The organism is Arsenophonus endosymbiont of Apis mellifera, from assembly GCF_903968575.1.
Lineage (GTDB): Bacteria > Pseudomonadota > Gammaproteobacteria > Enterobacterales > Enterobacteriaceae > Arsenophonus > Arsenophonus apicola.
Genome location: NZ_CAJCFU010000060.1, coordinates 57672 through 173014, shown reverse-complemented (window position 1 = coordinate 173014; position 115343 = coordinate 57672). Strand labels below are relative to the sequence as shown.

Annotated in this window: 100 protein-coding genes, 7 pseudogenes and 1 other annotated feature (2 of these 108 cut by a window edge); of the genes and pseudogenes, 50 read left to right on the top strand and 57 right to left on the bottom strand. The window is 36.1% G+C overall.

Annotated features, from left to right (window positions below; all coding sequences use genetic code 11):
* A protein-coding gene (gene pdxY, locus H1X92_RS09850) for a pyridoxal kinase PdxY (protein WP_180559973.1) crosses the window boundary here: on the top strand, nucleotides 1-587 show its 3' portion. 277 nt of this gene lie to the left of the window's left edge; the window shows 587 of its 864 coding nt (coding positions 278-864); its start codon lies off the left edge, out of view; its stop codon occupies nucleotides 585-587.
* Between the two features lie 69 nt (nucleotides 588-656).
* On the opposite strand, the gene gstA is transcribed toward pdxY, so the two are convergent.
* Both gstA and H1X92_RS09840 read right to left on the bottom strand, forming a co-directional pair.
* Entirely contained in the window at nucleotides 657-1271 is a 615-nt protein-coding gene (gene gstA, locus H1X92_RS09845; RefSeq protein ID WP_180559972.1) for a glutathione transferase GstA, read from the bottom strand.
* 167 nt (nucleotides 1272-1438) lie between these two features.
* Entirely contained in the window at nucleotides 1439-1633 is a 195-nt protein-coding gene (locus tag H1X92_RS09840; RefSeq protein WP_180559971.1) for a YegP family protein, read from the bottom strand.
* Nucleotides 1634-1993: 360 nt separating this feature from the next.
* On the opposite strand from H1X92_RS09840, the gene H1X92_RS09835 reads away from it, so the two are divergent.
* The 3 genes from H1X92_RS09835 (at nucleotide 1994) to H1X92_RS09825 (ending at nucleotide 4983) form a co-directional block, all read left to right on the top strand.
* Entirely contained in the window at nucleotides 1994-2719 is a 726-nt protein-coding gene (locus H1X92_RS09835; protein WP_180559970.1) for a hypothetical protein, read from the top strand.
* Nucleotides 2720-2737: 18 nt separating this feature from the next.
* Nucleotides 2738-3409 (top strand): hypothetical protein, encoded by a 672-nt coding sequence (locus H1X92_RS09830; RefSeq protein WP_180559969.1) that lies wholly within the window; start codon nucleotides 2738-2740, stop codon nucleotides 3407-3409.
* 452 nt (nucleotides 3410-3861) lie between these two features.
* Complete coding sequence (locus tag H1X92_RS09825) at nucleotides 3862-4983, top strand: hypothetical protein (RefSeq protein WP_180559968.1); 1122 nt, start codon at nucleotides 3862-3864, stop codon at nucleotides 4981-4983.
* A gap of 98 nt (nucleotides 4984-5081) precedes the next feature.
* Here the strand turns inward: H1X92_RS09825 and fabI are convergent, their stop codons facing one another.
* From fabI to pspF, 7 genes are all read right to left on the bottom strand, one after another.
* On the bottom strand, nucleotides 5082-5873 hold the full coding sequence (gene fabI, locus H1X92_RS09820) for an enoyl-ACP reductase FabI (RefSeq protein WP_180559967.1): 792 nt from the start codon (nucleotides 5871-5873) through the stop codon (nucleotides 5082-5084).
* Between the two features lie 172 nt (nucleotides 5874-6045).
* On the bottom strand, nucleotides 6046-6855 hold the full coding sequence (gene sapF, locus H1X92_RS09815; RefSeq protein ID WP_180559966.1) for a putrescine export ABC transporter ATP-binding protein SapF: 810 nt from the start codon (nucleotides 6853-6855) through the stop codon (nucleotides 6046-6048).
* Nucleotides 6852-7847, bottom strand: a complete 996-nt coding sequence (gene sapD, locus H1X92_RS09810; protein WP_180559965.1) for a putrescine export ABC transporter ATP-binding protein SapD — start codon at nucleotides 7845-7847, stop codon at nucleotides 6852-6854. Before sapD ends, sapF begins: the two co-directional genes overlap by 4 nt.
* The gene (gene sapC, locus H1X92_RS09805; RefSeq protein ID WP_180559964.1) at nucleotides 7847-8737 is read right to left on the bottom strand and encodes a putrescine export ABC transporter permease SapC; all 891 of its coding nucleotides are present in this window, start codon (nucleotides 8735-8737) and stop codon (nucleotides 7847-7849) included. The genes sapD and sapC overlap by 1 nt, the downstream gene beginning before the upstream one ends.
* Nucleotides 8724-9689 carry a putrescine export ABC transporter permease SapB gene (gene sapB, locus H1X92_RS09800; RefSeq protein WP_180559963.1) on the bottom strand — a complete coding sequence of 322 codons (966 nt, stop codon included), beginning with the start codon at nucleotides 9687-9689 and terminating at the stop codon, nucleotides 8724-8726. Before sapB ends, sapC begins: the two co-directional genes overlap by 14 nt.
* A complete protein-coding gene (sapA, locus tag H1X92_RS09795) occupies nucleotides 9686-11356 on the bottom strand; it encodes an ABC transporter substrate-binding protein SapA (RefSeq protein WP_180559962.1) in 1671 nt (556 codons plus the stop codon). Before sapA ends, sapB begins: the two co-directional genes overlap by 4 nt.
* 261 nt (nucleotides 11357-11617) lie before the next feature.
* Complete coding sequence (pspF, locus tag H1X92_RS09790) at nucleotides 11618-12637, bottom strand: phage shock protein operon transcriptional activator (RefSeq protein WP_225507415.1); 1020 nt, start codon at nucleotides 12635-12637, stop codon at nucleotides 11618-11620.
* A gap of 185 nt (nucleotides 12638-12822) precedes the next feature.
* On the opposite strand from pspF, the gene pspA reads away from it, so the two are divergent.
* The 7 genes from pspA (at nucleotide 12823) to tyrR (ending at nucleotide 18647) form a co-directional block, all read left to right on the top strand.
* Nucleotides 12823-13488, top strand: coding sequence for a phage shock protein PspA (pspA, locus tag H1X92_RS09785; RefSeq protein WP_180559961.1), 666 nt, complete (start codon nucleotides 12823-12825; stop codon nucleotides 13486-13488).
* Between the two features lie 39 nt (nucleotides 13489-13527).
* Entirely contained in the window at nucleotides 13528-13755 is a 228-nt protein-coding gene (gene pspB / locus H1X92_RS09780) for an envelope stress response membrane protein PspB (protein ID WP_180559960.1), read from the top strand.
* Nucleotides 13755-14114 (top strand): envelope stress response membrane protein PspC, encoded by a 360-nt coding sequence (gene pspC / locus H1X92_RS09775; protein WP_180559959.1) that lies wholly within the window; start codon nucleotides 13755-13757, stop codon nucleotides 14112-14114. Before pspB ends, pspC begins: the two co-directional genes overlap by 1 nt.
* A 113-nt stretch (nucleotides 14115-14227) precedes the next feature.
* Nucleotides 14228-14440, top strand: a complete 213-nt coding sequence (locus tag H1X92_RS09770) for a phage shock protein PspD (RefSeq protein ID WP_180559958.1) — start codon at nucleotides 14228-14230, stop codon at nucleotides 14438-14440.
* Nucleotides 14421-15818 (top strand): YcjX family protein, encoded by a 1398-nt coding sequence (locus H1X92_RS09765; RefSeq protein ID WP_180559957.1) that lies wholly within the window; start codon nucleotides 14421-14423, stop codon nucleotides 15816-15818. The genes H1X92_RS09770 and H1X92_RS09765 overlap by 20 nt, the downstream gene beginning before the upstream one ends.
* Nucleotides 15815-16876, top strand: coding sequence for a YcjF family protein (locus tag H1X92_RS09760; RefSeq protein WP_180559956.1), 1062 nt, complete (start codon nucleotides 15815-15817; stop codon nucleotides 16874-16876). The genes H1X92_RS09765 and H1X92_RS09760 overlap by 4 nt, the downstream gene beginning before the upstream one ends.
* Before the next feature lie 208 nt (nucleotides 16877-17084).
* Entirely contained in the window at nucleotides 17085-18647 is a 1563-nt protein-coding gene (gene tyrR / locus H1X92_RS09755) for a transcriptional regulator TyrR (RefSeq protein WP_180559955.1), read from the top strand.
* A gap of 101 nt (nucleotides 18648-18748) precedes the next feature.
* On the opposite strand, the gene tpx is transcribed toward tyrR, so the two are convergent.
* Nucleotides 18749-19252: a thiol peroxidase gene (gene tpx / locus H1X92_RS09750; RefSeq protein ID WP_180559954.1), complete on the bottom strand. Its 504-nt coding sequence runs from the start codon at nucleotides 19250-19252 to the stop codon at nucleotides 18749-18751.
* Nucleotides 19253-19412: 160 nt separating this feature from the next.
* On the opposite strand from tpx, the pseudogene H1X92_RS09745 reads away from it, so the two are divergent.
* A pseudogene (locus tag H1X92_RS09745) lies at nucleotides 19413-21036 on the top strand (peptide ABC transporter substrate-binding protein).
* A 91-nt stretch (nucleotides 21037-21127) separates the two neighbouring features.
* Here H1X92_RS09745 and H1X92_RS09740 read toward each other — a convergent pair.
* Nucleotides 21128-21688 (bottom strand): Ail/Lom family outer membrane beta-barrel protein, encoded by a 561-nt coding sequence (locus H1X92_RS09740; protein WP_180559953.1) that lies wholly within the window; start codon nucleotides 21686-21688, stop codon nucleotides 21128-21130.
* A gap of 317 nt (nucleotides 21689-22005) precedes the next feature.
* Between H1X92_RS09740 and zntB the strand changes: the two genes are divergently transcribed.
* Nucleotides 22006-22986, top strand: a complete 981-nt coding sequence (gene zntB / locus H1X92_RS09735; protein WP_370520684.1) for a zinc transporter ZntB — start codon at nucleotides 22006-22008, stop codon at nucleotides 22984-22986.
* A 306-nt stretch (nucleotides 22987-23292) separates the two neighbouring features.
* Here the strand turns inward: zntB and ttcA are convergent.
* Nucleotides 23293-24130 (bottom strand): annotated as a pseudogene (ttcA, locus tag H1X92_RS09730) (tRNA 2-thiocytidine(32) synthetase TtcA); the annotation flags it as partial.
* Nucleotides 24131-24331: 201 nt separating this feature from the next.
* Here ttcA and H1X92_RS09725 point away from each other — a divergent pair.
* A complete protein-coding gene (locus H1X92_RS09725) occupies nucleotides 24332-24664 on the top strand; it encodes a DMT family transporter (protein WP_180559952.1) in 333 nt (110 codons plus the stop codon).
* A gap of 149 nt (nucleotides 24665-24813) precedes the next feature.
* Here H1X92_RS09725 and dsbB read toward each other — a convergent pair whose 3' ends face one another.
* On the bottom strand, nucleotides 24814-25335 hold the full coding sequence (gene dsbB / locus H1X92_RS09720) for a disulfide bond formation protein DsbB (protein ID WP_180559951.1): 522 nt from the start codon (nucleotides 25333-25335) through the stop codon (nucleotides 24814-24816).
* 214 nt (nucleotides 25336-25549) lie between these two features.
* Entirely contained in the window at nucleotides 25550-27094 is a 1545-nt protein-coding gene (nhaB, locus tag H1X92_RS09715; RefSeq protein ID WP_180559950.1) for a sodium/proton antiporter NhaB, read from the bottom strand.
* Nucleotides 27095-27321: 227 nt separating this feature from the next.
* Between nhaB and fadR the strand changes: the two genes are divergently transcribed.
* On the top strand, nucleotides 27322-28044 hold the full coding sequence (fadR, locus tag H1X92_RS09710) for a fatty acid metabolism transcriptional regulator FadR (RefSeq protein ID WP_180559949.1): 723 nt from the start codon (nucleotides 27322-27324) through the stop codon (nucleotides 28042-28044).
* A 141-nt stretch (nucleotides 28045-28185) separates the two neighbouring features.
* Here fadR and H1X92_RS09705 read toward each other — a convergent pair.
* Together H1X92_RS09705 and gapA are read right to left on the bottom strand one after the other, a co-directional pair.
* Nucleotides 28186-29082 (bottom strand): annotated as a pseudogene (locus H1X92_RS09705) (D-hexose-6-phosphate mutarotase).
* Nucleotides 29083-29203: 121 nt separating this feature from the next.
* A complete protein-coding gene (gapA, locus tag H1X92_RS09700) occupies nucleotides 29204-30199 on the bottom strand; it encodes a glyceraldehyde-3-phosphate dehydrogenase (RefSeq protein WP_180559948.1) in 996 nt (331 codons plus the stop codon).
* Between the two features lie 349 nt (nucleotides 30200-30548).
* Here gapA and msrB point away from each other — a divergent pair, with 349 nt between their 5' ends.
* Together msrB and H1X92_RS09690 are read left to right on the top strand one after the other, a co-directional pair.
* A complete protein-coding gene (gene msrB / locus H1X92_RS09695) occupies nucleotides 30549-30962 on the top strand; it encodes a peptide-methionine (R)-S-oxide reductase MsrB (RefSeq protein WP_180559947.1) in 414 nt (137 codons plus the stop codon).
* A gap of 55 nt (nucleotides 30963-31017) precedes the next feature.
* On the top strand, nucleotides 31018-31272 hold the full coding sequence (locus tag H1X92_RS09690; RefSeq protein WP_180559946.1) for a YeaC family protein: 255 nt from the start codon (nucleotides 31018-31020) through the stop codon (nucleotides 31270-31272).
* Between the two features lie 36 nt (nucleotides 31273-31308).
* Here H1X92_RS09690 and pncA read toward each other — a convergent pair whose 3' ends face one another.
* The 3 genes and pseudogenes from pncA to sppA all read right to left on the bottom strand — a co-directional run bounded on the left by pncA (nucleotide 31309) and on the right by sppA (nucleotide 35039).
* Complete coding sequence (gene pncA, locus H1X92_RS09685; protein ID WP_180560078.1) at nucleotides 31309-31971, bottom strand: bifunctional nicotinamidase/pyrazinamidase; 663 nt, start codon at nucleotides 31969-31971, stop codon at nucleotides 31309-31311.
* Nucleotides 31972-31981: 10 nt separating this feature from the next.
* Nucleotides 31982-33004, bottom strand: a pseudogene (gene ansA / locus H1X92_RS09680) (asparaginase).
* Nucleotides 33005-33158: 154 nt separating this feature from the next.
* Nucleotides 33159-35039 carry a signal peptide peptidase SppA gene (gene sppA / locus H1X92_RS09675; RefSeq protein ID WP_180559945.1) on the bottom strand — a complete coding sequence of 627 codons (1881 nt, stop codon included), beginning with the start codon at nucleotides 35037-35039 and terminating at the stop codon, nucleotides 33159-33161.
* Nucleotides 35040-35288: 249 nt separating this feature from the next.
* Here sppA and H1X92_RS09670 point away from each other — a divergent pair, with 249 nt between their 5' ends.
* The 3 genes from H1X92_RS09670 to H1X92_RS09660 are packed head-to-tail and all read left to right on the top strand — an operon-like array spanning nucleotide 35289 to nucleotide 38838.
* Nucleotides 35289-35840, top strand: coding sequence for an NAD(P)H nitroreductase (locus tag H1X92_RS09670; protein WP_180559944.1), 552 nt, complete (start codon nucleotides 35289-35291; stop codon nucleotides 35838-35840).
* 10 nt (nucleotides 35841-35850) lie between these two features.
* Nucleotides 35851-36894, top strand: coding sequence for a selenide, water dikinase SelD (gene selD, locus H1X92_RS09665; RefSeq protein ID WP_180559943.1), 1044 nt, complete (start codon nucleotides 35851-35853; stop codon nucleotides 36892-36894).
* 3 nt (nucleotides 36895-36897) lie between these two features.
* Nucleotides 36898-38838, top strand: coding sequence for a DNA topoisomerase III (locus tag H1X92_RS09660; protein WP_180559942.1), 1941 nt, complete (start codon nucleotides 36898-36900; stop codon nucleotides 38836-38838).
* A gap of 23 nt (nucleotides 38839-38861) precedes the next feature.
* On the opposite strand, the gene xthA is transcribed toward H1X92_RS09660, so the two are convergent.
* Nucleotides 38862-39671 carry an exodeoxyribonuclease III gene (xthA, locus tag H1X92_RS09655; RefSeq protein ID WP_180559941.1) on the bottom strand — a complete coding sequence of 270 codons (810 nt, stop codon included), beginning with the start codon at nucleotides 39669-39671 and terminating at the stop codon, nucleotides 38862-38864.
* Between the two features lie 470 nt (nucleotides 39672-40141).
* Between xthA and H1X92_RS09650 the strand changes: the two genes are divergently transcribed.
* Nucleotides 40142-41005 (top strand): helix-turn-helix domain-containing protein, encoded by an 864-nt coding sequence (locus tag H1X92_RS09650; RefSeq protein ID WP_180559940.1) that lies wholly within the window; start codon nucleotides 40142-40144, stop codon nucleotides 41003-41005.
* A gap of 381 nt (nucleotides 41006-41386) precedes the next feature.
* On the opposite strand, the gene purU is transcribed toward H1X92_RS09650, so the two are convergent.
* On the bottom strand, nucleotides 41387-42232 hold the full coding sequence (gene purU, locus H1X92_RS09645; RefSeq protein WP_180559939.1) for a formyltetrahydrofolate deformylase: 846 nt from the start codon (nucleotides 42230-42232) through the stop codon (nucleotides 41387-41389).
* 705 nt (nucleotides 42233-42937) lie between these two features.
* On the opposite strand from purU, the gene rssB reads away from it, so the two are divergent.
* The gene (gene rssB / locus H1X92_RS09640; RefSeq protein WP_180559938.1) at nucleotides 42938-43954 is read left to right on the top strand and encodes a two-component system response regulator RssB; all 1017 of its coding nucleotides are present in this window, start codon (nucleotides 42938-42940) and stop codon (nucleotides 43952-43954) included.
* A 155-nt stretch (nucleotides 43955-44109) separates the two neighbouring features.
* Nucleotides 44110-45018, top strand: a complete 909-nt coding sequence (gene galU / locus H1X92_RS09635) for a UTP--glucose-1-phosphate uridylyltransferase GalU (protein WP_180559937.1) — start codon at nucleotides 44110-44112, stop codon at nucleotides 45016-45018.
* A gap of 858 nt (nucleotides 45019-45876) precedes the next feature.
* On the opposite strand, the gene H1X92_RS09630 is transcribed toward galU, so the two are convergent.
* A complete protein-coding gene (locus H1X92_RS09630; RefSeq protein ID WP_180559936.1) occupies nucleotides 45877-46293 on the bottom strand; it encodes an H-NS family histone-like protein in 417 nt (138 codons plus the stop codon).
* A 616-nt stretch (nucleotides 46294-46909) separates the two neighbouring features.
* On the opposite strand from H1X92_RS09630, the gene H1X92_RS09625 reads away from it, so the two are divergent.
* Nucleotides 46910-47539 carry a thymidine kinase gene (locus tag H1X92_RS09625; protein ID WP_180559935.1) on the top strand — a complete coding sequence of 210 codons (630 nt, stop codon included), beginning with the start codon at nucleotides 46910-46912 and terminating at the stop codon, nucleotides 47537-47539.
* Nucleotides 47540-47714: 175 nt separating this feature from the next.
* On the opposite strand, the gene adhE is transcribed toward H1X92_RS09625, so the two are convergent.
* The gene (gene adhE, locus H1X92_RS09620; protein ID WP_180559934.1) at nucleotides 47715-50381 is read right to left on the bottom strand and encodes a bifunctional acetaldehyde-CoA/alcohol dehydrogenase; all 2667 of its coding nucleotides are present in this window, start codon (nucleotides 50379-50381) and stop codon (nucleotides 47715-47717) included.
* A gap of 503 nt (nucleotides 50382-50884) precedes the next feature.
* On the opposite strand from adhE, the gene H1X92_RS09615 reads away from it, so the two are divergent.
* On the top strand, nucleotides 50885-51529 hold the full coding sequence (locus H1X92_RS09615; protein ID WP_180559933.1) for a YchE family NAAT transporter: 645 nt from the start codon (nucleotides 50885-50887) through the stop codon (nucleotides 51527-51529).
* Nucleotides 51530-52007: 478 nt separating this feature from the next.
* On the opposite strand, the gene cls is transcribed toward H1X92_RS09615, so the two are convergent.
* Nucleotides 52008-53468 (bottom strand): cardiolipin synthase, encoded by a 1461-nt coding sequence (gene cls, locus H1X92_RS09610; RefSeq protein ID WP_180559932.1) that lies wholly within the window; start codon nucleotides 53466-53468, stop codon nucleotides 52008-52010.
* Between the two features lie 448 nt (nucleotides 53469-53916).
* Here cls and H1X92_RS09605 point away from each other — a divergent pair, with 448 nt between their 5' ends.
* Nucleotides 53917-54624: a TonB family protein gene (locus tag H1X92_RS09605; protein ID WP_180559931.1), complete on the top strand. Its 708-nt coding sequence runs from the start codon at nucleotides 53917-53919 to the stop codon at nucleotides 54622-54624.
* A gap of 58 nt (nucleotides 54625-54682) precedes the next feature.
* On the opposite strand, the gene yciA is transcribed toward H1X92_RS09605, so the two are convergent.
* From yciA to H1X92_RS09555, 10 genes are all read right to left on the bottom strand, one after another.
* The gene (gene yciA / locus H1X92_RS09600) at nucleotides 54683-55123 is read right to left on the bottom strand and encodes an acyl-CoA thioester hydrolase YciA (protein ID WP_180559930.1); all 441 of its coding nucleotides are present in this window, start codon (nucleotides 55121-55123) and stop codon (nucleotides 54683-54685) included.
* A gap of 70 nt (nucleotides 55124-55193) precedes the next feature.
* Nucleotides 55194-55730, bottom strand: a complete 537-nt coding sequence (locus tag H1X92_RS09595; RefSeq protein ID WP_180559929.1) for a septation protein A — start codon at nucleotides 55728-55730, stop codon at nucleotides 55194-55196.
* A gap of 338 nt (nucleotides 55731-56068) precedes the next feature.
* Complete coding sequence (locus H1X92_RS09590; protein ID WP_180559928.1) at nucleotides 56069-56824, bottom strand: YciC family protein; 756 nt, start codon at nucleotides 56822-56824, stop codon at nucleotides 56069-56071.
* 330 nt (nucleotides 56825-57154) lie between these two features.
* Entirely contained in the window at nucleotides 57155-57469 is a 315-nt protein-coding gene (locus H1X92_RS09585; RefSeq protein ID WP_180559927.1) for a BON domain-containing protein, read from the bottom strand.
* 227 nt (nucleotides 57470-57696) lie between these two features.
* Nucleotides 57697-58503, bottom strand: a complete 807-nt coding sequence (gene trpA, locus H1X92_RS09580; protein ID WP_180559926.1) for a tryptophan synthase subunit alpha — start codon at nucleotides 58501-58503, stop codon at nucleotides 57697-57699.
* Nucleotides 58503-59693: a tryptophan synthase subunit beta gene (gene trpB / locus H1X92_RS09575; protein ID WP_180559925.1), complete on the bottom strand. Its 1191-nt coding sequence runs from the start codon at nucleotides 59691-59693 to the stop codon at nucleotides 58503-58505. The genes trpA and trpB overlap by 1 nt, the downstream gene beginning before the upstream one ends.
* A 37-nt stretch (nucleotides 59694-59730) precedes the next feature.
* Nucleotides 59731-61095, bottom strand: coding sequence for a bifunctional indole-3-glycerol-phosphate synthase TrpC/phosphoribosylanthranilate isomerase TrpF (gene trpCF, locus H1X92_RS09570; protein ID WP_180559924.1), 1365 nt, complete (start codon nucleotides 61093-61095; stop codon nucleotides 59731-59733).
* Nucleotides 61095-62102: an anthranilate phosphoribosyltransferase gene (gene trpD / locus H1X92_RS09565; RefSeq protein WP_180559923.1), complete on the bottom strand. Its 1008-nt coding sequence runs from the start codon at nucleotides 62100-62102 to the stop codon at nucleotides 61095-61097. Before trpD ends, trpCF begins: the two co-directional genes overlap by 1 nt.
* A gap of 11 nt (nucleotides 62103-62113) precedes the next feature.
* Nucleotides 62114-62692, bottom strand: coding sequence for a glutamine amidotransferase-related protein (locus H1X92_RS09560; RefSeq protein WP_180559922.1), 579 nt, complete (start codon nucleotides 62690-62692; stop codon nucleotides 62114-62116).
* On the bottom strand, nucleotides 62692-64263 hold the full coding sequence (locus H1X92_RS09555; RefSeq protein WP_180559921.1) for an anthranilate synthase component 1: 1572 nt from the start codon (nucleotides 64261-64263) through the stop codon (nucleotides 62692-62694). Before H1X92_RS09555 ends, H1X92_RS09560 begins: the two co-directional genes overlap by 1 nt.
* Before the next feature lie 32 nt (nucleotides 64264-64295).
* Nucleotides 64296-64397 (bottom strand) — a sequence feature (Trp leader region).
* 179 nt (nucleotides 64398-64576) lie between these two features.
* On the opposite strand from H1X92_RS09555, the gene rnm reads away from it, so the two are divergent.
* From rnm to H1X92_RS09535, 4 genes are all read left to right on the top strand, one after another.
* On the top strand, nucleotides 64577-65434 hold the full coding sequence (gene rnm / locus H1X92_RS09550) for an RNase RNM (protein WP_180559920.1): 858 nt from the start codon (nucleotides 64577-64579) through the stop codon (nucleotides 65432-65434).
* A 103-nt stretch (nucleotides 65435-65537) separates the two neighbouring features.
* Nucleotides 65538-66158 carry an L-threonylcarbamoyladenylate synthase gene (locus H1X92_RS09545; protein ID WP_180559919.1) on the top strand — a complete coding sequence of 207 codons (621 nt, stop codon included), beginning with the start codon at nucleotides 65538-65540 and terminating at the stop codon, nucleotides 66156-66158.
* Nucleotides 66159-66269: 111 nt separating this feature from the next.
* On the top strand, nucleotides 66270-67196 hold the full coding sequence (rluB, locus tag H1X92_RS09540) for a 23S rRNA pseudouridine(2605) synthase RluB (RefSeq protein WP_180559918.1): 927 nt from the start codon (nucleotides 66270-66272) through the stop codon (nucleotides 67194-67196).
* A 157-nt stretch (nucleotides 67197-67353) separates the two neighbouring features.
* Nucleotides 67354-68286, top strand: a complete 933-nt coding sequence (locus tag H1X92_RS09535) for a hypothetical protein (RefSeq protein ID WP_180559917.1) — start codon at nucleotides 67354-67356, stop codon at nucleotides 68284-68286.
* Between the two features lie 79 nt (nucleotides 68287-68365).
* Here H1X92_RS09535 and H1X92_RS09530 read toward each other — a convergent pair whose 3' ends face one another.
* Complete coding sequence (locus tag H1X92_RS09530; protein WP_180559916.1) at nucleotides 68366-69136, bottom strand: YciK family oxidoreductase; 771 nt, start codon at nucleotides 69134-69136, stop codon at nucleotides 68366-68368.
* A 113-nt stretch (nucleotides 69137-69249) separates the two neighbouring features.
* On the opposite strand from H1X92_RS09530, the gene sohB reads away from it, so the two are divergent.
* The 5 genes and pseudogenes from sohB (at nucleotide 69250) to acnA (ending at nucleotide 78313) form a co-directional block, all read left to right on the top strand.
* Entirely contained in the window at nucleotides 69250-70296 is a 1047-nt protein-coding gene (gene sohB / locus H1X92_RS09525) for a protease SohB (protein WP_180559915.1), read from the top strand.
* Nucleotides 70297-70861: 565 nt separating this feature from the next.
* Entirely contained in the window at nucleotides 70862-73462 is a 2601-nt protein-coding gene (gene topA / locus H1X92_RS09520) for a type I DNA topoisomerase (protein ID WP_180559914.1), read from the top strand.
* Nucleotides 73463-73566: 104 nt separating this feature from the next.
* Nucleotides 73567-74091, top strand: a complete 525-nt coding sequence (gene sodC, locus H1X92_RS09515) for a superoxide dismutase family protein (protein WP_180559913.1) — start codon at nucleotides 73567-73569, stop codon at nucleotides 74089-74091.
* 333 nt (nucleotides 74092-74424) lie between these two features.
* Nucleotides 74425-75399 carry an HTH-type transcriptional regulator CysB gene (cysB, locus tag H1X92_RS09510; RefSeq protein ID WP_180559912.1) on the top strand — a complete coding sequence of 325 codons (975 nt, stop codon included), beginning with the start codon at nucleotides 74425-74427 and terminating at the stop codon, nucleotides 75397-75399.
* Nucleotides 75400-75637: 238 nt separating this feature from the next.
* Nucleotides 75638-78313: pseudogene (gene acnA, locus H1X92_RS09505) on the top strand (aconitate hydratase AcnA).
* A gap of 67 nt (nucleotides 78314-78380) precedes the next feature.
* On the opposite strand, the gene ribA reads toward acnA, so the two are convergent.
* The gene (gene ribA / locus H1X92_RS09500; protein ID WP_180560077.1) at nucleotides 78381-78983 is read right to left on the bottom strand and encodes a GTP cyclohydrolase II; all 603 of its coding nucleotides are present in this window, start codon (nucleotides 78981-78983) and stop codon (nucleotides 78381-78383) included.
* Nucleotides 78984-79527: 544 nt separating this feature from the next.
* Between ribA and H1X92_RS09495 the strand changes: the two genes are divergently transcribed.
* The 4 genes from H1X92_RS09495 to yciH are packed head-to-tail and all read left to right on the top strand — an operon-like array spanning nucleotide 79528 to nucleotide 82120.
* The gene (locus tag H1X92_RS09495; RefSeq protein ID WP_180559911.1) at nucleotides 79528-79845 is read left to right on the top strand and encodes a LapA family protein; all 318 of its coding nucleotides are present in this window, start codon (nucleotides 79528-79530) and stop codon (nucleotides 79843-79845) included.
* A 6-nt stretch (nucleotides 79846-79851) separates the two neighbouring features.
* The gene (gene lapB, locus H1X92_RS09490) at nucleotides 79852-81021 is read left to right on the top strand and encodes a lipopolysaccharide assembly protein LapB (RefSeq protein ID WP_180559910.1); all 1170 of its coding nucleotides are present in this window, start codon (nucleotides 79852-79854) and stop codon (nucleotides 81019-81021) included.
* Between the two features lie 44 nt (nucleotides 81022-81065).
* The gene (gene pyrF / locus H1X92_RS09485; RefSeq protein WP_180559909.1) at nucleotides 81066-81803 is read left to right on the top strand and encodes an orotidine-5'-phosphate decarboxylase; all 738 of its coding nucleotides are present in this window, start codon (nucleotides 81066-81068) and stop codon (nucleotides 81801-81803) included.
* Nucleotides 81791-82120 carry a stress response translation initiation inhibitor YciH gene (yciH, locus tag H1X92_RS09480; protein WP_202881808.1) on the top strand — a complete coding sequence of 110 codons (330 nt, stop codon included), beginning with the start codon at nucleotides 81791-81793 and terminating at the stop codon, nucleotides 82118-82120. Before pyrF ends, yciH begins: the two co-directional genes overlap by 13 nt.
* Before the next feature lie 58 nt (nucleotides 82121-82178).
* Here yciH and osmB read toward each other — a convergent pair whose 3' ends face one another.
* The 9 genes from osmB to rsxA form a co-directional block, all read right to left on the bottom strand.
* Nucleotides 82179-82400, bottom strand: a complete 222-nt coding sequence (gene osmB / locus H1X92_RS09475) for an osmotically-inducible lipoprotein OsmB (RefSeq protein ID WP_180559907.1) — start codon at nucleotides 82398-82400, stop codon at nucleotides 82179-82181.
* Nucleotides 82401-82558: 158 nt separating this feature from the next.
* Entirely contained in the window at nucleotides 82559-84505 is a 1947-nt protein-coding gene (locus tag H1X92_RS09470; protein ID WP_180559906.1) for an exoribonuclease II, read from the bottom strand.
* A gap of 141 nt (nucleotides 84506-84646) precedes the next feature.
* Nucleotides 84647-85288, bottom strand: coding sequence for an endonuclease III (gene nth / locus H1X92_RS09465; RefSeq protein WP_180559905.1), 642 nt, complete (start codon nucleotides 85286-85288; stop codon nucleotides 84647-84649).
* Nucleotides 85281-86015: an electron transport complex subunit E gene (locus H1X92_RS09460; RefSeq protein WP_180560076.1), complete on the bottom strand. Its 735-nt coding sequence runs from the start codon at nucleotides 86013-86015 to the stop codon at nucleotides 85281-85283. Before H1X92_RS09460 ends, nth begins: the two co-directional genes overlap by 8 nt.
* 5 nt (nucleotides 86016-86020) lie before the next feature.
* Entirely contained in the window at nucleotides 86021-86647 is a 627-nt protein-coding gene (gene rsxG / locus H1X92_RS09455) for an electron transport complex subunit RsxG (RefSeq protein ID WP_180559904.1), read from the bottom strand.
* A gap of 9 nt (nucleotides 86648-86656) precedes the next feature.
* Complete coding sequence (rsxD, locus tag H1X92_RS09450; protein WP_180559903.1) at nucleotides 86657-87742, bottom strand: electron transport complex subunit RsxD; 1086 nt, start codon at nucleotides 87740-87742, stop codon at nucleotides 86657-86659.
* Nucleotides 87743-87768: 26 nt separating this feature from the next.
* Nucleotides 87769-89751, bottom strand: a complete 1983-nt coding sequence (gene rsxC, locus H1X92_RS09445; RefSeq protein WP_180559902.1) for an electron transport complex subunit RsxC — start codon at nucleotides 89749-89751, stop codon at nucleotides 87769-87771.
* The gene (gene rsxB, locus H1X92_RS09440; RefSeq protein WP_180559901.1) at nucleotides 89744-90358 is read right to left on the bottom strand and encodes an electron transport complex subunit RsxB; all 615 of its coding nucleotides are present in this window, start codon (nucleotides 90356-90358) and stop codon (nucleotides 89744-89746) included. The genes rsxC and rsxB overlap by 8 nt, the downstream gene beginning before the upstream one ends.
* On the bottom strand, nucleotides 90358-90939 hold the full coding sequence (gene rsxA / locus H1X92_RS09435) for an electron transport complex subunit RsxA (RefSeq protein ID WP_180559900.1): 582 nt from the start codon (nucleotides 90937-90939) through the stop codon (nucleotides 90358-90360). The genes rsxB and rsxA overlap by 1 nt, the downstream gene beginning before the upstream one ends.
* A gap of 253 nt (nucleotides 90940-91192) precedes the next feature.
* Between rsxA and H1X92_RS09430 the strand changes: the two genes are divergently transcribed.
* Together H1X92_RS09430 and H1X92_RS09425 are read left to right on the top strand one after the other, a co-directional pair.
* The gene (locus tag H1X92_RS09430; RefSeq protein ID WP_180559899.1) at nucleotides 91193-92239 is read left to right on the top strand and encodes an oxidoreductase; all 1047 of its coding nucleotides are present in this window, start codon (nucleotides 91193-91195) and stop codon (nucleotides 92237-92239) included.
* Between the two features lie 101 nt (nucleotides 92240-92340).
* A pseudogene (locus H1X92_RS09425) lies at nucleotides 92341-93282 on the top strand (bile acid:sodium symporter family protein).
* Between the two features lie 2 nt (nucleotides 93283-93284).
* Here H1X92_RS09425 and H1X92_RS09420 read toward each other — a convergent pair.
* The 4 genes from H1X92_RS09420 to manA form a co-directional block, all read right to left on the bottom strand.
* Nucleotides 93285-93557, bottom strand: a complete 273-nt coding sequence (locus H1X92_RS09420; protein ID WP_180559898.1) for a hypothetical protein — start codon at nucleotides 93555-93557, stop codon at nucleotides 93285-93287.
* A 55-nt stretch (nucleotides 93558-93612) separates the two neighbouring features.
* A complete protein-coding gene (locus tag H1X92_RS16090) occupies nucleotides 93613-93741 on the bottom strand; it encodes a hypothetical protein (protein ID WP_255498990.1) in 129 nt (42 codons plus the stop codon).
* A 74-nt stretch (nucleotides 93742-93815) separates the two neighbouring features.
* On the bottom strand, nucleotides 93816-95408 hold the full coding sequence (locus H1X92_RS09415; RefSeq protein ID WP_180559897.1) for a YdgA family protein: 1593 nt from the start codon (nucleotides 95406-95408) through the stop codon (nucleotides 93816-93818).
* 89 nt (nucleotides 95409-95497) lie between these two features.
* Nucleotides 95498-96673, bottom strand: a complete 1176-nt coding sequence (gene manA, locus H1X92_RS09410) for a mannose-6-phosphate isomerase (protein ID WP_180559896.1) — start codon at nucleotides 96671-96673, stop codon at nucleotides 95498-95500.
* A 169-nt stretch (nucleotides 96674-96842) separates the two neighbouring features.
* On the opposite strand from manA, the gene fumC reads away from it, so the two are divergent.
* Nucleotides 96843-98240: a class II fumarate hydratase gene (gene fumC / locus H1X92_RS09405; RefSeq protein WP_180559895.1), complete on the top strand. Its 1398-nt coding sequence runs from the start codon at nucleotides 96843-96845 to the stop codon at nucleotides 98238-98240.
* A 49-nt stretch (nucleotides 98241-98289) separates the two neighbouring features.
* On the opposite strand, the gene tus is transcribed toward fumC, so the two are convergent.
* Nucleotides 98290-99210 (bottom strand): DNA replication terminus site-binding protein, encoded by a 921-nt coding sequence (gene tus, locus H1X92_RS09400; protein ID WP_180559894.1) that lies wholly within the window; start codon nucleotides 99208-99210, stop codon nucleotides 98290-98292.
* A gap of 262 nt (nucleotides 99211-99472) precedes the next feature.
* On the opposite strand from tus, the gene H1X92_RS09395 reads away from it, so the two are divergent.
* Nucleotides 99473-100912, top strand: coding sequence for a PhoPQ-activated protein PqaA family protein (locus H1X92_RS09395; protein ID WP_180559893.1), 1440 nt, complete (start codon nucleotides 99473-99475; stop codon nucleotides 100910-100912).
* Nucleotides 100913-100989: 77 nt separating this feature from the next.
* Here H1X92_RS09395 and H1X92_RS09390 read toward each other — a convergent pair whose 3' ends face one another.
* Nucleotides 100990-102222 carry an MFS transporter gene (locus tag H1X92_RS09390; protein ID WP_180559892.1) on the bottom strand — a complete coding sequence of 411 codons (1233 nt, stop codon included), beginning with the start codon at nucleotides 102220-102222 and terminating at the stop codon, nucleotides 100990-100992.
* Nucleotides 102223-102740: 518 nt separating this feature from the next.
* On the opposite strand from H1X92_RS09390, the pseudogene H1X92_RS09385 reads away from it, so the two are divergent.
* From H1X92_RS09385 to bioD, 3 genes and pseudogenes are all read left to right on the top strand, one after another.
* Nucleotides 102741-104178: pseudogene (locus H1X92_RS09385) on the top strand (DASS family sodium-coupled anion symporter).
* A 213-nt stretch (nucleotides 104179-104391) separates the two neighbouring features.
* The gene (locus H1X92_RS09380) at nucleotides 104392-105603 is read left to right on the top strand and encodes an ROK family protein (protein WP_180559891.1); all 1212 of its coding nucleotides are present in this window, start codon (nucleotides 104392-104394) and stop codon (nucleotides 105601-105603) included.
* 114 nt (nucleotides 105604-105717) lie between these two features.
* Entirely contained in the window at nucleotides 105718-106398 is a 681-nt protein-coding gene (gene bioD / locus H1X92_RS09375; protein ID WP_180559890.1) for a dethiobiotin synthase, read from the top strand.
* Nucleotides 106399-106449: 51 nt separating this feature from the next.
* On the opposite strand, the gene H1X92_RS09370 is transcribed toward bioD, so the two are convergent.
* From H1X92_RS09370 to ydfG, 3 genes are all read right to left on the bottom strand, one after another.
* Complete coding sequence (locus H1X92_RS09370) at nucleotides 106450-106698, bottom strand: DUF1161 domain-containing protein (protein WP_180559889.1); 249 nt, start codon at nucleotides 106696-106698, stop codon at nucleotides 106450-106452.
* A gap of 28 nt (nucleotides 106699-106726) precedes the next feature.
* Nucleotides 106727-107044: a DUF1283 domain-containing protein gene (locus H1X92_RS09365; RefSeq protein ID WP_180559888.1), complete on the bottom strand. Its 318-nt coding sequence runs from the start codon at nucleotides 107042-107044 to the stop codon at nucleotides 106727-106729.
* Between the two features lie 79 nt (nucleotides 107045-107123).
* Entirely contained in the window at nucleotides 107124-107882 is a 759-nt protein-coding gene (gene ydfG, locus H1X92_RS09360; protein ID WP_180559887.1) for a bifunctional NADP-dependent 3-hydroxy acid dehydrogenase/3-hydroxypropionate dehydrogenase YdfG, read from the bottom strand.
* Nucleotides 107883-108149: 267 nt separating this feature from the next.
* Here ydfG and H1X92_RS09355 point away from each other — a divergent pair, with 267 nt between their 5' ends.
* The 3 genes from H1X92_RS09355 (at nucleotide 108150) to H1X92_RS09345 (ending at nucleotide 110541) form a co-directional block, all read left to right on the top strand.
* Nucleotides 108150-108908, top strand: coding sequence for a CDP-diacylglycerol diphosphatase (locus H1X92_RS09355; RefSeq protein ID WP_180559886.1), 759 nt, complete (start codon nucleotides 108150-108152; stop codon nucleotides 108906-108908).
* A 771-nt stretch (nucleotides 108909-109679) separates the two neighbouring features.
* Entirely contained in the window at nucleotides 109680-110180 is a 501-nt protein-coding gene (locus H1X92_RS09350; RefSeq protein WP_180559885.1) for a bactofilin family protein, read from the top strand.
* A 97-nt stretch (nucleotides 110181-110277) separates the two neighbouring features.
* Nucleotides 110278-110541: a hypothetical protein gene (locus H1X92_RS09345; RefSeq protein ID WP_225505352.1), complete on the top strand. Its 264-nt coding sequence runs from the start codon at nucleotides 110278-110280 to the stop codon at nucleotides 110539-110541.
* Nucleotides 110542-110678: 137 nt separating this feature from the next.
* Here H1X92_RS09345 and H1X92_RS09340 read toward each other — a convergent pair whose 3' ends face one another.
* Together H1X92_RS09340 and H1X92_RS09335 are read right to left on the bottom strand one after the other, a co-directional pair.
* Nucleotides 110679-110861 (bottom strand): hypothetical protein, encoded by a 183-nt coding sequence (locus H1X92_RS09340; RefSeq protein ID WP_180559884.1) that lies wholly within the window; start codon nucleotides 110859-110861, stop codon nucleotides 110679-110681.
* 82 nt (nucleotides 110862-110943) lie between these two features.
* A complete protein-coding gene (locus H1X92_RS09335; RefSeq protein ID WP_180559883.1) occupies nucleotides 110944-112260 on the bottom strand; it encodes an aryl-sulfate sulfotransferase in 1317 nt (438 codons plus the stop codon).
* A 705-nt stretch (nucleotides 112261-112965) separates the two neighbouring features.
* Between H1X92_RS09335 and H1X92_RS09330 the strand changes: the two genes are divergently transcribed.
* A complete protein-coding gene (locus tag H1X92_RS09330) occupies nucleotides 112966-115023 on the top strand; it encodes a hypothetical protein (RefSeq protein WP_180559882.1) in 2058 nt (685 codons plus the stop codon).
* 233 nt (nucleotides 115024-115256) lie between these two features.
* Here the strand turns inward: H1X92_RS09330 and H1X92_RS09325 are convergent, their stop codons facing one another.
* Nucleotides 115257-115343, bottom strand: the final stretch of a protein-coding gene (locus H1X92_RS09325) for an NAD(P)H-dependent oxidoreductase (RefSeq protein WP_180560074.1). Its footprint extends 504 nt past the window's final position; only the last 87 of its 591 coding nucleotides appear in the window; its start codon lies off the right edge, out of view; its stop codon occupies nucleotides 115257-115259.

Sequence of the window (115343 nt, the reverse complement as noted above, 5' to 3'; positions counted from 1 at the left end):
TTGATATTGTTAGACAGATAAAAATAACAAATCCGGCGGCTTGGTATTTCTGTGATCCGGTGATGGGACATGCTGAAAAAGGCTGTATTGTTGCCCCAGGGGTAGCAGAATTTTTATGTCATGAAGCTTTACCTATCTGCGACATAATGGCGCCTAACCTGTTAGAGTTGGAAACATTAGTTGGAAAATCAATTACTAATGTGGAACAAGCAATATCAGCGGCGAGAGAATTGTGTCTGAAAGGGCCTAAAACGATTTTGGTAAAACATCTCAGTCGTGCCGGTTATCATGCCAACTGTTTTGAAATGCTATTAGTGACTAAAGCGCATAGCTGGCATATTAGTCGGCCCCTAATTGATTTTGGTAAACAGCAACCGGTCGGGGTTGGCGATTTAACCAGCGGTTTATTGCTAGTCAATTTATTAAACGGTAAATCGCTGCCTAGTGCATTAGAGCACGTAGCAGCCGCGGTTTATGAAGTGATGCTAAAAACCAAAGCCATGGAAAAATATGAATTACAACTGATTGCTGCGCAGGATAAGATGGTAAATCCTACTCATCACTTTAAGGCGCTACAGCTTGATTAATTGTGTTATCTAATGACATTGCTCTTCAAATTAATGGGAACTTGAAGAGCAAAAAATAAAAAAACAATCTCAGATTAAACCTTCTGTTGTTAATGCTTCTTGTACACTTTTACGTGGGCTAATTTTTTCTTCAATATACTGTTTTAGATGTTGATATTGACTAAGATCCACATTAACGGCTGTAGCCCAACGATTGATAGTAAAAAGATAAGCATCTGCAATAGTAAAGTGTTCACCGCAGATAAATTTCCGCTTAGCCAACAAATTTTCTATATAGCTGAATTTTGTGATCAAGGATTTTATCACTATCTCGCGGTAATTATCTGGCGTTAAAGGTGAAAATAGCGGGCTAAAACCTTTATGTAATTCCGTGGCAATATAGTTAACCAATTCTAGCTGATGATAACGTTGTAGGCTGCCCATAGGTGCAATTAATTTATCATTTGATCCTGCGGCTTGATCGGCAATATATTGTAAAATAATCGCATTTTCCGTTAAAATATCATGGTTATCTAACTGTAAGACCGGTACCTGGCCTTTAGGATTAATCGTATAAAAATCCACGTCTTTCTCGGTACATTTTTTCTTTAAATCAACCCGTTCAATACTAAAATCTAAGTCAGTTTCTCTTAACACAATGTGAGGAGCCAGTGAACAAGCGCCGGCAGAATAATAGAGTTTCATAGTGACATTCCTTTGGATTTGATAGGGTTTATTGCTGTTAAAATAACAGCATAGCAGTTGCTAAAAATTTTATTACTTTATTTTTATCTTGGCTAAGAACAATAAGAGAAAGGCGCTAAATGAAAAAGCTGCCATTATCTGCAGCTTTTAGATAAGGAATAAACAGATCAAGTTTCGCTGGTGAGATCTTTAACTTGTTTGGTTGGGCCATTTTTTTGTACTGAAGCAATCCCTTTTTGTACTGCAGCTTTGGTTTTATACATCTCACTGGTGGCAATAACTTCATGATTAGCGGCTTTTAATACAAAGTAGTATGGTTGATCAGTACTTTTACTACTTTTTTTAATTTCATAGTAACCCATGCGTGCTCCTATTGAAAAGAATGCTAATAACTTATTGAATATGGCTGACATTTTAATAACCTTAACACCCTAGAGTATATTAATTTAACCATCTCTAAATATGGAAGTAGTTTGAAAATTTGTCAAATTTATAGGTAGTTAGATTAAATTAATATTATTTACCATTTAAATAAAAACTATATTAGTGTCTCAAAGTAATATAAAAAATATTTATTATATTATTAAATGTCTAATTAAATATAATTAGTTTTTATATAAAAAGTTGCTCTGGTTATGACGATTTGAATGTAATTTGATATTTATTTTTATTGGCTAATTTATAATTATTATTAGGATAGATAAAATCAATAGGGAGTCACAATGAGTTATAACAATGCCACCATGCCAATTTCGTTAACATCCTATAAAAAGCTAAATCCAGATAGAGAGTTTATAGCGATTAAGTTGTATCCGGTTTCTAAAGAGATTAACAGTATTAACAATAGCGCTCAACGTCTCGCCAATAACGAAAAACTCAATGATAGTAGATTAAGTAGCGAAAAAAATATAGTTTCAACACTGTCCAATTTTTCTGTTTTTCTTAATTCCCATTTACATGATGTTTTTATTACTGCAAAAAATGCAGAAAACGTGTTACAGCTTGCAAAATTTCAAAGTGCAAATTTATATTCTGCGCCTTTTGATGTAATTAGAGAAAAAGAGCCTATTTATCATGTCCCTAATGATGATATTGCAAAACAACAGTCTGTCAATTACGCAGCTCATTATAGTGTTATTGGCGCCGAGCTCAATAATGACGAAGTTTATTCTTATCCGCAAGAATATGCTACGGTAGGAGAAGAGGCCCACATTTATGACGAAATTGACTATGCAACTATTGGAGAAAAGGAGGAGCATATTTATGAAGAAATTGACTATGTTACTATTGGAGAAAAGGAGGAGCATATTTATGAAGAAATTGGCAATTATGCCAGTGATAGAGCAACAAACCAGTTGCATAGCAACAAAGAGATAAATTTAACTAAGCCAAATGATTTTTCTTCTCTTGAAAAGACGGTTTTTACAGCAGTGGAGCTCATTAATTAACGAAATAAGATAACGCAGTTGGCAAAACGAACGTTTGCTGCGCCTAAATTTTTTATTTCTCGTCTTGCTAGCTCTATATGGAATACTCTGTTTGGTGCGAAAAATGAATCAGTGATAGTAGCGCCTGCTGAGTTGGTCGCTCGCGCTATGCGGACTAATATAGGCGGAATTTGCCATGCTTTAAATAAACAGATAGCAAATGGTACAGTTGACGGTATTTTTCGGCAATCTCCTGATAGTGCAACATATAATAAAAATAATGCAGCTCAACTAGTTAAAGTCTTTAATAGCGATGAGTGTTATTCAGATCCAATCGCGTCGGCATGGATGGTAAAGTACTATATAGCTGAAAATTTACCTAAAATAACTATCGAAGAATTTAATGATAGTAAAAATCAAGATGAATTTAATGGTTTACTTGATAATAAAATTAATCAAATAAACTGTGAAAGGACACGAGAAAATATACAAGCCTGTTTTAGCACTATTGCAAAAGCAGTAAATCTGGCTGAGCGATTAAAGACGAATAATGGGGAAATAAAATTAACACAAGCTAGTATTATTGGCTCAATGTTAACCGCCTTTATCGAAAAATCTACAGATCCGTTGGCTGAACTCAATTTCATGAAAGATAAACAAAGCCAATTTTCCAACATGATGGCAAAATATGTTGTTAATAACGATAAGTAAATAAATATAATTAAATGTCTGCTAAAATATGCCTTATTATTAACAAATTAATAATTATTTTGTGAGTAATATTTATTAGCAGACTTTATTTAATTATTTCTTATTAAAAATTTGTTTTTTATTTGCCGGGTTAACATAATTATTGCCAGCGGAATAATATTTGCCATCTATTTTTAACTTAATCTTAACAATAAGATATATTTTTCCTTTAATATATATAACATAATATAACAATATAATATCTAACGTTATTTTTTGTTATATTGACTATTCATATAATTATATAAACTCATTTTATAACTATTTCATTTTCTACAAATAATATATTTACTGTTTATAAAAAGTTAGTTATTTATTTTGTAGAAAATAGAAAAGCTAAATTTAGTATTGGTGTTATTTAATTATATTTACACTTGTCGATGCAAATATATAAAATAAATAATGGAGTTAAAATGCGTTTAGATAGTTTTTCCAACACCAACAATACAGAACCATCATGGACAGAAGCAACCTCAGCAACTTCGGTAATATCAACAATTCAAAGAAGCTTTAATAATTTTATCAATACAGTAACGAGTTTGGTAAATAATTTCACGGGAGTAAAAAATAGTTCCAGTGAATTTGAATGGAAATCAAGGGATGCATTTAGCTATTCATCCCAACCGCTAAAATTTCCCGTTGAATTACGTAAAGTAAGTTCATTATCGTCAGATGGAATGACTTTAACCAACCAAAACTCGTCAGAGGTAGCACGATCATCTTCTGTAAAATCCGAAAGCACGTTATTAAAAACACCAGAGTTGGCACGATCAACTTCTGTGAAATCCGAAAGCGCTATTTTAAATGAAAAACAGCAGAAAACTGGCCTCAATGGTTTTTTCAAATTTAACATGTCTACTTTTTGGCAGAAAAATGTTTCCTCAACCAATGATAATGTTGATCAGAATAAAGTAGCAGCAACTAAAATTGCTGAAGTTGCTAAAGCGTGTGTTGAAGAAGCGATGCACACCGGTATTGGTGGAATTTGCGCCAATTTAAATCAACATATTAGTAACAAGTGTGTTGAAGGTATTTTTAGGGGAGATCCTAGTAGCCAAATTTATAATAAAAATGATAATAGCAAACTGATTAAGGCATTTAGTACACCAGAATTACAATCTGAATCCATCGCGTTGGCCTGGATGGTAAAAACCTATTTAGGTGAATTTTTTCCCAAAGTCACAATGGATGAATTAGATATAATTATGACAATGGATAAAAGTGTGCCAGATGAAGTGCAACAATTAGATCAGGTCGTTGCACAAGAGGAATTTAAAAATTTAATTGATGACAAAATTAGTACGATTGGATCAGAGGAAACACAAAAAAATCTGAAAGCTTGCTTTGCCTCAATGGCACAGGCACTCTGTTTGATTAAGAGTGATGACAATATTCAAGGCTTAACAAAATCGAGTATTGTGACATCAATGTTACCCAGGATCATCGATATAACGCCTGCACAATTTATGAGTTATACCGCAAATACAGGTAGGATCACCGATTTGATGGCAAATTATCTTACTAGCCAGCATTAATTTATCTAACTAACAACAGCCCGCCTTTAAATGATATTCTTGATTAGCCAATATATTATTGTTGGTATATCAATTTATTGGCGGGCTGATTATCCTTATTAGGCCTTTAATTCCAGTTCATTCATTGCAGCAATACTGAATCCACCATCAACATGCAGAATTTCACCGGTAACTCCCGCCGATAAATTAGAACAGAGAAAAGCGGCACAATTGCCAACATCTTCAATCGTCACCGTGCGGCGAATCGGGGTCACTGATTCACAATGTGATAGCATTTTACGAAAATCTTTAATGCCTGAGGCCGCTAATGTGCGGATTGGACCGGCTGAAATACCGTTAACTCGAATAGCTTCAGGCCCCATTGCGTTAGCCATATAACGAACATTTGCTTCCAAAGAGGCTTTTGCTAATCCCATAATGTTATAGTTAGGGATCGCGCGTTCAGCACCCAAATAGGTTAGAGTGACCAGAGCAGAATTAGGATTTAACATACTTCGGCAAGCTTTTGCCAACGCAACAAAGCTATATGAACTAATGTCATGGGCAATGCGAGATCCCTCGCGGGTAACCGCATCAACATAATCACCATCAAGTTGATCGGCTGGTGCATAGGCAATTGAATGGACAAAACCATCAAATTTAGGCCATACTTTTGCCAGCTCGGCAAATAATGCCGTGATACTTTCATCGGAAGCGACATCACATGGCAAAACAATACTAGAGCCAAAGTTGTTTGCCATCTCTTCCACGCGAGATTTCAGCTTATCTCCTTGATAACTAAAGGCCAGTTCAGCGCCTTGTTGGTGCATTGCTTGTGCAATACCGTGAGCAATAGATAGTTTACTGGCTAAACCAGTGATCAGAATGCGCTTGCCGCTCATAAAGCCCATAAGCCGTATCCTTGTAAATTTTTAAATAATAATACTAATGTACACAGCATAAATTATCTATTGTAAATAGTATTTATGCATTATTTGTTTGATAAACGGCAAAGAGTTTATCATGACAGAAGAAAATATGTTGCATTACCTCGCTGATCCGATCAGTTTTTTTGTCTTTATACTAGATAACATCTTGTCGCCAGGCATCGGCAGATAAAAGTTCACCAAAGTGGCTAGCAATTAAGCGTCGGGTCACTTCATGTAAGGGTGAAGCCAGCACTTCGGCGGTATTACCTCTTTCGACCACAACGCCATTATCCATCACCAGCACTTTATCGCTGATATGTTTCATCATACCAAGATGTTGAGTAACATAAATATAGGAAATACCTTGTTTTTCTTGTAGTTCAAGCATTAAATTAATGATTTGAGAACGCATTGTCATATCTAGGGACGCCAGTGCTTCATCGGCAATAATAATCTCAGGTTGAAGAATTAACGCTCTTGCCAGTGCTACTCGCTGTTTTTGACCCGCGGCTAACATATGCGGGTAATAGCCAGCGTGATCAGGTAATAGCCCAACTTGACGAAGAGTCTGTTCTATACGCTCTTCACGTTCGTGAACGGAAAGTGAAGTATTTAGAATTAAAGGGATTTCAAGAATTTGACCAATACGTTGTCTGGGTGTTAAAGAAGTACTGGGATCTTGAAATATCATGCGTATGCGTTGACTACGATAACTATAATCGCCAAAGTTAAGCTGATGGCCATTAATAAAAATTTCACCACCCGTGGGTTCAATCACACCTGATAACATGCGGGCTAGGGTTGATTTACCTGATCCGTTAGCGCCGATAATAGCCAAGGTTTCACCAGATTTTAGGGTAAAACTTAACGGCTTTACTGCTTCTAACAGTTGAGTTTGAAATAACCCGGTGCGATAACGAAAGGTTTTAGTCAGATTTTTAATTGCCAGTAACGGTGTTGTCATGGTGTTTCCTCCATGTTAAGAGGAAAATGGCAGGCAAAGGCCCGACTTTTTATGCTGCGTAGCGGCGGGGTTATAATACACGTTTTTTGGGCATAGGGACAACGAGGGCCAAGACGGCAACCAATCGGCAAGTGCTCTAAAGAAGGAATCGCCCCAGGTAGTGTATTTAGTCGACTTTTATGAGGAAGTGGGCTGCCAAAATCGGGTACAGCACGTATTAAGGCTTGGGTATAAGGATGATGAGGGCGGACCAATAACTCTTCAGGAGTTGCACTTTCAACGGTTTGACCGCAATAGAGTACACTAATACGATCAACCAGTTTGCTCATCATTTGCATATCATGACTAATTAGTAGAATTGTCATATTATTGTTTTGATTTAATCTATCAAGCAGACGAAATATTTGCGCTTGCGTCGTGGATTCCATTGCATTGGTGGGTTCGTCTGCAATCAATAATCGTGGTTGGTTTGCCAGCGCAATAGCTATCATCACTTTCTGACATTCACCTTCTGTAAGCTCATAAGGATAGCTGTACATAATATCATCGTGATCTTTAATTCCGACACGATGGAGCAATTCAATTGCGCGTCGCCTACGCCAGCTAAATCGTTGCCACCACCGGCCTTTAAAAGTCCATTGAGGTATTGATTGAATGAGTTGTTTACCAATATTTTCAGCTGGATCTAAACAGGATTGAGGCTCTTGAAAAATCATGGAAATATTATGGCCTATCACTCTGCGCCGCTGCCGTGCCGTAAGTTTTAGCAGATCTATATCAAGAAAATAAAAACGATCGGCTGTCACTTTTAGATTATCTTTAGTAACGCCACAAATGGCTTTAGCAATTAAGCTCTTACCTGAACCAGATTCGCCAGCTAAGCCGCGAATTTCGCCCTCATTTAATTGTAAAGAAACATTATCGACAGCTTTTACTGGCCCTTTCGCAGTCATAAATTCGATAGTGAGGTTACGGATATCTAATAATGGCATTATTCAACCCCCGCATTAATCGCGCGATGTAAGCCATCACCAAGTAAGTTAACAAACAATACGCTGAACATAATGGCTGCACCAGGAAGAAAAACCGTCCATGGTGCCACATAAATCAACTCTAAACTATCACCGAGCATAGTGCCCCATTCAGCAGTGGGTAATCTTGCGCCTAAATCAAGAAAGCCTAACGCAGCCATATCCAAAATAGCCATAGAGAGAGTGCGAGTAATTTCCGCTACTAAAATAGGTGTAATATTGGGTAATACGGTATACCAAAGGATATAAAAGTTTGACGCACCGTCAAGTCGAGCGGCAAGAACATATTCTGTATCAAGTTCATCGCGTACAGCGCTGTAGATTGTTCTAACAATTCTTGGTAATAAGGCTAGCCAAATTGCAATCATCGCATTTTCAAGGCTTGAACCGGCAAAAGCAACAATGATAATCGCCAGTAGCAGTGAGGGAATGGATAATAGAGTATCTAACACATGATTTAAAATAGCTGATTTTAAGCCATGAGTGATACCCGCTAAGCAACCTAATATTAATCCAACCAACGTCGTGCTAATGGTGATCACTAGTGCAGAGCCGAAGGTAGATGCGGTACCAATAAGTAATCGACTTAAAATATCACGGCCCAGATCATCAGTACCCAAAAAAAATGCCACATTACCATAATGTGACCAGGATGGAGGTAGTAGCTGGTAGCCTAAAAATTGTTGGTTAATGGTATAGGGGGCTAAGTAGTTGCCAAGTAATGTCAAAACGAAGAGAAAAACAACACCATAAAAACCAGTCATTGCCAATATATCATTAGAAAAGAATCGCCAGACAACCCGGATTGGCGATGGCATTTTTTGTTCGCGATAAAAATTATCTGAAAACATACCCATCCTTATATTTAGAAGGGTTCATCATAGCGCCTAAAATATCCGATATGACATTAACGAAAATAACTAAAGTACCAATAATCATTACGCCAGCAGAAATCGCTGAGTAATCATTTTGCCGAATCGCCGTTACTAACCAACGCCCCAATCCTGGCCAATTAAAGACAAGCTCAGTGATCATCGCTAGTGTGATCATAGTAGAAAATTGCAAACCTAGCTTTGGAATAATGGGGGGAAGTGCATTGTGTAATACATGGCGTTTGATAATAGTAATACGGGATAGTCCTCTGGTTGCCGCTGCTTTAATATAATTTTCACCCATAACGGCTTCAGTACTATTTTTCATTAAACGTATCATTTCCGAAATGGGCGCAATAGCTAATGTAATAACCGGTAAAATCAAATGTTCTAAGAGATTAATAAACATTTGACTACGATAGATTGAATTAGATAGCCACACATCGATTAAGGCAAAACCAGTAACCGGTTCAAGATCATACAGTAAATTAATTCTTCCAGAGACCGGTAACCAGCCTAACTTTAATGAAAAAAGCAGGATAAATAATAAAGCCAACACAAAAATTGGCATAGAAAAACCGATAAGGGTAAAAATTTTAATAATGTAATCAATGGGTTTATTTCGCCAAACACCAGCAATAATACCGGTTGGAATGCCGATCATTAAAGCTAAGATAAATGCTAAAAAACACAATTCCATGGTGGCAGGAAAAGTGGCATTTAGCTGATCACTAATGGGTTGGCCATTAATACTGGAAAAACCAAAATTCCAATGTAATAAACTGGTTAAATAAAAAATATAGGCATCCCATAATGAAAGTCCACTTAAGGGAGCATCCGCAGTAAAATAGTTTAAACTAAAACTAATTAGCGTCAGTAGAAATAAGGTAATAATTAATAGCAATAACCGCCTCAATGCGTAAATAATCACCACGCAGCTCCTTCCGCATCATCAAAATAAGAGTCCGCTGGCAGTGGGGTTTTAATCGACTCATCACGATAGACCCCGGCAAAAGATGAATTACCAAAGGCGCTAATAACTAGCCCTTTGATATCGTAGCGATAAGCTTGTAAATGTAATGAATAAGCTAGCGGTAATACGGGTAATTCTTTGGCCAATAATGATTGTGCTTGATGGTAATAATTAATGCGTGATGAAATACTTTGGCTTACCAATGCCTTACGTAAAAGCTCATCAAAGTAGGGGTTACACCATTGGCTCAAATTAGTATGAGATTCAATTGCTGGGCAACTAAGCAGAGGACGGAAAAAGCTATCTGGATCATTACTATCCGTTGACCAACCGTCAAGAACCATATCATAGTTGCGATCATTGAGTTTATTTTCTAATAGATTGCCTTCTACAGGGTGAATATCCATCTTAATGCCTACTTTGGCTAAATCTGCCTGAATAAGTTCTGCAGTTTTTAACGGACTCGGATTATATGATTGAGAAATCACTGGCACCCAAAGATCTAATTTCATACCAGACAAGCCTAGCTCTTCCAGCATCTGTTTAGATTTTTCTGGATTATAGTCGGTTACTTTAATTTGATTATCATAAGCCCATGAAGCTCTTGGTAAAACAGAAGTTGCCGTTTCAGCGGTGCCATAATAAATAGATTGCATTAATCTTTCATTATTAATGGCATATGCAACGGCTTGTCTAACCTTTAATTGATCAAACGGCGGATTACTAGTGTTAAAAATCAGGTAGGCGATATTCATGCCAGCGCGCATTGATAGCCGTAAACGGGCATCTTCACGTAACACCTTTAATTGACTAGCAGCTGGATAAGCTAATACATCGCATTCGCCGGTTAATAATTTAGATATGCGTCCTGTACCACCTGCACCAAGATCAATTACAACTTGCTTCATTAAAGGTTTGCCTTTCCAGTAATTATCATGGCGAGTTAGTTTGATAAATTGACCGGTTTGATAACCAGCCAATATGAAAGGACCGGTACCAATAGGTTGCCAATCAATAAATTCTTTATGATTAATTTTATTAAGATATTGCGCATATTCTTGCGAAAGTATGGGAGCATAACGAGTAGCCAAATGCCAGAGAAATGATGCATCAGGCGTATATAGTTTAAATTCAACGGTATAATTATCTATCTTACGAATGCTACGGATATTGTTAGCTAATTGCAGGCTATCGAAATAGGGATAGTTGCCACCACCGACATAATGATAAGGATGGTTTTTATCAAACATACGGGAAAAACTAAACACAACGTCATCAGCATTGAGCGTTCGTGTCGGCGTGAACCAATCCGTTGTTTGAAATTGAATATTGCGTTTTAAATAGAATCGATAAGTTGCCCCTTTATCGAATGATTTCCAGCGTGAGGCGAGTTCGGAATTTAGTTTGTAGGTAAATGGATTAACTTCTAATAACCGATCGTAAAGTTGAGCGGCAAGTGGGTCAATAATCAGCCCGGTGCTAGCAATTTGAGGATTAAATGTGGTAACAATGCCATTAACGCAATAGATGAAACTGGTTTGACGAATTTGTGGTGGAAGGGTGTCTGCTAATGCATTTATTGTCACTACATTTATTAAAATAATCCATAAAATTAGGTACCGCATATAAAAACCTATTATAATTGCGAATGGCTTTATTGTAGCTTAACTCCCGCTATGCAACAAAATAGAGTTGATAAAATTATTAGTTATTTGTTGAGAAAAATTCTCAACAAACTGCTTTACAAACGATATTGATAACTACTATTATCAGCCTGTCTGCTAAACGGGTTATCATCAACTAGTCGCCTTAATTTACTGTAGACACGACATTGCTCACATTGCTTCAATTTTTTTGCCAGCATCGGGTGCTGGCTATTTTCTTGATTACTTACTTTTTTTTACATTTTTGTGATCAGGCAAGTTATGCTTTTTCAGTAATCCTCTTAATTGATGATAGGTTAGTTTTAATTGCGCAGCGGCTAGCCGCTGATTAAAGTGACTTACTTGTAATGCCTGTTCGAGCAAAATTTTTTCCGCTGTATGCTGCCATTGTTTTAAATCAATCGGAAGTTCAGGCAGTCCATCCTTTTCTTTTGTTACCACCGATGTCTTTAACCTGCTAGCAAAAGGATCGAAGATAATTAAATCTAATGGTTCAGTGCTATCACCGTGTCGATAGACGGAACGCTCAATAACATTCTTCAATTCACGCACATTGCCAGGCCAAGGATACATGGACAAATTTTGTTGCGCTTTAATGGAAAATCCAGGAAAAAACGACAAATTGAGCTCGCGGCACATATTAATAGCGAAATGTTCGGCCAGTAACATAATATCGGTTAATCGCTCACGTAATGGTGGGATGTGGATGACATCAAAGGCCAGACGATCAAGTAGATCGGCCCGAAATAAGCCTTTGCTAGCTAATTGAGGTAGATTAGTGTTGGTTGCGCAAATAAGCCTAACATCAACTTTCAGGCTTTGACTACCCCCAACCCGTTCTAGTTGGCCATATTCGATAACGCGCAATAGTTTTTCTTGCACAATCATGGGGGCGGTGGCCAATTCGTCAAGAAAAAGTGTGCCTCGGTTTGCGCGCTCAAAGCGACCTAAATGTCTTTTCTGTGCGCCAGTAAATGCGCCAGCTTCGTGACCAAATAATTCGGAATCTAACAAATTTTCATTCAGTGCACTGCAATTAAGGGAAATAAACGGCTCTTGCCAACGTGGTGACAGATAATGAAGGCGATTAGCTATCAACTCCTTACCTGTCCCACGCTCACCTATAACTAAAACCGGTTTACTCAGTTTGGCAAGGGCTGAAGTTTGCTCCAGTATTTCTAAAAAATTATCAGCAGTGCCAAGAATATTATCAGTAGTGTCTGGTGTGGTCATTTTAGCCATTTATTGGTCATTTTAATTCATATGCAAATTATAGCGAAAAGTGAGCTAAAAGATAACAAAATAAAAAGCGATTTATTTCATAAGGTTATATCAATTTATTAAGTTGGCACGAAAATTGTTTATCAATAACTATGTTAAAAATAAATGACAAATCAATCATTCAATATAAATTGAGGAATTTATCGATGGGTATTTTTACACGTTTCGCAGATATCATTAATGCTAATGTTGCTTCTTTATTAGATAAAGCAGAAGATCCACAGAAAATGATCCGCTTAATGATCCAGGAAATGGAAGATATGTTAGTTGAGTCCCGTTCAATCTCGGCCCGCACCTTAGCAGAGCAGAAAGGATTAGAACGTCGTATTGCCACTGGTGAAAAGCAAATTATTCAATGGCAGGAAAAAGCAGAACTGGCGCTAGTTAAGGATAAAGAAGATTTAGCTCGCGCCGCATTAATAGAAAAGCAAAAAGTGGCTACCCTGGTTGATACACTAAAAAGTGAGTTAATCATGGTTGATGAAACTTTAGTGCGAATGAAAGGTGAGATTGCCGAATTAGAGCAAAAACTGACTGAAACACGGGCAAAGCAGCAAACTATGGTATTAAGGCATCAAGCGGCTCAATCTAGTCGTGATGTGCGTCGCCAGTTAGATAGTGGTAAGCTGGATGAAGCGCTGGCACGTTTTGAACAGTTTGAACAGCGAATTGATCATATGGAAAGTGAGGCACAGAGTTATCAGGTAGGAAAACAAAAATCTTTAGAGCAGCAGTTTGCTGAATTGAAAGCTGATGATGAAATCAGTGAGCAATTGGCTGCGTTGAAAGCTAAACTGAACAAAGAAGATTAATCTATTGTAGCCAAAATTAATGATGAATAAGGAAATGTGATGGGCTCTATATTTATTGGGTTAGTTTTATTGATCTTTATTATCTTTATTCTACCTATCTGGTTATGGTGCCACTACGGTAAGAAAGGCGTTAGCCATAGTCAATTAACGCAGAATGAGATCCAGCGACTAACACAGTTAGCCGAGCGAGCACAACGCATGCAGCAACGGATCAAAGCGCTGGAAGATATTCTGGATGCAGAGCATCCAAATTGGAGGCAATTATAATGGCAAAAATGGGCGATAGAAAACTTTATCGACTGACTGATCAGCGTATGATTGGTGGTGTTTGTGCTGGGCTGGCGCATTACTTTGATTTACCCGTGAATTTAGTCCGGGCACTGGCAGTTGTGGCATTATTCTTGGGATTTTTTGCCATTACTATCGTTATTTATCTGTTAATGTGGTTTTTTATTGAACCGGCACCGGCGGGTTATCAGGACGAATCGGATATTAGTCTTAAGGTCACTAAGTTACTAAATGAAATTGATCAGCAAATGAAAGCCGGTGAAAAAAAGCTGCGCCAGATGGAGCGCTATATCACTTCTGATAGATTTAGTATTGATAGTCGCATCAATAAATTGTAACTATTTGGCAAATGGCGGTAGAGTAAATTATGCTCTACCGTAAAATCATTTTTCTTATCAATTAGACTTATTCTAAGTATTAACTTAATCATATGATGTTAAGCGGACAAAAATTGAAACTTCTAGGCAAAAAAACGGCAAGAATAGCCATAGTTATGGCTATTCATTACGCGCCAGCAGGAATAATCGGTCTAATGTTAAAATATATTAGCCGAAAACCTTTGCGATGGTTTATGTTAATAGTGATGCAGCCATTGCTACGTTTAGGCATTGCTAAACTTGGGCGTAATTTGTTGTGGGAGAAATATGAGAAGATTGCGAAGTGAGCTGAGTCAACTTGTCAATCGAAGTGTAGATCGTCATGTCCGTATAGCGGTTACCGGGCTTAGTCGTAGTGGTAAAACGGCATTTATTACGTCAATGGTTAATCAATTTCTGCATGTGCAAAGTGGGGCGCGTTTACCACTATTTTCCGCCGCTAGAGAGGGTCGTTTATTAGGTGCAAAGCGGATCCCGCAGAAACATTTTAATATTCCCCGTTTTGCTTATGACGAAAGTATAGCAGCATTGTACCATTTTCCTCCTCAATGGCCGATTCCTACTAGTGGGATCAGTGAAATATGTTTACAACTACGTTATCGATCACAACACAGTTTGCTACGCCACGTTAAAAACACTGCTAATTTATATGTTGAAATTATTGACTATCCAGGTGAATGGTTGCTGGATCTACCTATGTTGACTCAGGACTATTTTAGTTGGTCACGGCAAATGCAACAGCTATTAAAAGATCGTGGCAATGAGGGCGCGCAGCAATGGTTGCAACTTTGCCAACAGTGCGACCCTTTTGCGGCGGCTGATGAGAAACTATTAGCCAATATTGCCCAGGCTTATACCGATTACTTGGTTTTTTCTAAACAACAGGGACAATATTTTATTCAACCAGGGCGATTTATTTTGCCGGGTGATCTGGCCGGGGCGCCAGTATTGCAGTTTTTTCCTTGGCTTAATATTGATACAACGGATGAACAGAAATTAAAGCAAGCGGACAAACAGTCTAATATTGGTATGCTGCAACAGCGTTATAATTATTATTGCCAGAAAATTATCAAGCGTTTTTATAAAGAGTATTTTCAACATTTTGATCGGCAAATTGTCTTAGTTGACTGTTTAACTGCGTTAAATAATGGTTCGGCAGCATTTAATGATATGCAGAATGCATTGACCCAAATTATGCGTAGCTTTCATTATGGTAAAAGCACATTATTGCGGCGCATGTTCTCACCTCGCATCGATAAATTACTTTTCGCAGCAAGTAAAGCTGATCATATAACTCATGATCAACAGGCCAATTTAGTCTCATTGCTACAGCAATTAGTTCGTACGGCCTGGCAAAATGCTGCTTTTGAAGGGATCAGTTTGGATTGTATCGCGCTGGCTTCAATTCAGGCGACGGAAAACGGCAGGATTGAATATCAGCGAGAGCAGTTACCTGCATTAAAGGGACATAGATTAAGTGATGGTCAATTAATGACCTTTTTCCCTGGCGAGGTGCCCAGACGTTTGCCTAATGCTGATTTTTGGTTAAAGCAGGGATTTGATTTTGAATCTTTTCTGCCTCGCGAAACAGCGACTGATCAGCCTGTTGCTCATATTCGATTGGATAGTGCTTTAGAATTTTTACTCGGAGATAAATTGAAATGAGTAAACCGCTAAAATCCCGCATCGATTTTGATGAGTCTTTGCCATCAAATAAACAACCAAAGTTAAAAAAAGCCAAAGTATTTGATCCATTAGTATCTGAACAATTCGCCGCTAGCAGTCAGCAAACAGAAGATGATGAGCGAGAAGGTGAAATTGAGGCACTGGTTAATGCTGCGCTCAAACCGCGCTATAGTTTTTGGCGTAAACTGGTGGTTATTGCATTAAGCTTAATTGTGGTTAGTTTTTTTGCCCAAACAGCTCAATGGGTTTACCGAGCGTGGTTAAAGCAAGTTTGGGTTTCTTTAGCTTTTGTCACAGCGGGAGGCTTAATTATTATTGCCGCTATTGGCAGCATAATAACCGAATGGCGGCGGCTTTATTATTTAAAAGAACGAAGTCAAGAACGCATTCAGGCTAAAGCATTTTTGCAAAGTCATGGTATGCATGGTGGGCGTGAATTTTGTCTAAAACTAGGCCAACAATCGGCGCTTGGCCTAGATCATCCGGCGATGAAGCGTTGGCAGAGAACCATCCATGATAGTCATAATGACAAAGAAATTGTGACTCTTTATAGTCAATTAGTGCAACCTATTTTAGATGAGCAAGCTAGAAAAGAGATCAATCGCTCATCCGCTGAATCGGCGTTAATAATTGCTGTTAGTCCTTTGGCCATTGTAGACATGGCATTTATTGCCTGGCGCAATATTCGATTAATTAATCGCATTGCTACTATTTATGGCATTGAACTGGGTTATTATAGCCGTATTCGATTATTTAAAATGGTATTGCTTAATATTGCTTTTGCTGGAGCAAGTGAATTGGTGCGTGAAATTGGCATGGATTGGTTATCGCAAGACATTATGGCCAGGCTCTCAACTCGAGCAGCTCAGGGGATTGGCGCCGGTTTACTCACTGCTCGCTTAGGAATTAAAACGATGGAGTTATGCCGTCCCTTACCGTGGATGGATGATAAACCTAAATTGGCTGATTTTCGTCGTCAATTATTCAGCCAGTTAAAAAATATTATGCCAAAGGCAGTTGAGCGCAAAAATGTTTAACCAATCCATAATTAAGCTTAATAACGTCTTTTTTAATTATCTCCACTTTGATTAGATGGTGACGAGCAAAATTAGATTAATGCTTATTCGTTTATAATTTCTTGTGTTAGTGCTTATGTGTTAAAACATTTTCTATGGCAGCTTAATAAATAAAAATGCATACTTAACTAATTGAATAGTGAATTATATAGATATAAGGTTTTCAGTGATGCGATTAGAAGTGATTTGCCAAGATCGAATGGGGTTAACACGTGAATTACTTGATTTACTTGTTTTACAAAACATTGACCTTGAAGGGATTGAAATTTCACCAAATCGTCATATTTATCTCAAATTTGCTCAAGTCGACACCATGACATTTCAACAGTTAATGACTGAAATTCGGCGTATTCGCGGTGTTAAAGATGTTAAGACGGTCTCTTTTATGCCTTCTGAACATGAAAAAAAATTATTATTGACTTTATTAAATACTTTTCCCGATCCTATTTTTTCAGTTAACAGCAAAGCTAATATCGAATTAGCTAACTCTGCAATGTTAAAATTGTTTGCTATTCATAATAACCAATTAAAAGAAAAAAAATTCAATCAGCTAATAAATCATCAGCGGTTGGCAAAATTACTGGAACAAAATAATTTACAACCTTATTCGGAACGACTATTAATCAAAGGTAATAAATATCTGCTCCAGGTTACGCCAATTAACAATAATAAAATAACGGATTCGACTGACAATACAGGCGCTATTATTTTATTAAAGGCCTTGCCCGCAGAGCAGCAATATCAAGCAAATGAAAAGGGAAAAGTAGATAGTTTTAGTCAGATCATTGCGGTTAGTCCCAAAATTAGTCAGCTAGTTGAGCATTTAAAAAAAATAGCCCTACTTGATGAACCGTTGCTATTGGTTGGTGAAACAGGAACGGGTAAAGATATTTTAGCTAAAGCATGTCACTTACAGAGCATGAGAGGTGATAAACCTTTCTTAGGATTGAATTGTGCATCGATGCCAGAAGATGTGGTAGAAAGTGAACTATTTGGTTACGCAGCAGGGGCTTATCCAAATGCCATTGAGGGCAAAAAGGGATTTTTTGAGCAAGCGAATGGTGGTACTGTTTTATTGGATGAAATTGGCGAAATGTCGCCACAAATGCAGATCAAACTGTTACGTTTCTTAAACGATGATACATTTCGTCGGGTAGGTGAGGAGCAAGAAGTTAAAGTTGATGTCAGAGTGATCTGTGCGACCCAAAAAAATTTGTTGGAATTAGTTGAAAAGGGACATTTAAGGCAAGATCTTTATTACCGCCTGCATGTGTTAACGGTAAACTTACCCCCGCTGCGTGAACGACAAGCGGATATAATGCCGCTTACAGAAGAATTTGTCAGGCAATTTTCACTGGAGCAACACATTGAAAAACCGAAACTTTCACCTAAATTAGCGCCTTACCTTGCCAATTATCATTGGCCTGGTAACGTAAGGCAGCTACGTAATGTTCTCTATCAGGCTTTAATTCAGTCGGCGGGACGAGAATTAACACCGCAAGATATTAATTTGCCAGATCTAAAAGATATTTCTCTATTTTCCGCCGATCAATTAAATGGCACGTTAGATGAATTGACAAAACATTTTGAAGCTTCAATATTAGCTCGACTTTATCAAGATTATCCTAGTACGCGTAAATTAGCGAAACGGCTGAATGTATCGCATACAGCAATTGCAAATAAGTTGCGGGAGTATGGATTAAGTCATAAAAAAGAGAGTGAAACTGAGTGATAGATTAACCAGAATTGAGATAGCGATAAGTTTTATCGCTATCGAATTAGAGTGACACAACTAGTTTAATAAAAAAATATTTTCATTTAGTATTATTATCATTATTTTAATGCATTGAGGGCTGCATCATAGTTGGGTTCATGGCTAATTTCATCAACTAATTCACTATAAATCACTTTATCATTTTCATCGATAATAACCACAGCACGAGCGGTTAATCCTTTTAATGGCCCAGAAGTCATTTCTACACCATAGTCTTTACTGAAGCCTGGCGCACGGAAAACTGATAATGTAACTACATTATCTAGCCCCTCAGCGCCACAAAACCGGCTCTGTGCAAAAGGAAGATCGGCAGAAATACACAATACAACACTGTTTTCTAGTTGGCTGGCTAACTGATTGAATTTACGAAAAGAGGTAGCGCAGACACCGGTGTCAATACTAGGAAATATATTAAGAATTTTTCGTTTGCCTTGATAATCTGACAAAGATTTTTCTGCTAGATCGTTAGCGACAAGGGAAAATTCTTTAGCTTTATCACCCGGTTGCAAGAAAGTACCATTGATAGCAACAGATTGCCCTTTGAAATTTGTACTAGTTGACATCTTATCCTTTCCTCGCTTAATAACATTTAGTTCAACAATTCTAAATGAAAATAATTAAGTTTCCTATCTAAATCGTTACAACAACTTGTTATATCTAATTGTTTTAACCAAATTATTTTCTATAATTATAATAACATCGGGATATAATATGGAAATCTATATGCTTCGCTATAAAACAGCATTAGCAATATTCTTTTTTAATTGTATCGTGAATACTAAACCTGCAGTAGCTGCATTAGTGGCTAGAGGGGACTCATTAGCTGAAAAACAAGAGGTAGTTAGGCAAATTAATGCAGATCCAACTTCTTTTGATCCTATTAGAGAGATTGGTTTAGCCGAAGCACATGTAATACGTGATTTATTCGAAGGATTAACTAATCAAAATGAAGCAGGCCGTCCCATTCCAGCTGTAGCCAATAGTTGGACAAATGCTGGTAATCGTATTTGGTTTTTTTATTTAAGACCAGATGCCAAGTGGTCAAATGGTGACCCTGTCACGGCCAAGGATTTTGTTTATAGCTGGCGTCGCTTAGTTGATCCGATAAATCATTCACCATTTGCTTATTTTGCCACTTTGGCGGGTATTAAAAATGCGCAAAAAATTATTAATAATGAATTACCTATTGAAAAATTAGGTGTAGAAGCCCTTGATAATTATACTTTTGAAAGTGACTTTGGAACAGCCAGCACCCTATTTTCTAAATTTAACTAGTCATTTTAGTTTCTTTCCAGTTAATCAAAAAATAATTGCCAGATATGGCCAAAATTGGCTGACACCGACTAACTTAGTTGGTAATGGTGCTTTTCGCTTATCTGAGCGGATTGCCGGCGAAAAAATAGTTTTACAACCTAACCGATACTACTGGGATCATAAAAATACAATTTTAACTAAAGTGACTTTTGTGCCGATTAAGCAAAGTGCTCGCGCATGGCAAAGTTATTTTGCCGGTGATGTTGTCGAAACTGAATTTTTGCCTGAACATTTAGATAGCAAATTATTGCAGCAAATACCGGATGAGTTTTATCTGGTTGGGCAGTTGGCGACTTATTACTATGTTTTTAATACGCAAAAGCCCCCTACTGATGATAGGCGAGTGAGAAGAGCATTAACTGTATCAATTGATAGAGATGTTATTACCAACAAAATATTAGCTGATGGAGAGAAAGTCGCTTATCGCTTTATACCCGATGTCATCGCCGATTTTACCCCGGAAAGAGGTTGTTATGATGGCTATGGACAAAAAGAGTTAGACGAACAAGCTAGAGTTCTATTACATTTAGCCGGATTTAGTAGCCATAATCCGTTAAGGCTTTCTCTTGTCTACAATAATTCAGAAAATAATAAAAAGGTAGCTATAGCTATCGCCTCAATGTGGAAAAGAAAGTTAGGCGCTCAGATAACCTTGATTAATCAACAATGGAAAACTTACACTGAGAGTCGTAATTCTGGTCATTTTAATGTGCTGGGTGCAGCCAGAGTTGCTGAATATAATGAGCCCTCGAGTTTTTTAAATGTCATGACATCTTCTAACCGTGGTAATTGGGCTAAATTCCAAAACAGTGACTATGACCAAATTATTGCCTCGGCGATGATGGAAAAGAGTAGTAAAAATCGCAATCGATTTTATAATCGTGCAGAAAAAATGTTGTTAACACATGCGCCTATTGCACCGATTTATTATTACAGTCGCGGTTACTTAATTAAATCTTGGTTAAAGGGCTATCCAGTCAATAACCCAGAAAATGTAAGTTATAGCCATACACTATATGTTATTAAACATTAAGTTAATCTTTAATTAGCCTGTTTAATGCAGGGCCGTGATGAAATTTATGCCCTGACGTCATATAAGGCGATTAAGATGGCAAATTAGACCACTAGAATCGATAACCTAAACCAATATTTAATCCATTAAATGTGGGATTTGTATGATCATTATGACTATTGGCGCCTTCATAACCTATATAGAGGCTAAGCATTTTGATTGGGTGAATTTTTATTCCAGCTCCCCAGCTAAGGCCGGTGGTATGTTTCATGGAATCAATAACTATATTTTCAATCTCGAACTTTTCGGTGTTTTTTAGGGTAAAACGGGCAAAACCGATGGTGCTATATAAAGTTAAATAGTCATTTAAACGATAACTGGGACCGGCTTGTAAGCTGAGGTAATTAGTATTAACTTTATGTTTGATCAGTTGATGGAGATTATTGTAGCTGTACCAATGATTAACACCTTTATTCCAGCTTATCGATGTTAATACCCCCCAATGGTTATCTATTTGGTAGTCATAGTTAAGATTTAAACCGGTAACAGAATTACCATGATAATAGAGATTAGAATAGCCTAGACTAAAGGTTTGCGATTGAGGCGAAGCTGCAAATCCTGTTGGCGAAAAAAATAAATGGGTCATTAAAGTAAAAATAACTGTTTTTTTCATAACTGTCCCTAGTTTATGGTTTTTATTATAATTATTTTAATTATTTTTTATTTGTAATCAACTTTTAATTAATTTGTTTTTAATTATAATATCTTGAATTTAAAAGTATTATTAATTAATTTGAATTTATTTTATTTTTGTTTTAATTAATTTTTATGATGTATTTTGACGAATAGAAAGGCTTAGTGACATAAAAATAAAATGTTAGTCGCAAATTAATCATATAACAATTGAGTAAGAAAGCTTTAATTAAACAGAAATGCGACTATTTTTAAAAGGAAAAAACAAAAATTCACCGTAATAGGGGGATAGGTGTTGTGGCTATTTATGGCTCAATAATACAGGGTTCTGAACCTGTGCATGCATACCAATTAGATGGTGAAGGTGGCTTCATAACGATTGATGTTAATGCGGAAGCGACACCACAGATGCCGTTTTGGCTGCACTATGATTATAGAAATAAAGCCAGTTATCAATGGATAAAGCATTCTGCATTATTCAATTCAACTATTAAAGATGGATTAACTGGAAATATTAATCGGTTGCGTATAATAAGAACCGGTGATGGCACACTGATTAATTTACAAACGATTAATAAAAATATTGGTGACCGGCCTGAACAGTTGGTTGCCTTTCGTATTTATATTAATAATCAGATAATTGTTTCCAGTCGCCACCGTAAAGTTAAATCCCTTGAGCCAGTTATCGACGATCTGACTCATCATGTTGGCGCAAAAACGAGCGGTGAATGGTTAGTCGAGGTCGCTGATTCGATTAACGATGAAGTCAGTGATTTTACCGATATATTGCATGATCGTTTAATTAAAATGGAAGAAAAAATATTAACTGAAGAGATCCCGGAGCGGGGAAAATTAGCGTTGTTGAGAAAACAGATTATTATCGTGCGCCGTTATATGTCTACTCAACGGGATGTATTTGCTCGTTTAGCCACCGAAAAATTTCAATGGATGAGTGATGATGATCGCCACCGCATGCAGGAAAATGCTGAAAGACTTGGGCGATGCATTGATGAATTAGATGGTTTTGTTGCTCGTACCGCTGTTATTACCGATGAAATTAATGCGTTGATATCAGAAGCAACTAATAAACGGATTTATACTATGTCAATGTTAGCGATTGTTTTTCTTCCATCAACCTTTTTAACCGGATTATTTGGGGTCAACCTCAATGGTATACCTGGTAGTGAGTTTAAATTTGCCTTTAGTATTTTTTGTTTATTATTAAGCTGTTTAATTACTTTTGTGATCTGGTGGTTAAAAAGGGGAAAGTGGTTATAAAATAAAACATTTTCTAATATAAAATTTACAGTTGTTTAGTTTAGTAAAAATAAATTGAGCTATATCAAGAAGTTTTATACTTAGTTAAGGCAGAATTGATTTCGCAGGTGAATGCAACGTTAAGCGATGAACGTTGTGCTCCATAATTGTAGTTTTTCTCATATTGAGTTCTTATACAGAATAATTGACCACTATCAGCCGATGTTTAATACATCGGCTTTTTTTATTCTGTTTCAACGATATTAATTCGATTTGAGTGAGGGCTATCTGGCTCGGTAAAATGGTGGGCGTTGATTATGGAAAATGTTTCGTTATCAAATGCCAAATCGCCACCATTAACAATGTTGCTGGTATGGTTAAGTTGTTTGAAGTTGAATAGGTTACTGTCGCATAAATGAGAAGGAACAATATTTTGCATTGCTTGAAACATTGTTTCAATTCGCCCTGGGTACTGTTTGTCCCACTCTCTTAACATATTGCCGATGACTTGCCGTTGTAAATTGGGTTGAGAACCACAAAGATTGCAAGGAATAATTGGAAATGCTTTAATTTTTGCGTAGTTGGCAATATCTTTTTCCCGGCAATAGGCTAAGGGTCGAATAACAATATGTTGACCATTGTCACTCATTAACTTTGGTGGCATCCCTTTGAGTTTGCCACCATAAAACATATTGAGAAATACGGTTTGTAAAATATCATCACGGTGATGGCCTAAAGCGATTTTAGTGGCGCCAAGTTCGCTTGCAGTGCGATATAAAATACCGCGACGTAGGCGAGAGCATAGTGAGCAGGTCGTTTTTCCTGCCGGTATTTTTTCTTTCACAATACCATAAGTATTTTCTTCAACTATTTGGTATTCAATCCCGAGTTTATCGAGATAAGATGGCAAAATATCAGCCGGAAAACCGGGTTGCTTTTGGTCAAGATTAACGGCAAACAGAGTAAAATTTACTGGCGCGCTTTTTTGTAAATTTTGTAATATTGATAATAATGTGTAACTATCTTTGCCACCAGAAAGGCAAACCATAATCCGATCATTTTCTTCAATCATATTGAAATCAGCGATCGCCTGGCCAACGTTACGACGCAACTTTTTTTGTAGTTTATTAAAGTTATACTGTTCTTTTTGTTGATTCATATTTATTACTGATGTATTAAAGGTAATCGATTTTATTATCAAAAGAATGATTTTTAAATCCACTGCGATAAGAAAACGCGACCAGTTTAGGCTAGTTTAAAGCAAAAGAAAACTTTTGCTGATTATTTTAGTTTTACCCCAAGACTGGCGATCAATGTTTCGATTATCTTACCATTGTGATGATATAGTTTATATTTAGGAGTATAAATGAACGGATTGGCTTATTTATTAATGTCGATTGTGGCTGAAGTAATAGCAACCACATCATTAAAGGCTTCTGATGGTTTTACCCGTTTGTTGCCATCGATTATTGTTGTTGTTGGTTATAGCATTTCATTTTTTGGCTTATCACAAGTAGTCAAAATGATGCCATTAGGCATTGCCTATGCTATTTGGTCTGGTTTAGGGATCGTGCTGGTGTCAGTGGCAGCGTTGTTTCTTTATCAGCAAAAATTAGATTGGCCAGCTATTTTAGGAATTTTGTTAATTATTTCCGGGGTTTTAGTTATTAATTTGCTGTCTAAAAGTAGTGTTCATTGATAATCGTTATAAGGTGTATCAGTTAATAATCTATTCAATCTCACACTTATTTAGCGGTTTACTATTTCCAGCTAATAACCCCGTAATATTTTCATTAAATCGTCATAGCGAAAGCTGGACTGAAAATTATTAGTCCAGCTAAAATTGTCTTAATAACTATTTTTTTTAAATCCTAAAAATTGGCTTAACAGGACAATTATTGCTAACAAAAAATAAGCAATAAAAATAATTAATAACCATACAGACATTTCTATATTTAAAAATGACCACTGTTTTTGAATGCAGTCACCATAGGCTTCAAAAACAGCTGGAAACCAGTGATTAAGTGGTAGCCATGATGGAAGGTTAACGGCAAAATCGCACGAGTCAAAAGGCGATGGGTAAAATTTTAGTCGGGTATGTTCCCAGGTTAGTTTCAATCCTTGCCAACTGCTGTATAACCATAAAATGAGAGCCACGTAGCGAAGAGTACTTTTTGGTGCGATGGCCGCGATTAAACCAGCCGCCAAGATAGCGAACAGTGCAATCCGTTCGTAAATGCATAATACACAGGGTCTAAGTCCCATACCGTGTTGAAAATAAAGTGCAATAATTTCTAACATACAGGCGCTGATAGCCAGTAACAACCAGGATTTTCTGGTCTGAGAGTAGGAGTAAAAAAATTTAAACATGTTTATTCTATTCCATTTCTTCGAAAAGTTAGTTAGGGAAGCATATGATCTTATTTTGTTTAGACCAAAAAAAATAGCTAATTTAAATTTGTTAATAAGATAGGATAATGAATTGAAATGTAAAATGAAATTTTTCTTTAGCTGATAACTTTTTGTCTTAAAGGAAAATAAAATGCTATAATTTTCAATTAAATAATAGCATTTCTAATAAAAATTATTTAGCTATATTTATCAAGCCTAATGAAGCGAACCACTCAGTTGCTGGGATCAACCATAGTTCTATTGCTAATAAACCGACTAATGTCATCACAATAGTATAAGGTAATGCCATAATAACCATTCTGCCATATGAGAGGCGAATAAGTGGTGAAAGTGCTGAAGTCAATAAAAACAGAAAAGCAGCTTGACCGTTTGGTGTTGCTACTGAAGGTAAGTTAGTTCCTGTATTAATGGCAACCGCCAGATATTCATATTGTTGGCGTGATATTAACCCTTCTTTTAAAGCACTCATTGCTTCATTTATATAGACAGTACCAACAAAAACATTGTCTGAAATAGCAGAAAGTAACCCATTGAATAAGTAGAATAAAAACAGTTGTGATGATTCAGATGACTGTAATACAAATTGAATAAATGGTGTAAAAAGATGTTGATCAATAATAACTGCAACAATTGAGAAAAATACCGTTAATAAGGCGGTAAAGGGTAAAGCTTCTTCAAATGCTTTGCCAATGGTATGTTCGTCAGTGATGCCACAAAATGAGGTAATTAAAATAATCACAGATAAACCAATTAAGCCAACTTCTGCAAGATGGAAAGCTAAAGCAATAATTAACCAAACACCAACTAATGCTTGAGTTATTAGTTGCAGTTTTTCCCGTCGATCCCGTTTTCTACTGGCATTTTTATCGTGCATTTGCAAAATATGGCGGACGCTTTCTGGTAATTCTGCTCCGTAACCGAATAATTTAAAATGTTCGACGCAATAGCAAATAATTAAGCCACATACAAATACCGGTAATGTTACTGGGATCATATGTAAGAAAAAAGCACTAAAATTCCATCCAACATATTTAGCAATAATTAAATTTTGTGGCTCACCAACCATTGTCATTACACCACCTAATGCAGTTCCAATGCCGGCGTGCATCATTAAGCTACGTAAAAAAGCGCGAAATTGTTCAAGGATTTGGTTTTTTTCCCTGGTGTCGGCGTTATTTTCCGGCTGAAAAGGTTCTTTCTGACTGGATACATAGTTATGATAAATAGAATAAAAACCAACGGCTACACTGATCACGACAGCAATTACCGTTAACGCGTCTAAAAAAGCGGAAAGAAAAGCGCTTGCTAGGCAGAAAGCCAGGGAAAGTATACGTTTAGAATGAATTGACAGCAGTAATTTTGTGAAAGCAAATAACAATAATTGTTTCATGAAATAAATGCCTGCCACCATAAAGATCAGCAGCAATATCACTTCAATATTATTAGCGATTTCATGACTAACTTGTTTCGGTGAAGTCATGCCAATGATTATCGCTTCAATAGCAAGTAATCCACCCGGCTGTAGCGGGTAGCATTTTAGCGCCATAGCAAGGGTAAAAATAAATTCGGCAATTAGTAACCAACCGGCAATAAAAGGGTTAACGAAAAAAAAGCACAGTGGATTGATTATCAAAAAGAAAATAATGGTCAATTTGTACCATTCAGGGGAATTACCCAGGAAATTTTTCAACATAATTTGTCTGGTATTTATATTCATTATTACTTGCTTTCCTTCACTAGTAGGTAAGTAAAATTGGCTAACGTAGCATACTACGTTTTTTCAATGCTAGAAATTAAAAGAACGATCTCCTAATTAACGACAAATTGTATTAACTCTTTATGATCAGATTAGTATTTCTTAATAACTTGGCTACCTCAAAGTTTTTCATTCTGATATTATCTCGTTTTATAATGACAAAAAATTTGTTTTAGGTAGAGAAAAATATGATTATTAGAGCGCAAAGTCCCGCTAATTTTGCAGAAGAGTATATAGTTGAAAGTATTTGGAATAATCATTTTCCCCCAGGTTCTATTTTACCTGCAGAACGTGAGCTATCAGAACTGATCGGTGTTACAAGAACAACATTACGAGAAGTTTTACAGCGGCTGGCAAGAGACGGTTGGCTAACTATTCAGCATGGAAAACCAACTAAAGTAAACAATTTTTGGGAAACTTCAGGACTTAATATTTTAGAAACGGTGGCTCGCTTAGATCATAGTGGGGCACCAAAATTGATTGAGGATTTATTATCGGTCAGAACCAATATTTCCGCTATTTTTATTCGAACTGCCTTTCGTAAAAATAAACAAAAATCATTGGAGATATTATCAATAAGAGAAAATATAGAAGATTGTTCTGAAGCATTTAGTAGAGTTGATTATAATATTTTTCGTGGACTGGCATTTGTTTCTGGTAATCCTATTTATGGCTTGATCCTAAATGGTTTAAAAGGACTATATACCCGCGTTGGTCGCTACTTTTTTTCTGATCCTACAGCGCGTCAACTTGCTTATAATTTTTATCATGATTTAGCTAAAATATGTGAACAAGAAAAGTGTGAGCAGGTGCTAGATAGGGTTCGTAGCTATGGCAAAGAGAGTGGTAATATTTGGCGTGAGATGAAAGATAAAGACAATATGATAAATAATTTGTCTGAATCACGTTAACCTCATTGCTCGCTGCACAATCAGTATTTTTTTATTCCCTCATCAAAAGTGAGGGCGTTGATTGAGATCGCAGTAATTCGTATAAAATGCTAATAAAATTTATCAATAGTTATCATTATTTTTTACATAAAAATCGCAAAGTTATCGCATGACGTCTTGCATTTTAATACTACGCACACCTAAGATTAATGACATCCGGGCAGGATTTTCACCTTCTGGTTGCATTGGTTGGCTAATATGAGCAGTTTCAAGACATAGCATTTTTTTGTAACCATCGCTGGTCATGTCTTTTATTGCACTGGATAGTTCAGCACCAGGATTCCAACATACTACATCACTATGATGGTAATGATGTATTTCTAAAATACGTTGCCAATTTTTATCATACACCAAATTACAATCATCGGATTCGGTATAAATACGATCAGTCCGTGCGGTTATATAAGTTTTTATCTCTTCAGGGTAAACGTCACGATCAGCCACTTTATCAACATAATGTTTACCTAATCCTTTAATGTATATTTTATTTATATCACTGACTTGTAAATAAGTATGTAATGCACCAGTAGCAGGCTCAGTACCATAATATTCAAATTCAATTTCACAGGTGGTAGCGAGTTTAAAGCGCATTATTAAGGTAAATTCATGTGGCCATATCTTTCTTGTCGTTTCATTATCAGTAAGTGTTAGCGTAAGGATCACACAATCGGTATGCTCACTATGTGCTGTCAACTGCCATTCTTGTAAACGAGCAAAACCATGGCTGGGTTGCGCGACCAGACCAAACCATGGCCAGCAAATAGGAATTCCGCCGCGAATAGCAATATTTTTTTTAAATAGACTATTTTTACTCAACCATATACAGGCTTTTTCCCCATCAGGCTGCCAGCTAAGTAGTTGCGCTCCCTAAAGGCTGACTGCAGCATTCACTTTAGGATGAGAAACAATAATGACCGTCAGTTCATCGAGCTGGCGAAGTGTAATATAGGCCGAAATTTTTTCTCTTACCGGTAAGCTAAACAGTGTCGTGTCATTCATAATTTCGACCTTTTATCTTTTTTATGATTGCCAATTAGTCAGTTTAAAAATACCGTTGGATTATATGCCAGAATGAAAAAAGCCGCCATTGATGGCGGCTTGAAGTGAGTAATTAGGCTATTTATTTAGCAATATGCGCAATTAAATCTAAAACTTTATTCGAATAACCAGTTTCATTATCGTACCAGGCGACTAATTTTACAAAACTATCGTTTAAGGCAATACCCGCTTTGGCATCAAAAATAGATGTTAATTTATCGCCATTAAAGTCAGTGGAAACAACGTCATCTTCTGTGTAACCAAGGATACCTTTTAATTCACCATTTGCGGCATGTTGGATCGCCTGGCAAATTTCTTTATAAGTAGCAGGTTTATTTAAACGAACAGTTAGGTCGACCACTGAAACATTCGGTGTTGGAACACGGAACGCCATACCGGTTAATTTACCATCTAGTTCAGGAATGACCTTACCAACAGCTTTAGCAGCACCGGTTGACGAAGGAATGATATTTTGTGAAGCACCACGGCCACCACGCCAATCCTTAGCTGAAGGTCCGTCAACAGTTTTTTGAGTTGCAGTTGTTGCATGAACGGTGGTCATCAGACCTTCAATGATACCAAATTTGTCATTGATAACTTTCGCTAACGGAGCTAAACAGTTAGTGGTACAAGAGGCATTAGAAACAATATCCTGACCATTATAGGTGTTATGATTAACGCCCATAACAAACATTGGGGTTTCATCTTTAGAGGGGCCGGTTAAAACGACTTTTTTTGCCCCTGCTGTAATATGTTTGCGTGCGGTTTCATCAGTTAAGAAAATACCCGTCGCTTCAGCAACCACATCAACACCAACTTCGTTCCATTTCAGGTTAGCAGGGTCTTTTTCTGCCGTACAGCGAATAGTTTTACCATTAACCACCAGGTGACCATCTTTAACTTCGACAGTACCATTGAAACGGCCGTGTGTTGAGTCGTATTTCAGCATATAGGCCATATAATTGGCATCTAATAAATCATTGATTGCCACGATTTCGATATCTTTACGCTCTTGGGCAGCACGAAAAACAATACGGCCAATACGACCGAAACCATTAATACCTACTTTGATAGTCATAGTATTTCCACCAGCTATATTTTAATTTAAAAGAATTTAATATTGTTTCTAACGTTACCAAAACCTTGCCATCCGTCAAGCGGAATCGTGTCAATTACCCTAAAAATTGACATATAAAGCACCTTTTGTATGTTTAATAAACAAGCCTAAGGTTAATGTTTTGATTCACTATTATCGTTCTGGACAGGGAGATTTAAAGTGAATATTGATAATATATGTGAATTATATCACAAATCAGATCACAAAAATCTATTTTGCTAGGCTAAAAATAATTGAGATAGTTTAGAGTTAACTTTTACTCATCAGCTAAATATAATTACATTTACTTGAAAATAAGGAAAGCTTTCTTATGACAGAAAAAGAACAAAAACACATTAAGTCGAAAAAACTTAATGAAATACAACATCATGTCACTCAAGAAGCCGGAACAGAGCCGCCTTTTTCAGGTAAATTATTACATAATCAACGAGAAGGTATTTATTACTGTCTATGTTGCCATGCGCCGCTTTTTCTATCGCAAACAAAATTTGATACGGGTTGTGGCTGGCCAAGTTTTTACCAACCGATTAACGATCACGCTGTCAATTATATTGATGACTTTTCCCATGGCATGCAGAGAATTGAAGTGCGTTGCCGTACCTGTAATGCACATTTAGGCCATGTTTTTGCCGATGGCCCACAACCGACTGGGCAACGTTATTGCATTAATTCTGTCGCATTAAGTTTTACTGATCAACAATCTGGTGAGGTAACTGAGGGTTAAGTAACACTTATTCGATGCAATAGAGGTTAATCAACAACAAAAAAGGGGATACAAGATGGAGCTTAATGAACTGGTTGATTTAATGACAGTTGATATTTATCAACGATTGCTGACCGCCGTTGAGTTGGGTAAATGGCCAGATGGTGTTGCGTTAACCCCAGAGCAAAAAGAAAATAGTCTGCAAGCGGTTATGCTTTGGCAGGCTAAGCATAATCATAATGCACAGCATATGACGGTAGGTACGGATGGTAATATCACTTTGAAAACAAAAAATGAGTTAAAGAGCTTATTTGAAAGTGAAAAAAGATAACCAGAGTTTGATTAAATGTTAATAAGTTGGTCACTTCTAGCGAAAATCATTAGCACAGTCATAAGATTGAACATGTAAATCAGAAGATGTTATTAGTTTGGCGCCAGCTAATGCCATTTCTTGTAATGCGTTATGACTGTCTTCTGGATGAAGATTAACGCCCCGACAACCATCTTGGATTACCGTTACTTGATAACCTAATTGTATTGCATCAAGGACGGTAAATTTTACGCAGTAATCTGTTGCTAAACCCATAATATATAAATGTTTGATTTGATTTTTTGTTAACCAACCATCTAACTGGGTTGCATGTTGATGATCATTATCAAAAAAAGCACTATAACTATCGATTGTCGCATTGACTCCTTTTTGAAAAATAGCTTGGATTGCTGACTGATTGAGTGCTGGATGAAATTCCGCTCCTTTCTGATGTTGCACACAATGAACTGGCCACCAAATTTGGCGTAAGCCATTAAGTTTACCCTCGCTACCTACCTTAGTTCCTGAGTTGACAGCAAAACTTAAATGATCAGCAGGATGCCAGTCCTGGCTGGCGATAATAGTAATTCCTTGTTGCTGACAGTAGGTGATAATTGCATTGGCTATATTGATAACACTTTCACTTTCTGATATGGCGAGGGCGCCCCCATTACAAAAGTCATTTTGCAGATCGACTAATAATAGTGCGCTATGTGTCATCATATTATCCTTAGTAATTGTCACTATAACTCAGTTCACCGCGCAAATTTTTTTGCATCAGTGTACGAATATCATTTGTTGTTAAAGATTGGCTGAGTAAATAATGAAGTTTGGTAAGTGTTGCCTCAAAAGTCATATCATAACCACTAATAACACCAACTTTGGCTAATGCGTGCCCGGTTGCATAGCCATTCATGTTAACTCGCCCAGACAGGCATTGTGTCAGATTAACGACGATAATATCGTGTTGACAGGCTTTTTCAAGGCATTTTAACAACTCAGTTTGCGAAGGCGCATTACCGACACCATACGAACGGAGAATCAGTGCCTTGGTTGGTTGCAATAAGATATTTTCGATACTTTGTACTGAAATCCCAGGATAAATGGTAACAACACCAATAGGTTGAGGTGTTATTTTATAGCTGCTGAAATCGTCGTTGTTTTTTGGCAGCGGGCAGCTTTGTAAACAACGGATATGAATACCTGCGTCAATTAACGGAGGGCAATTAGGCGAAGTAAAGGCATCAAAACCATCAGCATGGGATTTGACGGTACGGTTACCTCTAAATAATTTGTTATTAAAAAAAAGCGTCACTTCATTGATAGGGTAATTTGCCGCCAAGTACAAGGCATTGAGAAGATTGGTTTGGCCATCAGATCTTAACGCTTCCAGTGGTATTTGTGACCCTGTCACAATAATGGGCTTGTCTAGATTGTCAAACATAAATGAGAGTGCGGAGGCGGTAAATGCCATGGTATCGGTACCATGTAGAATCACAAAACCATCATAGTTTTTATAGTTATCGCTGATATCATCAGCAATACACTGCCAATCTTGTGGCGTCATATTAGCAGAATCAATTAAAGGATTATGTTCCCGGATGGTGAAATGTGGCATTTCAGCCCGGTGAAATTCTGGCATGCTGGTTAGTTGTTTTTGCAGATGGCCGGAAGCTGGCACATAGCCACGCGTGGAATACTACATGCCAATGGTGCCGCCTGTGTAAACAACATAGATGGATTTTTTTTCCATTCTCAGTACCTAACAATATGAATAAGCAAAAAAAGATAAATTTAAAGAATTATAAAGTAGTTAGTTAATAAAATCTGTGGCATGTTAAATATTAATATAAAACAAAGCGCCCATATGCTGGGCGCTAGTGTTATGACAATGTGATACCTATTTACTAATAAACCTCACCACAATTTAAACAAAATGCATAGCGATTTTGTGGATCATTCATATGGCGGTAAAATTTGATTTGTTGCTGAAGGTCACTAGCTGTCTTTTGTGGTAGTAGTAAGTTCAGTGTATCAGGCATCATTGCCTCAGCACTTGATGTTAATTCAAGTATCAATTGATCAATAAAAGAACGTTCAGGCTGCATCCAATCAAGTGTAGGGGCAGTAATTTTAGCTAATTCAGCCGCTTTATTTACGGCATCGTCAAAATCACCCAGTTTATCAACCAGACCATTTCGTAGCGCGTCTGAACCTACCCATACCCGACCTTGCGCAATTTTGTCTATCTCTGCCGGAGTCTTATGGCGCGCCTGAGCAACATATTTTAAGAAGGTATGATAGCCATTTTCAATAATGATTTGCATCATGTCAGAAAATTGTTTATTAATGCCTTTAGTCGCTGAGATATCCGCTAATGGCGTGGTGGAGACACCATCATTATAAACACCAATTGTATCTAAACTCTTTTCAAAGGTATTTATCACACCAAAAATACCAATTGAGCCGGTCAGGGTTGTCGGACTGGCAAAAATATAATTGGCTGGTGTTGAAATCCAATAGCCACCCGATGCTGCCATTCCCCCCATCGAGACCACAATAGGTTTATTAGCATCACGGGCAGCAACCAGTTCATTACGGATCGCTTCTGAAGCAGTAACACTACCACCAGGACTATTAACACGTAAAACAATTGCTTTGATATCTGGATTAAGTCTTGCTTTACGTATTTGCGCCACGGTTGTTTCGCTGCCTACCATGCCAGGCTCTTGCGGTCCATCAATAATGGCGCCTTGGGCAATTATCACAGCAATATTGCCAGGTTGATCATCCGATTGCTTTTGTTGCATCAGTTGGCTTTGTTGCGGTTGTTCATTGGCATAATCATAAATACTAATGTAATTAAAATGCTGCTCTTTATCATTCCAACCAAATTTTTTGCTTAATTCTTTCTCCATAACGGCAGCGGTAAAAATATGATCAACGAGTTTTTGTTTAACGGCATATTGCGCACTGTCGCCATTGACGTTTTTCATTTCTTCAATCAATTTATCGGCCCCAGGAAAAATATTTTCTGCTGTCGTTTGTCGGTTTTGCGCAAGGGTTGATAAATAATGTTGCCATAGTGAACCGATCCAGACTCTATCTGCTTCACGTGCTTCAGGTGACATATTGTCGCGAATAAATGGCTCTACCGCTGATTTATAGGTGCCAACACGGAAAATATGGCTATTGACTTTGAGGTTATCCAATAGCGTTTTATAATACAGTTTATTGGTTGAAAAACCGTAAATTCCAACATTACCTTGTTGTGACATATAGATATTATTGGCAAAACTGGCTAAATAATATTGTGATTGATTATAGCCATTACCTACGGCGTAAATAGGTTTTCCAGCCTGTTTAAACTCGGTCAACGCCTTACCAATATACTGTAAGGAGGGCTGATCAGAACCAATGAGATTATCCAAATGTAAAACGATACCGGTAATTTTATCGTCATAAGTTGCCCGGCGAATAGTATTTACAATATCAAATAAGGAGTTTTCTTGCATGCGGTTGCTTGATGAGCCTAATAGTTCGCGGCTCATTTTGCTAAGGGGATTAGGGATTGAGACTTGATCTACAATCACACCTTGTAGGTCAATAAGCAGTGCACCATGATATTGGCTAGTCGATTTTTTTTCACTTTTATAGGCAAAATAACTACTTGCTGCGATAAAAATCAAAAAAAGACAGATAAAACTAGTGACAAATCGTCTGATAAAATTAAGTAATCGCCAACTAAATTTAAAAAAGGCTGCGATTAAATTCCATGGGTTTCGCATGTGATCTCCAATTATATGATTAACATATTTATCTTAAAAGGACATAAGATAATTGTCAGCCATGACTCATAGAATAATTAAAATATTATTTTATTGCTATTCAAGCTGATTAAAAATGTTACCTTACTATACTAATGCTGACGATAATATTCTATTTTTGGGAAACTTACTTATAAAACCGTCATTTCTAACCTATTTGTAACTATTCAAAAAGTTGCAATTAAAATTACTATTAACAAGGAGGAGTCTATGGATGCTTTAACGCTATTGTTAACCCGTCGTTCCATGAGCCATCTGACTGCACCAGCACCTGAAGGTCAATCACTAGATAATATTTTAGCAGCCGGAATGCGAGCACCTGATCATGGTGGGTTACGACCCTGGCATTTTGTCGTCATTAAAAATCAAGGGCTGGTTAAATTTGGCCAGTTACTAGAAAAAGCTGCAATTAACGCTAATTTGGGCAAAGCGGTGGAAGAAAAAGCAAAAAAAGCGCCTTTGCGAGCCCCTTTAATTATTGCTGTCATTGCCAAAATTGTCGTCGATACAAAAATTCCTGTCTGGGAGCAAGTTGTTACTGCTGGTTGTTGTGTTCATGCTATGCAGATGGCCGCTGTTGCTCAGGGGTTTGCTGGCATTTGGCGAACCGGTTCTTGGACGACGGATCCAATTGTTAGATCAGGTTTAGCTTGCCAAGAACATGATAAAATTGTTGGCTTTCTCTATTTAGGAACCCCAAAATTCAACCTTCCTATGAAGGCATCTGCACAAGATATGAAGAATTTTGTGAGTTATTATTAAAGGAAAAAAAATGCCAGCAGAAATCAAATTAACTCAATTTAGTCACGGAGCAGGTTGTGGCTGTAAAATTGCGCCAAATATATTGGAGACCATTTTATATAGTGAACGTAAAAAATTTAATGATCCTCATTTGCTGGTCGGCAATGAGACCAATGATGACGCTGCTGTTTATGATCTTGGCAATGGCATAGGGATTATCAGTACTACGGATTTTTTTATGCCAATAGTTGATAAGCCGATTGATTTTGGGCGTATTGCTGCCACTAATGCAATTAGTGATATTTATGCGATGGGCGGCAAACCCATTTTGGCGATTGCGATTTTAGGTTGGCCCATTAATAAAATTCCAGCTGAGATCGCACAGCAAGTGATTGAAGGAGGGCGTATGGTTTGTCAGGATGTCGGTATATCACTTGCTGGAGGTCATTCAATTGATGCGCCAGAGCCTATATTTGGTCTTGCCGTGACAGGTGTTATTAATACCGCTAAAGTAAAAAAGAATAGTACTGCGTTAGCCGGTAGCCAATTATTTTTAACTAAACCGTTAGGAATTGGTATACATACAACAGCAGAAAAGAAAAAGTTATTATTACCTGAACATCAAGGGCTAGCTACTAAGATTATGTGTCAATTAAATAAATCAGGCACAGAGTTGGCAAATATTGAGGGTGTTACTGCCATGACTGATGTAACAGGTTTTGGCCTGTTAGGCCATTTAACGGAAATTTGTCGGGCAGCTAATTTACAGGCAACGGTGGCTTTTTCGCAAATAGCTAAGTTACCACATATTGAAAGTTATATTGAACAAGGGTGTGTACCAGGTGGAACCCAACGTAATTTTGCGAGTTATGGCCATTTTTTAGGTCAGATAACACCGTTACAACGTAATGTTTTATGTGATCCGCAGACATCAGGAGGATTATTAATGGCTGTTTTACCAACGGCAATTACTGAAGTCAAACAAATCGCTTGGCAAAATAATTTATCCTTTAGTGCAATTGGTCAACTAGAGAAACCTAAATCTGGCAGAGCAATGATTGAGGTAGTGGAATAAGCTATGCGCCGTCTATTTATTGCAGAAAAACCTAGTTTAGCGCGTGCAATTGCTGATGTTTTACCAAAGCCACATAAACGACAAGACGGCTTTATTGTGTGTGGTGATTCACAATATGTGACTTGGTGTATTGGTCATTTATTAGAACAAGCTGAACCTGAAGTTTATGATCCCCGTTTCGCACGTTGGTCATTAACTGATTTACCGATCATTCCTGAAAAATGGCAATTAAAGCCTCGAGCTGCGGTTATAAAGCAACTTAATACGATCAAAACACTATTGGCTCAGGCTGATGAAATTGTGCATGCGGGCGATCCTGATCGCGAGGGACAATTGCTGGTGGATGAAGTATTAGATTTTTTAGCTTTGCCTAATGATAAAAAACAGGCTGTTCAGCGTTGTTTAATTAGCGATCTCAATCCGCAAGCAGTGCTTAAAGCCATTGAACGGTTAAGGAATAATCGTGATTTTGTTCCACTTTGTGTATCTGCATTGGCTCGGGCTAGAGCAGATTGGCTGTATGGCATAAATATGACGCGGGCTTATACTTTGCTTGGGCAACGAGGAGGCTATCAAGGGGTATTGTCTGTTGGCCGAGTTCAAACGCCAGTATTAGGATTAGTCGTTAGAAGAGATGAAGATATTGAACATTTTATTGCCAAAGATTTTTTTGAAGTAAAAGCACATATAATCACGCCAAATGAAGAACGTTTTACTGCTATCTGGCAACCAAGTGAAGCGTGCATTGATTACCAGGATGAAGAAGGGCGTCTTATACATCGCTCTTTAGCCGAGCATGTGGCGGCACGAATTACTCATCATCCGGCCTTAGTTGTTGCATATCAAAATAAGCAAGAATTAGAAATTGCGCCCTTGCCTTATTCATTGTCGGCTTTACAAATTGAAGCGGCCAAAAAATATGGCTTAAGTGCAAAGGAAGTTCTTGATGTCTGCCAACAATTATATGAAAAACATAAAGTTATTACTTATCCTCGTTCCGATTGTCGTTACTTACCGCAAGAGCATTTTGCCAGTCGTTATGGGGTATTAAAAGCTATCTCTATTCATCAACCCAGCCTCACAAATTTTGAGTTGGCTGAGTTAGATAAGCAAAATCGTTGCTGGGATGATAAAAAAGTTGATGCTCATCATGCAATTATTCCTACCGCTCGAGCAACAGCAGTGCAGCTTAACCAAAACGAAAGTAGGATTTATGCTTTGATTGCTAGTCAATATATTATCCAGTTTATGGCCAGCGCAAAATTCCATAAACGAGTTATTGAACTGGAGATCGCTGGTGGAAAATTTATCGCCAAAGCACGTTTTTTGGTTAAACCAGGTTGGCGAGCAATAATGAGTACCAAGGAACAGGATGCTGATAATGATGGTATGCCACTACCAGAAGTAAAGGTAAAAGATGAACTATTTTGTCAACAGGGTGAGGTAATAGAAAAGCAAACCCAGCCACCAAAACCTTTTACTGATGCCACTTTGTTGTCAGCTATGACCGGCATTGCCCGTTTTGTGCAAGATAAAGCGCTGAAAAAGGTATTGAGAGCAACGGATGGTTTAGGTACAGAAGCAACTCGAGCGGGTATTATTGATTTATTGTTTAAACGAAAATTTTTAGTTAAAAAAGGCCGTTATATCCATGCTGCGCCAGCAGGAATTGCCTTATTTAAGATCTTACCGCAGGTGGCAGTATTGCCGGACATGACAGCTCACTGGGAGTCTAGATTAACCCAAATCAGTGAAAAACAGTTTCGTTATCAGGATTTTATGTCACCACTGGCGCTGACACTGAAAATGTTAATCGAACAAGCAAAACAACAAACCGATTTAACTATATTCCGTAACTTATCGCTCATCGAAGATAAAACAGAGAAAAAATTATCAGAAAAGAAGAAAAGTCGTCGAAAAATGAAATCAAATGATAACTTATAATAGTGCTATCATTTGATTTTAACTTAACTTAACCTAAATTTTGCCCAAATAGGGGCATGATCTGAAGGTTTTTCCATACTCCTGATGTCATAATCAATGCCTGTTTCAGCACAGCAGGCAAATAATGAACTTGATGCAAGGATCAAATCAATTCGCAAACCTCGGTTATCAACAAAACCTTTTGAGCGGTAATCAAACCAAGAAAATTGATCAGAAATTTCTGGGTTTTTTTGACGATAAGTATCGATCAATCCCCAGGATTTTAATTTATCCATCCATTCACGTTCTTCAGGTAAAAAAGAGCATTTCCCTGCACTTAACCAACGTTTTCTATTAATTTCACCTATGCCGATGTCATGATCCGTTGGGCTAATATTCATATCTCCCATAATAATAATATGGGATTGAGGTGAAAGATTGTTTTGTAGATAAAGTTGCAAGTCTTGGTAAAATTTTGCTTTTGCTGCAAATTTTGTTGGATGATCACGGCATTCTCCTTGTGGAAAATAACCGTTTATTATGGTAATTACTCCTTTTTCTGTCTCAATATCGGCCATAATAATACGGCGCTGGGCATCAATAGCGTCGCTAGGAAAGCCTTTTTGAATAGTGATTGGTTTTTGTTTGCAAAAAAGTGCGACACCATAATGTGCTTTTTGTCCATGATAGCAGATATGATAGCCTAATCGATTAACTTGCTCTAAAGGGAATGCGCCATCATCAACTTTGGTCTCCTGTAAGCCAATGACATCAGGTTGGTGTTTTTCTATGATGGCTTCAAGTTGGTGGATACGAGCTCTTAGGCTATTAATGTTAAATGAGACAAATTTCATTCTAATCGGTTACCTAATTGAAATATATTTATGTAAATATTTTATCAGATTGAATATATAAATGTAACCCATTGTATAAAACATTTTCTTTTATTTATTAAGGGTTTATATTTTATATTTAAATTATCTCGTGTAATTGATAATTATATAATTTTAAAAAAAATATATAATATTAAAAAAATAATTAATTTTATTCAAATTAATAAACTATAATTAAAAATGCACTATATGAAAATTTGTTTTTTTGTGAGGAAATAATAGTTAGATGTAATGATGTCGTTTGCTAAAAATCAATTTATGAAATTAATTATTGAGGTTTAATTATTTTTCTTTAAATTACTAGCCTAAGTGCTTTTATCTTAAAGAGCTGTAAAAAGGTATTCTTTTGAATTTCTGGGTCAGCTAAAAATTATTAAATAAAGTTTTAAATATTTCTATTTGATATTTAAGATTGAAGTGGAGTAATCATTATGTTTTTCTCAAGAAAATTAGAAGCTTTTATGGCTGTTGTTGAACAAGGTTCATTATGCAAGGCGGCAAGAATATTGCACCGCACGGCGCCCCCTGTAGCAAAATCAATTAAAGATTTTGAAGCCGTATTAGGTAAGACATTGTTTAAAAGAAAAAAATCCGGCATGACTTTAACGAAAGAGGGGCAAGAACTTTATAATGATTTAAAAAATTTATATTTGCAGGAAAAAGAAATTACTAAAAGATATGTTAGTAATGAGTTTCGTAATGTAGTTAATATTTATTATGATTGGGGTAAAGATCATCACTTGATAAAACTTTATCAAACAGCGGGTATTAATAAAATACCCATAAATGTTTTAAAATTTGATTATGATAAAGTAAATGAAATTTCAGATTATGATGGCAATATTTTAATTTTAAGTTCAGAAAAAATTGTAAGTGAACGTTTTATTTTGTTAAAAAAATTACAAAAAGAAGCTCTTGGTATTTGTTGCCGTAAACAACTTTACGAACATGCTGAAAATAATCTATTAAAATTATTGAATCAATTTCCTTGGTTGTGTGATCCTGTTTTATACAAAAGTCAATTTATTCGAGATATAGAATCAAAGGCGACGCTAGGAGCAAATAGGATCAATATTAGGTGGATGGAAAACAGCGGCTTCTGTGATGGATTAATACAAAATGGTGATTATATAGGTTTAACCGATAAATTACCGGAAAGCTGTCAATCAACCCCTGACATTATTTTTTTACCGTTAGATGAGCTTAGTATGACAAATAGTTGTTATTTTTATAAATCTAAGGCTCATGGTAGTATTTTGAATCGGTTTATTGATGCAATTGAAAAAATAAATTAATTATTAGGTAAAATATTTGATTAGCAAAATTATTGTTAACCTGCGGTTAATAACAGCAGCTTTTGCAACCTACGCGTTTACAACAATAAATAGACAGAATATTTATTTTAACCATTATAAGTACTTAACACTTAATATTTAAGAGTTTAATTAGCAGTGCTATTCTACTAATCTGTTGTTTAGGTGAGATTTAAATGTAATGAAAGTAACAGATTTTTAAACATAGTAAAAAATCATTTATCATAAAAATAATTAAATAAATTATTTTATGAAATATGAAATCTAATAGAATAATTATGATGGCTTAAAGGTAATATTATGTGCTTTATATAATAGTTACCTTTAAAAAATAAGTCAGTTTTTTTCAACTAGAAGGGTAAATTAGAGAATAATCGTACGGTTGCCATGAACAAAAACCCGTTGTGCTAATACCCAATATAAAGCGTGACTTAAGACATTTTTCTCAACGTCTCTACCTGCTCGCATCATATCCTCGGCAGTGTAACTGTGGTCAACATTAATCACATTTTGGGTGATAATAGGGCCTTCATCGAGATCATTATTGACAAAATGAGCCGTTGCACCAATGATTTTGACACCACGTTGATAAGCTTGATGATAAGGTTTTGCACCGATAAAAGCTGGCAAAAAAGAGTGATGGATATTAATAATTTTATTGGGGTAATGTTGAACAAAATCAGGTGTGAGTACGCGCATATATTTTGCTAAGATGACATAATCAGGCTCATAGAAGTCAATTTGTTGTTTTAATAAATGATCATGTTGTTCGCGCATTAAATTTTCATGGCTAATGAAGTGAAAAGGGATATTAAATTGTTCAACGAGTGATCTGAGTGTCTCGTGGTTACCAATTACAGCAGCAATTTCAACATCAAGGCCACCATAGGTGCTTTTCATTAATAGATCACCTAAGCAGTGCGCTTCTTTAGTTACCATAATCACAATACGCCGTTGATTTGAGGTACTTAATTCTCGTTTAGAGCCTAATGGTAAAGCATCTTCGAGATCGGCTAATAATGTATGATCGTTAAAAATACCTTCAAGTTCAGTGCGCATAAAAAAACAGTTCGTATGGTGATCAACAAATTCATTATTTTGAATAATATTTAATTGATGTTTATAACAAATATTTGTGATTTTAGCGATTAACCCTTTTGCGTCAGGGCAGATGGTACGAAGAATTTTTTTTTGTGTGTTCTGTTGCATGAATGGTATTTTCCTTAAAAATTTTTGTTACAAATATCGCAAAATAGCAAACTTTAATCTTATAACGATAAAATGCGGTAATTTTGACGCTTTTAGGTCAGTTATGGCAATGTTTTTTTCAAAATTTCATTAAATTTATTTTAAAAAGTATCTTTTTATTTTTGTTACTCACATTTTTATCATTTGGAATATTGATTAATTAAAGGCAAACAGACGCTATAATAGATAGTTATCAGTTATTTATGATTAATTAATCTGAAAACTTTAACAAGGTTCATTTTTATCTTTATATTCACTTTTAATTGGGTAAATAATGTTACTTAGCAGTGACTAAATCATCCCAATGCTTTTGATAATTCATCTATTTTCTTTGCTGATATGAATTTTAGATATTGATAATAAAGTAATAAATAGTTTTTTAGTTGCTAGAGTCAGGTTGAAAAAAACATAAGATAATTTTGATTTACAATAGAGATTATTTTGATTAAAGAAAAAAGGAACAAAATTAAGAAAGTAATTTCTAATTATAATAACTGTATAAAAGTAAACAATTGATTCCAATAAGTGAAAAAATAATTATATATTTCAATACAAAAAAATATATAACTTTAAGTGTAAATCCGTAAAATATTTGTTCTATCATAAGTACTATTTTCTAAAAAGATAATATCGTCAATGGCATTTTATGTTATGTAAGGCTGGCATATGAAAGGGAAGAAAATATTAATTGTAGAAGATGAGGTGGTTTTTCGTTCTGTACTGAGAAATTACCTTAAATCATTTGATGTGATTACTTATACAGCCAGTAATGGGCAGGAGGCGTTAGATATTATTAATGCTGTTGAGCATCTTGATTTGATTCTATGTGATTTAAGTATGCCCGTGATGAGTGGTGAAACTTTAATGCATAAACTAGTGGAAATGAAGTGTAAAATTCCAGTGATTGTTATTTCAGGCACAAATCGAATCAGTGATTTAGATAGAATGCTTCGACTTGGTGTAAAAGATGCTTTATTAAAGCCGATTGTTGATTTTGATGACGTCAGAGAAACAATTATACGCAATTTGTATCCAGATATTGTAGAAACAACAACCCGTTTATCTGCTGAACTTTCTCATATTAAGCAAATGATACAACACGAAAAAAATGATATTTTGCCAGTTTTACTAGAGCTGCAGCCTAAAGTAAATCAAACATTGGCAAATTATAAAATTAATTATCGGCAACTAAAAGATATTAATAAAATTGGATTAATATTTGATTTAGCAGAACTTTCTGATAAACAAATAGGTTTTTATTGCCTTGATATTGAGTATTCAGCGGGTGATGGTGTTATGGCTGCATTATTACTTAGAGTTGCATTTAATGAATTATTGCAAACCTATCTTAATAGCCAAGCCAACAGATTATTTAATATTAGTGAAATGCTTGAGCAAATAAATACTTTATTAATAGATTTAGGTATTAAAGGACAATTTCCAATTTTGTTAGGCTATTTTCACACTGAAAGCAAAACAATTGTATTAGCTTCAGCCGGACTTAATGTAAAACTAAAAACAGAGAATAAAGAAGTCAAATTATCATCAAATATGCCATTAGGTAGCTTACAACCAATGGCTTATCAACAAATAATAGAAAAGGGTACAGATTGGCAATGTAAAGTATGGAATCATAAACATCGACTGACATTAATGTTTAATTCATTGGTAGAAATATTATAATTAGTTACTTTTCACAGGATTGTTAACCTAGGCCAATTTTCTCTAGTTCGCTATTTATTTGGTACATTTTACTGCTATACTCGCCACATAAGTTGTTGAAAATCTATTTGTCTTATTTCATTAGCATATTGTATATAAGTAACTTGGAAGAAAAAATGCAACTAAAAAAAGCGGAAAAAAAAGTGAGCAAAGCAGTTATTCCTGTCGCTGGATTGGGAACTCGTATGTTGCCTGCCACGAAAGCGATTCCTAAAGAAATGTTGCCTTTGGCGGATAAACCCCTTATTCAGTATGTCGTGAATGAATGTATATCTGCCGGTATTCATGAAATTATATTAGTCACCCATTCTTCAAAAAATTCAATAGAAAACCATTTTGATACCAGTTTTGAATTAGAAGCAATTTTGGAAAAGCGAGTCAAACGGCAATTATTAAATGATGTACAATCTATATGCCCAAGTCATGTCACAATTATGCAAACGAGGCAAGGTATCGCAAAAGGGCTTGGGCATGCCATTTTATGTGCCAAACCATTGGTAGGGGATGGACCTTTTGCTGTGGTTTTACCTGATGTAATTATCGATCAATATTCATCTGATTTGAAACAGTATAATTTGACGGCGATGCTCAAACGTTATCATGAAACGTCAGCTAGCCAAATTCTTGTTGAACCGGTACCAAAAGAATTTGTATCTAATTATGGTGTTGTGGACTGTGACGGCTATGAATTAAAACCTGGTGAAAGCAAAATTATTAAAGGTGTTGTAGAAAAACCTAAAATTGACGAGGCGCCATCTAATTTATCTATTGTTGGCCGTTATGTATTGTCAGAGAAAATTTGGGCTTTATTAGAGAAAACCCCAGCGGGTGCGGGTGATGAAATTCAATTAACCGATGCGATTGAAATGTTAATAGAAAGTGAACCCGTTGAGGCTTATCATTTACAGGGTAAGAGCCATGATTGTGGTAATAAATTGGGTTATATGAAAGCATTTGTTGAATATGGTATCCGGCACGAATCTTTCGGTGACGAATTTTTTGCTTGGATAAAAAAAATATCTTAGATTGCTAATTATCAATAAATTTGACTCAAATCAATAAAAAATCCCTATGGTTTTTATATAAAATATTGCCTGCTTGTTATTATATATTTATTTTAACAAGTCCTATTTATACATGAAATTGAAAACAGTTTTATTGATTTTGTAGCTAGAGTAACATGTTGTATAAATGGAGATATTACATACTATTTCAAATAATAATAATTTGATTTATGCAGTTCATATATCGTTTTGCAGCTTGTTAAATTTTCTTATGTAAGTAAACGATTTTTTATCAATAATATTTACACTAACACTGATCATAATTATGATAGAAAAGTATAGTAATTATATTTAATTGATTTAGCATGCATCATATTAGCTATTTATTTTTTGTTCATAAGCTAATCTGTTTATTATTTCTATAGTAAATTTTTTCATAATGAATAGAATGAAATTTAACAACCTAACTAACAAAATAAATATAGAGTAATCTAATAATGAACATTGAATGCATGAGTTTATGACAATAAAAATCAACGATACTATTTCTGATAGGAATAATTTGAAATGTTTAGATGACAAAAATTTACATAACATGATGTATCGTTGATAACAAAATATTTATATTAATTGCAGTTGTATATTTTGATATAGACATCTTTATTAAGGGGAAGGTATACGTTAGCTATTAGTAAAAGGTAGCGATTAAGTAAATGTATTTAAGTATTATTAATGTTATTTTATACAGCAGGAATTTTTACTTTTGATATTTATTAGGCTTTATTAAGGTCGGTTATTTATTGTATGATAAATGTTAATAATATGTGTAATAAAAATACCCTTTATATAAAGGGTATTTTTAAAGTAGAGAAAGAACACTTAGATTAAAAAATCGTCTAATTTTTTACCTTTTTGTTCCATCGCTTTTTTAATGACAGCTGGTGTACGACCTTGACCGGTCCAGGTTTTAATTTCACCATTTTCATCTTTATATTGATATTTAGCTGGTCTTGCAGCGCGCTTAGTACGGCTGGATGTTTTTGAAGGAGCCTTTGCAGTAACTAGATCATCTAGACTGAGTCCTTCCCCTTCAAGTAATTTAATATATTTTGCAATTTTTTGACTATGAACTTCTAATTGAGCTCTCTCTTGTTTATCACTTTCGATTCGATCTTCTACAACGGTTTTGAATTTATCATATATTTCTTGCAATGATTCTAACGGTGTTTCTCTTGCTATAGCACGTAAGGTACGAATGTTATTTAATGATTTAAAATATTTCAATGAATCGCTCATTTTCCTGGTCTCGAATTAAAATGAATGTTGGCTGATGTCTACTAATAATAGAATGCTATTTTATTTTCTGCAATAGTGAAGTTACAAAATAAGGTTAAATTTATTGTTTTGTTAAACTTAAACTTCTTTGCAAAAGCAATATAAGCTTTTACTAGAAAATATTATATATCTTATATTAGATACCGAGGATACTTAAAAGTCTATACGAAAATGATAGTATTGCTTTTATATTTGAATTTCATTCATATGTAAAGACGATGTTTTTTATTTTTATTCAACTTTATGGTATGTAACATAAACTAAATTTTAACTTAATATGTGTAAAAGAGTTTGCTTATTAAGCTTTTGTTGAGTTATTACTGCTAGGTATCTATGTTTTATGATGAATGCTAGCTATTAATAATCTTTTCTTATCACATACTCTGTTAAAATAAAGACGTTGTTTGTAGAAAGTGGCATTTAAACATACTGACTTTTTCATGACTATAAACATTACTAAAAAATCTGTTATGTTAGTTATCAATATTTATAATCAAATGAAATGAAGAATAATGTTTGATAATGTATGTGGTAAACTTTCAAAATGTTTGTCTAAATAGGTAAGAGGAAAGGGCTAATGGCTCAGCTTTATTTCTATTATTCAGCAATGAATGCGGGTAAATCAACTTCACTACTACAGTCTTCATACAATTATAATGAACGGGGAATGAATACGCTTATTTTCACCGCTGAAATTGATACGCGATTTGTTCAAGGTAAAGTAACGTCCCGAATTGGTTTAGTTGCGGATGCACTATTATTTTCACAACGGACAGATATGGGAAGATTAATAAAAGAAAAAAATAGCTATCAAAAAATTCATTGTGTACTTGTTGATGAGTGTCAGTTTTTAACTAAAGAGCAAGTTAGTCAGCTTTGTGAAATCGTTGATTATGACAACATACCGGTTCTGTGTTATGGATTAAGAACAGATTTTCGTGGTGAGTTATTTATTGGCAGTCACTATTTGTTAGCTTGGGCAGATAAGCTTATTGAACTAAAAACAATTTGTTATTGTGGACGTAAAGCAAGTAGGGTTTTGCGATTAGATGATAATGGACTTGCAGTCTATCAGGGAGAGCAGATTGAAATTGGCGGCAATGAGAAATATATTTCAGTTTGCCGTAAACATTATATGGATGCAATTAATCACACTAAAAGTATTGAGGCAGGCGAAAAACCTTTTTCAATTGTTCCATTTAAATAAATTTGATTTCCTTTATTAGATTATTATTCTTAAATGAAAATTAATTACCTAAAATAACTATTTTGGTTTTAAATTATTTTCAAATAAGGATCGATAAAATATTTTGAGATTAAAAAAGCACCGAATATATATTCAGTGCTAATTATTAAATAAATGGTTACAAATAAAATGTCTATTAAATAGATTCTTTTACTCGATGACTTTTTTCCTCTGCAGGCAGAAATATATTTTTCTCTTCGGTAAAATTATTACCATAGTAAGAATCCAACATAATTTGTTTAAGTTCAGCAATCAGAGGAAAGCGAGGGTTTGCACCGGTACATTGATCATCAAAGGCATCTTCAGATAACTTATCAACTTTTGCTAAGAAATCTTTTTCTGCTACTCCGGCTTCACGAATAGATTTAGGAATACCAAGTACAGTTTTAAGTGTTGCTAACCAATTAAGGAGTTTTTCAATTTTGTTGGCCGTACGATCACCCGATGAGGTTAGTCCTAAATGATCAGCAATTTCACCATAGCGACGACGAGCTTGAGGACGATCGTATTGGCTGTATGCTGTTTGCTTCGTTGGATTATCATTAGCATTATAACGAATGACATTTTCAATTAGCAGGGCATTAGCTAAACCATGAGGTAAATGAAATTCGGATCCTAATTTATGTGCCATTGAGTGGCAAACACCTAAAAAGGCATTAGCGAAAGCAATTCCAGCAATAGTTGCTGCATTATGCACTCGTTCGCGAGCAATCGGATCCTTTGACCCATTTAGATAACTTGCTGGCAAATATTCTTTTAACAGTGTTAAAGCTTGCAACGCTTGTCCATCAGAGTATTCACTTGCAAGAACTGAAACATAGGCTTCTAATGAATGAACAATCGCATCGAGTCCACCGAATGCAGTAAGGGATTTAGGCATATGCATAACAAGATTTGCATCAACAATAGCCATATTTGGTGTAATTGCATAATCGGCTAAGGGGTATTTTTGACCGCTAGCATCATCAGTAACAACAGCAAATGGTGTGACTTCAGAGCCGGTACCTGATGTTGTGGTGATGGCGACCATTTTGGCTTCAACACCCATTTTAGGGAACTTATGGATCCGCTTGCGAATATCCATAAAACGTAAAGCAAGCTCTTCAAAATGGGTTTCAGGATGTTCATACATTACCCACATGATTTTAGCTGCATCCATAGGAGAACCGCCACCTAATGCGATAATCACATCTGGTTTAAAGGTATGCATTAAAGCGGCACCTTTACGTACAATGCTCAACGTTGGATCAGCTTCAACTTCAAAAAAGACTTCAGTTTCTACATTATAAGCTTTCAATACATTAACGACTTCATCAACATAACCATTATTGAATAAGTAACTGTCAGTAACGATAAAAGCCCGCTTAGCCCCATCAGTAGCAATTTCTTCCAGCGCTAGGGGTAGGCAACCACGACGAAAATAAATAGAATTAGGAAGTTTATGCCACAACATATTTTCTGCTCTTTTCGCTACCGTTTTAGTATTAATTAGGTGCTTAGGACCCACGTTTTCAGAAATGGAATTTCCACCCCAGGAGCCGCATCCTAATGTTAATGACGGAGCCAATTTAAAATTATAAAGATCACCGATCCCACCTTGCGATGCCGGAGTATTAATTAAAATACGGGCAGTTTTCATTTTTTCGCCGAAATAATTAACTCGCTCAGTTTGATTGTCTTGATCGGTATAAAGACATGAAGTATGACCAATACCTCCCATCTCAACCAATTTTTCTGCTTTTGCAACGGCATCAGCAAAATCTTTACTGTGGTACATGGCAAGTAATGGCGAGAGTTTTTCATGGGCAAAAGGTTCGCTCTCATCGGTATCTTTTACTTCCCCGATTAAAATTTTAGTGTTTAGTGGTACTTTTATACCGGCTAATTCAGCAATTTTTACCGCAGGTTGACCAACAATAGCTGCATTTAAATTACCATTTTTTAAAATAATATTTTGTACCGCTTTAAGCTCTTTACCTTTTAATAAGTAGCCACCATGAGTGACAAAACGTTCGCGCACTTGATTGTAAATTTCGTCCACAATGATAACCGATTGCTCTGACGCGCAAATAACACCATTATCAAAGGTTTTTGACATCAAAATTGAAGCAACTGCACGTTTGATGTCGGCAGAACTGTCAATAACTACAGGTGTATTGCCTGCACCTACACCTATGGCAGGTTTTCCTGAGCTATAAGCTGCTTTTACCATACCCGGCCCACCAGTTGCTAAGATAAGATTAACATCTGGGTGGTGCATTAATGCATTTGAAAGCTCGACTGAGGGCTCATCGATCCAGCCAATGATATCTTTTGGTGCACCCGCAGCGACAGCAGCTTGTAAAACAATTTTGGCGGCGTTGTTAGTGGCTTTTTTAGCGCGAGGGTGAGGGGAAAAAATAATACCATTACGGGTTTTTAGGCTAATTAAAGATTTAAAAATGGCTGTTGAAGTAGGATTGGTTGTTGGAACAATACCGCAAATTAAGCCAATAGGCTCTGCGATTGTCATAGTACCAAAAGTAAGATCTTCTGACAGAACACCACAAGTTTTCTCATCTTTATAGGCATTATAAATATATTCCGAAGCAAAATGATTTTTAATCACTTTATCCTCTATAATTCCCATACCTGATTCTTCAACTGCTAATTTTGCTAACGGAATGCGAGAATCAGCAGCAGCCAGAGCAGCAGCACGAAAGATTTTATCAACTTGTGCCTGAGTAAAATTAGCAAATTCTTGTTGTGCTTTTTTAACACGGGCGACAAGTTCATTGAGTTCAGTAACATTAGTTACAGACATAATGGTTACTCCTAATAAAATGTTAAATTTTTTTAGTCAATTAGCCTAGATTAGGAGCAATATAATTAAATATGAAATGACATATTTTATATAAGTGCTGGTTAGCTTTTAATAAGCTAATTAACTTAAAAAAATTCCATTATAAAAATAAAATAAAACGCTCATTATATTTATGAGTACTCAATAGATATATAGCTTACCATTTATAAATAGCGCTAAAGTGATCTTTATCAAAAAAAGTGCATACTGAATCAATTCAGTAATAAGATATATAAGGATAATTTCAATTAGCAATATAAGTGAATAGCGAAAAGTTAAGTTAACAAAATTTCGTATACCCGCTAATTTTGAAACTTATTTTGTTATTGGATTTAGTTTTTGAATTTTAGCTAGATAAGTATGCTACGCTAAGATAAAGTGTTTTTCCTGCATCAGCTAAATATTATTTGTTATGAGTAATTAATTTTTAGCTAAGCGTTAATATTTGATTGAGGGACTCAATTGTGGTTGGTACTTTACTGGATCTTCCTAATTATATTAAGTTTTTTTTAGCGCTTTTTGCGTTAGTTAATCCGATAGGAATTTTGCCTGTATTTATTAGTATGACTAATTATCAATCTGTGACAGAAAGAAATCGAACAAATTTAGTGGCTAATTTTTCTGTGGCAATTATTTTATGTATTTCGTTATTGGTAGGTGAGGTTTTTTTACAACTATTTGGTATTTCTATTGATTCTTTTCGTATTGCTGGCGGAATAGTTATTGCGGCCATTGCTATGTCTATGATCAGCGGTCGAATAGGTGAAGATAAGCAGAATAAACAAGAAAAATCAGAAAGTGTTATTCGTGAGAGTATTGGGGTTGTTCCTTTAGCACTACCATTAATGGCTGGGCCTGGCGCAATCAGTTCATGTATTGTCTGGTCTTCTCGTTGGCAGGGATGGCAAAATTTAGTTGGTCTATCGTTAACTTGTATCTTTTTTGCTTTGAGTTGTTGGTTACTTTTTCGCTCAGCAACAATTCTAGTTAAGTATTTAGGACAAACGGGCATTAATGTTATTACGCGTATTATGGGATTATTGTTAATGTCACTTGGGATTGAGTTTATCATTACAGGGACTAAATCGGTTTTTCCTGGATTACTTTAAACTAGCAATAATATCTTAACTCAGGGATCCTGATGATTTATTGATAAATTTTTGGATATTGATATTGTTATAAAAGCTATATTAATTATTTTATTTATCTAATAGTTATAACTTTTTAAGATTATTAATTCATTATAAAACTAAATTCAAAAGGTTAAAAAACGTTTTTTTGCTAAGATAGCGATATCGATTTTAGTTTAGATCTAATAGGGTGATTTGAAATTGAAGCATTTTTGTTAGTGATCCGTTTGATTATGATGCATATAAATATAAATTATACTTTGATTTGCCTAATTTAATAATTAGGTAATTAACTGTGTACACCATTAGTTATAAAAATTAGCTTATTTTTATAACTAAGATGTATATATCAATATCGCTAACTGACAATTATGGAAACAAATGTTATTCGTTGATTTAATGGCATTGGTTTAATTTAATAAAAATAATTTTAAAACCTGATCATTCTATAAAAATATTACAATAACGGACTAAAAAAATAGCAAATACGTTCAATAACACGGTTCCATAATGGGCGTTTATTCCAATTCTTTTGCATCAAAGGCGTAGAGCGAGCAATGTAGTCGTATTGAACTAATATTAGATCGTTACCAAAACTTTTATCATCAATAACAACAGTTATCTCAAAATTAAGCCAAAGGCTTCTCATGTCTAGATTAACAGAACCGATTAAGCTTAATTCACCATCAACCGATAGGCTTTTAGTGTGCAAAAGCCCATCATTGAATTGATAAATTTTAACGCCGGCTTCTAATAGCTCAGAATAAAATGCCCGGCTTGCCCAACGAACTAAAAAAGAGTTATTCCGGTTAGGGATCACCATTAACACTTCAACACCTCGCATCGCTGCAGTGCAAATAGCATGAATTAGATCATCACTGGGAACAAAGTAAGGGGTGGTAATGATCAGTTGCTTACGTGCAGAAAAAATAGCCGTTATTAGAGATTGCTGAATTAATTCCTCTGGAAAACCAGGTCCTGACGCAATAACTTGGGTTGTATGACCACTCGCTTGTTCAAATGGCATAATATTGGTATCGGGAGGAGGAGGAAGAATGCGTTGACCGGTTTCCATTTCCCAATCAAAGGCGTAAACAATGCCAAGTGTTGTGGAAACTGGTCCTTCCATTCGGACGACAATATCTATCCATTGTCCCACGCCGGCATTTTGCTTAAAAAAGCGAGGATCAACCATATTCATACTACCAACATAGGAAATATAGTTATCAATAATAATTATTTTTCGATGTTGACGGAGATCCATTCGACGCAGAAAAAAGCGGAACAAATTTACTTTTAATGATTCTATTAATTCTATTCCAGCTTCTCGCATTTTTTTCGGTTGATGGTTGTGAAAAAAAGACCAGCTACCGGCGGAATCAATCATAATTCGGCATTTTATACCTCGTTTTGCTGCATTAATCAGAGCTTCTGTAACCTCATCAACTAATCCTCCGTCTTGCCAAATATAAAATACCATTTCGATATTGTAATGAGCTGAGTTAATATCGCGAATAATGGTAGTCAAAGCATCTTGATAATTGGTTAAAAGTTGAATTTTATTACCTTTAACGCCGCCAATTCCTTGTCTTTTTTCGCATAGTTCAAATAAAGGTTCAGCCACTCGGCTATAACTTTTACAAAAAATATGTTTAGATTGTTTGAGTTTTTCTAGCCAGGTTTCCACTGAAGGCCACATACCCTTTGCCTTCATTACTCGTCGTTTGCCAAGGTGTAACTCACCAAAAGCCAGATATGCAATAACGCCAACTAATGGAATGATATAAATAATCAATAGCCAGGTTAGGGCAGAAGTAACCGGGCGTCGTTTTAATAAAATGCGTATAGTAACCGTGGCGATCATTAGCCAGTATAGAAAAAGTAAAGCCCAGTTTAATAATATATAGACGGTTGCCATAGGCAAAGATGTTCCTATCTTAGAGTTAATGAAGACTCTTGATTATCTGGTTATTCACTATAGCAAAATAAAATTTGTTATGAATATTAAAAGTATGATTTTTAGCTTAAGTGAAAGTAATTTAATGTATTTTATGAATATTTAAAATATTTTTATATTTTTTTACGCTAGATGTATGCGTCATAATTTGTCAGATCAACTAGTCATTTATTATTTTACACCACAAATGTTAAGCTCGGTTATTTTAAATGAATAAATGTATTAATGATTGGTTAATTTTTGCAGCTTGTTATGTTGATATTGTTAATTAGAAACTCGATCACTGCCTAATCTTATCGACTGCAAGATACTTTTTTAATCTTAGCAGGCTATCCTTATTGAATATGATTGCTATTTGCATTTAGAATACAACTTACTTAATTTGCTTAATTTAAGAAAGAATTTTCTCATGCGTTGGATTCGTTCGGCTTCATTTATTGGCTTATCATTATTTCTTCATGCTTCGTTAGCAATATCTTGGTTTTTACTACAGCCAACGTTATCAGCTTCGACAACTGAATCTATGTCAGTAGCGATGGTCACCTTGGCTGCACCTAATGGTATTAGCAAGTCGGTTAATGTCGCTGTTAATGAGCCAGAAGCGGTTATACAACCTAAAATAGAGTCTGATGTTGAACCCACAATGGCATTACCTATGAAAAAGAAGGTTATGCAGAAAAAGTTAATTGCTGAACAAAATCCTAAATCTAAGCAGTTATTAGAACAGCATATTAAAAAAACTATTGTTGAACAGCCAAATCAACAACAAGCTAATGTAGTAAGCAATGATAATGTTGGGGTTAATAACCATCAGCAGGCTAGCCCAATGGATTCATCATCCATTGCCATAGATGGTCCTAAGGCATTAAGAATTCAGCATCCAGATTATCCAGATCGCGCTCGCAAATTGGGTAAAGAAGGCTATGTAAATGTTCTGTATGATATTGATGAAAATGGCAGAGTTGTTAATCTTGAAGTAGTTGATTCATCACCTAGAGGTATGTTCGAAAGGGAAGTTAAGCGCGCGATGAATCGTTGGTATTATGAAAAAATTCCGGCTAAGGGATTAAAAAAGACATTCCTCTTCAAAATTGATGGTTCAATTAATCTTTCTTAAATTGGTTTGACTATAAAACTTGTTTAAAGGCCAAGTTAAATTGGCCTATTAAAAGTGCTCAAGAGGCAGTTGCATTATTGGAGTTAGATAACTGGTAATGACGTTTATCTTCAGGTAAACAACGAGGAGAATTATCCTCATTAACCGCAACATAAGTGAAAATCGCTTCTGTGGCTCGATAGCGTTGACCTACTGGCTCACTAGCAACTTTCTTAACCCATACTTCAATATTTATGGTGATAGAAGTATTACCTGTTTTTATGCAATGCGCATAACAACAAATTACATCGCCAACCGAGACTGGTTTTTGGAACGTGATCCCATTGACGGCGACAGTAACAACACGGCCAAGCGCGATTTCTTTTGCTAGAATTGCGCCGCCAATATCCATTTGTGACATTAGCCACCCACCGAATATATCACCATTAGCATTTGTATCGGCAGGCATTGCTAAGGTACGGAGAACTAATTCTCCTTGTGGTAATTGTTGTTGTGTCATGAAAAATTTACTTCTGTTATTTTCTTCAATATACCTATTATTAATAGGTATCCGTGGTTATCATATCAACTTACTTTTGTTCTTTAGGAAGATGTTTATAAATATACACCATGCTGAGTATTGTAAATATTAGCGTGACTGCGGTCAAACCAAAAACTTTAAAATTAACCCAGACGTCCTGAGGTAGCCAAAAGGCAACATAAATATTAACTAGCGCACAGAGGGCAAAAAAGATTGCCCACGATAGATTTAATTTACGCCAAATTTCATTAGCTAAATGGATCTCTTTACCCAGCATTCTTTGGATTAATGGTTTTTCGGTAAAATACTGGCTGACTAATAGTGCTAATGAAAAAATAGCGTAAATAACTGTCACTTTCCATTTAATAAAAAGATCACTATGGAAAATCAAGGTCAATCCACCAAAAATTATCACGATTACTAAAGTAATTAACGAACTTTTCTCAATTTTTTTATAGATAAAATAGATGGCTAACATAGATAAAGCGGTTGCAATCATTAATGCGCCAGATGCGTAAAAAATATCTACTTTTTTATATACAATAAAGAAAACAATGAGAGGAATAAAATCTAATAGTTGTCTCATAAGGGCGCTTGTCCTGATCCTTTGCGAGTAAATATGAAATTTTTATAATTATTTGATTAATAAATTATAAAATATCATATTGCCAATTTGTTTTATATTATATTACCTTATTTGATAAAATGTTACACGGTTTGTAGCTGTAAATTTTTATCGATAAAATTATCTTCTGATCAATAAAATTCACACATTAACATTAAAGTAATTAGTTTGTTATTATGAATGAAATTAAATTTGAGTCAGAATATTGATTCGGCGATAGATGATTAATTGTTTAAGCTGATAATAAAATCTTACCACGGCATCTAACGACAAATAATAACCGTGGTATTTTTATCTACTTAGTTTGTTGTTTTGCTGATTAACATGTAGAGACGGAAAAAATAAATCAAAGTAAAAGAGGTAAGTAAATTATTCAATGTAAAAGAAATAATATTATTCACCATACCCGGTAAAAAACGAAATTGTCCAAGTAGCATAGTAAGTAACATTTGTAATGCCAACCATAGTAATAAAATTGATAAAATCAACCACCAATGACGAAATGCTATTTTCCAACTTTGACTAATGGCTCGTAGCGGCATGATGTTTTTGTTGGTTATTAAAATGATAGGCGATAAGGAAAAACCGATAGCTAAAATAACACCCGGTAAGATGAACAGCATAAAACCAAAATAAATTATAATAGTGCATATAACTAGCAAAATTAACATGCTGGGTAATATACGTAATGAAAGTATAAAAGCTTGCAATGCACTGATGCTATTGCCGGTACTGAGTTCTGACAAATAAGTAACAACAGAAGAAACTAAGAGTATTAATCCGATAAAAACGGCAGTCAATGAGAGTAGTGAAACTCTCATCATTATCGCTTTTTCTTCATCAGATAGTTGACTTACCCAGGTTAAAAGTGAAGTTGAGTCATTTTGACCACCTAAGGTTTTGACAATAGTTACCATTTCATCGATAGGTACCAGAAAATAATAGAGTATTAGACTGATGGTAGCTGAAATGAATGACAGGATAAAAAGGCCGCTCAGCTGATTTTTAAAAAAATTAAAGCTATCGCTGATAAGTGAGTTGGCCGTAATGGACATGAAAACTGCTCCTATAACTGGTTTTTATCATCACATTTTGGTTGCATATTGTAACTGACAGTGAAGAGAGCGTATAGCATTTCTATGGTAAAGCTAATGCGATATCAGTAAATTTTGTGGTTATTCTATAAGTAAGAATAAAAATTAAAAAAGAATTATATTTATATTATAGTAATTTTGGATATAGCAATATAATTATTCATTTAAGTAATTGATATAATATAACTATTTGGTAATAAAACCGTTGTTATTTTTATTATATGATAAGAGGAGCAAATGGCGGTAAATTATATTTATTTCAGCCCCAATTGGGGCTGAAGACTAAAACCATCATCGTATTTTCATCGAATCAATAACTGACTGCACACCTGCTACACCTTGTGTTACTTGCACTGCACGTTGAGCGTCGGCACGCGAACTGACAAAGCCACTCAATTGCACACGTCCTTTAAAGGTTTCAACATTGATTTGCGTTGATTTCAAGTTTTTTTCTGCCAATAGTGCTGTCTTCACTTTAGTTGTAATAACCGTGTCATCGATATATCCACCAGTTCCTTCTGTTTTTGCTGTTGGAGCACAAGCAGAAAGGAATAATGCCATAAATAACACGGTACAGAGCGCTGTCATTGATTTAAGATATTTCATTATTCAATTCTCCATCAATACGAGGGTTATTTTTATTTATCTTGTATGAATGCGAAATGAGTATTTTCATTGCAGTCAATATACTGATTATTGATGAAATAGGGATAAATTACAAATGAATAGCTGGCACTAGTAGCGACGGGTTAGTTACAATTGCTTATTAGAATCGAAAATTAGTAATTGCAAAACTGACCAGCTATCAACCCTTTTCAATAACCTTAAAATGTCTATTTGTGTGTCGCCATTTTCATCTGTAAAACAAACTGTTTTAATTTGACCAGTAATATATCAGGTTGTTGATGATAAGTTTCAATTATTTTAACCACGGCTGAGCCAGATATTGTACCTACTACACCATTTTTGATTGCTTCAGTGACTTGTTTTGGTTCAGTAATACCAAAACCTAAAAGTGGTGGGGCAGCATGATAGTCTTGTAACTTGGTGAGTAATTGACTAACAGGAATATGGGCTTTTTTTTCTGTGCCGGTTACACCTGAACGCGAGAGTAAATAAGTATAGCCACGACCATATAAAGCAATTTTGCGTAAAAGCTGCTCATCTGCATTAGGCGGGCAAATAAAGATCGGTGCAATATTGTGCCGCACTGCCGAGATACGAAAGGGTTCGGACTCATTCATGGGTACATCAGCGATTAAAACGGAATCGATGTCGCTATTCTGACATTGGGCATAAAAGTTATCAATGCCATTACTAAAAACCAGATTAGCATAAACTAATAGGCCAATAGGAAGCAAAGGATGCTTTTTACGGATCTGTGATAATAATTCAAAACAACGGGTTGGCGTAATATTTGCATTAAGGGCACGTAAATTTGCCTTTTGAATAGTAGGACCATCAGCCAGAGGATCAGAAAAAGGAATACCAATTTCTAATGCATCAGCTTGCGCTTCAATTAATGTATCAATAATTTTTTGTGACATTTCTGCATTGGGATCGCCTAAGGTGACAAATGGAACGAATGCTCCCTGATTTTTATCATTTAAGCGCTTAAACAGTTGTTGATAACGGTCCATTAGATCTCTCCTTTGGCTCGCAAAATAGGATGTACAGTATAAATATCTTTGTCGCCACGGCCGGATAGATTAACAATCAGTAATTGTTCTTTTTCGGGGTCTGCTTTGATCATTTTTAAGGCATAAGCCAGGGCGTGTGACGATTCCAAGGCTGGAATAATACCCTCATGAGTGGATAATTTTTTAAATGCAGCTAAAGCTTCATCATCGGTAATTGAGACATAATCAGCCCGGCCAATACTATTTAAATAAGCATGCTCGGGTCCTACTGAGGGAAAATCTAGCCCGGCAGAGATAGAATAAGACTCTTTAATTTGTCCTTTATCGGTTTGTATAATGGGCGATTTCATGCCCAAGAAAATGCCAAGCCGTCCATGTTTTAACGGAGCGCCGTGAGAGCCAGTATCAATACCCAGACCGGCCGGCTCTACCCCAATTAAACGCACGTTTTGCTCAGGCTTAAAAGCTGTGAATAAGCCAATGGCATTAGAGCCACCACCGACACAAGCGATCACCGCATCGGGTAATCGTCCTTCTTTGGCTAAAATTTGGGCTTTAGCTTCATCACCAATCATACGTTGAAACTCTCGTACCAGCGTTGGATAAGGATGGGGGCCGGCAGCGGTGCCAAGTAAATAGTGTGCTTGGTGATAGCTGCCTGACCAATCTCTCAATGCTTCATTACAAGCATCTTTTAAGCTAGCTGAACCATTATTTACCGCAATAACTTTAGCTCCCATTAATTGCATACGAAATACATTGGGTGATTGGCGATGGATATCTTTTTCACCCATATAGATACGACATTTTAGCCCTAATAATGCACAGGCTAGCGCGGTAGCAACGCCATGTTGCCCGGCTCCGGTTTCAGCAATAATTTCTGTTTTGCCCATTCGTTTTGCCAATAAAGCTTGGCCTAATACTTGATTTGTTTTATGGGCACCACCATGCAATAGATCTTCTCGTTTTAGATAAAGTTTGGTTTTAGTCCCGATAGTTAAATTGCGACATAGCGTTAAGGCAGTGGGACGGCCTGCGTAATTTTGTAATAGATCGTGAAACTGTTGTTGAAAGGTATTATCTTGTTGTGTTTCGATAAAAGCCTGTTCCAGTTCGTTAAGTGCGGGGATAAGAATTTCCGGCACATATTGGCCACCAAATTGGCCAAAGTAGGGATTTAATTTCTTCATTAATTATTCCGTTGATCTATACATTAAATTGTTACGCTCATAAATAATTAAACAATTTTTCAAAGATAATCTGTAACTTGTGGCAACTTTTTATACCAGGCTGGTGTTCAGCGCCAGAATTGAAATCAAGACCTCTACAGCCTAACGCTGCGGCTTGTTGGCAGTTGTCGGCATTAAGTCCACCGGCTAGCATAATTTGCTCAAGATGATCCAAGGGTAATTTTGACCAATCAAAGGTTTTACCAGTGCCACCTTCACCGTTATCAAGTAGATAACGATCGATATTGTTTAAGTTGAAACTGGTAGCTGGTTTGGTCATATTTACCGCTTGCCATATTTCACAATTTGGCGGTAATAACGTTCGAAGTTGTTGAATATCAGCGGCTGTTTTATCACCATGTAACTGGATAGCAAATAAGCTCAGTTTATGACTAATTTCAGCAATAAATGAGTTAGCTTGATGTTGAAAAACGCCAACATAGTTAAGAGGAGCTGCCTTTATAATGATTTTGGCTTGCTCTAATGTTACTTTTCGTGGTGATTTATCGGCAAAGATCAAGCCACCATAAATCGCCCCGACTTGATAAGCACAGTGTGCATCTTGTGGCCGAGTGAGGCCACAGACTTTATTGTCACCTATAATTAGCCTACGGATAGCTAACATTAAGTTTTCCTCGCTCATTAACGCGCTGCCGATCAAAAAGCCATCAACTTGTTTACTGAGTTGACGAATTTGTTGGTGGTTATAAATACCTGATTCACTAATAACTAAAGTTTCTGCGGCTAATTGCGGGGCAAATTGTTTGGTGCGATTTAAATCAATGGACAGATCGCGAAGATCACGATTATTGATACCGACAATGTTAGCTTGTAGCCTAATCGCTCGTTTTAGCTCTTGTTCATTACTCACTTCAGTCAAAATGCCCATCTTTAACTTATCTGCCAGTGTCGCTAAAGATAGATAGGTCTGATCATCTAATATTGATAGCATCAATAAAATAGCGTCTGCCTGGTAAAAGCGAGCTAAATAGATTTGATAGGGATCAATAATGAAGTCTTTGCACAAAATCGGTTGTGGCACAGTGTTACTAACCAGGCGTAAAGAGTCAAAACTGCCGTGAAAATATTTTTCATCCGTCAGCACTGATATTGCTGACGCATAATTTTGGTACTCTTTCGCAATTTGCACAGGATCAAAGTGATGACGAATAATGCCTTTCGATGGTGAAGCTTTTTTACATTCTAGAATAAATGCCGGATGATTTTGTGAAATAGCAGTGAAAAAGTCACGCTCACTGGGTTTAACTTGCGTAATAAAGCTAGCTAATGGTTGCTTTAGTTTTTTTGCCGCTAAATCGTTCACTTTATCAGCAACAATTTTTTGTAAAATAGACGCTTGCATTAATGAAACTCCTTTCTATTTGCTAGCGTGGTTAGCCGTTGGTAGGCTTTGCCGCTACTAATAACTTGCAAAACAAAATCGGTATTGGTTTTTAGATCTTCATAATTATTGAGCTTCATCAGTAATGCCACATTGGCAGCTACAGTATTAGTATGAGCAGGCTTCCCGTTACCCTGTAACAATGTGGTAATAAGTTGATGATTTTTTTCAACCGAACCGCCAATTAATTCTGTTGAAGAATAGCTTGGTAAGCCAAAATCTTGGGCGGTGAGTTGGTAAGTTAAAATTTCATCCTGATTTAATTCAGCGACTTGAATAGGACCATGTAATGCGACTTCGTCTATTCCGCTGCTGTGTACAACGGCTGCTCGCTTATATCCTATTAATTGCAAAGTCTTAGCAATAGGTATAATGAGCTTAGGATCATAAACACCAATAAGTGCAATTGGCGGTTTAGCTGGATTTATTAATGGGCCAAGAATATTAAAGAGGGTGCGAGTTTTTAATTGACTGCGTATTGGGGCAGCATAGCGAAATCCCTGGTGATATTGTGGCGCGAATAAAAAACATATACCGATCTCATCTAAAGCACGTCGTGCAGAGCCTGGTGTCATATCGAGCGGAATGCCGAAAGAGGCCAGTAAATCGGATGATCCAGCACGACTTGATATACTACGATTGCCATGTTTAGCAACTTTTAAACCACACTCTGCGGCGACAAAAGCACTGGCAGTGGAAATATTAATACTATTGCTGTGATCACCGCCAGTACCCACGATATCGCAGAAATCGTAATTAGGTCGAGGAAAAGGTTGCGCGTTTTCTAAACAAGCTAACGCGGCACCAACAATTTCATTCGGCTCTTCTCCACGCATTTTCATGCTAATCAATGCACCTGCAAGTTGAGACTCGGTTAATTCACCTCGAATCATAGTGCTAAAAAGTAAATGACTTTCTTGTTGAGTAAGTACCTGTGCATTAAATAATTTGTCCAAAATAAATTGCATTTTGTTGCTCCTTAATTTAATGCCCATAATAGGGTTTGGTTTAATAAAGCGGTTCCCTCAGGAGTTAAAATCGACTCAGGATGGAATTGAAATCCGCAGGCTTTATGTTGGCTATGACGTACGGCCATTACTGCGTCTTGGCAGTGAGCATTAATGATCAAATCAGCAGGAATCTTTTCACCAATTAGAGAATGGTAACGGGCAATCGCGAGTGGATTGGTTAGGCCACTAAACATAAATTGGTTATCATGTATAGCGAAAGATGATTTACCGTGTATGATCTCTTTCGCCGATGAAACTTTTCCGCCATAGGCTTCAATAATTGCTTGATGACCAAGGCAAATACCAATTACTGGGATTTTACCCAGTACTGATGGCAGCAGTTTAGGCATACAGCCAGCATCGGCTGGTTTACCGGGGCCGGGAGAGAGTATTAGTACAGGCGAAGACATCCTTTTAAGCCGCTGTTCAATGATGGATCCAGGCAGTGAATTGCGGTAAATAGTGACGGTATGACCTAATACTCTTAATTGATCAACCAAGTTATAAGTAAAAGAATCAATATTATCGAGTAGTAAAATATCAGCCATTAGCATACCTCCAAGCTTTGATGAGATTGCATAATGGCATTAATAACCGCCTGGGCTTTATTGCGCGTTTCGTCCGTTTCAGACTGTGGATCCGAATCCAACACCACGCCAGCACCGACCTGAACACTGGCAATGTTGTCTTCAATATAGGCGGCACGAATAACAATACAGGAGTCAAAATCTCCATTGCCCTTGAAATAGCCTATTGCGCCACCATAGCTGCCTCGATTCTCCTTTTCATAGTTAGCAATAAGCGTCATTGCTTTGATCTTAGGCGCGCCAGTTAAGGTTCCCATATTCATACAGGCTTGATAAGCATGCAATACATCCAGATCAGTCCTTAATTTACCAACTACCCGGGAAACAAGGTGCATAACATGGGAATAACGATCAACCGAGGTTAAATTAGCAACATATCGACTACCTGGCTGACAAATACGCGCCAAGTCATTACGAGCTAAATCAACTAACATAATATGTTCAGCGAGTTCTTTCTGATCGGTTCTGAGCGCAAGTTCAATTTTACTGTCCAAATCAGCATCTATTTCGCCTAGCACAGTGCGTCCTCTTGGCCGAGTTCCGGCGATGGGATATATTTCAATTTGTCGACTTTTGGCGTCATACTTGAGGGCGCTTTCAGGTGAAGCACCAAATAGAGTAAATTCCTGATCTTGCATATAAAACATGTAAGGGCTAGGATTTTGTCTGGTAAGTCGTTGATAGGCACTTAATGGTGCGGTACATGGCAACATAAATTTACGTGAAGGTACCACTTGAAAAATATCACCTTGATAGATGTATTTTTTTAGTTTCTCTACCATCGCGCAGTATTCACTATCGTTTTTATTGACCACTAAAGGTGTTGATATCTCAGCGCCAGTTGGCAAGGGTAATAATGGTTGCTGAGTTGCGGTAATAATTGCTTGATGACGGTTTAATATCGTTTTAGCAATCGATTGTTTTGCTGAAAATTGACAACTTATGAGTTTTGCTGACTGTTTTTGATGTTCGATCACAACATAGTGTTCAGCTAAATAGATACAGTAATCAGGACAACGATTAGATTTTGCTACAGGGGGTAAATTTTCAAAATAAGCCACTAAATCGTAGGAGAATAAGCCTGCTAACAGAATTTTATCTGCATCAATGGTGTCATGTTTGGCTAAATGATGAATCAAACGTAACGCATCAAAAGATGAAGTTGCTTTTAATCGGCCATCTTCGTCAAGATGGGGATCAATTGTTGGATAATTAACCACTAATTGACCATCAGACTCGATCTTTTCTAATTCACTCGGTAATGCGAGGTAAATATGGCTTAATAGCGCATTTCCATTAGGACTAAGAGCGGCAAAAGATACTTGCTGTTGATTGGCGGTAATTCGTAATGCACTATTAACAATCAAGATACTTTGTTGATTTTGCTTGCTATCAACGGCAGCAGATTCTAATAATAATGTGTCAGAGTCATTATTGCATAAATGTTGAAATAACAAACAAGGTTCAGGGTGATAATTGATCTCATTTTGTAATATACAAAAAGTTGTTTGATTAACTGTTGTGTTTGCCATATTAATTGCCTTTTATATTATATTAATTGGCTATAAAAAAACCCGCTTCATGGCGGGTCTTGATCTGGTATAGCGTTATTTATTCACGCACAGGAAGAAACCGCCCATTTATGAGAGTTTTGCCACCAACGAATTTTGGCGATAATAAAAAATTGCAATGTCATTTTTGTTCTTCCTCGCAATGTGTCATGATAGATTAGCTATATCGCCATCCACCGTACTAGTAAACTAGATCATTCGGGTTGTGTCAAGAAATTTATGACACACTATGAATTTTCTCTATAATTGTCAGCAGTAAAATGAGGGTAAAATTTTGGCACAAGACAATGAGAAGCTATCTGTTATTTATGATTTACATAGTCATACAAGAGCTTCTGATGGTGATCTCACACCCTTAGAGTTAGTTGATAGAGCAGTATTAATGGGAGTCGACGTATTAGCTATCACTGATCATGATACGGTGAATGGAATTTTACCGGCACGGCATCATATAGATGAAAAAAATAAGCCGCTAACATTAATTGCCGGAGTTGAAATTTCCACGATTTGGCAAAAGATTGAAATTCATATCGTGGGTCTTAATCTAAATCTAGATGCTGACAGTCTTAAACATTTACTTGCAATGCAAACGGCACGGCGTAATCAACGTGGAGAAAAAATAGGTTATAAATTAGAAAAGTTCGGTATTCCTGATGCCTGGCAAAATGCTAAAGCCTATGCCGCAGGGGGACAGGTAACACGGAGCCATTTTGCTCGTTATATAATGGCTCATGCTAAACAAAAAAGTATCGGTCATGTTTTTAAAAAATATTTAACGCGTGGTAAACCAGGTTATGTTCCGGCTGATTGGTGTAGTCTTGCTGAAGCAATAGAAGTTATTCATCAAGCGGGCGGCGTAGCCGTCTTGGCACATCCTGGCCGCTACTCACTATCGGCAAAGTGGCAAAAAAGGTTAGTTTTATATTTTAAACAGCAACAAGGTGATGCGATGGAAGTTGCTCAATGCCAGCAGTCGCCTGAAGAGCGAAAAAATTTAACTGAGTTAGCTAAGCTACATAATTTATATGCTTCGGTTGGTTCTGATTTTCATCGTCCTTGTGCTTGGGCTGAGTTAGGTAGAAATCTTTGGCTACCGGCAGGTGTCGTTCCTGTTTGGCAAATATGGCAATAAAATAGGGAAGTATTTTACTGGGGTAAATATTATATAGTAAGCGGTTGATTTATATTGCTAGCTTAATTTTCAAGTTTAATTAAATAATATATAGAGATCATTCATGGGACAATCTTTGCAAATTCACCCGCAAAATCCACAACCTCGCTTAATTAGTCAATGCGTAAATATATTAAACAAAGGCGGCATTATTGTTTATCCGACTGATTCTGGGTATGCAATTGGATGTAAGTTGGATAATAAAAACGCGCTTACGCAAATTTGTCGCCTACGTCAATTGGATTCTCGTCACAATTTTACCCTGATGTGTCGTAATTTATCTGAAATAGCTGAATATGCTTATCTGGATAATCCTGTATTTAGAATGATTAAAAATAGTACACAAGGCCATTACACCTTTATTTTACTTGCAACAAAAGAAGTGCCACGTCGGATAATGAACAAAAAACGCAAGACAATAGGGATACGTTTACCTAGTAATCCAATTGCAAGAGATCTGCTTGACGGAATCGGCGAACCTTTATTATCGACTAGCTTAATATTGCCAGGTGATGATTCTGCACAATCTTCCGCCGAGGAGATCGAAAGTTTAATTGGCGAACAAGTTGATTTGATTATAAATGGCGGTTATATAAGTGAAAAACCAACTACCGTGGTTGATTTAACGGAGAGTACCCCAAATATTATTCGGGTTGGAATGGGCTCACCAACACCATTTGAATAAAAAAACTGCGGCTGGGGATAATAGAAAAACTGTGTATAATAAGCACAGTTTATTTTTTTAGTTGTTTTTATGATTATGACGCCTGTGAAGGTGACACAAGAGGTTTACGCTATGAGCGTTAAAAAGCAAAAAAGTGAAAAGTTACAAAAAGTACTTGCTCGTTGTGGTTATGGTTCGCGCAGGGAAATAGAAAGTTTTATTCAATCCGGCAGGATCAGTGTTGATGGTCAATTAGCGACCTTGGGTGACCGTATAGAAGTTAAGGCTAACACTAAAATTCGCTTAGATGGTCACCTGTTGAAGATCAAAGAAGTGGAGAAAACCATTTGCCGGATATTAGCTTATTATAAGCCGGAAGGCGAGCTATGTACTCACCATGATCCAGAAGGACGTCCAACCGTATTTGATCGCTTACCGAAATTAACGGGTTCTCGCTGGATTGCGATAGGACGCTTAGATGTCAATACCTGTGGCTTATTATTGTTTACCACAGATGGAGAACTGGCTAATCGTTTGATGCATCCACGTCATGACGTTGAACGTGAATATGCCGTTCGTGTTTTTGGTGAAATTAATGATGCTAAAATTCATCAATTGACCAAAGGTGTTCAACTGGAAGATGGTGAAGCTAGTTTTAAGACCCTGAAGTTTCGTGGCGGAGAAGGCATGAATCAATGGTTTAATGTTACATTAACTGAAGGGCGTAATCGTGAAGTAAGGCGCTTATGGGAAGCAGTAAACATCCAAGTCAGTCGTCTGATCCGTGTTCGTTATGGTGATATTTATTTACCAAAAGGATTACCTAGAGGCGGTTGGACGGAATTAGGTTTAGTTCAGATTAATTATTTACGTCAGTTGGTAGGTCTTAGCGATGAAACAGCCAGTAAGATATCGGTTGAGCAAGATAGACGTCGTATTAAAGCAAATCAGATCCGTCGCGCTGTCAAACGACATACCCAAGTTTCTTCGATGCGGGTAGCAAATAAACGAGCAACAGGAGCGGCCAAGGGGCGTAGTAAATCTTCGCGTAAAGTATAATATAAAATTAAAGGTAATATTAGAGTCTAATTTAGCTACCTAATACTTGTTTAATAGATAAAAATAGTGCTATATAAATACTTTTAATTTAATTGAGAAGAACCTCAAAATAAGCTACTGTCATTGGGTTAACTTGATTAGAAGGTTGAAATTTTATATGCCACAATTTTGGCAAATTATCGCTAGCAGCTTATTCGTATTGCTGTTAGCAAGCTGTGATGAGCGGCAATCAAGCAATTCAGCTGATGGGAAGTTTTACATTAGTCATAATAACAAGGATGCCCTTTATTTTAAGATTGATAATCATCCGATTAAACTTATTCAAGGTGAAATTAAGCACGTTGATTTACAATCTGGCAAGCATACGATTGAATATCCTATTGGTCAAAAAACTGAATTTATCGTATACCCTGGTAACCAGGGTGGAATTATTAATCCTACCCGACAATATTATTATGCTTACAGCTCGGTTTTCAAAGAAATCATTTCTAACCAATCACTCTTTTTAAAACACAATCAAATTATTGTTGATGGAATAAAAGTACAGGGTCCAATATTAAGTAGTAATGCCTTACTTATTGATAATAATGTTTTTAAATGTGATTACGCGATAGGCACATCTTTTCTGAATGTTTTAGCTTTAAATAAAAGCAAGCAATTAGATAGGCATGTGAAAACAAAATGTTTTACTAAAGAGGAGTTTATTCATTTTTTGTCACTAGTAGAATCAAAAGTTGATAATATTCATATTATTGATAAAGGCATAAATGAACAAAATACGGTCACTCATTCATTTGAATATGCACTTCCAATGGCAAATTTCAATAATTACTCTTTACAATCTTATGCTAATAAAATTGTCGAAATTGTTGATAATTTTAAAAACATTAATAACGTAGAGTCTAAAGCGCAAATCTATGAAGAATATTATCAATATCTTTACAATATGGCGAAAGTTTATAGCTCTTTCCATTTAGGGCAGAATAAACATGATCGTGATGAGTATTCTGCTTTTATTAATCAAACAAATATGATTTTTAATGCAGGGATATTGAAGCGTCGTCCAGCTAAGATCTATAAAGTTCACTAATTGCGTAATGACTTTGTTTGATAATTAGTTACATCACTCATTACTGATTTTTATTGTTATTAGTTTTTATGTGACAAAGTTAAATTGACACACCTGGTTTGCGATTAGGTTGTGCATCAAAGCTTATTCCTGATTCCTTAATACTATCTTCTCCCATTAGATAAAGATATAGCGGCATAATTTCTTGTGGGGTCTTTAGTTTCATAGGATCCTCTGAGGGAAAAGCATCCGCTCTCATTTGCGTTCTTGTTCCTCCGGGATTAATGCAATTAACCCGTAAATTAGTCTCTTTGTATTCATCAAATAATACCTGCATTAGACCTTCGGTTGCGAATTTGGAAACTGAGTAGGCCCCCCAATTAGCGCGTCCTCGTCTGCCAACACTTGAAGTGGTAAATATTAAGGAACTATTTGGTGCTTGTAAAAGCAACGGTAATAGCGCTTGGGTTAGCATAAAAGTTGCATTAACGTTTACTTGTATAACGTCGTGCCAGAGTTGTATGGGTTGATCAACAATTGGTGCGATTTTTCCTAATATACTGGCATTATGTAATACACCATCAAGATAGGAATAATTTTTGCTAATGTCAGTTGCTAGTTCATGGCATTGTGATTCGGTTATTGTTAATAAATCAAGGGTATAAATAGAAACTGAAGATGTAAATTTGTTATTAGAAATAATTTTCTGTTTAACATGTTCAAGTTTTGCCGTTGTTCTACCGACTAAAATAAGATTGGCGCCATAACTTGAATAAGTTAATGCCGCTTCACGCCCAATGCCATCACCAGCTCCTGTTATTAGAATGGTTTTTTGGTTAAGTAAATCAGCTTTAGCTTGGTAATGTAACATGATATTTTCCTACTTTTGATTATTCAAATTTATTAATGAGAGTTATAAGCATTTTATCAAGTTTTTAGTTACAATACTCCCATTGTTTATATTCTGTAAAGAAGGATAGAATTGTGGAATTTCTTTCATCGTATGGATTATTTGTTGCTAAAATAGCCACTGTAATTGTCTCTATTATATTGATTTCATTGTTTATTTTTAGTATTGGGCTGCGTAAACAGAACAAAAAAGGTGATTTAAAACTGATTGATTTAAGTGAAGCTTATCGCGAACGTCAGCGTGAAATGCAACAGGTTAAGATGAGTGATGCTGAATATAAAGTCTGGTTAAAAACCTATAAGAAACAACGTAAAATTGAAGAAAAAAAACAGAAAGCAGATGCTAAAGTTGGTCAAACAACAGTCAAAAAACCTTGTCTTTTTGTGATTGATTTTAAAGGCAGCATGAATGCTAATGAAGTCAATGCATTACGTGAAGAAATTACGGCAATTCTTTCAATTGCTGATAACAAAGATGAAGTTTTACTCAGGCTTGAAAGTCCTGGTGGTGTTGTGCATGGCTATGGTTTAGCAGCTTCTCAACTAAATCGTTTACGAGAAAAAGGCCTTAAATTAATTGTTTCGGTGGATAAAGTAGCGGCTAGCGGCGGTTATATGATGGCTTGTGTCGCCGATCGTATTGTTGCGGCTCCCTTTGCGATTATTGGCTCTATTGGTGTGGTTGCACAAGTACCCAATTTTCATCGCTTACTAAAGAAAAAGGATATTGATGTAGAGTTGCATACCGCTGGCGAGTATAAACGTACTCTCACTTTGTTGGGTGAAAATACCGAGCAGGGACGCAAAAAGTTTGTACAAGACTTAAATGAAACACATCAACTATTTAAAGATTTTGTCCATCAAAAACGGCCAACCCTTGATATTAATGCTGTTGCAACCGGAGAGCATTGGTATGGTAGCCAGGCGAAGGAAAAAGGATTAATTGATGAAATAGGGGTTAGTGATGACCTTATCATCAATCAAATTGAAGCCCGTGAAATTATTGCAGTGACTTATACACCCGCTAAACGTTTTGTTGATCGTTTAATGGGTAGCATGATAGAAAATGTAGATAAATTGTTGATACGCTGGTGGCAAAGAGGGCAAAAACCACTATTTTAAATTAAGATTAAAAATAATTACCGGCATTTAAAGCCGGTATTTTTATAACGTGATGGTTAAAATTTAATTATTTTATTGAAAATAAAATATTAATTAATTACTTAAAAACAGATAAATAATTTTATATATCATAATTAAGCTATTTTATTTGGAAATTAATTTGTTTCTAAAAATTTTATTTATTTATCCGTTTGAACTATATTTCTGATGCTTTTTATATAATTTTATTGCTTTTTTTATAATGTATTCATAACTTATTGAGGTAGTTTTCGTTGTTATAAGAATAGTAGCAAATAAAATAAGTGGTTGCGCATCGTTTTTTATCAGGTAGAGTGTAGGCTTTTTATTACTTAATATGCTTTACTTTTTGTCATTTTTTTGCTGACAAAATTGTATTATTGCATCTGATTACAGTATGAATTAACAAAGGTTTTTATCTTTATGGCGAAGTATTTAAGCAAAAAAAAGTTGATATATTGTAAATCTGACGCAATATAAAAAGAGATTTCATTTCATCTGGCTGGAAAGCCAGTACGCTTAGACAATATTTTAGGTAAAGATAACTATGGGTAAAGCTCTTGTTATTGTGGAGTCCCCGGCAAAAGCCAAGACAATCAATAAATATCTTGGTAATAATTACGTTGTTAAAAGCAGCGTAGGGCATATACGTGATTTGCCAAAAAGTGGTGGTTCCAGCTCACAAAAGAATACAAACTCAGCCAACAAGGTTAAAAAAGTAAAAAAAGATGAACATGAGGCGCTTGTAAATCGAATGGGAGTTGACCCATATCATGGGTGGAAAGCTAATTATCAAATTTTACCTGGCAAAGAAAAAGTCGTTGCTGAATTAAGATCGCTCGCTTCTGACGCTGAACATATCTATCTGGCAACGGATCTCGATCGTGAGGGGGAAGCGATTGCTTGGCATTTGCGAGAAGTAATTGGAAATGATAATCAACGCTTTAGTCGAGTGGTTTTTAATGAAATTACTAAAAATGCGATTAAGCAGGCTTTTGATAATCCCGGTGAATTAAATATTGATCGAGTTAATGCTCAACAAGCTCGGCGTTTTTTAGATCGGGTTGTTGGCTATATGGTTTCACCGTTATTATGGAAAAAAATTGCTCGCGGTCTTTCTGCTGGACGTGTTCAGTCAGTTGCTGTGCGGCTAATTGTTGAACGAGAACGCGAAATTAAAGCATTTGTTCCACAAGAGTATTGGCAGCTTCATGCCGAGTTACTTACCGTTGATACGGCATTGATTCGAATGGAGGTCACGCACGAAAAGGGTAAGCCGTTTAAACCCGTGTCGAAAGCACAAATTGATGCTGCCATTGCATTATTAAACAATGCTCACTATCAGGTATTAGATCGCGAAGATCGACCTACAATTAGTAAACCTAGCGCTCCTTTTATTACCTCAACGCTGCAACAAGCGGCAAGCACACGTCTTGGTTTTGGCGTTAAAAAGACCATGATGATGGCGCAGCGGCTTTATGAAGCGGGTTATATTACCTATATGCGTACTGACTCGACTAACTTAAGTCAGGATGCGTTAACTATGGCTCGCGATTATATTGACCATCAATTTGGTAAAAAATATTTACCTAAACAGGCGAATGTCTATACCAATCAAAAAAGTTCTCAAGAAGCACATGAAGCTATTCGTCCTTCAAATATTGAGGTTAATGTTGACTCTTTAACAGGGATGGAGGCGGATGCTAAAAAATTATATCAGCTGATTTGGAACCAATTTGTCGCTTGCCAAATGACACCAGCAGAATTTGATTCAACAACATTAACCGTCAAAGCTGGAGATTTTGAATTGAAAGCTAAAGGGCGTATTTTGCGTTTTGATGGTTGGACCAAAGTTATGCCTGCATTGCGCAAAGGTGATGAAGATAAAATATTACCAATGGTCAAAGTTGGTAATCAGCTTGAATTAGAAAAATTGTCTCCTAGTCAACACTTTACTAAACCCCCTGCGCGTTTTAGTGAAGCTTCACTGGTTAGAGAACTAGAAAAACGTGGAATTGGTCGACCTTCAACCTATCCGGTTATTATTTCAACTATCCAAGATCGAGGTTATGTAAAAGTTGAAAATCGCCGCTTTTATGCTGAAAAAATAGGTGAAATAGTTACTGATCGGTTAGATGAAAATTTTAGTGAATTAATGGACTATGATTTTACTGCTCGAATGGAAGATCAACTTGACTTGATAGCAGAAGATCGTATTGAGTGGAAGAGTGTATTAGATGAATTTTTTGCTGCTTTTTCCGAGCAGCTTGAAAGCGCAAACAAGGCTCCTGAGGAAGGCGGCATGCGACCCAATCCGATGGTATTAACATCGATCGAGTGTCCTGATTGTCACCGAAAAATGGGGATTAGAACTGCTTCTACAGGTGTTTTTCTTGGATGCTCTGGTTATAGCTTGCCTGCAAAAGAGTGTTGCAAAAAAACCATTAATTTAATTCCCGAAGATGAATTATCGAATATTCTGCTTGGAGAAGAGGAGGATGTAGAAACCCATGCTTTGCGAGCCCGCCGCAGATGCCCTAAATGTGGTACCGCAATGGATAGTTACCTTATTGATAATAAACGTAAGTTACATGTATGTGGTAATAACCCTGCATGTAATGGTTATGAGGTTGAAGAAGGTGAATTCCGCATTAAAGGTTATGATGGGCCAGTTATTGAATGTGACAAATGTGGCTCAGAAATGCATTTAAAAATGGGGCGATTTGGAAAATATATGGGATGTACCAACGATGCTTGTAAAAATACTCGCAAAATTTTAAAGAGTGGTGAAGTGGCGCCACCGAAAGAAGATCCTATTCCACTGCCGGAATTAGTTTGTGAAAAATCTGATGCTTACTTTGTATTAAGAGACGGTGCTGCGGGAATATTTTTAGCTGCAAACACTTTTCCAAAATCAAGAGAGACTCGCGCCCCATTAGTTGAAGAGTTGGTGCGTTTTAAAGATCGTCTGCCAGCCAAATTTAGCTATTTAACCTTAGCGCCGCTGGAGGATCCTGAAGGTAATAAAACGATTGTTAGATTTAGCCGTAAGACTAAACAACAATATGTATGTTCAGAAAAAAATGGTAAAGCCACGGGCTGGAGTGCATTTTATATCGATGGTAAATGGATAGAAAAAAACAAATAAAAGGCTATCTGCTTCCTATAATTAAACAAGGCTACTGAAATCAGTAGCCTTATTTTTAGATTAGTTATCTTCGCTATTTAAAATCATAACAAGGATTAATATCTATGAAATTAAAAATGTTACTGATTGTCAGTGCTTTTTTTACTGCAACTTCGCTAGCTAATACAATTACAGTGCCAATGCAGATTGTTAGTGCAAAGGATAACGGGCCATCGGTTGGTAAAATTACCATCACGGAAACGAAGTTTGGCTTATTATTTACCCCCCAATTACAACAATTAGTGCCAGGAATACATGGTTTTCATATTCATGAAGGTGCTAGTTGTGATGCTTTGCAAAAAGAGGGAGAGCTAGTAGCAGCAGGAAAAGCAGGTGGCCATTTTGATCCTAATAAAACGGCTAAACATAAGGGTCCATATAATAACAGCGGGCATTTAGGTGATTTACCGGGTTTAGTCGTTAATGCCAATGGTAGTGCTGATTATGCCATTTTAGCTCCGCGTTTAAAATTAATAAGTCAAATTAAGAATAGAGCATTAATAATCCATCAAGGTGGCGATAATTATTCAGATCATCCAGAAACATTAGGCGGTGGTGGTTTAAGGATAGTTTGCGGTATTATTAAATAAATTAATTTATTTAATGCCATTCAAAGTTAGTTTAAGAAATCTTTAGTAATAGAGAACGGCTTTGTTTGGCTTTTTATTTTTAACATTCAATCAATTAATAAATCTTGGCAAAATTTATATTCATTATAACTAATAAATATATAATTAATTGTTAGTAAAATAAGTTCATTATATAAATAATATTTTATTTGTAATTTATTTGTTGTTATATTCACAACCACATATGTTATTGATTATAATAAATAACACTTATATTTCTTTTTGTTATAATATACTTACTATAAGTTATTAAATAATTAATCCTTTATTCAATTTATAAGGACGCTGAATAAGATGAAATTACAGCAATTACGTTACATTGTAGAGATTGAAAATCATAATTTAAATGTTTCATCAACAGCTGAAGGGTTATATACATCACAACCAGGTATAAGCAAACAGGTTCGTATGCTTGAAGATGAACTGGGAGTGCAAATTTTTGGACGCAGTGGTAAGCATTTAACCCATGTTACTCCAGCCGGAAAGGAAGTTATTAAAATTGCTCGAGAAGTGATGACGAAAATGAACGCGATACGTGCAGTCGTCGGTGAACATACTTACCCTGATCGTGGCATATTAGCAATTGCTACTACACATACTCAAGCAAGATATGCTCTTCCTGCGGTTATTAAGCAATTTATTGAACATTATCCACAAGTTTCATTACATATGAGCCAGGGCTCGCCAATCCAAATTGCAGAAGATGTCAGTAAAGGGAATAGCGATTTTGCTATTGCAACGGAAGCTTTACATCTTTACAAAGATTTAGTGATGTTACCTTGTTATCATTGGAATCGATCAGTTGTCGTGAAAGCAGATCATCCTTTGGCTGACAAGAAAAATATTACTATTAATGAGTTAGCGCAATATCCGATTGTGACTTATACCCATGGTTTTACTGGTCGCTCTGAGTTGGATGAGGCTTTTTATAAGGCAGGTTTACAGGCTAAGATTATTTTTACTGCCACAGACGCTGATGTTATTAAGACTTATGTAAGATTAGGATTAGGTATAGGAATTATTGCTAGCATGGCGGTTGATCCTAATCAGGATCAAGACTTAGTTATTATTGATATGCGGGATAAGTTTAGCTATAGCACCACAAAAATAGGTTTTCATCGTAATAGCTTTCTACGTAGTTATATGTATGATTTCATTTGGCGTTTTGCCCCACATTTAACGCCTGATGTTGTTGATAAAGCGATCTCATTGCGTTCAAATGATGAAATAGAAGAGATGTTTAAAGAAATCCAATTACCAACAATATAATTTCAGTAAAAATTAGCGTTTATTTCCGACTAATCGTTTTTTATTTTATATTTTTTCTTAGGCATTAATTTCATATCAAGCTAGAGCTATTTAACGTTAATATTTTTTAATTTATTTTGAACAAAATCATATTTAATGATCATTATGTGTTACTTAAGCGAAAAATATTTCTAATATAATATCTTTATAAGATGCTTCATCTTAGCTAGTTGGATAAAAAATAAAAAAAGGAGGAGTTATGTCGTTAAGTCTAAGAACGGACTGTGCATCCACACTCTCCGCTGGAAGTAAACACTACGAATATTTTAGTTTGTCTAGGGCAGCAAAACAGTTAGGTGATATTTCGAATCTACCAAAATCACTTAAAGTACTGTTTGAAAATCTACTACGCCATCTTGATGGAAAAGCTGTCGTATTAAAAGATTTGCAGGCGATGGTTGATTGGCAGCATACCGGGCATGCTGAGCGTGAAATTGCCTATCAACCCGCTCGAGTTTTGATGCAGGATTTTACCGGTGTGCCAGCAGTTGTTGATCTTGCTGCAATGCGTGAAGCTATGCAACGATTAGGTGGTGACGTTAATAAGGTAAATCCCCTAACGCCTGTCGATTTAATTATTGACCATTCGGTTATGGTTGATGAATTTGCTACCCCGCAAGCCTTTATTGATAACGTGAATTTTGAAATGCAACGCAATCATGAACGTTACCTATTTTTACGTTGGGGAAAAAAAAAGCTTTTAATCGTTTTAGAGTCATGCCACCAGGAACAGGTATCTGTCACCAGGTAAATTTGGAGTATTTAGGTAAGGCGGTGTGGTATGAAGAACGAGAGGGAAAATTGTTCGCTTATCCAGATACATTGGTTGGCACTGATTCACACACCACGATGATCAATGGTTTGGGGGTCTTAGGTTGGGGCGTTGGCGGTATTGAAGCTGAAGCTGCGATGTTGGGCCAACCAATTTCGATGCTCATTCCTGATGTTGTTGGTTTTAAATTAACAGGTAAACTCAACGAAGGGATCACCGCTTCCGATTTAGTTTTGACTGTGACGCAAATGCTACGTAAACATGGTGTAGTGGGAAAATTTGTTGAATTTTATGGTGATGGTTTGGCCGATTTACCACTGGCAGATCGCGCAACCATTGCCAATATGTCACCTGAATATGGTGCTACATGTGGTTTTTTCCCCGTTGATGAAATCACGTTAAGTTATATGCGATTAACAGGGCGTTCGGAAGATGAAATTGCTTTAGTTGAAAATTATACTAAAACACAAGGATTATGGCGCCATCCCGGCGACGAGCCTATTTTTACCAGCACATTAGCATTAGATTTAGCCTCGGTTGAAGCAAGTCTAGCCGGACCAAAACGCCCGCAAGATCGGGTTGAATTGAGCCAGGTTCCACATGCGTTCAAAGATTCAGTTGATCTGGAATTAAATAAATCAACCAAACAGCATGCACCCGCGGTCAGTTATGATGGTAAAAATTTTCAATTACAAGAGGGGGCGGTGGTTATCGCAGCAATAACTTCCTGTACCAATACTTCAAACCCAAGTGTTTTAATGGCAGCCGGGTTATTAGCCAAAAAAGCGGTTGAAAAAGGCTTACAGCGTAAGCCTTGGGTAAAATCTTCGCTAGCGCCAGGCTCAAAAGTGGTTACTGATTATTTAGCTAAAGCTGGATTGACGGATTACTTAAATCAATTAGGTTTCAACCTAGTTGGTTACGGCTGTACTACTTGTATTGGTAATTCAGGGCCACTACCAGCACCAATAGAAGAGGCAATCAAGAAACATGATCTTACTGTCGGTGCAGTACTATCAGGTAATCGAAATTTTGAAGGTAGGATCCACCCATTGGTAAAAACTAATTGGTTAGCGTCACCACCTTTAGTAATCGCTTATGCTTTGGCAGGTAATATGCAAATAAATCTTGCAAATGAGCCGTTAAGGCAAGATAAAAATGGTAAAGATGTATTGCTAAAAGATATCTGGCCAACCAGTCAGGAAATTGCCCATGCAGTACAATTGGTAAAATCTGACATGTTCCATAAAGAATATAATGCGGTTTTTGATGGCGATGAAGCATGGCAGGCACTTAATGTAAAAAGTTCAGCCACTTATTCATGGCAGCCTGATTCAACTTATATTCGTAATCCGCCTTTCTTTGATGATATGCCGCTAGTACCTGCGCCTATCACTGATATTCATGGCGCCCATATTCTGGCAATTTTTAGGCGATTCTGTTACCACCGATCATATTTCCCCCGCTGGCAATATCAAAGCGGATAGCCCCGCTGGTCGCTACTTACAATCACATGGCGTTCAAGCAGAAGATTTCAATTCGTACGGTTCAAGGCGAGGTAATCATGAAGTTATGATGCGAGGTACATTTGCCAATATTCGTATTCGTAATGAAATGCTACCAGGAGTTGAAGGCGGATTTACTCGCTATATACCCACACAGACTAAGCTAGCTATCTATGATGCTGCTATGCAATATCAGCAAAATAACATACCGCTCGCCATTATTGCTGGTAAAGAGTATGGCTCCGGCTCCAGTCGTGACTGGGCGGCTAAAGGAACGTTATTACTAGGAGTAAGGGTGGTTATTGCTGAATCTTATGAAAGAATTCATCGCTCTAATTTAATTGGTATGGGGGTTTTACCATTAGAATTTCCGGCTAATGTAAATCGTAAAACGTTAAAATTGACTGGTGATGAGACAATTGACATTGCAGGCTTGCAATCGATTACTCCAGGTCAGATGATTACAGTAACCATTACGGATAAAAATGGTCAGATAATGACAATTGCCATGCGTTGCCGAATAGATAAGATGACCGAATTGGAATATTTTCGTCATGGCGGTATTCTTCATTATGTTATTCGTCAAATGTTAAAGTAAACAAATATGAACCATCAAAAACTGTTCTGCAAAAAAAAACAGACAGTTTTTGATAATAACTGTGTGATTATTTTTTAGTATCATCGGATAGAATATGACCTAATTTGCTGGCCTTTACATTGAGATAGTCACTATTTTTAGGATTACGGCCAACAATAAGCGGAACTCGTTCTACGACATTAATTCCGGCTTCTTTCATAATTTCTAGTTTTTGGGGATTGTTTGTTAATAATCTTACTTCATTAATAGCGAGTAATTTATACATGTCAGCGCAGATAGTAAAATCACGTTCATCAGCTTTGAAGCCAAGTTTTAAATTGGCTTCAACCGTATCTAGACCTTTATCTTGCAGGGAATAGGCGCGAATTTTATTTAATAATCCGATATTACGCCCCTCTTGACGATGGTACAGTAGTACTCCGCGACCTTCTTGTGCAATTTGTTTAAGTGCTGCTTCTAGTTGAAAACCACAATCACAACGTAAACTAAATAAAGCATCACCGGTTAGACATTCCGAGTGAATACGGGAAAGGACGGGTTTTTCATCAGTAATATCACCATAAATAAGTGCTATATGATTATTACCATTAACAATTTCTTCAAAACCGACAAGGAGAAACTCACCAAAAGGAGTAGGTAGCTTGGCTTCAGCTATACGTTTTAGCTGCATATTGTTATACATAATCAACGAAACTCTGGATTTAAAATTAAGGGAAAATGCGTTAAAAAATAGTTAAATGTAGTTATCAAGTTGTTTTTTACCTATATATTTTACTAGGCTAGCGGATATCATCAGCAGATAAGATTATATTCATATTACTACAATATGATTATTAAAAAATTAACTATTTTAATTATAAGCACATTTTGTTTATCAATTTAGATTGAGATTTTATAATTGAGATGAGCGCGAATCTCAATGAAGAAACTGAATTTTTATTCACTTATTGAAAAAAACCGCCCGCAACACTAGTATTTCGTTGAATGGAATAAATACCAGCCAGAATCTTTTGATGACAATATTTTTCACCATTAACATAATATAGAAAATTTTTGTGATAACGCATTCTGTTATCTACCATTGAAATGTTTATTTAAATAAAAAGGTGAGTATTGATATAATTCACTTTCTTTATTGGGTTATCAAATGTTAAGTTAACAAAAGAAAAGTGATTTAACCGCTTTTCCATCATTAAGCAATAATAGGAAAAAATGTGAAATATTTTTTAATTTTATTACTTGCTATAGCCATTTTTATTGTTTCCGTGACACTTGGCTCAAGCAATAATCAGATAATAACATTTAATTATTTGATTGCCAAAGGTGACTATCCAATATCAACATTACTAGCAGTCCTTTTTGCGGTTGGATTCGTACTGGGTTGGCTTATCTGCGGGGTATTTTACGCAAAGGCATTAATTTCATTATCGAATGCAAGACGTAAAATTAAACGATTAGAAAGTCAATTAGTTGAATCACCCCAAAGTGAAAATGACACTAAAGTGGTGCTTGTTACAAATGAAAAAAGGTAATTTTTTATGTTAGAGCTGCTATTTCTGCTACTGCCTATTGCCGCTGCCTATGGTTGGTATATGGGACGCAGAAGTGCTCAACATGACAAACAGCAAACTGCCGATCGTTTATCCCGTGAGTATGTAGCTGGCGTCAATTTCTTACTATCTAATCAACAAGATAAAGCTGTTGATCTGTTTTTAGATATGCTAAAAGAAGATAGTTCGGCGTTTGAAGCTCATTTAACCTTGGGTAACCTTTTCCGTTCAAGAGGTGAAATTGAGCGAGCTATTCGTATTCATCAATCCTTATTTGAAAGTAACTCACTATCATTTGAGCAGAAACTACTAGCCGCACAGCAGCTTGGGCGAGATTATTTAGCGGCTGGGCTTTATGATCGCGCAAGAAATATTTTTTTGCAGCTAGTTGACGAACAAGATTTTCGCTTTAGTGCACTACAATCTTTACTTGCTATTTATCAAGCAACCAGTGATTGGCATAAAGCAATCGATGTTGCTGAAAAATTAGTCAAAATGGGCAATCCTCAATTAAAAGAAGAAATAGCCCATTTTTATTGCGAACTAGCGCTCTTGGAATTGAGTAGTGATAATCTAGATGGGGCATTTCTTTTACTGAATAAAGCCGCCCAAGCAAATAAAAACGGAGCCCGAGTTTCTATTATGAAAGGACGCATTCATATCGCTCGTGGTGAATACGAAAAAGCAATTTCTGTACTTAAGCAAGTTTTTGACCAGGATAGAGATTTAGTCAGTGACACTTTAGCTATGCTTTATGAATGTTATTATCATTTAGCTAGCTGGAGTGATTGGGAAGCTTATATTCAGCAATGTGTTGCCGGGGATAGTGGGGCAACGGCTCAACTTTATTTGGCGGAAATAATTGAAAAAAGGAAAGGGCCAGTAAAAGCACAAATATTTATTAAACAGCAGCTAGAACGTCATCCAACGATGCGATTGTTTTATAAACTGATCGATTATCATTTAGCAGACGCAGTAGAAGGAAGGGCAAAAGAGAGTCTGGAATTACTGCGCAATATGGTTGGTGAGCAAATACGTTCAAAACCTGATTATCGTTGTCGTAAATGTGGTTTTACTACCCATTCTTTATATTGGTATTGTCCTTCATGCCGTTCTTGGGATACGATCAAGCCAATAAAAGGCCTTGATGGTCAGTGACAACGTAACTGAAATTGCATTCATTAAATTTTGAAAGGTTAAAAATGATAGTTCGTACGCAAAATACACCCTCTGTCTCTACTAATTCCCCCGTTATTGTTGCATTAGATTATCATGATATAACCAGGGCATTATCCTTTGTTGATAATATTAGCCTACAGGATTGCCGCCTAAAAGTGGGTATGCAGATGTTTACTTTATATGGCCCACAATTTATTCAAACTTTACATAATCGAGGGTTTCAAGTTTTTTTGGATTTGAAATTTCATGATATCCCTAATACGGTTGCACAGGCTGTTAGAGCCGCTGCAGAAATGGGTGTTTGGATGGTTAATGTGCATGCTTGTGGCGGTGCCAGAATGATGATGGCAGCTAAAGAAGCATTAGTTGAATATGGTAAAGATGCACCATGGTTGATTGCGGTTACTGTATTAACTAGTATGGAACAAGCAGATCTAAACCAGGTTGGTATTAAACAACCACCGACTGATCGCGCTTTGCAGCTAGCAAAATTAGTCAAGCAATGTGGTGTGGATGGGGTTGTCTGTTCAGCTCATGAAGCATTAACACTGAAATCGGCTTGCGGTAATGATTTTTTATTAGTTACACCGGGGATCCGGCCTAATGGTGCAGAAGCGGGCGATCAGCGGAGAATAATGACACCAGAGCAGGCTATTAATGTTGGGGTTGATTATATGGTTATCGGTCGTCCTATTACCCATAGCGCTGCTCCAGCGTTAACTCTGGCGCAAATTAATCGTTCAATTGGATGGGTAAAATGAGTAACTCACGTTTAGTATATTCGACAGAAAGTGGCAGGATCGTCGAAGTAGAAAAAAAATCATCACCGACAAAAGGTGATGGTATTATTCGCATCAGACGTGAAAGTTCGGGACGGAAAGGTAAAGGTGTTTGTGTTATTAGCGGCTTGGATTTGAATAAAGATGAATTAATTTTGCTTGCGGCTGAGTTAAAGAAAAAATGCGGTTCAGGTGGCTCAATTAAAGCGGGTAATATTGAGATCCAGGGTGATAAACGGGAGCTTATCAAGCAATTATTAGAAGCTAAGGGAATGAAAGTTAAGCTGGCCGGTGGCTAATAATATTTATAAATAAAGCCAGATAATAACTGGCTCTATTATAGTTTGTTGAGGGCGATTATTTTTTACCGACCTGATGACCAATTAGGCCACCAATAGCCGCACCTCCTACCGTACCTAATCCACTTCCTTCAGTCAGAATAGCCCCACCGACTGCACCAATACCAGCACCGATAGTGGTATTTTTGTCGCGTTGTGACATATTAGAGCAGGCAGTCATAAACAGAAAGGAAAAGACCGATATTAATGTCAGTAATATGTGTTTTTTTGCACGCTTCATTTTTCTATCCTATTGATATGAAATGTAAAATTCAAATTAACTCAGATAGCGACTTTTTAATCCCCATTTTCGACAAGCCAATAATGGAATAGCTATAATAGTAAAGTCGCTATTCTGTACAGATAGCTCGGTATCAGCGAGCTATCTGTGAAATGTCCTTAGGCCACAAGTCGTGCAATAATATTGCGGGTTTCCATTCGAACTTCTTCAAGTTGAACATTAATCACATCGTTAAGTTTATAAACAGCAACACCTTTAATAAGTATAGCGCCTACTTCTTGACTACACTGTATTTCTTCCCGCACGGAATGAATAAAAGGTGCGGGAATGAAGGCATTGGCGCCATTATCTGTTAAGCGAATGCGGAGCCCACCTCGAGTAATGTCGATTATTTCAGCAGCAAAAATGGTGTTAGTTTTTGCAAAGGGTTTTAGAAAACGCGCATATAACCAATCACCTACATCGCGTTCAGCTAAACGATTAGCACGCTTGCGATCAGTAATTTTTGCCATCAAAGTTTCAGAGGGTTTTTCGACATGATGTTGCTCATTATTTATTATGGCTTTTAATAAACGGTGATTGATGATATCGGTATACTTACGGATCGGAGATGTCCAGGTGGCATAGGCATCAAATCCCAAACCATAATGGGCAGCTGGCGTGGTTTTAATTTCTGCAAAACCTTGAAAACGGCGTATTCGACTATCTATAAATTGAGTGGGTTGGCTATCTAATAAACGCCGTAAACGACAAAATCCTTCAAGGGTTAATAGCGTTTCTGCATCTTGTTCGATATTACTTTCTTGCAAAGTAGCAATAACGTTATCAATTTGGCTAGAGTCAAAACCATTATGAACATTAAAAATACCGATTCCTAATTTATCTTTTAATACTTTTGTTGCGCAAAGATTGGCGGCAATCATCGCTTCTTCGACGATACGATTAGCAATTCGACGTTTTTCCGCCAAAATGTTAATAACATGACCATTTTCATCAAGTACAAAACGATAGTCTGGTCGATCCTTAAATACTAATGCATGGGCTAGGCGCCAGGAGGAACGTTTTTCGCACATTTCATTGAGTAATAATATTTGCTGCTTAATTATTTCATTTTCGACTTGCAATTTATCTTGCTGTTCCAGCCAGTCAGAAACATCATCGTATACCAACTTGTTTTTTGATTCGATCCAAGCCAGGCAAAATTGAATATTTTCGGCTAATTGTCCATCTTGTTTAATATCAAATTGACAGACTAGCGCAGGGCGACGCTCATTAGGGCGCAGAGAGCACAAATCATCCGATAATTCACGTGGTAACATCGGAATATTGAAGCCAGGTAAGTAATTGGTATATCCACGTTGTTGGGCAATGGTATCTAACTCACTATTTACCGGGATATAACAGGTTGGATCGGCAATGGCAACAAAAAGGCGTAATTGATCATCATCAATACGCTCTATATAAAGCGCATCATCCATATCTTCCGTGCTAGCACTGTCAATAGTGATAAAATTGAGATGAGTAAGATCTTGGCGCTCTGTTGTCTGCTCTTCAATTGTGCAGCTTTGCATTTTTGGTGCTTCGCGCTCTAATTGATGCCGACTAAGAGTTACCCACCAAGGGGCAAAATGGTCATCGCCACAAGTAATATATTGGGTTATTTCAGCTTGAAAGCCGCCTTGATTTTTTAATGGATGACGACGAATTTCAGCTATGACCCAATCATTATGGGCAAAATCATGCCTAAGATGTTGTGCCGGACGACAAAAAATGTTCTCTTTTAAAATTGGGTGATCGGGTTTGACATAAAGCCGATTATCATTATTTCTTTTTTGAATACGTCCGACGAATCGGGTGAGAAAGGGTTCAACCAATTGCTCTGGTTCAACTATTTCGCGATCTTTATTGGTGTGAATAGCGGCGATAATCCGATCACCATGCATCACTTTTTTCATTTGTGGTGGTGGAATGAAATAAGTTTTCGTTCCATCGACCTCAAGAAAACCAAAACCTTTTTCTGTACTTTTAACAATCCCTTCAACACGAGGCGTTTGGGCATGTAATTGCTGTTTTAGCTGCGCTAGCAGCGGGTTATCTTGAAACATACTATCCGTATTTGTGTCATTAAATTAAAATTTACCCACATTTTGCTCAAGTTGAGTGCTATGGGCAAGCAGAAAAATAATATTTGTCACTTTAACAAAGGGTGTATATAAGTTCGTCTGGCAAATGCGATTTGTTAATTGTTAGATTGCTAACTCTGGTTTGTCGTCAAATTCACATAAATCTTCAATAATACAAGAGCCGCAGCGTGGTTTTCTAGCAATACATGTGTACCGGCCGTGTAATATAAACCAGTGGTGACAATCCACTTTAAATTCAGTCGGTACTACTTTGAGTAACTTTTGTTCTACCTCGATAACATTCTTACCTGGGGCAAAATTTGTGCGATTACAAACGCGAAAAATATGGGTATCAACAGCAATTGTAGGCCAGCCAAAAGCGGTGTTCAATACCACATTGGCGGTTTTACGACCAACGCCGGGTAAAGATTCTAATGCTTCGCGATCTTCAGGTACTTCGCCGTTATATCTATCAATTAATATCTGACAGGTTTTAATAATATTTTCCGCTTTGGTGTTAAATAAGCCGATTGTTTTGATGTAACGCTTTATTTCATCAAGACCAAGAGCCAGCATTTTTTCAGCTGTATTAGCGACCGGGTAGAGTTTTGCTGTGGCTTTATTAACACTAATATCCGTTGCTTGGGCGGAAAGTAAGACAGAAATAAGTAATTCAAAAGGCGAATTAAAAGTAAGCTCGGTTGTTGGTGTTGGATTGTTGTCACGTAAGCGAGTCAAGATGGCTATCCGCTTTTGTTTATTCATATTTTGTTTGCTCTTGATCCTTGGCTAAATGACTTTGATTGGGGAAAGAAGCTGATTTTACAACAGCGAGTTGTTGTTTTTGACTGATATATTTTTTTATTCTTTCATCGATTAAATATTTACCTGCTAGCATCAATCCTAATCCAATGAAAGCGCCAGGCGGTAATATGGCTAATAAAAAAGGTGAATTAAGATGAATAACTTCAATACGTAGTATTTTTGCCCATTCTCCCAATAGCAAATTGGCACCATCAAATAATGTCCCATTACCTAAAATTTCTCGCATTGCGCCTAAAAAAAATAGCGCCATAGTCGCACCCGCACCCATTGCCAAACCATCGATCGCTGAGTGATAAACATTATTTTTGGCGGCATAAGCTTCAGCCCGCCCAATAACAATACAGTTAGTAACGATTAGCGAAATAAAAATACCTAAAGATTGATATAAACCAACGGCATAGGCGTTAATTAACATCTGCACAGCGGAGACAACCGATGCAATAATCATGACATAAATAGGAATACGTATTTCGTTTGGGATCCAATGACGAAATGTTGAAACCGTAATATTGGTAACAAACAGCACTAATGTTGTTGCCAGTCCTAGTCCTAACGCGTTAGTGGCAGTTGAAGAAACCGCTAGCAACGGGCATAAACCTAATAATTGAACCAGTGCCGAATTGTTTTTCCATAATCCTTGGATAAAAAGTTTTTTAGTTTCATTCATGGTAATTAATTTGAGCATGCTGGATAAGTTGATAATTTTTGTGGTACCGATTGTATAAACATGGCAGTACGCTTAGTGGCATTAATTACGGCTCTTGGCGTAATAGTGGCGCCAGTAAATTGGTCAAAATCACCGCCATCTTTTTTTACTGCCCAATGCGAGCTATGTTCTGAGTCAATTTTTTTACCTGAGAAATAATTGATCCAATTTGAAATACGAATATCAATTTTATCACCTAACCCTGGTGTTTCATGATGTTCAGTTACACGGACACCGAGTACTTTACCATGGAAATCAGCTGCGACCAGTAATTTTATTGCGCCTGAGTAGCCATCAGGTGCGGTACTTTCTATGATGGCTGCTATCGGTTTTCCTGCTTTTCTAGCAATGTAGAGATGATGAGGCAGCGAGCTACCTAATGCTTCATTTTTACTGACTAAATAACACTCTTTGGTTAAATCATTATCATATAAGTTAGGAGAAATAATTTGATCAAAAAGTTTTTGTTGTTGGATCAGAATCTGGCTATTGATGGTACTTTTGGTGAGCGTATAAACCGTTGCTACCAGTCCGGTGGTAGCCGCAGCAAAAACAGCCAATATTAAGCCATGATGTCTAATGGATTTTAACATAACTGTTCCTTATTTATGGCCATAAACACGAGGTTGGCTATAGTGATCAATCAGTGGTACCGCAATATTGGCCAGTAATACCGCAAAAGCAACAGCATCAGGATAACCACCATAAACCCGAATGATCCAGATTAGTAATCCTATCATTGCACCATAAATGAGACGGCCCCGCGGTGTGGTTGCGGCTGTAACTGGATCGGTAGCAATAAAAAAGGCGCCGAGCATGGTTGCCCCTGAAAATAGATGGAGCATCGGAGAAGCGTATTGTGATGGCATAATTAACCAACTCAATAATGAACACAATAACAGCATAGCTAAAAATGCCAGAGGAATTTGCCAGCTAATTATTCGCCGGCTAAGCATGATAATACCACCAAACAAATAGGCAACATTAACCCATTGCCAACCGATACCAGCAAATGAACCTTGTAAAATAGGCTGTTGCAGTATTTGGCTGATCGAGTATGTCAATAAACCCGTTTTAAAACTATCGAGTGGTGTCGCTTGACTTATACCATCAAAACCTAGCGTTAATTGGCTTAATGTGGCACCTGTCGCGGTATGACCGGTAAAAATTACCTGTAGGCTAGCTAAGGCATTGGTATGGATAGATTGAAGTTCTATCGGAGGTAACCAACTGGTCATTTGCACAGGAAATGAGATCAATAATACCACATAACCTACCATGGCTGGATTAAACGGATTTTGACCTAATCCGCCATAAATGTGCTTAGCAATTAATATGGCAAAAGCTGTACCTAAAACCACTAGCCACCAGGGTGATAAAGGCGGAATACTGATAGCTAATAGTAAGGCGGTTACTAAGGCGGAATTATCTTTTAAGTGGGGCATAACCGGTAATTTTCGTAACTGTAAGGCGCCAGCCTCACTTATGAAAGCCGTTATGATGGCGAGTAAAATTTGGTAAATTGTCCCGCTACCAAAAAAGTAAATTTGGCAGACAATACCGGGAATGGCTGCTATAACAACCCACAACATCAGTTTACTGGTAGTTTGTTTTTGATGGGTAAAGGGTGAACTTGCCATTTTTAAGCGGTTCATTCGATGATCAGTAGGTATTGGTCTGAATTTCATTTTTCAGCTCATTTGTTGTTTAATTATTAGCGAGTTTTACTCTGCGCATCGCGTTTTGCTTTAACACGAGCAATCGCTGCGGCAACGGCCGCTTTGCGTGGATCAACCGGTTGCTGTTCTGTCGTTACTTCTATGGCTACGGTAGATTGACTTTCTGCCGCTTTTTTGGCTTTAACACGAGCAATCGCTGCGGCAACGGCCGCTTTGCGTGGATCAACCGGTTGTTGTTCTGTCGTTGCTTCTATGGCTACGGTAGATTGACTTTCTGCCGCTTTTTTGGCTTTAACACGAGCAATCGCTGCGGCAACGGCCGCTTTGCGTGGATCAACCGGTTGCTGTTCTGTCGTTGCTTCTATGGTTACGGTAGATTGACTTTCTGCCGCTTTTTTGGCTGCTTGAATAACACGCAATTGAGCTTTTCTGGCATGGCGCGCTTTAATAGCAGCCTGGTTATCCATTGGCTCAAGGTTACCATTGTCAGTCTGTTTTTGTTGCGTATTAATTCGCATCACTGCAGCGTTGATTGCGGCTTTGTCTTTTGCTTCGATCTTAACGACCGCTTGGTTATGACGTTGTTGACGTAGCATTTTTTCACGTTCAAGCCGAGCTTTTTTAGCTTCAAACCGTTTTTTGGCCGCAGAAGCACGTTGTTTTTCTTGGGCAATAGCTTTAATTGCTGCCTTTTCCTGTCGATAGTATTGAACCAGAGGGATATTACTTGGGCAAACATAAGCGCAGGCACCGCATTCTATACAGTCGGATAAATTATGTTTTTCCGCTTTTTCATGCTCCTGTCCTCGACTAAACCAATAAAGTTGTTGTGGTAATAAATTGACAGGGCAAGCTTGAGTGCAAAGACCACAGCGAATACAAGCTTCCTCGATGGCAGGTTTACCTATTTCTGCCAAAGTTGGAACAAGGATACAGTTGCTAATTTTAACAATAGGCACGGTTAAATCAGGCAAAGTAAATCCCATTAATGGTCCTCCCATAATAACCATTTGTTCTGACTGTGGCACCATACCAACTTGTTGTAATAGGAAATTGACCGGAGTGCCCAAACGAACCCAATAATTACCAGGATTTTGTATTGCACCGCCGGTTAATGTTACCACTCGCTCAATCAACGGTTCGCCATTGATAATCGCCCGTTTAATAGCAAACACAGTGCCAACATTTTGCATTAATATACCAATGAAAGAAGAGTGAACTCCGTGGGGTATTTCCTTACCAATTAATATCTTTGTTAATTGTTTAGCTCCACCGGAAGGATACTTGGTTGGGATCACTCTTAATTTAATGATAGCTTGTTGGTCTAAAAGTGCTTTTTTTAAGGCAGCTATTGCGGCGGGCTTATTATCTTCAATCCCAATTAAGACTTCTTTTGGTTTTAGTATATGAATCAATATCAATATACCTTCGATGATTTCATCAGCATGCTCCTGCATTAATCGATCATCGGCGGTTATATAAGGTTCGCATTCTGCTGCGTTAATGATCAAGGTATTAATTAATTTATTACCATTTTTCAATTTTGTGGCAGTAGGAAAACCTGCGCCACCTAATCCTGCTATGCCAGCTTGCTCAATATGTGACAATAAGACTTGAGCAGAATGTTGTATGTAGTTGGCTAAAGGTTTGCGCTCACACCATTGATCTTTACTATCCGGCTGTAGCCGAATACAAAGCGTTTTTAGGCCGGACGGGTGTGCGGTTATATGTGGCGCTATGGCAGTAATAGTGCCTGAGGTAGTAGCATGGACAGGGAGCCTACGATCACAACCTTTAGTTAGGGCTTGGCCTTTTAATACATAGTCACCGGTTTTAACAATGATATCGCCAGCTGTGCCTATATGCTGTTGGACAGGAATAATCAATTCATCAGCTAAGGGCAGTGTAAGTAACGAAACCTGGTTTGATTGTGTTTTCATTTCAGGTGGATATATGCCCCCCGAAAAAGACCAAATTTTTTCTTTATTTGCAGTAAGTTTTTTAAAAAAGTCAAACATTTGCTCGCTCCTTGCTAGCAAATGCAACTGTTGGTGTTGAGCTCGATGGGGGGGTAATATTTTTTACTGGAATAGTGGTCAGATCCCATTTCCAGTTTTTGATCGTGGTTTTTATCGGTCGCATAGTAATACAGTCTGTTGGGCAGGGGGCAACGCAAAGATCACAACCGGTACAGAGATCTTCTACCACCGTATGCAAAGCGCGCGTTGTTCCAACAATCGCATCAACGGGGCAAGCTTGAATACATTTAGTGCAGCCAATACAGTTGGCCTCATCAATAAAAGCCACTTTTCGCTCAGGTGTTAATTTATCTTCATCAAGCGCTTGGGGCTCCACATTAAGTAATTCGGCAATTTTTAACATGGCCTGTTCGCCGCCTGGCGCGCATTTATTTATGGTTTCACCACTATTGGCTATTGCTTCAGCATATGGACGGCAGCCAGGATAGCCACATTGGCCACACTGACTTTGAGGTAAGATATGATCAATTTTCTCCACTATCGGATCATCTTCTACTTTAAAACGAAGAGCGGCAAATCCTAAAATAAGACCAAAGATAAGGCCAAATCCGGCAATAACACCAATGGCAATTAATAAAGTACTCATTAGAATTTTACCAAACCACTAAATCCCATAAATGCTAAAGACATTAAGCCGGCAGTAATGAGACCAATAGATGAGCCACGAAAGGGAGCTGGGACATTTGCCACCGCAATGCGTTCACGGATGGCAGAAAATAGAATCATTACTAAAGAAAATCCTACTGCGGCTGCAAAACCATAGACGGCAGATTGTAAAAAATTATGTGATTGATGGATATTCAGCAATGCCACGCCAAGAACTGCACAGTTTGTGGTAATTAACGGTAAAAAAATACCTAAAAGACGGTATAGGATTGGGCTGGTTTTGCGCACCACCATTTCTGTAAATTGGACAACAACAGCAATTACCAAGATAAAGCTTAATGTGCGTAAATAAAGCAAATCTAACGGTATTAAAACATATGTATCCATAAGCCATGAACAAATGGATGCTAAAGTCATTACAAATGTAGTTGCAAATCCCATACCAATAGCAGTTTCTAGTTTTTTCGAGACCCCCATAAACGGGCATAAGCCAAGAAATTTTACCAGCACGAAATTATTTACCAAAACGGTGGCGATAAATAATAAAAAATAATCTGTCATCTGAACGCCTAAATTTTTTTATTTAGTCAGTAGAAGTTATAAACATAAATGGTCGGCTATGATAGCAACTGATTGCAATATAGGTTATCGATCTTGTGTGAAAGTCGATTTTAGCCAGTTAAACATTTTTGCCAAAATGAAAAATAGTGATTGCAGCTAAAAAATAAAGGGGTAGGCTAAGTAACATGAATTGCCTGCTCTAGTTGTAATATGGTTTTTTAAGTTTGACATATGATTGTTTTAAGGGGTTGTTATGAATAAACCTATTAAGGTTGGTTTGATTGGTTACGGTTTTGCCGGTAAAACCTTTCATGTTCCTTTTATTACAACAATAGAAGGATTTCAATTATCAGCTATTGTGAGTAGTGATGTACAAAAAGTGAAAAAAGATTGGCCTAATGTTCCTATTTTTGCTTCGCTTGAACAACTTTTGGCTGAGCAGCCAGAAGTAGATTTGATTGTTATTCCAACACCAAATAAAACCCATTTCCCATTAGCTAAACAAGCGCTTGAAGCAGGTAAACATGTTATTGTTGATAAACCGTTTACCTTGACTGTGCAAGAAGCCATATCATTAAAACAACAAGCGCAGGAAAAAGGTAAATTATTATCTGTCTATCATAACCGACGCTGGGATTCAGGTTTTTTAACGGTAAAATCTTTACTAGAAAATCAAACATTGGGTGAGCTGAAATATTACGAATCACATTTTGATCGTTATCGACCTGAAGTTCGTCAACGATGGCGAGAATCAAATGAGGCAGGAAGCGGTCTATGGTATGATTTGGCGCCGCACATGCTTGATCAAGTATTGCAACTTTTTGGCAAACCTAAATCGATTATGGCTGATATAGCGATGATCCGCCCAAATGCTGAAGCGGTTGATTATTTTCATGTTTGCTTAAATTATTCAACTATCAAGGTTGTTTTACATGCAACCACTGTTGCAGCGGCAGAGTCACCGGTTTATCTACTTCATGGTATGCAAGGAAGTTATATCAAGTATGGTTTGGATCCACAAGAAGAATGCTTAAAGGCAGGGCAGTTGCCAACAGCAGAAAATTGGGGTAAGGATAGCCGCGACGGAAATGTGACGCTGTCACAAAATGGTGAGCTGATCGTTAAGCCATTAGAAACTGAACAGGGTAATTATGGTATGTATTATTGTGCTATACGTGAGGCAATTAATAACGCTGCACCTAATCCAGTTACCGCCGAAGAGGCTATTTTGGTGATGAAATTGATTGAGGCGGGAATCGAGTCAGCAAAAACGCAACACACGGTAGAGCTGGCACTTTAATTTTATTTATTTTGTCTATTCTTATTTTTAAAAATTAAAATATTAAAGGAAGCGTTATGAGTTGGTGGCGTCGTTTACAAATTGACAATTTTTAGCTGCTTATGCTAATGACCATCATGCTTGCTTCCTTTTTTCCTTGTCAAGGTAAAGTAAAAATCGTATTTCAGCATTTAACGACCATCGCTATTGCGTTACTTTTCTTTCTTCATGGGGCTAAACTTTCACGCCAAGCTATTTTAGCGGGTATCGGTCACTGGCGATTACATCTGTTAATTTTTGCCAGTACCTTTATTTTATTTCCTCTTATTGGTTTAGCATTAAAGCCTTTGCTGCCTGATTGGCTTTCACCGACTATTTATATCGGATTTCTTTACCTTTGTGCTTTACCTGAGACAGTATAGTCTGCAATTGCGTTTACTTCTGTTGCCGGCGGAAATATTGCCGCTGCAATTTGTAGTGCATCCGCTTCCAGCTTATTGGGGGTGTTTTTATCGCCAATATTAGTTAGCTTCTTGATAGATATCGATAATCATCAACAGATTAATCTGTTGTCAAATATTGGTGCTATTTTACTGCAGATTATGTTGCCATTTATAGTAGACCATTTGTTCAGGCCATTAATGGTAAAATGGATTAATCGCTATCGAAAATTGATTACTATTTCTGATCGTTCATCTATTTTATTAGTGGTTTATGTTGCTTTTAGCGAGGCAGTGATTGAAGGGATATGGCATAAAGTTGATGGTTGGTCATTGTTATTGATTACGATTATTAGTTGTTTACTGCTAGCTATAGTGGTTTTATTTAATATTTTCACTGCGCGCTATTTTGGCTTTAGTAAAGCAGATGAGATCACGCTAGTGTTTTGTGGCTCTAAGAAGAGTTTAGTGAATGGTGTTCCAATGGCTAATATACTCTTTCCTGCTCATCTGGTTGGTATTATTTTACTGCCGGTGATGATTTTCCATCAAATTCAATTAATGGTATGTGCGGTATTAGCCCAACGCTATGCTAAGAGTGTAGTTAACGTTAATGATCAATAATGTTATTTAATTGATGATATATATCCATTTAATTTAGCTCTTTCATTTTGTATTTTTTTTTCTTGCTGAATTTGTTTAACTTGTATAAGTTTTTGGCTTAATAGAAAAGGGCAGACGGGTAACGACAAGCTTTCAGTTGAATGTAAGTTTTTTGGCGTTCCTTGCAGGGCGACATTTTCTGTCGTGGAGTTATATTCTAGATTAAGACGCGAAGTTAAATGAAAATGATGATAATTTTTTATTTGAATTGAACTGTCAAGATTAAGACGTAACATTAGTTGCTGATAAAATTTAGCCTTACTTGAACCAATTGTTGTTGAAATATGAATGTTATTTAGTACAGAACAATTTTTTATTTTTTTTTATTTTACTAATTATAGAGTTTGTTTTTGGTTGATTTTGCTGCTGGCTATTTTTTATTAAAGGTCTATTTTTAGTAATATTAATTTTATTCGGCATAGCACCACCTCAAATATTAAAAATTAATGCAAAAGAGCCAGTATTTTAACTGGCTCTTGTCATTTTACTAAGTTTTAATTTGATTGTGGCGTGGTTTTCGGTATGGTTGATGGCTCAGAGGAGGGGTTGTCCATTAAGCCGATATTAATTAAAAACTGATCTAATTTAAATTTTTGCTTATTCATTTCCAGTTCATCACCCGCATATTCAATATCCATAGTCATATTATCTTTTGTTACCAACATCCACGGCAGGAATGGTCTGTTTTCATTCAATTGTGCTTTTTTCTCATCACTGAGAAAATATTCCGTTGGTGACATAAAGACATTTTGTTTTGCTGAACTTTCAAATTCACTAATCTGTGCGGTTGCTTTCTGGCTAAACAATGTTTTTTGTTCTGCTGTGGCAATTTTATCATCTGAACTGAGTACTTCTGTTTGGGTAAGCATTTCTATCAACATTGGTTTTGATAAATCGATATTGATATTAAAATGATTAAATAGTGCTTTGATTACCTGATCATATTGATTATTTTGGCTGTAAACAGAGAGTTGATTTAACGTCCAGGGCTTCATATCTATATCTATTTTGATATTGCTTGTACCGGCGCTATTTTTCCAATAGAAGGGCTCGATGACAATTCTCGGGCTATTTTTTAACAAACTAGGTAAGTTATCAATTAATAATTGGGCGAACAGGGTATCGGCATTATAAAGTGGGTTACCATTAGCTAAGTTGTGAGCAATTTCATCATTATAATTTTTTAAGAAATTACCAAAAGCTTTAGCATCCATTCTTTCAATTAATAAGGTAAGTTCACCAGAACCTAAGTTTTGTTCCTTAGCGATGAAATCATTAATGCTATAGGAAATTTTACCGTCAATACTATCACCATTTAGTACCGAATTTAAGTTAATAGCGAAGTTTTTAAATGAAAATTTAATATCATTACTATTAAAATTAATATCAGAAATGTTAAGCGTCTGTTTGCCGGAATAGAAATTAAACGGAGTCAGTGATAAATCACTTTGGATATTAAGTCCTTTAAGAGTCATGTTTTCCGTTTTTTCTTTGTTGCCGATAACAAAATTATCACTAACAACGGAAACTTTTATATCTTTAAGATCGGTATTACCCACATAATTTATTGTACCACCGCTAAACGTTATATTTTTGCCATAACTATTACCGTCAAGTGGACTTAAGTTTAAATTTGCATCTAGACCTTCATTAAAACCAACATCAACATTACCAGTTATAAAAGCTTGTTCCTGAGTATATTTGAAGAGTTCTTCTGTGGTCTCATTTTTAACAAGTTCAATACTCGCTGAGGCTAACCTTGGTAGCAGATTAAGTTTAACTATTTTATTAATAGGAAAAGGGCCATGAAAAATTTTTGTGGCAAACTTAACAATGGTAGTTTTTCCTTCGTCATTCTCTTTTAAATTAATAATGATATCTGCGTTAGAAGTGAAAATTCCACGCTGATAATTTTCTGTTTTAACATTAATACCAGCTTCTGGTGCATTATTCTTTAAGGTAGTATTTGTACGCTCAATGAAAGTATTAAATTCTCCCTCAATTTTTTTTCCAGCATACCAAGAGCCAATGGTCCAAATTATGACAACAATTGCAATGACACTTACAGCTACTAACGATTTCTTCATATATCCATCCCTTAAGGATTTTAGCGGGTAAAAGTAATCAAATTTAATAAAATATATTATATACAGCTTTGCATGTATTTTAATTTTTGCTAATAATTAAAAACTCTGGCCAATTTACCTTTTCCATTAAGCATAATTTGCCTTTCGGATGCGGATATAAATATTGATTCACCAGATAGAATTTCGGCAGTTTGGTTTTCTGAGGTGATAGATATCTTACCATCAACACAAAATAAAATGGTCGCTGAACTGTTTTCTATTGTAGTTAATTGATGATCAATCAGATATAAAGAAAAAGCAAAATCATCAACTGGAATGGGATAACAACATTCATTATCGCGTATATTCGGTTGTAGTAATAATGTATTGCAGGGTTTGCTAATGAAATCTATATTAGCCAGTAATTCAGCAATATCAACATGCTTATTAGTTAATCCCGCACGTAGTACATTGTCAGAATTAGCCATCACCTCTAATCCAACGCCTTCAATATAGGCATGCGGCGTTCTAGCATAAAGAAACATTGCTTCACCGGGTTGTAATTCAATAATATTCAATAACAATGGTGCAAAGAGTCCATTATCGTCAGGATAGAGTGGCAGCATTTTTTTGATTGTGAGCCATGGTTCTCCATCTCCTTGAGGTACAACAGATTTTAAGGCGGTGAGTAGCCGTTGCTTTTCTCCTGTTGGCAGGTTTAATAAATGTTTAAAAAGTTGTGCTAGTTGATTTTCTGTTGGTGTCTTTAAAAATAGCTGGATAATTGGTGAAGCTTCTGCAATCGGCGTCAAGAGATTAGTGATTTCTTTTAAAGGGCGAAATGAATTTAGCGCTTTGAAGGGTGTTAAAGCATAAATTAATTCAGGTTTATGATTATCATCTTTATAATTACGCTTTGGACAATTGTGGGCAATCCCGGCGGCGTTTTCCTGCTTAAAACCTGCTTCGGCAGCAATTTTATCTGGATGCACCTGAATTGAAAGTGGTTGTGCAGCACAGAGTACTTTGAATAAAAAAGGTAAGCGATGAAATTTTTGCGCAATTTTTTTACCGAGGTAATATGTCGGATCGGTTGCGATTAATTTATCTAACGATATTTTTTGCTGATTATTAATATCTTCTACAATGGAGCTGGCTTTAGGATGTGCACCCATCCATAATTCAGCCATCGGTAAATGCTGAGGATTTTTGATATGGTAAAGCTTGGTTAGGGCATCTTTACTTCCCCAGTCATAGTGTTGAATCTTATTGATCATTTTAAACATATAATACTGCTCTTAGTTGATAAAATTTTATTTTTAACTGTAATGCAATAAACCCGCTTATCTCTCACATTTTAAATTAAAAATAGTGCATGATTTCAAGTACAATTAGTTTATCTGCAAAGATGGATTTATGCATATCCAATTATTTTATGCTAAGGAGATAACAATAATGTCAGAATATCGCATTGAAAAAGACTCAATGGGTGAAATTAAAGTCCCAGCGGATAGGCTATGGGGCGCACAAACGCAACGCTCGCTCGAGCATTTCCGTATCTCAGTGGAAAAAATGCCTGTTGCCTTGATCCATGCATTGGCATTAACTAAAAAAGCAGCAGCTGAAGCAAATACTGATTTAGGTTTGATAGCAAAGGATAAGGCTGATGCTATTATCGCCGCTGCTGATGAAGTCTTAGCGGATAAGCATATGGCTGAATTTCCATTAGCCATCTGGCAGACTGGTTCTGGTACGCAAACTAATATGAATATAAATGAAGTCTTAGCGAACAGAGCGAGTGAAATTTTAGGCGGAAAAAAAGGTCAACAACGTTTAATTCATCCAAATGATGATGTAAACAAAAGCCAGAGTTCTAATGATGTATTTCCAACAGCAATGCATGTGGCTGCTGTTATTGCTTTACACCAACATCTGTTACCTAAATTAAACCAGCTACGAACTACTTTTAAGCAGAAATCTGACGCTTTTAATGATATTGTCAAAATTGGCCGCACGCATCTTCAAGATGCAACACCTTTAACGTTAGGCCAAGAAATATCAGGATGGGAAGCCATGCTAGCTTATAATATTCGTCATATCGAAGAAAGTATTCCTCATCTTAGTGAATTAGCCTTGGGTGGAACTGCGGTTGGTACCGGGTTAAATACCCATCCTGAATATGCTGTTAAGGTTGCCAGTAAAATTGCAAAATTATCCGGTTTACCGTTTGTTACTTCACCTAATAAATTTGAAGCTTTAGCGACGTGTGATGCTTTGGTTCATGCTCATGGTGCTTTAAAAGGTTTAGCCGCTTCATTAATGAAAATCGCTAATGATGTAAGGTGGTTAGCCTCAGGTCCTCGTTGTGGTATTGGCGAAATTATGATCCCTGAAAATGAGCCTGGTAGTTCGATAATGCCAGGAAAAGTCAATCCAACTCAGTGTGAAGCATTAACTATGCTTTGTGCTCAAGTTATGGGTAATGATGTAGCTATTAATATTGGTGGTGCATCAGGTAATTTTGAACTTAATGTTTTTCGACCCATGATTATAGATAATTTTTTACAATCAGTGCGTTTATTAGCGGACGGTATACTGAGTTTTAATGATCATTGTGCTAAAGGAATTGAACCTAATCGCCAGCGTATAGACAAATTATTACATGAATCATTAATGCTAGTTACTGCACTAAATACGCATATTGGTTATGATAAAGCCGCTGAAATCGCCAAAAAAGCCCATAAAGAAGGTTTAACCCTTAAGCAAGCAGCATTGAAACTCGCTTATTTAACGGCAGAAGAGTTTGATAGTTGGGTGCGGCCTGAAAATATGGTAGGTAGTATGAAAAAGTAGTTTTATTCTTTATAAAGAAAGAAACCGAGACAATATCTCGGTTTTTTACTTAAATCTCTTGATAAAGATGTAACCGAGCAATAATCAATTTTAGTTTTTTATTTTTTGGTTTATGTTTTATTTTTATATTATTAATATCATAGTCAGAAAGTGTACCTAATTTTGTTAAATGGTTGGTATTACAACTAAACGATAAAAGTGGAAGTGGGCAAGCATATTGTACTTGTCGTTTTTCATTTGCGTACCAAACTCTGGCAATCGGTTGAACTTTTACCGGGCGTTGTATTTTTAATATGGCATCATTAGGAATGCTATTTATATCTTGGATCTCTTTTTCAACTAAATGACGCCATTGTTGCTTAGTATATGCCGACATTGCTTTTTCAGATCGATAGTTTTTATCTAGTCGTTCAAGTATTTGCGCTTTTGTCACCTTATTGACGATATTTTTATTAGCCCAGCCAAAATTTATACTATCAGGTGAGTCAACATAATTGATTTTACGATAGGCATTAAGGGTAATTAATCCATGCAATTGTTGATGAATAAATTCAAAGCGTTGTTCTTTTTTTATGCCTGATTCAAGAGTAACAATATTTTTTAACTCTATTTTTAACTTATTAATTGTTTCCAGTTGTTTTTTTATTACGGAGTAACGTTGTGGTGATAGGTGAAAACATAATGCACCAGGTAGTCTTATTGCCGTTTTATTACTAATGTGGTGTGGATTATCATGAATAAATAATCTGTTATAGTTTGTTAATGCTAAGTTTAAAGCTGTTTTACCTGTTAACGTGTTAATTGCTATTTGATTAATATCATTATTTTCATCTCCTTTCTTGGTTTCAGGTAATTTAAATACTATTGCTGAGGTTAAAGTTAAGGTATTAAGTTCAGTTAATAAGATAGCTAATTTATCTTTTAATAGATCAAAACATTTACATAATTTATATCTTGCGTCGTATTTCATATAAAACCTTTATTTAGTTACAACATACTATTTATTATAATCATAAAAATACCTAACCTACTAAGAAAATAATAAAATTTCTACCAATTAGAGAGAAAGGCTATTATAACCAGGATTTCTACTCAAGTAGCTCAAAGAGTCGGGGTACTAATGGCGGGTATTAAACTAAATCAAAAGGTAGGATTTGTCTTAGCTCATATCTTTGATTTAATGCAGGTCTTAAATTAACAAAGTAGTACATCTTGTTATCAAAAGGTAATTAATGAAACTTATTAAATTATTTTTTACTCTTTTCATTTGTTTTTGTACTCAAAGCCATGCCTTATCACAAGAAAAAAATTTTCAGCTTTCAGATATTATTATCTATTATCAGCAACTGCTAGCCGCCAATCCGATAAAATATTCTATTTATGGCCGAGATAAAATAGACGATGTAGAACTTATAAAATACAAAATGGTATCTCAAGTGTGGTCACCAGAAAAATTAGTTCCCCCACAAACTTGGCTTCATAATCTTGATATATATATTCCAACAATACCAAAGCCTAAATATGCGCTTATTATAATAAATGGTGGGGGAAGGTATGATAACAAAAATTTTTCGCCAGATTTTAACAAAGAAATGCTTCTCGATATTGCCAAAAAAACTAATGTTATTGTTATTTCAATTAATAATATCGTAAATAGCTATGTTATATCGAATAATGATAATAAATTTCTCAGTGAAAATGAGCAACAATATGATTTTATTGCTCGTAATTGGGCGCTATTTATGAATAATCCTGAAAGAAGAGCATTACCAGTAGATATACCGATGACTGCCGTTGTTTCGCAAACTATTCGGTTTACTAAACAAGAATTAAAAAAATGGAATATCAATAAATTTATTGTATCAGGCGTCTCAGCTCGAGGATGTACAGCATGGTTAGCTGCTATTGCCAATCCTGATATTGCTGCCATCGTGCCTTTTGCTAATGATGGTCTTAATACCAATAAAATGCTAAAACATGTATATCGGAGTTATGGAAAAAATTGGCCATTCGCATTTCTTCCTTTTTATAATCAAAAAATTGATCAAATGATCGGCTCATTTCATTTTTTAAAGCTAATGCAAATAGTTGATCCGCTACAATATCTTCATTCAGATCATCAAAACCGACTTAGCATACCCAAATATATTATTAATGCGAGCAGTGATAACTTTTATACCCCAGATAACTCTCGTTTTTACTATGATAAATTACCTGGCATTAAATCGTTAAGGATCATACCAAATACTAATCATATTAATATATTAGCTTTCACCGCCCCCTCTTTAATTTCATTTATTAATCGCTTGAATAGAAAAGTACCATTACCAAAATTGAGTACCTGTATGGGTAAAAATAAACTCACTGTTCACTTCTCAGAAAAACCTGTCAAAATTACCCGCTGGATAGCAAAAAATCCCGTTGCGAGAGATTTTCGTCGCTCATGTGGTATAAAGTATCTGCCTTCATCAATCAAAATTGGCACGGATGAAAATATAACTGTTGCTATAAACACTAAAATAATGGGTTGGCAAGCCACTTATATTGAAGCTATTTTTAGTGACGGCTATGTTGCTACAACTGAGGTATACATTACACCCGATGAAAAATTTCCAATAACTGCGCCACCGGTAAAAAACTCAAACTGCCAAACTTTACCAGGGCGAATTTAAAGTTAATTAGTGCTAATATAGATAAATTAAAGTCTTAATTAAAGCACAAAGTTTTATATTTGATTAAGACCAGCAATTTATATTTTCCTTAGTTTAATACTAATAATTAATCCAAGAGAAGTTAAAAATATAATAAAACCGATAATTCCATTCCATTTCCAATTACTCCAAAATACACTGCCTAATGTGCCGGCTATACTGGATCCACCATAATAGCTGAACAAATACCATGATGATGCCTGAGCTTTAGCTCGCTTTGCTCGTTTACCAATCCAGCTACTGACAATAGCATGAGCAGCAAAAAAACCTACCGTCAATATCACCATACCTAATAAAATAATTGTGATCGGGGAAAAAAAAGTAATTGCGATACCAATAAACATTAAACAAATCGCAATAAATAAAATATCTGCATAATTATACTTTAATGCTAAAAAACCAGCTTTAGACGCGCTATAAGTTCCGGCTAAAAAAATGAAAGATAATAACCCAATCATAGTCTGAGTAAAATTATAAGGAGCTTCCAATAATCGATAACCTATATAATTATAGAGTGTTATAAAACTTCCCATAATGATAAAACCAATCATAAATAAAAAAGGTAATCCTTTATCTCTAAGATGGACTCTAAAATTAACCCATAGGAAACGGGGACGAACTGAGGAGGCTCTAAAATGTTGCGAAGGCGGTAATAAACGCCAAAAAATAATGGCAGCAATAAAGGTGAGCAAACTAAATACAATCGTTGCTATTCGCCAAGAAAAATGATCGGTTAGAATACCGGTAATTAAGCGCCCACTCATACCACCTATCGAATTACCACTAATATATAATCCCATTGAAAGTGCTAAATAGTTGGGATGAATTTCTTCACTAAGATAAGTCATGGCAACAGCCGCAACACCACTCAAAGCAAGACCAACCAATGCTCTAGTTAATAAAATACCATCCCAACTTTGTATAAATGCACTGATAAAGGTAATAATAGCCGCACTCATTAAAGCAATCACCATAATATTTTTGCGGCCTATCGCATCGGAAAGGGGACCGGTAACAAGCAGTCCCAGCGCAAGCAAGCCTGTACACAATGAAAGTGACATACTAGATTGGGCAGGTGATATTTTAAACTCGCTTGACAAAATGGGAAGTATTGGTTGCACAAAATAGAGTAAGGCAAAAGTCGATAATCCCACCATATAGAATGACAAAGTAACCCGTATATAGAGAGCATCACGATATTTTATATGATGCTGAAAGTTGTCTTTTTGGCAACTATCATTCTCTTTATTATCTTTTTGAGATATTTTCATCGAATACCTGATAATTATTAACTAGTCATTGATACCAGAATAAATAAAATGACATATTTTGTCCAATATATAAATTGAATAAGCATATTAAAGATAACAACATAAATAACAAAAGGTGTATTACTTTAATTAAAAAATTTTAACTAAAATGCCTGACAAAACTTTTGTAAATACTTTTTTTCTTCTGCTCATTTATATATTTATTATATCAATTATAAATTAATCCATTAACTTAATAAATTGAATGAAATTTAATTAATCATTATAAAACATCTAGATGCTTATCATTTTTTAATCATTAAAAAATTATCAATCAAAGTTATACTAAAAAACATTTAATCAAACATAATAAAATTTTGTATATCTATATATTTTTATTTTTCATTAGTATTATCTCTATAAATTTCACCTTTATTTTGATATTAAAAGATATGCATTAATATCTTAACGCTCTAAAATTATTACTGCGCTATTATACAATTCATGAAAATAGAACTGAGCAGAAGGAAAGAGCAGTTATGGCTAACAAAATAACGAGTCAAGTAAAATGGCTACCTCTAATGATTATCACTATAATCGCAACATTTTTTTGGTATCAAAACCCACCAACAGGCTTAAGTATTGCTGCCTGGCAGACCGTTATTATTTTTATAGCAACTATTGCTTCAATTGTTGCTAAAGTATTACCCATCGGGGCAATTGGTCTAATTGGAATTACCATTTTTGCCCTTACTCACGCCGCCGGAGATGAGAGTGCAAGTGATGCCATTGTAACTGCTTTAAGTGAACTTAATATTAGTTTAATTTGGCTTATTGTGGTTGCTTTTATGATTGCTAGAGGTTTTATCAAAACCGGCTTAGGACGACGAATTGCATTACAAATGATCCGGTTATTAGGTAAAAGAACTCTAGGATTGGCTTATGGTCTCGCGGTGGCTGATTTGATTTTATCTCCAGCTATGCCAAGTAACACGGCACGTTGTGGTGGTGTTATTTATCCAATCGCTGATTCTTTAGCACGTAGTTTTGACTCCCATCCAGAAAACGAATCACGGCGAAAAATAGGAACTTTTCTGATAACTTGTATTGGTAATATTAATGATATTACTGCGGCAATGTTTATGACAGCTTATACGGGAAACTTACTGGCTGTTAAACTAGCCTCTAATGCAGGTGTTACCTTTACCTGGGGTAGCTGGCTATTAGCGGCGATTATTCCTTGCCTAATCTCATTTATTATTATTCCTCTATTGGTATATTGGTTAGTTCGACCAACTATTCGTCATACTCCAGATGCGCCAAAAATCGCACATGATGAATTAAAAAACGTAATGAATGGTTAATGTTAGCCACCGTATTGTTGCTACTTATATTATGGATATTTGGTGATATTTTAGGTATTGATCCTACTACTGCTTCTTTTACTGGTTTATCTGTATTACTACTTAGCGGTGTACTAACTTGGGAAGATGTAAAAAAAGAAAAAGATGCTTGGGATACCCTTATCTGGTTCGCCGCTCTATTAATGATGGCTAATGAGCTGAAAATTCTAGGATTTACGACTTGGTTCGGCAATCTTATTGGTGACAGTCTCAGCCATAGTATGTTAAATACTAATTGGGTTATTATTCTATTAATACTTAATGCCGCCTATTTTTACATCCACTATTTCTTTGCCAGCGGTAATGCTCAAATTGCTGCACTTTATGCCGTCTTCTTAGGGGTTGGTATCAATTTAGGTATTCCCACAGTTCCCACAGCATTAATGCTTGCTTTTTCTAGCAGCCTATATTGCTCTTTAACTCAATATCCCATGCTCGTGGGCCAATTCTTTTTGGTGCAGGTTATGTCCCAACAGGCGTATGGTGGAAGGTTGGTTTTATTATTAGTTTAGTCAATCAGGCCATTTTTCTTACAATTGGCCTATTATGGTGGAAAGTGCTCGGTTTTTATTAGAATAATATTTATGGCATAAAAACTTATTCTTTATGCCATAAATTGCAGTTAAAAATCATGCTATCGATTAAGTTAATTGCTATTAATACTTCTTTTTATAAGATGTTTTTTTTATAACTGTATTCTAGATCACAAAATAAAAGCTAAAATTCACATATACAAAAAATGCTCTTCATAATTGCAATTGATTTTAATACATTGAGTAAAATTTTTATGAATCAGCAAGTAGGGCATACTGATCAAATAAAACAGATCAACTTAAAGCTTGTCTATCGACTTATCGATCAATTTGGATCTATATCTCGAATTTCTTTGGCAAAAAAAGCCCGACTAGCGCCAGCTAGTATCACAAAAATTACCAGAGAACTTATTAATGCACACTTGATAAGAGAGGTCGAATTCCCTGATTTAGGTTTTAGGGGGAGGCCAATAACTGGCTTGGAAATTGTTAGCCAAGGTTGGCAGTTTTTATGTATTAGGATTAATAAGGGTTCATTAATTCTATCGTTATATGAACTAAATAATAAACTTTTACATGAAGACATTACTGAGCTAATTGCCAATGATAATGACTCATTTAACGAGCAGCTATTAACAAAAATCGAATATTTTTTTTCCTGCCATCAAGGTTGTTTAGAGCGATTGGTAGCAATTAGTGTAATTACTAATGCTATTATTAATTCCATCGATGGCATTATAATTAGCTCACCTTATTATAGTATTAAAAATTTTCCACTAAGAGAACGTTTAGAAACTCGTATTGGTCTACCTATCTATTTGCAAAATTGTACTACTGCCTGGACCATGAGTGAGTTTTTTTCCGATACATCTAAGTATAAAAAAAATATAATTCAAATCGTGGTTGATGATCATGTCAGTGCTTGTATTGTGACTAAAGGGAGTATCCTACCTTTAGGTAATAGTCATGCAATTGAAATTGGGCATATAAATATCAATTTTGAGGGGGTAGATTGCTATTGTGGTAACCAGGGTTGTTTGGAAACTCATATTGCAATCCCACAAATATTAAAAAAAGTTCAATCTATCGCTCATCAATATCCCAATTCTATCCTAAATAAAGAAAAAATCTCTATCCATGATTTTTGTCAGGCTATTAACCTGCAAGATCCAATTGCTGTTGATATTCTAGAGAAGGTAGGCCGACAAATCGGTAATACCCTTGCTGTAATGGTTAATATTTTCAATCCCCAATTAATTTTAATTGGCTCGCCTTTAAATGAAGTAAAAAATCAACTATTTCCTGTCATTAGTAAACATATTCTACAAAAATCTTTACCTTGTTACCAAAATAAAATGTCCCTTGTAGCCACTAAATTTAATAATGAAGGAACAATATTAGCTACCGCTATTATCAAAGATGCCTTATATAATGGTTCTCTATTGGCTAAATTAATGAAAGGATAAAAATTTGGCAAAAACGAATTAAGTAAAAAATTGAGCTAACGCAATTTTCTAAAAAAATACAATATCTTAAACTTCTTCAAAATTTCTTAATCTATTATAGATAAGGTTTAAGATATGTTGACAAGTTTATTTATAACAGGAACAAATACCCATGTAGGTAAAACAATTGCTACCCGTGCTTTATTGCAATCACTCAACAATAACGCTGGCAGTGCAATAGGTTATAAGCCTATTATAGAGACAAAATTTCAAAAGACATCAGTCGTGGATGAACTAACCAAATTTACCAGTACTATTATACAATCATCACCTATTTCTCTAACTGCTAATGAAATAAATCCAATAATCATTCAAAATAGCCAAGAACAAGAGTCAGTTATTGATTTTAATGAAATTAATAAAAAAATAACTATTCTAAAGCAAAAAGCCAATTATATTATTATTGAAGGTTGTGGAGGGTGGCGTCACTTACTTAATCAGCAAACGTTTTATTCCGACTGGGTGATCCAACAAAAAATACCCGTTATTTTAGTTGTTGGTATACAACCCGGCTGTATTAATCATGCTCTATTAACAGCACACGCTATTATTCAAGACGGCGTTAGTTTAATTGGATGGATAGCCAATCGTATTAATCCTGGTTTAACTTGTTATGCGCAAATTATTGATAGGTTACAGTGTCACATACCAGCACCTAAACTAGGGGAAATTCCTTATTTACTGAGGCCGGAAGAGCGGGATTTATCTGAGTATATAGATAAAAAGCTGTTAAAAAACATGATTAGAAATTGCTAATACTAAAACAAAAAAGGGTGCATCTTTAATGTCACCCTTAATCATTAAGTACTAATAATGTAGGAAGCGGGTATAAACAATTTTAAATTTATCATCTTGACAATGACCAACAACTTTAACTTTTGTTGCATCTACTTGTTTAGTTGGTAAAATCTCTAGTTTAAATGCATTCAAGGAAACGCCTTTTTTAACAATTTTGTCTGTAATATCCTGCTTAATATTTTCACAAGAAGATGATGCTAGTGCCATCGTTGGTACGGCAAAACATAGCAATAAGCTTAATAAAGATATTTTTTTCATGTCCATTCCCTTAAGGTTTAAAACATTTTTAAGCACGTATAGGTTGCCCTGTATTACTGTCCAAACAACGTTTAGTTTTAGATTCCCAATAAGCACTCAATTTACTACTTTTATAGCAAGCCTCACTTTCGTCAATTGCCTTATCTAACTTATCAAACTCCTTTTCTGTCCGTTTATTAACTTTTTTACGTAATAGTTGCGTTTCATTCCATTGCTCTTTCTGTTCACGCGCTTGTTCTTTTGTTAAAGCACTATTACCATCATGAACAAATAATTCTACCGCCGAAACAGTTCCGATAGACAAATAACCAGCCAATAAAGCTAATATTGATATATTTTTAAACATAATTTACCACCTTCTTATTAGTAAAAAAATATTTACTCTAGTTAAATAGAGCTATATTATAACAAAATATATTTAAAGATTAGCAATTATCGTTATAAAATTCTCTATCTATGCTTAGGCCAGCAAATGATTGGCAAACAGGCATCATTTCCAAAATATTAATATTAACATGTGCAGGTAACGTTGAAACCCATAAAACAGCTTCAGCAATATCTTCTGCTGTTAAGGCATTGGCGCCTTTATAAGTTTCGGATACTTTTTCTGCATCACCTTTAAATCGTATATTAGAGAATTCCGTTCCGGATACCAAACCTGGCTCAATATCCGTTATCCTTATTTTTTTGCCTTGTAAATCAGCACGTAAATTTAAAGAAAATTGTTTTACAAAGGCTTTAGTGGCACCATATACATTTCCTCCCTTATATGGCCAATTAGCTGCAATGGAACCAATATTAATGATGTGACCATGATTAGCAGCTACCATTGCTGGTAATATTGCGCGCGTCATATGAACTAATCCTTTCACATTAGTATCAATCATAATATCCCAGTCATCTGTATTAGCCGTTTCAGCGGTATCTAAGCCTAAAGCTAGACCAGCATTATTTACCAGTACATCAACTTTTTTAAAATTTAAGTTATTAACTACATCATTAATGGCTTGCTTATCCATTATATCTAGCAGGATAGGGTGAAAATTTTTTCCTAACTGCTGATGCAGTTTTTTTAACCTTGTTTCTCGTCGACCTGTACCAATAACAATGTGGCCATTAGCAATAAATTTTTTAGTTATTGCCTCACCAAACCCCGAGGTAACACCAGTGACAAAAATTATCATTATTTACCTTCTTTTATTATTATGATTCTAATTAGCTGTAAGTAAAAAACCTCGCATAAAAAGAGTCAAGTAATATCTTTAAAGCATGCTAGCTGCGTATTAAAGTTACATTCCGTTAAAAAAGAAAAATAATTAGCACATTAAATTAACAAATAGATAGAATAAACTTACATATACCTTATACTGGATGAGCAATAAACGCTGATAGTCGCGCTAAATCAGCCATTCTAAAATGCTTTTAAGGAAATTTTTATAATAGGATTTTTTATGAAAAAAACTATCAAATTAGTCCTCAAGATATTTTTTGCTTTACTTTTATCTATATTAATTTATTTTGCCTATATAAAAATAAATAGTGATAAGTTATGGCAAGCTATTAATCAACAATGTATCCCTCAGTTTAAAAATGGCAATTTACAATCTCCATGTATCAAAGTTGACCAACAACATCGGTATGTTATTTATAAGGACATGAAGGGACCATTACATGATTTATTATTACCGTTAGATAAAATCTCTGGCATTGAAAGTCCTATTTTGCAACAAAAAAATACAGAAAATTATTTCATGTTAGCATGGCAAAATCGGGAGCTATTTATAAAATCAGCCAATAAACCCATCAATGAGCAATTTCTTTCTCTTGCTATAAACTCAAAATATGGTCGCACACAAGAGCAATTACACATTCATTTAGCCTGTTTAAAACCTGAAGTCTATCAATCAATAAAAGAAAATGAGCATACCATAACCGCGAACTGGCAACCCTTAAAGGAAAGAATTAATAGTCATCAATACCTAGCCATTAAAGTTTTCGCGTCAGACATAAATAAAATATCACCCTTTAATTATCTAGAAAAGTATGTCGCAGAGCAGGGTGATAATATTGCCTATTATGGCTTAGCGATGATACCCAGCACACAAAAAAATGAGTTTATTTTGTTGGCAAGCCGATTAAAATTGCTCGATTTCAATCTTGGTTCAGCGGGGACAATTCAAGATTATCAGTGCAAATTAAGTGATAATTAACGCTATTTTTAATAATAAAACATCAGTAAAAAAGTGGCTAACCTAATAGATAATTAGTCGCTTTTAATTATACTTTTAATATAAATTATCATTTAAAATAACTATCAAATTCATTATATTACTTCAACAAAATAACGCTTATCTTGTTATCAAAATAGTAACGAATCACACTTATAAAATTAAAAAATTAACTTAAATAATAATTTTATAATTCTTCTGATTTAGAATAAAAGTATAAAAATTATAACATAAGTCAACATTTCTAACCGAAGATACATTGTAATATACAAAAGCTAACTAATATCATGAATAATGATTAATTTTGTTGCAATTTAGCTATTTTATAATAGGTAAAAAAGTGCTATTTATTTTCTCTATATAATAACAATCCGTATTTTGCATTATGGGAACATTAAAAAGATGATTTAATTTAAAAAATCAATCTATGAGACATGTTAATCTAGCAGTATTTAACAAAACACTAAATACCTTAACAACAACATCCGCTTTATATAAAAGTGAAACGATTAATGACATAAAATTATCATGGAGATGACAAAAAAAATTTTTACTTTACGCATCATAAACTCTGCATTTAATACTGTGCTAGTTAATTAAAATCCGGTGGAGGACTAGGTGCGATTAATCAATGTAGCAATTGTTGCATGGTGTTTTTCTATTATCATGTATTCTACTGGTTTTTTTTGGGGTTGCTTTAGCAGTGGATTAGTCTCTAGCCTGCTAATTATCTATTATTTTAGGAGAAAGATTTTGTTTAAGAAACGGGAAATTGAAAGTACAGAAAACAAACAAAGCACAGAGAATAATCTTGAAAACAAAAGTGACATGAAGACCATTATATGCGCTGAAACTTGTTTTACTGGCGATATTGTTTCAGATGCAGATATCCTTATTGATGGTAAATATATCGGCAATATTTTATGTAAACAAAACACGGTAATTGTAACAAAAACTGGCATTGTAACAGGCAGTATATTAGCTAAAAAATCAATTATCGATGGCAAAATTGAAGGTCGTGTTGAATCAAATTTAATCGAAATTCAAAAAAATGGCATGATTGAAGGTGAAATTTATAGTGAAAATCTGTCCATCGAGGATGGTGGATTCTTTATTGGAATATCGAAAAAAATCACAGTAGATCTGAATAAAAAAATACCTGAACGAAATAATGTGCAAGAACATAAAAAACATCAAAAAATTGATGCTGCAAATACGGTTGCCTTAAAAGAAAAGAAAGAAAAAGTTTCTTAATTTACTTATCGGTTAGGATCGCTGGAAACATATTTAATGTTTCCAGTTGTAACATTTCTATAGGGAAGGGTAAAATCAAGGATAACAATATGTTCACATGCATAAAAATTTTGATATTATGAATATAAATAACTCTAATTATTCAAATTTAAATCCATCAGCTGTAAAAAAAGATGACCGCATTTATCACGATTCAAAGGCAAGACCTGTTGGGATAGCAGGAAAATTTAATCGTGTTACCAACAAAGTGGAAGTCCCGCAAAATATCCCGTTGATGACACCCGAGGATAAAATGCACCTTAATCGTATGTTTGATCGCTGTTTTACTACCGCCGAAAAATACGCGCATTTAAACAGATAAAATAACTTACAGCCCCGCTTTCAATGAATTTTATAATAAATATTCGCATAATGTATATTATGTTAAATTGCCATCATTTATATGAAACGATAAAGAAATAACTATATGTATATATTATCAGTTTTTGCCACTCTCTATTAATTATCCAGGCAAGGCATCGCTTTTATTATTTCTACGCACACATATGGTTTTTCTGATGTAAAATTAGCATCATTTTTATTTACACATAATTTTCTATTTTCGTCATAATAAAAACCATTAGGACAAGCATTAGCTAAAAACGTATAAATTAACAATAATGAACCCGTTGAGATTTTCAAATTTCGCCCTCCCTTACTATTCACGATAAAAAACTTTAGGGAACGTGATTCTTATTAAAAATCACCTCCCTCTGAAATTTATTTAATTACATCCAGGCATACTTTTATAATTTACACAATCTGCCTGTATAGGATGCTCACTATATTTTGTTCCCTTTGGTGCCCATGAGTAATCAACCGCATAAGCACGATAAATCTTATTCGACTTGTATTCAACAGGATTAACGGCATTGCCATAATATGGATTGACATATTCCCATACTATTTCTCCTTCCGCCGTTATCTGAAATAACCGGCCATTTTGCCCCTCAGTAATCAAAGTATTGCCATTTGGCAAACGTTGAGCATTACTCATGAAGGAGCTATAAAAATTATATAAAGGTTGCTTAGATTTGTCAGCATTATACTCCCAGACAATTTTCATTGATTGGGGGTCAATTTCAATCACTCTGGAAGCTGAGACGATGTTATTTTCTGCCTGTGGAAAGCCTGCTGCACCTTGGTTGTCGAATATTAATAGATTCCCTGCCCCTGGTAATCCATAAGGAATCATATGAATATTATGCGAACCTATTATCTGGTCAATTGGCCTGGGTATTCCCCCTTGATAGTTAACTGATGGAAAGTGAGGCCCTAGCCTCCAGACTATTTCACTGGTTTTACGGCAAATGATAACAGCTAAATTACCATTTCTTGAGTTGATAAGTATATTATCTGCAGCAAAGCGTTTATCTCCACTGTCATACCATTTATTTTTGCCTAATGGTGTAGCAGTATTTATATGAAATAAATTGCCAATTCTGGAACCCTTCATTATTTTTTGTTGTTGTGAGTCAAAGCCAAGCTTATCAAAGTGATCAGCAACCGACCAATGCCAAACGCTGTTTCCCTCTGGGGATATTATATCTATATAATCATCGATTATATCGTGATCCCATCCATCGATCCTTTTCTTCTTAGCTCGTAAAATAAGCATGTTACCATCAGGCAAACGCTGAATTTCATGATGCTGATGAGCAGGATCAATTTTCGAACCATATTGCCAAACAACTTTTCCTTGCCAGTTGACTTCGCCAATACTGACATTTCGCATTCCAGTAAACGGTTGATAATCTACACCATAATTATCTATAGTAGCGAGTTCAACTAAAATTTTACCTGAATTTTCGCCTGTTATAGGCCATGCAGGAAAAGCATGATAGGGCCAACGGTTAATTTCATTTCCCGTCATGTCTATAAGATAAGTTTTGGCGTCCCGACTGGCAAAAAGTATATAACCACTCCATGCCTTTGCGGGATCATAAAGTGTTGTGCCGTGTTTAATCGCCATTGGAATGGCATTAGCCGTTAAAGATAATGACATTAAATATAATGCTATAATTTTAATGATATCTTTCATCAATCACCTCCTTTTTTTATTAAAATACTCCTTTAATTATTTGGGCAGGGCATCTTTGCTTTGTCCATAAAACAACCGCTCTACGCTTTAACAGCATAACCGGATTTCCTTAGTTAAACTAACGACTATTATGCTGAGTTAAAGGATATGAGGGAATGTTAATACTTGATAAAAATCGATTAGTTAATTAAAAATAGGTACTAAAAAACAATTAAAATAACTAAAAAACCGCTCCATTAATATCCTGAACGCAAAACTATCCATTAATTAAGTGGCTATGATCCCCCTCTTCATGCCGCTGCAAAAAGTTTGAATTCTAAAGGGGTAAATTTTTTAGCTAGCTTTAACATAGGCTCCCACAACCCCGATTAGGGGTATCACCTGATACCCCATTCTGCCATCTTCTTGTCATAGTATAACCACTCTCCGGCTATAACTGCCTTAATCGTCGTTAGTGTGTCTCCTATATTGCAATAACTGGGCGACAAGTTTCAGCGGTTTGAGAACCGAAGGTCTAGAGCAGTATGCTGGCTCTGTTTCGGTGTTGTACACATACCAAAGCTGCTACCGCCCTTTAGCGTACTGACTATGGCGATAAAACCAGAGCAGACTGACCGGGGAACAATGAACGTTAATGCTGATCATGAAAAAATCTCAACAGGCTGCATTATACATTGATTTAACCAATTAGAGACTTTACTAAAAATGACTACATCACTTAATACTTACTTCAGAGCTTTTCAAGCATCAGATAACCTGGCTTACGCCGCGGGAAACTATGATAATTCGATGATGACAAAATTTGCCAAGTGTGCTGTCGGTGTCCTAACACTGGGTTTGGGATATGGGATCCTCTATCTTGTCGAACGGTATGCCAATGTAAATCCCAAAATTCATGAATTTTGCTATAACGCTAAAGCTATCGCGGATGAATTATCAGTAGCGATCGAGAATGGTAAAGACCATATAACAGTCACTTTAGATAATGGCCAGGAAATAACAATTCAACAAGATGGATGCAATCTACTGTTACGATCTCAAGACGAGCAGACGCAAATATTGAATGAAATGGATTTGGCAAAACTTTATCACAAAATCATTGATGACATTGAGTCCAATCCGGGGATCTATAGAATAGAGCTACCTAAAGAAGTGGAAATTAAAAATTCAAAAGAACCGCTAACTATATCCGAATTAGTAAAATTTATATCAAAATTAGTAGAACTAAATAACAAAATATCTGCTGATGATTGCTTATTGTTACGAAAGTCACCAGATGGAAACTATTTTTACGTGGCTAAAATGGAAGAGGTAAATAAGTCTAGCACACTGCACTTTCGCGCAAATCAAGCGGCTGAATTCATTGGGAATATGCTAGGGAAAGAGATTAAAACAAATCTCAGTATGGCTGACTTTGCCATACTGACATCACCACACGTCCCCGTCAGTCCGACACAGGCCTTTAATAAACCGGTATGTAGTACACCGTCAGAGGTTACAATGCGTTGGATAACGACATTAGCTCAAGCCTTAACTAAATTCGAGAATACAGAGCAGCAAAAAAAACTGATAACGGATTTGTTACAGGCGCAAAAAAGTCGCTGGTTGGCCCATGATATGAACTTGGAAAAAACTGTAAAATCGCTCACTAACGACAGTAATGCTCTGCGTAGCGATGGATTAAACGATTTAGCAAATCTGGCCTATTGTGAAAATTCTCCTGCGACAGATTTAGTATATCTTTTACCTAGAAATGAAAGAGATCTTCATTTGACGCGACTACACGATAATATTTATGGCAGGTATTTTGAATCAGTCTGGATCGCTGAGCTTGTCAATAATCCTCCTCAAGAGGTATTGAACGTGATGCATGCTATTGGAAATGGAATAGCGGATTTATTGGAAAGCCAAGCGGACTCAACACAAAGAACGTTGGTAGAATATTTACAAAAACGTGTTAAAGGTGATACAAGATTTTGGTTTAATCAAGTAGATGGTATTAGCCAATTTCCTGTATCTGCTTGGCCAAAATCAAAGGAATTACTGCTAAAACTATTACGTAATGAAATAACCAATGGGTTTGAAAGTATTGCCATCCCCTATTTATCCGTTAAGTTATTTAATGGCTTTTCTCAAATAGATAACTTAAGAAATGCCCCTTGGTACCAACAGATCAACTCAAATTACAAATCTGTGCTTACTCCACACCGAGGTCGCACTGACTCAACCCCAAACAATCCTGTTTCCCCTGCTGCAGGGATAACGCTGCGGCATCAATTAGCCGCAGTGTCAGAAAGCTGGATGACAATAACCGACAGACCGGCATTGCATTACAAACCTAAACTACATCAGAAAATAACTCCTATGCTTACCGCCCTGCGAAATGGGATCCCTTATAGTGCCGGGATATCTGGCTCAACGAACATTATGCTTGGTATTGTGTCATACCTACGTGAGCAAGGTCTGAACATCGACCCTAATTTTGCGCTGCTTGGCACCATGATGTTTATGACTTACGATGGCGGACACTCACCGCACGAGGTTTTATGGACGGCAAACCAATTTGGACCTAAAGTAGGATTTGACTTCAGCACACACTTAAATAATGAGACAACAAAATTCGCCCCATTAGATTTTGTTTCTGATTATCAGTTGTTCGCTAATATGTATAACGAAACCGGTTGTGAAAAGGCCATGCAGGATGCAATTGCTCTCGCTTTTGAAAAGACGATATCGCATTGTGAAAAATTAGGCAAACGATAATGCTGCTAATCACAGCTTGCCAAGCGTCAGGGCCAAAATAACTTCGCAGAAATAGCCATTACGCTCTGAGGAGAGAATGCGGGCTGTTAAACAGCCCCACTCATCTTCTATGTCCGCTGTTCCATTTTATACGCTACCCTATGTTATGTATAACCCCTTGCCCGCCAAAAGGTTTTATAGCCTCATGGTAGTGAAATAAATTCAGTGTCTGTGTTAGCAGCGAATACACCCAATTACTGCCATGAACCAAACACATTGCTCAAATGTAAACGATACTCTTCGATATAAGCTTGAACATTAGGAGACTTAATCACATCATT

Excerpts from the sequence above, each read along its gene's own strand:
- gstA (WP_180559972.1), bottom strand. The coding sequence starts at position 1,271 with ATGAAACTCTATTATTCTGCCGGCGCTTGTTCACTGGCTCCTCACATT.
- H1X92_RS09840 (WP_180559971.1), bottom strand. The coding sequence starts at position 1,633 with ATGGGTTACTATGAAATTAAAAAAAGTAGTAAAAGTACTGATCAACCA.
- H1X92_RS09835 (WP_180559970.1), top strand. The coding sequence starts at position 1,994 with ATGAGTTATAACAATGCCACCATGCCAATTTCGTTAACATCCTATAAA.
- H1X92_RS09825 (WP_180559968.1), top strand. The coding sequence starts at position 3,862 with ATGCGTTTAGATAGTTTTTCCAACACCAACAATACAGAACCATCATGG.
- fabI (WP_180559967.1), bottom strand. The coding sequence starts at position 5,873 with ATGGGCTTTATGAGCGGCAAGCGCATTCTGATCACTGGTTTAGCCAGT.
- sapF (WP_180559966.1), bottom strand. The coding sequence starts at position 6,855 with ATGACAACACCGTTACTGGCAATTAAAAATCTGACTAAAACCTTTCGT.
- sapD (WP_180559965.1), bottom strand. The coding sequence starts at position 7,847 with ATGCCATTATTAGATATCCGTAACCTCACTATCGAATTTATGACTGCG.
- sapC (WP_180559964.1), bottom strand. The coding sequence starts at position 8,737 with ATGTTTTCAGATAATTTTTATCGCGAACAAAAAATGCCATCGCCAATC.
- sapA (WP_180559962.1), bottom strand. The coding sequence starts at position 11,356 with ATGCGGTACCTAATTTTATGGATTATTTTAATAAATGTAGTGACAATA.
- pspF (WP_225507415.1), bottom strand. The coding sequence starts at position 12,637 with ATGGCTAAAATGACCACACCAGACACTACTGATAATATTCTTGGCACT.
- pspA (WP_180559961.1), top strand. The coding sequence starts at position 12,823 with ATGGGTATTTTTACACGTTTCGCAGATATCATTAATGCTAATGTTGCT.
- pspB (WP_180559960.1), top strand. The coding sequence starts at position 13,528 with ATGGGCTCTATATTTATTGGGTTAGTTTTATTGATCTTTATTATCTTT.
- pspC (WP_180559959.1), top strand. The coding sequence starts at position 13,755 with ATGGCAAAAATGGGCGATAGAAAACTTTATCGACTGACTGATCAGCGT.
- H1X92_RS09765 (WP_180559957.1), top strand. The coding sequence starts at position 14,421 with ATGAGAAGATTGCGAAGTGAGCTGAGTCAACTTGTCAATCGAAGTGTA.
- H1X92_RS09760 (WP_180559956.1), top strand. The coding sequence starts at position 15,815 with ATGAGTAAACCGCTAAAATCCCGCATCGATTTTGATGAGTCTTTGCCA.
- tyrR (WP_180559955.1), top strand. The coding sequence starts at position 17,085 with ATGCGATTAGAAGTGATTTGCCAAGATCGAATGGGGTTAACACGTGAA.
- tpx (WP_180559954.1), bottom strand. The coding sequence starts at position 19,252 with ATGTCAACTAGTACAAATTTCAAAGGGCAATCTGTTGCTATCAATGGT.
- H1X92_RS09740 (WP_180559953.1), bottom strand. The coding sequence starts at position 21,688 with ATGAAAAAAACAGTTATTTTTACTTTAATGACCCATTTATTTTTTTCG.
- H1X92_RS09725 (WP_180559952.1), top strand. The coding sequence starts at position 24,332 with ATGAACGGATTGGCTTATTTATTAATGTCGATTGTGGCTGAAGTAATA.
- dsbB (WP_180559951.1), bottom strand. The coding sequence starts at position 25,335 with ATGTTTAAATTTTTTTACTCCTACTCTCAGACCAGAAAATCCTGGTTG.
- nhaB (WP_180559950.1), bottom strand. The coding sequence starts at position 27,094 with ATGAATATAAATACCAGACAAATTATGTTGAAAAATTTCCTGGGTAAT.
- fadR (WP_180559949.1), top strand. The coding sequence starts at position 27,322 with ATGATTATTAGAGCGCAAAGTCCCGCTAATTTTGCAGAAGAGTATATA.
- gapA (WP_180559948.1), bottom strand. The coding sequence starts at position 30,199 with ATGACTATCAAAGTAGGTATTAATGGTTTCGGTCGTATTGGCCGTATT.
- msrB (WP_180559947.1), top strand. The coding sequence starts at position 30,549 with ATGACAGAAAAAGAACAAAAACACATTAAGTCGAAAAAACTTAATGAA.
- H1X92_RS09690 (WP_180559946.1), top strand. The coding sequence starts at position 31,018 with ATGGAGCTTAATGAACTGGTTGATTTAATGACAGTTGATATTTATCAA.
- pncA (WP_180560078.1), bottom strand. The coding sequence starts at position 31,971 with ATGACACATAGCGCACTATTATTAGTCGATCTGCAAAATGACTTTTGT.
- sppA (WP_180559945.1), bottom strand. The coding sequence starts at position 35,039 with ATGCGAAACCCATGGAATTTAATCGCAGCCTTTTTTAAATTTAGTTGG.
- H1X92_RS09670 (WP_180559944.1), top strand. The coding sequence starts at position 35,289 with ATGGATGCTTTAACGCTATTGTTAACCCGTCGTTCCATGAGCCATCTG.
- selD (WP_180559943.1), top strand. The coding sequence starts at position 35,851 with ATGCCAGCAGAAATCAAATTAACTCAATTTAGTCACGGAGCAGGTTGT.
- H1X92_RS09660 (WP_180559942.1), top strand. The coding sequence starts at position 36,898 with ATGCGCCGTCTATTTATTGCAGAAAAACCTAGTTTAGCGCGTGCAATT.
- xthA (WP_180559941.1), bottom strand. The coding sequence starts at position 39,671 with ATGAAATTTGTCTCATTTAACATTAATAGCCTAAGAGCTCGTATCCAC.
- H1X92_RS09650 (WP_180559940.1), top strand. The coding sequence starts at position 40,142 with ATGTTTTTCTCAAGAAAATTAGAAGCTTTTATGGCTGTTGTTGAACAA.
- purU (WP_180559939.1), bottom strand. The coding sequence starts at position 42,232 with ATGCAACAGAACACACAAAAAAAAATTCTTCGTACCATCTGCCCTGAC.
- rssB (WP_180559938.1), top strand. The coding sequence starts at position 42,938 with ATGAAAGGGAAGAAAATATTAATTGTAGAAGATGAGGTGGTTTTTCGT.
- galU (WP_180559937.1), top strand. The coding sequence starts at position 44,110 with ATGCAACTAAAAAAAGCGGAAAAAAAAGTGAGCAAAGCAGTTATTCCT.
- H1X92_RS09630 (WP_180559936.1), bottom strand. The coding sequence starts at position 46,293 with ATGAGCGATTCATTGAAATATTTTAAATCATTAAATAACATTCGTACC.
- H1X92_RS09625 (WP_180559935.1), top strand. The coding sequence starts at position 46,910 with ATGGCTCAGCTTTATTTCTATTATTCAGCAATGAATGCGGGTAAATCA.
- adhE (WP_180559934.1), bottom strand. The coding sequence starts at position 50,381 with ATGTCTGTAACTAATGTTACTGAACTCAATGAACTTGTCGCCCGTGTT.
- cls (WP_180559932.1), bottom strand. The coding sequence starts at position 53,468 with ATGGCAACCGTCTATATATTATTAAACTGGGCTTTACTTTTTCTATAC.
- H1X92_RS09605 (WP_180559931.1), top strand. The coding sequence starts at position 53,917 with ATGCGTTGGATTCGTTCGGCTTCATTTATTGGCTTATCATTATTTCTT.
- yciA (WP_180559930.1), bottom strand. The coding sequence starts at position 55,123 with ATGACACAACAACAATTACCACAAGGAGAATTAGTTCTCCGTACCTTA.
- H1X92_RS09595 (WP_180559929.1), bottom strand. The coding sequence starts at position 55,730 with ATGAGACAACTATTAGATTTTATTCCTCTCATTGTTTTCTTTATTGTA.
- H1X92_RS09590 (WP_180559928.1), bottom strand. The coding sequence starts at position 56,824 with ATGTCCATTACGGCCAACTCACTTATCAGCGATAGCTTTAATTTTTTT.
- H1X92_RS09585 (WP_180559927.1), bottom strand. The coding sequence starts at position 57,469 with ATGAAATATCTTAAATCAATGACAGCGCTCTGTACCGTGTTATTTATG.
- trpA (WP_180559926.1), bottom strand. The coding sequence starts at position 58,503 with ATGGACCGTTATCAACAACTGTTTAAGCGCTTAAATGATAAAAATCAG.
- trpB (WP_180559925.1), bottom strand. The coding sequence starts at position 59,693 with ATGAAGAAATTAAATCCCTACTTTGGCCAATTTGGTGGCCAATATGTG.
- trpCF (WP_180559924.1), bottom strand. The coding sequence starts at position 61,095 with ATGCAAGCGTCTATTTTACAAAAAATTGTTGCTGATAAAGTGAACGAT.
- trpD (WP_180559923.1), bottom strand. The coding sequence starts at position 62,102 with ATGCAATTTATTTTGGACAAATTATTTAATGCACAGGTACTTACTCAA.
- H1X92_RS09560 (WP_180559922.1), bottom strand. The coding sequence starts at position 62,692 with ATGGCTGATATTTTACTACTCGATAATATTGATTCTTTTACTTATAAC.
- H1X92_RS09555 (WP_180559921.1), bottom strand. The coding sequence starts at position 64,263 with ATGGCAAACACAACAGTTAATCAAACAACTTTTTGTATATTACAAAAT.
- H1X92_RS09545 (WP_180559919.1), top strand. The coding sequence starts at position 65,538 with ATGGGACAATCTTTGCAAATTCACCCGCAAAATCCACAACCTCGCTTA.
- rluB (WP_180559918.1), top strand. The coding sequence starts at position 66,270 with ATGAGCGTTAAAAAGCAAAAAAGTGAAAAGTTACAAAAAGTACTTGCT.
- H1X92_RS09535 (WP_180559917.1), top strand. The coding sequence starts at position 67,354 with ATGCCACAATTTTGGCAAATTATCGCTAGCAGCTTATTCGTATTGCTG.
- H1X92_RS09530 (WP_180559916.1), bottom strand. The coding sequence starts at position 69,136 with ATGTTACATTACCAAGCTAAAGCTGATTTACTTAACCAAAAAACCATT.
- topA (WP_180559914.1), top strand. The coding sequence starts at position 70,862 with ATGGGTAAAGCTCTTGTTATTGTGGAGTCCCCGGCAAAAGCCAAGACA.
- sodC (WP_180559913.1), top strand. The coding sequence starts at position 73,567 with ATGAAATTAAAAATGTTACTGATTGTCAGTGCTTTTTTTACTGCAACT.
- cysB (WP_180559912.1), top strand. The coding sequence starts at position 74,425 with ATGAAATTACAGCAATTACGTTACATTGTAGAGATTGAAAATCATAAT.
- ribA (WP_180560077.1), bottom strand. The coding sequence starts at position 78,983 with ATGCAGCTAAAACGTATAGCTGAAGCCAAGCTACCTACTCCTTTTGGT.
- lapB (WP_180559910.1), top strand. The coding sequence starts at position 79,852 with ATGTTAGAGCTGCTATTTCTGCTACTGCCTATTGCCGCTGCCTATGGT.
- pyrF (WP_180559909.1), top strand. The coding sequence starts at position 81,066 with ATGATAGTTCGTACGCAAAATACACCCTCTGTCTCTACTAATTCCCCC.
- yciH (WP_202881808.1), top strand. The coding sequence starts at position 81,791 with ATGGGTAAAATGAGTAACTCACGTTTAGTATATTCGACAGAAAGTGGC.
- osmB (WP_180559907.1), bottom strand. The coding sequence starts at position 82,400 with ATGAAGCGTGCAAAAAAACACATATTACTGACATTAATATCGGTCTTT.
- H1X92_RS09470 (WP_180559906.1), bottom strand. The coding sequence starts at position 84,505 with ATGTTTCAAGATAACCCGCTGCTAGCGCAGCTAAAACAGCAATTACAT.
- nth (WP_180559905.1), bottom strand. The coding sequence starts at position 85,288 with ATGAATAAACAAAAGCGGATAGCCATCTTGACTCGCTTACGTGACAAC.
- H1X92_RS09460 (WP_180560076.1), bottom strand. The coding sequence starts at position 86,015 with ATGAATGAAACTAAAAAACTTTTTATCCAAGGATTATGGAAAAACAAT.
- rsxG (WP_180559904.1), bottom strand. The coding sequence starts at position 86,647 with ATGTTAAAATCCATTAGACATCATGGCTTAATATTGGCTGTTTTTGCT.
- rsxD (WP_180559903.1), bottom strand. The coding sequence starts at position 87,742 with ATGAAATTCAGACCAATACCTACTGATCATCGAATGAACCGCTTAAAA.
- rsxC (WP_180559902.1), bottom strand. The coding sequence starts at position 89,751 with ATGTTTGACTTTTTTAAAAAACTTACTGCAAATAAAGAAAAAATTTGG.
- rsxB (WP_180559901.1), bottom strand. The coding sequence starts at position 90,358 with ATGAGTACTTTATTAATTGCCATTGGTGTTATTGCCGGATTTGGCCTT.
- rsxA (WP_180559900.1), bottom strand. The coding sequence starts at position 90,939 with ATGACAGATTATTTTTTATTATTTATCGCCACCGTTTTGGTAAATAAT.
- H1X92_RS09430 (WP_180559899.1), top strand. The coding sequence starts at position 91,193 with ATGAATAAACCTATTAAGGTTGGTTTGATTGGTTACGGTTTTGCCGGT.
- H1X92_RS09420 (WP_180559898.1), bottom strand. The coding sequence starts at position 93,557 with ATGTTACGTCTTAATCTTGACAGTTCAATTCAAATAAAAAATTATCAT.
- H1X92_RS16090 (WP_255498990.1), bottom strand. The coding sequence starts at position 93,741 with ATGCCGAATAAAATTAATATTACTAAAAATAGACCTTTAATAAAAAAT.
- H1X92_RS09415 (WP_180559897.1), bottom strand. The coding sequence starts at position 95,408 with ATGAAGAAATCGTTAGTAGCTGTAAGTGTCATTGCAATTGTTGTCATA.
- manA (WP_180559896.1), bottom strand. The coding sequence starts at position 96,673 with ATGTTTAAAATGATCAATAAGATTCAACACTATGACTGGGGAAGTAAA.
- fumC (WP_180559895.1), top strand. The coding sequence starts at position 96,843 with ATGTCAGAATATCGCATTGAAAAAGACTCAATGGGTGAAATTAAAGTC.
- tus (WP_180559894.1), bottom strand. The coding sequence starts at position 99,210 with ATGAAATACGACGCAAGATATAAATTATGTAAATGTTTTGATCTATTA.
- H1X92_RS09395 (WP_180559893.1), top strand. The coding sequence starts at position 99,473 with ATGAAACTTATTAAATTATTTTTTACTCTTTTCATTTGTTTTTGTACT.
- H1X92_RS09390 (WP_180559892.1), bottom strand. The coding sequence starts at position 102,222 with ATGAAAATATCTCAAAAAGATAATAAAGAGAATGATAGTTGCCAAAAA.
- H1X92_RS09380 (WP_180559891.1), top strand. The coding sequence starts at position 104,392 with ATGAATCAGCAAGTAGGGCATACTGATCAAATAAAACAGATCAACTTA.
- bioD (WP_180559890.1), top strand. The coding sequence starts at position 105,718 with ATGTTGACAAGTTTATTTATAACAGGAACAAATACCCATGTAGGTAAA.
- H1X92_RS09370 (WP_180559889.1), bottom strand. The coding sequence starts at position 106,698 with ATGAAAAAAATATCTTTATTAAGCTTATTGCTATGTTTTGCCGTACCA.
- H1X92_RS09365 (WP_180559888.1), bottom strand. The coding sequence starts at position 107,044 with ATGTTTAAAAATATATCAATATTAGCTTTATTGGCTGGTTATTTGTCT.
- ydfG (WP_180559887.1), bottom strand. The coding sequence starts at position 107,882 with ATGATAATTTTTGTCACTGGTGTTACCTCGGGGTTTGGTGAGGCAATA.
- H1X92_RS09355 (WP_180559886.1), top strand. The coding sequence starts at position 108,150 with ATGAAAAAAACTATCAAATTAGTCCTCAAGATATTTTTTGCTTTACTT.
- H1X92_RS09345 (WP_225505352.1), top strand. The coding sequence starts at position 110,278 with ATGCATAAAAATTTTGATATTATGAATATAAATAACTCTAATTATTCA.
- H1X92_RS09335 (WP_180559883.1), bottom strand. The coding sequence starts at position 112,260 with ATGAAAGATATCATTAAAATTATAGCATTATATTTAATGTCATTATCT.
- H1X92_RS09330 (WP_180559882.1), top strand. The coding sequence starts at position 112,966 with ATGACTACATCACTTAATACTTACTTCAGAGCTTTTCAAGCATCAGAT.